The following is an 83,502-nucleotide window of genomic DNA, read 5'->3' on the forward strand; positions in this document are numbered from 1 at the left end:
GTGTGGGGCTTGCCGTCGGACTGATGAAGCTCATGTCCGCCATCGGTATGGAGCTGTCCACGCAGGATCTGACCGTGAAGTGGACGACTCCGGTGATCGGGCTGGTCCTCGGCGTCGTGGTCACCGTGCTGGCGGCCTATGTCCCGGCCCGGCGGGCGGGGAAGATCTCGCCGATGGCCGCGCTGCGTGACGCCGGGACACCGGCGGACGGCAGGGCGGGCTGGATCCGGGCAGTCCTCGGAGTGGTTCTCACGGGCGCCGGCGCCGCCGCTCTCCTCACATCGGCGGGAGCCGACAAGGCGAGCGAGGGCTCACTCTTCCTCGGTGTGGGTGTGGTCCTGACCCTCATCGGCTTTGTGGTCATCGGCCCGCTGCTCGCGGGCGGTCTGGTCCGGGTGCTGAGCGTGGTCGTGCTGCGGATGTTCGGCCCGGTCGGCCGGATGGCGGAGCGCAACGCGCTGCGCAATCCGCGGCGTACGGGAGCCACCGGCGCCGCACTGATGATCGGGCTCGCTCTGGTCGCCTGCCTCTCGGTGGTCGGCTCCTCGATGGTCGCCTCGGCCACCGACGAGCTGGACAAGTCGGTCGGCGCGGACTTCATCATCCAGTCCGGGAACGGCCAGCCGATCATGCCGCAGGCGCAGGCCGCGCTGGAGAAGGCACCGGACCTCGCGCATGTCACCGAGTACAAGTGGGTCGACGTCAGGCTGACGGATCCAGCGGGGAAGACCGACGAGGTGGGGCTGGTGGCCGCCGATCCGAGCTACGCCCAGGATCTGCGCCGGGAGACCGTCGCGGGTGAGCTGTCGGCGGCATACGGGAAGAACGCGATGTCGGTCGGCGACGCCTACGCCGAGAAGCACGGCGTCGAGGTCGGTGACGAGATGTCCGTCACCTTCCCGGGTGGAAAGACCGCCGATCTGAGGATCGCGGCGATCACCTCGGACGACACGAGTGTCGACAAGGGCGTGATGTATACCAACATCACGACCGCCGAGCTGTATGTGCCCGCCGACAAGATGCCCAAGAACATGATCATGTTCGCGGCGGCCGAGGACGGCAAGGAGAAGGAGGCGTACGCGGCCCTCAAGGACTCGCTCGCCGCGTATCCGCAGTACAAGGTGCAGAACCAGACCGACTTCAAGCAGGATCTGAAGGACCAGATAGGCCAGCTCCTCAATATCGTCTACGGTCTGCTGGCTCTCGCGATCGTCGTCGCGGTGCTGGGTGTGGTGAACACCCTGGCCCTGTCAGTGGTGGAGCGGACCCGCGAGATCGGTCTGCTGCGGGCGATCGGGCTCTCCCGCCGTCAGCTTCGCCGGATGATCCGTCTGGAGTCCGTGGTCATAGCCCTCTTCGGTGCCCTGCTCGGCCTCGGTCTGGGCATGGGCTGGGGCACGGCGGCCCAGAAGCTGCTGGCGCTGGAGGGTCTCGGAGTTCTGGAGATTCCCTGGCCGACGATCGTGACGGTCTTCGTGGCCTCGGCCTTCGTCGGACTGTTCGCGGCGCTGGTCCCGGCTTTCCGGGCCGGACGGATGAACGTCCTCAACGCGATCGCCACGGAGTAGGGCGATACCGTAGGGGCCCTCCGGCCCCGGTGGGCGTCCTCCAACGCCCACCGGGGCCGGACCGCTGTCCGCCGGAGGCCCCGCGCTCGGCCGAGGACGGCCCGTGCTCGCGGTGAACGACGGCGACGGGCGGCGACCGCGTGTGTCCCGGCGGCGTCGTACGCTGGACAACCCCCGGCCCGTGAGACGTGTCGGGCCCTTCGCGTTGTCCACCGCTCTCGCCTCTCCTCTCACGACCGCCTCTCCTCTCACGACCCGGACGGAACCCCCTTCATGAGCCTGCACGGTCTGCTGGACGCCGTAGTACGTGACCCGGCGCTCGCCGAAGCGGTGAAGGCCGCCACCGACGGTCACCGCACGCATGTCGATCTGATCGGGCCGCCGGCCGCGCGGCCGTTCGCGGTGGCCGCGCTGGCACGGGAGGCCGGGCGGCCGGTGCTGGCCGTGACGGCCACGGGCCGGGAGGCGGAGGATCTGGCGGCGGCCCTGCGGTCGCTGCTCGACCCGGACACCGTCGTCGAGTACCCGTCGTGGGAGACGCTGCCGCACGAGCGGCTCTCGCCGCGCTCCGACACTGTGGGACGCCGGCTCGCCGTGCTGCGCCGGCTCGCGCATCCCGTGCGGGACGATCCGACGGCCGGGCCGGTCAGCGTTGTGGTCGCGCCCGTGCGTTCCGTGCTCCAGCCGCAGGTCAAGGGGCTCGGCGAGCTGGAGCCCGTCGCTCTGCGCAGCGGGCAGAGCGCCGATCTGAACGAGATCACGGAAGCGCTGGCCGCCGCCGCGTACGCGCGGGTCGAGCTGGTCGAGAAGCGCGGTGAGTTCGCCGTACGCGGCGGCATCCTGGATGTGTTCCCGCCCACCGAGGAGCACCCCTTGCGGGTGGAGTTCTGGGGCGACGACGTCGAGGAGATCCGGTACTTCAAGGTGGCCGACCAGCGGTCCCTGGAGGTCGCCGAGCACGGTCTGTGGGCGCCGCCCTGCCGTGAGCTGCTGCTGACGGCCGAGGTACGGGAGCGGGCCGCCGCGCTCGCCGAGCTCCACCCGGAGCTGGGCGAGCTGCTCGGCAAGATCGCCGAAGGGATCGCGGTCGAGGGCATGGAATCCCTCGCGCCGGTCCTCGTCGACGACATGGAACTCCTGCTGGACGTCCTGCCGAAGGGCGCCATGACCCTGGTCTGCGACCCGGAGCGGGTACGGACCAGGGCGTCGGACCTGGTGGCGACGAGTCAGGAGTTCCTCCATGCCTCCTGGGCGGCCAGCGCGGGCGGCGGAGAGGCCCCGATCGATGTCGGCGCGGCCTCGCTGTGGTCCATCGCGGATGTCCGGGACCGGGCGCGTGAGCTGGGCATGATGTGGTGGTCGGTCTCTCCGTTCGCCGTCGACGAGGAGATCACGGAGGAGTCCATCACGCTGGGGATGCGTGCTCCGGAGACCTACCGCGGCGACACCGCCCGCGCGCTGGCCGACACCAAGGGCTGGCTCGCGGACGGCTGGCGCACGGTGTTCGTCACCGAGGGCCACGGCACGGCGTCCCGTACCGTCGAGGTCCTCGGCGGCGAGGGCATCCCGGCCCGGCTGGACACGCCGGGCGCGCGCAGCGCCGCCGGTCTCGCCGAGATCACGCCGTCCGTCGTGCATGTCGCCTGCGGCTCGATCGACTACGGCTTTGTGGACCCGGCGCTGAAGCTCGCCGTGCTCACCGAGACGGACCTGTCCGGCCAGAAGGCGGCCGGCAAGGACGGCCAGCGGATGCCGGCCAAGCGCCGCAAGACCATTGACCCGCTCACGCTGGAGGCGGGCGACTACATCGTCCACGAGCAGCACGGCGTGGGCCGGTATGTGGAGATGGTGCAGCGCACGGTGCAGGCCGCGACGCGTGAGTATCTGCTCGTCGAGTACGCCCCCGCCAAGCGCGGTCAGCCCGGTGACCGGCTGTACATCCCCACCGACCAGCTTGAACAGGTCACCAAGTACGTCGGCGGCGAGGCCCCGACGCTGCACCGGCTGGGCGGCGCGGACTGGACGAAGACCAAGCAGCGGGCCAAGAAGGCGGTCAAGGAGATCGCCGCCGACCTGATCAAGCTCTACTCGGCGCGGATGGCCGCGCCCGGCCATGCCTTCGGCCAGGACACTCCCTGGCAGCGGGAGCTGGAGGACGCCTTCCCTTACGTGGAGACACCGGACCAGCTCTCCACGATCGCCGAGGTCAAGGAGGACATGGAGAAGACGGTCCCGATGGACCGGCTGGTCTGTGGCGATGTCGGCTACGGCAAGACGGAGATCGCCGTACGGGCGGCCTTCAAGGCGGTCCAGGACGGCAAGCAGGTCGCCGTCCTGGTACCGACGACACTGCTGGTGCAGCAGCACTTCGGCACGTTCTCCGAGCGGTACGCGCAGTTCCCGGTCGTCGTGAGAGCGCTGTCCCGCTTCCAGACGGACGCGGAGGCGAAGGCGACTCTCCAGGGCCTGCGGGAGGGCTCGGTCGACCTGGTCATCGGTACGCACCGACTGTTCTCCTCGGAGACCAAGTTCAAGGACCTGGGCCTGGTCATCGTCGACGAGGAGCAGCGCTTCGGTGTGGAGCACAAGGAGCAGCTCAAAAAGCTCCGCGCCAATGTCGACGTCCTCACGATGTCCGCGACGCCCATTCCCCGTACGCTCGAAATGGCCGTCACCGGTATCCGCGAGATGTCGACGATCACCACACCGCCGGAGGAGCGCCATCCGGTGCTGACCTTCGTGGGCCCGTACGAGGAGAAGCAGATCGGCGCGGCCATCCGGCGTGAGCTGCTGCGCGAGGGCCAGGTCTTCTACATCCACAACCGTGTCGAGTCGATCGACCGGGCCGCCGCCCGGCTGCGCGAGATCGTCCCGGAGGCGCGGATCGCCACGGCGCACGGGCAGATGTCCGAACAGGCCCTGGAACAGGTCGTGGTGGACTTCTGGGAGAAGAAGTTCGATGTGCTGGTCTCCACGACGATCGTCGAGTCGGGTATCGACATCGCCAACGCCAACACCCTGATCGTGGAGCGCGGCGACAACTTCGGTCTTTCGCAGTTGCATCAGTTGCGCGGTCGTGTCGGGCGGGGACGGGAGCGCGGATACTCCTACTTCCTCTATCCGCCGGAGAAGCCGCTGACGGAGACGGCTCATGAGCGTCTGGCGACGATCGCGCAGCACACCGAGATGGGCGCGGGCATGTATGTCGCCATGAAGGACCTGGAGATCCGTGGCGCGGGCAATCTGCTCGGCGGCGAGCAGTCCGGCCATATCGCGGGCGTCGGCTTCGATCTGTATGTCCGGATGGTGGGCGAGGCGGTGGCCGACTACCGCGCCTCACTCGACGGCGGTGTGGTGGAGGAAGCGCCGCTGGAGGTCAAGATCGAGCTTCCCGTCGACGCGCATGTCCCGCATGACTACGCGCCGGGTGAGCGGCTGCGGCTGCAGGCGTACCGGGCGATCGCCTCCGCCAACACGGAGGAGGACATCAAGGCGGTCCGTGAGGAGCTCACCGACCGCTACGGCAAGCTTCCGGAGCCGGTGGAGAACCTGCTGCTGGTGGCGGGTCTGCGGATGCTCGCGCGGGCATGCGGTGTCGGCGAGATCGTGCTCCAGGGTCCGAACATCCGCTTCGCGCCGGTGGAGCTGCGGGAGTCCCAGGAGCTGCGGCTGAAGCGGCTCCATCCCCGGACGGTCATCAAGCCGGCGGCGCATCAGATCCTGGTTCCGCGTCCGACGGCGGGCAAGATCGGCGGCAAGCCGGTGGTGGGGCGTGAACTGCTGGTGTGGACGGGAGAGTTCCTGACGACGATTCTGGGTTCGTGACCGGGGCACACGTCTCATGCCGGGACCGGCCGGCCTGAGACGTAGGGTGCGTACGTGGGCGGACTTGGGGGACAGATGTCACGAACGTGTCGTCGCGGAGGGGCTGTTGTCCTCTCGATGCTGGTGCTCGCGGGCTGCAGGGAGGAACTCGGCGCGGATCCGGGGCCCTCGGCGCCGGCCGGTACGCACGGCGCCGGGCCGCTGGCCAACCCCGACGGTACGAAGCCGGGGCTGGCGCCGATCACTTCGGAGTCCGACCGGGAGGCGGCGCGGCAGCTCATCGCCAAGGTGCGCACCGCCGGCCGGGGGCCGAAGACCGGCTACGACCGGGACAAGTTCGGCTATGCGTGGATGGACTCGGTGGACGGGGTGCCGCTGGCGCACAACGGCTGCGACACGCGGAACGATCTGCTGAACCGCGACGGCGAGAAGCTGCGCTTCCGGTCCGGTTCCGACTGTGTGGTCGTCGCCATGACGCTGCGGGATCCGTACACCGGCAAGACCATCGAGTGGCGCAAGGCGCAGGCGGCGAAGGTGCAGATCGACCATGTGATGCCGCTGTCGTACGACTGGCAGATGGGTGCCTCGCGGTGGTCCAGGGACAAGCGCGAGCGGATCGCCAACGACCCGCTCAATCTGATCCCGGTCGACGGCCCCGCCAATAGCGCCAAGAGTGATTCGGGCCCTGCCTCGTGGCTGCCTCCGGACAGGCGGATCCGGTGCTCGTACGCGGTGCGGTTCGCGCAGGTCTCCCTCAAGTACGAGCTGCCGGTGACGACGGCGGACAAGCAGATGATGCGGCGCCAGTGCGGCGGTTGACCGGCGGCTGACGCGGTGGCGCGGTGCGCCCGCCGCGGGCATGCGGAGGCCGGGGAGGCCGTCCCCCTCCGGCGGCCTCCCCGGTGCGTGGAGCGAAGGCGTCAGCCGCCGAGCTTGTCCAGGTCCAGGATGTCCTTGTCGGTGGGTGCCTTCGCGGGAACGGGCTTGTTGTAGTCGCTGAAGATCATCGTGGCGGGGTCACTGCCGGTGGAGACGACCTTCAGCAGATAGGGCTCGCCTTCCGTGGCGACGTGGATCGTGTAGGTGTCCTTCGCCTCGACCTCCTTGAGCGACATCGCCGGCCGGCCGTTCACGGTGCTCAGAGGTCCCTTGCGGGCCAGCGAGCCGCCGTCGTAGTCGGACAGGAGCTGGTCCAGGTCGCAGAAGCCGGTGAAGTCCTTGGCGTCCGCGGACGAGGCGTCGGTCTTCACCCAGCGGTCGGCGAGCATCTTGACGACCGCGTCGGTGTCGGCCTTCGGCTCTCCCTTGCCCTGGGCCCGCAGGAACTCCTCGTCGTACTTCATGTAGACGGTCTTGCCGACCTTCGTGATGATCACGGTGCCCTCGTCGTTCATCGACAGCGTGCCCGTGCAGTCGCCCTTGGTGGAGAGGGCCATGTCGAAGACGATGTGTCCCTCCTCGGGGTCCCGCAGATCGGCCTTGAGGGTCAGTGAGGAGGCGCCGCGGGTGGCCTTGACCGCCCTGTCGGCGATCTCGGGGCCCGAGAGATCCGCGAACGGCGCGGGCTTCTTGTCGGTGCGCTCGCTTCCGGCGGGCTTGTCGGGGTCCTTGGCGTCCTGGCCGAGCGGGCCGCACGCGGGAAGGGTCAGGACGGCTGCCGCGCAGAGCGCGCCGAGTACGCCACGACGGACACGAGGAGAAGCGGTGAGGGACATGAGGGTTCTCCGGAAGACGCTGAGGATGGAAGGTGAGCGGGACGAGCGGCCGACGCTGAAGCCGGAGAGTCAGAGCTTCAGGTCCCACTGGGACGAGTCGTGCGCGAGGCCCGGGTGGATCTCCACGGTGAGGGTCCTGGCGGTCGCGGGAGTGTCGAAGGCGAGCTGGGCCGTGACCGTCCTGCCGGGCATGACCGTGCCGTTGAAGCCCTGGCCGACCGTGTCGTCGAAGATCTCCTCGGCCTTGACACCCTTGTCGCCGGCGCGGGCCTCGGCGGAGACCAGCGTGGCGTCGAACTTCTTCTTGCCGTCGTTCTTGATGACGAGCGTGACCTGGTAGGCCTTGTGGCCCGCGGTGTGACCGGCGGCGGTCGCACTGGGCGAGTACGGCTCGGGCGCGGACACGGTGACGGTCAGACCGTCGTCGTACACGGCGGAGTCACGGGCCGCGAGCGTCTCCTCCCTGGCCCCGCCCTTGTCGGCGGAACTCGACGAGGTGGCCTGGTCGATGTCGTCCACCACATCGCCCACGATCTTGAAGGTGAGTACGCCGCCGACCACCGAAAGGATCATCGAGACCAGCCCGAGCACCACACCGGTGGTGGCCATTGCCTTGTTGGTGGCCTCACCGCGCTTCGCTCGTCCTCGTCCCGTCAGTCCGAGGATCAGCCCGATCAGGCCGAGGATCGCGGCCAGCCAGAAGAGAAACGGCACCAGGCCCGACAGGGCGCCGATGATCCCGAGCACCAGGGCCGCGACGCCGAGGCCGTTGCGGGCCTGGCGGGGAGCGTCCGGCTGACCGGGAAGCGGTCCCTGCGGGTACGGCTGCTGCGTGAACTGGGACATGGTTGCCCTCCGGCGGGATGTGCTGGTGTAGCGATGAGTCAATAACAGCAGAGCCTGTGAACCGAGTCAACACGATGAGACGGCATTACTTCCGTCCACGGTGTGAATCGATCTGTTTCGTGGACGCCGCTATGCTCGACGCCACAGCAGCCGCGCGGTGAAGGAGGCAGTCAGGTGCCGGAGAACGCAGCAGAAGTGACGGCTGCAGGAATCGCCAGGCTCGCGGGGGTGGGACGCGCGGCGGTCAGCAACTGGCGGCGCCGGCACGCCGATTTCCCGCAGCCCGTCGGCGGCACCGAGACCAGCCCGTCCTTCGCGCTCGGCGAAATCGAGCGGTGGCTGCGCGACCAGGGAAAGATCGCCGAGGTGCCGCTGCGGGAACGGACCTGGCAGCAGCTCACCGCCGACCCCGCCGGCGCCGCCACCGCACTGGTCCGCGCGGGCAGCGTCCTGCTGCTCGTACGGGAGCGGCCGGCGCGCTGGCTGGAGCTGGCCACCGCCTCCGACGCCCGCCTCGCCGAGCTGCTGCCCGCGGCCCTGGAGGACGTCCTCGTACCGCGCTTCGCGGAGGCGGCCGGCCGGGCCGTGCACACCGCGCCGCCCCGGGAGATGCTCTCCTCCGTACCGCTGCTGCGCGGCGCCGCCGAACTCGCCGCCGAGCTGGGTGCCCGCCAGAGCTTCGAGTTCCTGCTCGGCCGGTATCTCGACGCCAACCCGCGCCAGTACACGCTCACACCGCCCGAGGCCGCCGCGCTGATGGCGGCGCTCGCCGGCGCGTCGGCCGAGGGCGTGACCGTCCTCGATCCCGCCTCGGGCACCGGCACACTGCTGCACGCCGTCCCGCGACCGGCCGCCCTGTACGCCCAGGAGGCGTCGCCGGAGCTGGCCGCGCTCACCGCGCTGCGCCTCGCCCTCCACACGGACGCCGACATCCGCGCGCGGGCCGGTGACACCCTGCGCGCCGACGCCTTCCCGGACCTCGCCGCCGACGCCGTGCTCTGCCATCCGCCGTTCAACGAGCGCAACTGGGGCCATGACGAGCTGGCCTACGACCCGCGCTGGGAGTACGGATTCCCGGCCCGTACGGAGTCCGAACTGGCCTGGGTCCAGCACGCGCTGGCCCGGCTGCGTCCCGGTGGCACCGCCGTCCTGCTGATGCCTCCGGCCGCCGCGTCCCGCCGCTCGGGCCGCCGTGTCCGCGCCGATCTGCTGCGCCGCGGCGCGCTGCGCGCCGTGGTCGCGCTGCCCGCCGGAGCCGCGCCGCCGTACGGCGTCCCGCTTCATATCTGGGTGCTGCGCAAGCCCGTCCCCGGCGAGCGGACCTCGCCCGAGCTGCTGTTGGTCGACACCGCGGAGCTGTCCCCGCGCGGCGGCCGCGAGGGCCTCGACTGGGGCGCCGTCCAGAGCAGCGTCCTCGACGCCTGGCGGCCCTTCGACCGCGACGGCACGGCCGAGGAGCGGCCGGGTGTCAGCCGCGCGATGCCCGTCATCGAACTCCTCGACGACGACGTGGACCTGGCGCCGGCCCGGCATCTGCCGCCACCGGCCGCCGGTGGCGGCGCGGCCGAACTGGCCGAGGTGCGCGAGCGGCTCGCGGACACCCTGCGGCTCACCGTCGAACTCACTCCGTCGCCCGTCCGGCCCGGCCCGTCCGAGCCGGCCCGCCGGCCCGGTGTCACCGTCGGCGAACTCGCCAGGGCCGGCGCGCTGGAACTGCGCGCGGGCGGCACCGGGACAGGACCGGGCCGTGTCCTCACCGAGCAGGACGTCCTCGCGGGCACCGGACCCTCCGGCACCCTGCCCGACGGAGCCGGTGAAGAGCCCGTCCTGGTCCGGGCCGGCGATGTGATCGTGCCCGTGCTCGGCGGCGGATCCGTCGCACGCGTCGTCGACGCCACCACGGCCGGCGCGGCGCTCGGCCGCAACCTCCAGTTGCTGCGTCCGGACCCGGCCGAGCTGGACCCGTGGTTCCTGGCCGGATTCCTGCGCGGCACCGCCAACAACCGGCAGGCGAGCAGCTACGCCTCCACCGCGACCCGGCTCGATGTGCGCCGGCTCCAGCTCCCGCGGCTTCCTCTCGCCGACCAGCGCCGATACGGTGAACAGTTCCGGGCCCTGGCCGCCTTCGAGGACGCGCTGCGCCGCGTGGGACGGCTGGGCGAGAAGATGGTGCAGGGGATGTACGACGGCCTGACGGACGGCACCGTCGCGACGTGACCAGGACAACAACGGTTCAGTACAACCCAGGGGCCGTTGTCCGTGTCGGTGTATACGCTCGGACCCTCACCGGACACGTCCGTACGCGCTTCCCAGGAGCAGAATTGCAGGGCCACGGCTATGCCCCACCACCACGGGAGGACCGGCGCCGCCCGTCGGACGGCACGCTGGTCACGCTGCGCGTGATCTTCGCGGTGGCGACGTTCCTGACCTGCGGAGCGCTCGCCTGGGCCGCGCTCCTGCGGCTCGCGATCGTGACCCGCAGCCGGCTCAACTGGATTCTGTTCGGGGTCGCGATCCTGCTGGACGCCGGCCTCTTCGCCTTCATGGTCGCGACGGGCGACTCGGAAGAGCTCACCGACGGGCAGGCCGTCACGCTCATCATCGGGCTGCTGACGCTCGTCTGCGGCGGCATCACGTACTACCTGGTGGCGGACATACGCCACTACGAGCGGTCCGCGCCGGGATACCAGCGCTACAGCGCGCTCCCGGTGCCGCAGCCGCCACGGACACCGCCCGGGTTCGGATACGGCTATCCGCCCGCCGCCGCCCCGGTGGACCCGGTGGTCCCGGCGCAGCCGCCGGCCGCCCACCAGCCGCCGCGGTCTCCCGGCGGCCTCGACCAGGTGCGCGCGGAGCTGGACGAACTGAGCGACATCCTGCGCAAGGGAAAAGGACCTGAGGACCGTTGAAAGGGCGTGTGGTAGCGGGCCGTTACGAACTGTCCACCGTCATCGGCCAGGGCGGCATGGGCCAGGTCTGGACGGCGTACGACCAGCGGCTCGACCGCCGTGTCGCCGTGAAGCTGCTCCGGCCCGACCGGATGGCGGCCGCCACGGGCGCCGACGAGATGCGCCGCCGCTTCGTGCGCGAGTGCCGGGTCACCGCGCAGGTCGACCATCCCGGTCTGGTCACCGTCCATGACGCGGGCAGCGACGACGAGGATCTCTATCTCGTCATGCAGTACGTCGAGGGCGCCGACCTCGCGGACCATCTCGCCGAACACGACCCGTATCCGTGGCCGTGGGCCGTCTCGGTCGCCGCCCAGCTCTGCGCCGTGCTCGCGGCCGTGCACGCGGTGCCCATCGTCCATCGCGATCTCAAGCCGCGCAATGTCATGGTCAAGCCCGACGGCACGGTCATCGTCCTCGACCTCGGTGTGGCCTCCGTCATCGACACCGACACCACCCGCCTCACGCACACTGGCTCTCCCATAGGCAGCCCCGCCTATATGGCTCCCGAACAGGCGATGGGCGGCGCCGTCGGCCCGTACACCGACCTCTACGCCCTCGGTGTCCTGCTGCACGAACTCCTCAGCGGCAGTGTGCCGTTCGCGGGATCCACCGTCCTCGGAGTGCTCCACCGCCATCTGTACGAGCCACCGCTGCCCGTCCGCAGACTCAGACCCGAGATCCCCGAGCCGCTCGAAGGACTCGTCCTGCGGCTGCTCGCCAAGGATCCGGGAGCCCGCCCGGCCGGAGCCCAGGAGGTGTACGAGGACCTCGCGACGCTGCTGCCCTCCCGCGGCGGCGCCGCGGCGGGTCCGCTCGACCCGAGCCGCCCGTTTCTGCGCCCGCACGCGCCCTGGCCCGACCGGGTCACCACGCCGCCGTCCGCCGCCGCACCCCAGCAGCCGCCCGTCCCGGCCGAACGGCCCGATGTGGCGGCCGCTGTCGACGAGGTCAAACGCCTTCTCGGCGAGGGCAGCATCACCAGGGCCGTGGACATCCTCGGCGGCATACTTCCGGCGGCCGCCGCCGAACACGGTGAGCACTCACCGGTCGTCCGCATCCTGCGCAAGCAGTACGCGTCGACGCTGATGAACGACGGCCAGTACCGCCGCGCGCTGCCGGAGCTGCGCCGTCTCGCCGACCACCGGGCCGCGGAGGCCGGACCGGCCGACTCCCAGGCGCTCCAGTTCCGCTACGACGCCGCGCAGTGCCTGGAGCAGCTCGGCGAGGCGGCCGCCGCGCTGGCCGAGTACCGCGCCGTCCTGCCGTACTACGAGCACGGCCTCGGGCCCGGCACCGACCCCGGCCGCGCCTTCGACATCCGGCACCGGATCGGCCATCTGCTGCTCGCGGTGGGCGACCACACGGCGGCCCGGCAGCAGTTGCAGAGCCTGCTGTGGGACGCCGAGCGGGCCTACGGCCCGTACCATCCGCTACCCACCGAGCTCCGCCGCGCGCTCGACCACCAGCAGCAGTTCCGCGGCCTCTGAGACCGGTGCCGAGCTTCTCGGCACCCGCCCGCGGCGCCCGGCCGAGGACCGTGTCCGGGGTGTCCGGCGGATGAAGTCGGCGTGCGCCGCACGGGGCACGCCGGGCGGAAGCGTCCGGTTGTGCCACACTCCTGGTGGCCATTACCGCGCTCCAGGGACAGGGCCCGCTGAGTCAGGGAGGGCTCGTACGCAGATGACGGTCCGGGTCCAGATGGTCAGATTCGCCTTTGTCGGCGTGGTCAACACCGGCACGTATTACGCCTGTTATCTGCTGCTGCTGAACCGGCTGCCGTACGTCGTGTCGCATGTCCTGGCTTTTCTGCTGAGCATGACCGGCTCGTTCTTCCTGCACAGCAGATTCACCTACCGGACCCGGCCGACCTGGCGGAAGTTCCTGTTCTTCCCGCTCACCAACGCCGCGAACTTCGTGATCACCACGAGCGGTGTCTATCTGCTGGTGGACGTCCTGCACTTCGGCAGCCGCTACGCGCCGCTGTTCGCGGCGGCGGCGGCCGTCCCGATCACCTTCGTGGTCTCCCGGACGATCCTGCTCCGGCCCGACAACGACCGGAGCCGGCGCGACCCGGAGGGCGCGCCGGCCCGATGACCGCCGGTGCGGGCGAGTGAGCCCCAGAAAAAGTGCCGAATCTACGCTCGCAGCCGCTCGGACTGGAGCTTCATCGCCCGCTTGAGGCGAGGGCCGAAGGGCTTCTCCACCAGCCGGTGCAGCAGCCACGCGAGCACCAGCATGGAGGCGATCGTGGCGATCAGCGTCAGTCTCGGATCCAGGCCGAAGTGCTTGTGCAGGATGCTGATCGCGAACCAGCCGAGGTGCTCATGGACCAGGTAGAACGGATAGGTGAGCACGCCGGCGAACGTCAGCCAGCGCCAGTTCGCCCAGCGCAGCCAGCCCAGCGCCACGGCGGCCACCGACGCGAAGGCGAAAGTGACTATCAGCAGGATCACGTACGGCGAACGCTCGTAGAAGACGTTGTGCGCGTCGGGGCTCCACAGTGAGACGGTCGCGAAGCGCTGGCCCAGCAGCCAGCTCGTGCCGACGATCCCCCAGAGCAGCAGATCACTGCCGTACCGGTGGATGAGATAGAGCGCGAGGCCGCCGATGAAGAACGGCGCGTACTGCGACATCACGATCTCGTCCAGCAGCGGCGTGTCGGCGACGACCGCCAGCACGGTCGCGACGGTCCACAGACAGCAGAAGATCACGACCCGGCGGTAGGTGACGCCCTTCCACACCACGAAGAGCGCGAAGAGCAGATAGAAGCGCGCCTCGACCCACAGGGTCCAGCACACGCCGAGCACCCGGTGCACGCCCATCGGCTGCTGAAGCATGGTCAGGTTGACCAGTACCTCATTGACGCGCAGCGGTTCGCTGACCGACGGGAGCACGACACACGCGGCGGTGATCAGGACGATGGCCGCCCAGTACGCCGGGTAGAGCCGGGAGACGCGCGAACGGAAGAAGTCTCCGAGTGAACGTCCCCAGCTACTCATGCAGATGACGAAGCCACTGATGACGAAGAAGACCTGCACGCCCAGACAGCCGTAGGCGGCGGCTGCCGACAGATCGGGGAACAGTTCCCTCGGCGACTGGCTCCAGACATCACTGATCTGGCCGCCCCGTCCCGCGTAGTGGTAGACGCAGACGCTGAGCGCCGCCAGGATGCGCAGGCCGTCGAGGGCGCGCATACGGTCGTGCTTCGGCGCTGGTTTCGCCTCGGGCACCGACGGGCTCTCCGGTCCGGGCACCGGTTCCGGTAGCCGAGCCAGGGTCGCTTGAGTCATTCCGTTCGTTCCGTCCGTAGGCGTCAGCGCGCGTGATGCGCGTGAGTACGCCCGGGCCGGGCCGGATGCGGCGGTGCGGTGTGAGGGCCCGGCACCTGTCGCGGGCAGTTCGGCCCGTCGCCCGGGCGGCACTCCTGGGGTCTGTGGGGAGTGGCACGGCGGCAGCCGCCGGCAGGAAGACGCTAGGCGGCATCCGATGAACGGTGCGATATCGACCGGATGAACAAGTACTCCGTACGGGTGACAGATAGATGAACTGTAGGTAGGGCCATGGCCATGGCTCCGTCCGGTGACTCCGTGTGGCGGCCGTGTCGCACCGCGCACCTCAATCTCCCGGTGAATCGTTGGTCGAACCAGTGGCCCAGGCCACGCCGACTGCCTAACATCGATCACTGCAAGGCCTTGTGCATCGCCGCACAATCACCGGGAGGCCCCCTTTGCACCGCCGCCGTCGCACCGCGCTCTCCGTCTCCGTCGCGCTTCTCGCCGCGGCTCCTCTCCTCACCGCCTGCGGAAGTGACGCCCACCCGGGAGCGGCCGCGGTCGTCGGAGGACAGCGGATCGAGGTGTCCACGCTCCAGGCCGAGGTGCGGGACGTCCGGGACGCGCAGGACGCCTCACCGGAAGCCGCGCAGCTCATCAAGAACACCGGACAGCTCAGCCAGGCCAAGCTGAACAGCATGATCTTCGACCGGATTCTGCAGCGGGCCGCCGACGACGCCGGAGTCAGGATCAGCCGCAAGGAGATCCAGAGCACCCGGCAGCAGGCCGCGGCGCAGTCGGGCGGCGAGAAGCAGTTCGCCTCGATGCTGCTCCAGCAGGGTGCGCTCTCCTCGGGCCAGATCGACGCGGCGATCCGCCGCGAGGTCCTGCTGACGAAACTGGCCCAGGCGATCGGCGCCAACACCACCTCACCACAGGGCCAGCAGAAGGTCCTCGCCGCGCTGACGAAGACGTCCGAGGACCTCGGCATCGACGTCAATCCGCGCTACGGAAGCTGGGACTACAAGAAGGTCCAGCTCGGCGAGGCCAAGACGCCCTGGATCACCCAGGTCACCCGCCAGGCGCCGGAGCAGGAGCCCACGGACGCCTGACAGGGACGGTGCCCGACTCGCGGCCCGGGGCCGGAGGTAGGTTCGAGTCGTGACAGACGAAGCTCCCGCCGCTCCCGGCCGTATCGTCCTGCTGACCGCCAGCCACCGGGTCGCGCCCGGTCTGCTGTCCTGGCCGGCCTGGCAGACGCTGCGCGCCGCCGACCGGGTCCTGTGCGCCGATGCCGGCCATCCGCAGCTTCCGTATCTGCGCGAGGCCGGCATCACCGTCGAGTTGGCCGCGCCGACCGCGCGGGAACTGGTCGACGACTGCGCGGGCGCCCGCACGATCGTGGTCGTCCCCTCCGGCGAGGGCGACGGGACCGACGCGGCGCTCACCGACGGCCTGGCCCGGCTGGCCGGCTCCGGCCGGTACCGGATGCCGGACCTGGAGCTGCTGCCGGGCTCGTACGACCTGCCGGGCGCCCGGCTCCTCGATCTTGTCCAGGTCATGGACCGCATCAGGGCCGAGTGCCCGTGGTCCTCGACCCAGACGCACAAGGGCCTCGTCAAGTACGCCATCGAGGAGGCGTACGAGCTCGTCGAGGCGATCGAGGACGGCGACGGCGACGAACTGCGCGAGGAACTGGGCGACGTGCTCCTCCAGGTCGTCTTCCACGCCCGTATCGCGCAGGACGGCCTGGACGAGACGATCGAGCCGTTCTCCATCGACGATGTGGCCGCCACGATCGTGGAGAAGCTGATCCACCGCCATCCTCATGTCTTCGGCGATGAGAAGGCGGAGACGCCGGAAGAGGTCAAGGCGCACTGGCTCCGTACCAAGGCGGTCGAGAAGCAGCGCGACTCGGTCACCGACGGAGTGCCGCTGGGCCAGCCCGGTCTCGCTCTGGCCGCAAAGCTCGGTGGCCGCGTCCGGGCCGCCGGGCTGGACGTACCGCTGCCGCGGGGCCAGGGCGTCGGATACGAACTGCTCGCGCTGGCGGTACGGGCGGAGGAGGCCGGCGTCGACCCGGAGACCGCGCTGCGGGCGGCCGCCCGTACCTACCGGGACGCGATCCTTGCCGCCGAGGAGCGGAAGAGCTAGGCGGTCTTCGCGGGCCCGCGACGGCGTTACTGTCGATGGATGTCTTCATCGCCCGCGCCCGAGCTCTTCACCTGGGAGTTCGCCGCCGATCCGTATCCCGCGTACGCCTGGCTGCGTGAGCACGCGCCGGTGCACCGCACCGCGCTGCCCAGTGGCGTCGAGGCATGGCTCGTGACGCGGTACGGGGACGCCAGGCAGGCGCTCGCCGACACACGGCTCTCCAAGAACCCCACGCATCACGCGGGAACGGCGCACGCCAAGGCGAAGACGGGCATCCCGGGCGAGCGCGGCGCGGAGCTGATGACGCATCTGCTCAATATCGATCCGCCCGACCACACCCGGCTGCGGCGCCTGGTGTCCAAGGCGTTCACACCTCGCCGGGTCGCCGAGTTCGCTCCGCGCGTACAGGAGCTGACGGACCGTCTCATCGCGGACTTCGCCGGGAAGGGCCAGGCGGATCTGATCCATGACTTCGCCTTCCCGCTGCCCATCTACGCGATCTGCGATCTGCTCGGCGTGCCGCGTGAGGACCAGGACGACTTCCGGGACTGGGCGGGCATGATGATCCGCCACGGCGGCGGACCGCGCGGCGGGGTCGCGCGCTCGGTGAAGAAGATGCGCGGCTATCTCGCCGAACTCATCCACCGTAAGAGGGAGAACCCCGGCGACGATCTGATCTCCGGACTGATCCGCTCCAGCGACCACGGCGAGCATCTGACCGAGAACGAGGCCGCGGCGATGGCCTTCATTCTGCTCTTCGCCGGGTTCGAGACCACGGTCAATCTGATCGGCAACGGAATGTACGCGCTGCTGCGCGACCCGGAGCAGCGTGCCCGGCTGCGCGGCTCGCTGGACGCCGGAGAGACGGAGGCGCTGGCGACGGCTGTCGAGGAACTGCTGCGTTACGACGGCCCCGTGGAGCTGGCGACCTGGCGATTCGCCACCGAACCGCTGACGCTGGGCGGGCAGTCCGTCGCGGCGGGCGATCCCGTGCTGGTCGTACTCGCCGCCGCCAATCGCGATCCGGCGCGGTTCACCGATCCGGACACGCTCGATCTCGCACGGCGTGACAATCAGCACCTCGGATACGGGCACGGCATCCATTACTGCCTCGGTGCGCCGCTCGCCCGGCTGGAGGGACAGACCGCGCTCGCCACACTTCTGACCCGCCTTCCGGATGTACGGCTTGCGGAAGATCCTTCCGATTTGCGCTGGCGTGGCGGGCTCATCATGCGTGGATTGCGCACACTTCCGGTGCAGTTCACGCCATTGTCCGACTGACGGATGATCAGAGGTCAACTGACGGATCATCAGGAATGTGACTTTCACGTGATCTCCGCTGCATCGACTTGTGACAAGCGTTCGAGTACCGCTACGTTCACCGACGACTCGGCAGCCACACGCCGTCGTCGTTTTGACAGTCACACGGAAGGCAATCGCATGCGCTCCGGGAACGGCCGACACCGTCGACCTCGCCAGGCACCCGCTCTGATCGTCGCGGCGGGGGTGACCGGATCGGCCATCGCCATTCCGCTGCTCGGTGCCACCGGCGCCGGCGCGGCGGAGGCGTCCACCTGGGACCACGTCGCCGAATGCGAGAGCGGCGGCATGTGGAGCGCGGACCTCGGCAATGGCTACTACGGCGGACTCCAGATGTCCCAGGAGACCTGGGACGCCTTCGGCGGCGGGAAGTACGCGTCCCGCGCCGACCTCGCCAGCCGCTCCCAGCAGATCGCGATAGCCGAGAAGGTGCTCGCCGCACAGGGCCCGGACGCGTGGTCGAGCTGCGCGTCCATCTCGGGGCTGACGAACGACGGTGCCGCGCCCGAGGTCGACCCGGGCGTCGCCGCCGGTGTGACCGGGACGCCGAAGGAGAAGCGGGACGCCGGTCGCACCGACGACGACTCGGCCGCGGCGGACGCCACGACCTCCACGGGCGCCGGGCAGCGGACGGACGAGGCGGACGCGCCGGCCTCCTCCGCCACCACGCCCGGCACGTCGAAGTCCGCGACCGGTTCCGGCGAGAAGGGCTCCGCCGAGGACGGCTCCGGCGCGGACGGTGCGGCTCCGGTCAAGGGCAAGCACCGCGGCGGCGTCGCCTCGAACGATGCCACGCCGGGCAATTCGGATGAAGACCGCGAATCCGGCCGTCATGCCTCACGCGGTGACGGATCGACACGTGATGCGGACGGCATCACGGACGAGACGGGTGTGGTGAACGGCGCGTCCGGTGAATACACCGTCCAGACCGGTGACTGCCTCTGGGAGATCGCCGACGAGCGGAAGGTGCCCGGCGGATGGTCGGCGCTGTACGAGGCGAACAAGGAGACCGTCGGCTCCGATCCCGACCTCATCCTTCCTGGCCAGAGCCTTGATCTCAGCGTGAACTAGGGCCTGTTGCGAAGGTCCCGCCTGGCCCGCGACGCCTGGCACGGGCGCTCGCCGCGTTGTCGGAGTCGTTGGAGTCGTCGGATTCGGCGGAGTCGTCGGGGTGCGTCCAGTCCGTCGACGACGCCGATCCTCCGCCTTTCGGTCGCACGCACCAGACGCCGCGGGCCCCGCCCTCCGGGCGGACGGCGCCACTTTCGGGACACGCCCTGGCGGGAATTGGCCCCTGTATGTCCGCTTCTGCGCAAGTGAGAGATGGGTCTCTTCGCCGCAACTGGGTTCCTTTGGGCTCCTGATGCGCCTGATTCGTCTCTCACCTGCGGAAACGTGTTCGCGTTAAGGAGAGATAAGGGCGATTTCACCCTGGTTGTGCTCCATTGAACAACCGGGAGACCTGTGATTACGGTCTGAACCGCTCGCACCGCGGGCCCCGTCGACCGTCACGCCGAATCCTGCCGTCGGTCGAAGGGAGTAGTCGTCGCGTCAAGCGCCGAAGGCAGGAGCGGGGGACCCAAGGAAGGCGCCGGGCCCGGCCGTCGAGAGACGACCGACGACCGGCTAGGGGTGAAGTCGTGTGCGCGAGCACGCGGCCGGGCAACTCACTTGGCCCGAACCCGACAGCTGACCTCGTAGGCGTCGGTGAGGAGATGTTCCATGCCGCGTTCCAGCAAGGGCAAGCACCGCCGCCCGTCCAAGACCGCCCGCTACGCCACCCTCGCCGGAATCACCGGTGCCGCCGTCGCGGCCCCGCTGATCGGCGCCACGTCCGCCTCCGCCGCGACCGCCACCGAGTGGGACCAGGTCGCCCAGTGCGAGTCCGGCGGCAACTGGTCGATCAACACCGGCAACGGTTTCTACGGTGGCCTCCAGTTCACCACCTCCACCTGGGCCGGATACGGCGGCACCGCCTACGCGCCCCGGGCCGACCAGGCGAGCAAGTCCCAGCAGATAGCCGTCGCCGAGAAGGTCCTCGCGGGCCAGGGCAAGGGCGCGTGGCCGACCTGCGGCGTGAACCTGTCCAACGCCGCCTATGACGGTGGCTCCGCCGACTCCGCCACGCCCGAGCAGACGCCCGAGCAGTCGGCGCCCGAGCAGCCTCAGCAGTCGGCGCCCGAGCAGCCGGCGCCCGAGTCGCGGCCTCAGCAGTCGCGGCCGGAGCGGCCGGCCCGGAGCGAGGCACAGCCCGCCTCGCGCGGTGAGGCCCGTCCCGCCGCGGTCGAGAAGGGCGACGGCGAGTACAAGGTCACCTCCGGCGACACGCTCTCGAAGATCGCCGAAGCCCATGACGTCGAGGGCGGCTGGCAGAAGCTGTTCGACCTGAACAAGGACATCGTCCACGACGCCGATCTGATCTTCCCGGGTCAGCAGCTCCATCTGAGCTGACCCCTTCCCCGGCCGGCGACCCCTCCAGGCCGGCCTCTGGCCGGCTGCCCCCGCCGGCCACGCGGCGGCCGTCCCCGCGGCCGCGCGGGTCACCCCGGTCCGGCGCGCTTCCCCCGTACGCGCCGGGCCGGGGTTTCCGCTGTCACCGGCCCCTCCATACGGAATCCCGGCATCCGTTCCGCCCGGTCCGACCGGGATTCGTGCCGCATTTCGTCCCAGCGGGCGGGCACCGGCCAGTCGACGACCCCGGGCCGGTTAGGCTCATGTCGCAAGGCCAAGAAGACCCTGCACTTCAAGCGTCACATCCCAGAAGGAGATGCTCGTGCCGTCCATCGACGTCGTCGTAGCCCGGGAAATCCTCGACTCCCGAGGCAACCCCACGGTCGAGGTCGAGGTCGGCCTCGACGACGGCAGCACCGGTCGTGCTGCTGTCCCCTCCGGTGCGTCCACCGGTGCGTTCGAGGCCCTTGAGCTCCGCGACGGTGACCAGAACCGCTACCAGGGCAAGGGTGTCGAGAAGGCCGTCCTCGCCGTCATCGAGCAGATCGGCCCGGAGCTGGTCGGGTACGACGCCACCGAGCAGCGCCTGATCGACCAGGCGATGTTCGACCTGGACGCCACCCCGGACAAGTCGTCGCTCGGCGCGAACGCCATCCTCGGCGTCTCCCTCGCCGTCGCGCACGCCGCCTCCGAGGCCTCGGACCTCCCGCTCTTCCGCTACCTCGGCGGCCCGAACGCGCATCTGCTGCCCGTTCCGATGATGAACATCCTGAACGGCGGCTCGCACGCCGACTCCAACGTGGACATCCAGGAATTCATGATCGCCCCGATCGGCGCGGAGTCCTTCTCGGAGGCGCTGCGCTGGGGCGCCGAGGTCTACCACACGCTCAAGAAGGTCCTGAAGGAGAAGGGGCTCTCCACCGGCCTCGGCGACGAGGGCGGCTTCGCGCCGAACCTCGACTCCAACCGCGCCGCGCTGGACCTGATCCTCGAAGCCATCAAGGCCGCCGGTTACGCACCCGGCAAGGACATCGCGCTCGCGCTCGACGTCGCCGCCTCCGAGTTCTACAAGGACGGCTCGTACGAGTTCGAGGGCAAGTCCCGTTCGGCCGCCGAGATGACCGAGTACTACGAGGACCTCGTCGCCTCGTACCCGCTGGTCTCCATCGAGGACCCGCTGTTCGAGGACGACTGGGCCGGCTGGAAGGTCCTCACGGACAAGCTCGGCGCCAAGGTGCAGATCGTCGGTGACGACCTGTTCGTCACCAACCCGGAGCGTCTGGCGCGCGGTATCGAGGAGGGCGCCGCCAACGCGCTGCTCGTCAAGGTCAACCAGATCGGCTCGCTGACCGAGACCCTGGACGCCGTCGAGCTGGCCCAGCGCAGCGGCTTCAAGTGCATGATGTCCCACCGCTCCGGTGAGACCGAGGACGTCACCATCGCCGACCTCGCCGTCGCCACCAACTGCGGTCAGATCAAGACCGGCGCCCCGGCCCGCTCCGAGCGCGTCGCCAAGTACAACCAGCTTCTGCGTATCGAGGAGATTCTCGACGACGCGGCGGTGTACGCCGGCCGCAGTGCCTTCCCGCGCTTCCGTTCCGCGTAAGCACGGACCGTCAGCACGCAGTACGAGGACGAGGGCCGGCCGGCCCGTCGTCCGCGCCGGTGTCCGGGAGACCGGACAGGGCGCACAGGCGGAGCGTAGCGAAGCGTCCCCGGCCGCGGTCCCGTACCGTGTCCGGGGACGTACGCACGTAACTGTGGAGGCGAGCCATGGCCGGGAACCGGGACCGGTTCTCCACCGCGACCAGGCTGCGGCTGCTCGGCGAGCAGACCGCCGCCCGCGTCTACCGCTCGCAGAGCCGCAGGCAGGACCAGCGGTCCCGGCTCACCGGCCGGGCGGCCTTCCTCGCCCTGATCGTGTGCACGCTGGTGCTGGCGCTCGCGTATCCGATGCGGCAGTACGTGTCGCAGCGGAACGAGATCGCCGAGCAGGAGCGGCTGGCCCGCGAGGCACGGCTGCGGGTCGAGGAGCTGCGTGACGAGAAGGCCCGGCTCCAGGACGACGCGTACATCCAGCGGCTGGCCCGCGAGCATCTGCACTATCTGCTGCCGGGCGAGACCGGTTACACCGTGATCGACCCGGGCGCGGCGGAGCAGGAGCGTGAGGAGCAGGGAGCGGCCGACCGTCCCTGGTACTCGAATGTGCTGGAAGGCGTCGACAACGCCGACCGCCCGGCCGGCTAGCACGAGCCGGCACCGACCAGAACCCGAATTCACGCGGCACCGTCGAACCGCACCGTAGAACCAAGGCAGGCATGGACACGCCCCCTCCGCAGACCGAACGCACCGAGCCCACCGACGCGGACGTCGCGGCTTTCAAGGAACAGCTCGGCCGTCCGCCGCGCGGTCTGCGCGCCATCGCGCACCGCTGTCCCTGCGGTCAGCCGGATGTGGTCGAGACGGCTCCGCGTCTTCCCGACGGCACGCCCTTCCCGACGACCTACTACCTGACCTGCCCGCGCGCGGCCTCGGCCATCGGCACGCTGGAGGCGAACGGCGTCATGCGGGAGATGACCGAGCGCCTCGCCACCGACCCGGAGCTGGCCGCCGCGTACCGCGCGGCCCATCAGGACTATCTCGCGCGCCGTGACGCCATCGAGGTGCTGGAAGGCTTTCCGAGCGCGGGCGGTATGCCGGACCGGGTCAAGTGTCTGCATGTCCTGGTCGGCCACTCACTGGCGGCGGGCCCCGGAGTGAACCCGCTGGGCGACGAGGCGCTGGCGATGCTGCCCGAGTGGTGGAGCAAGGGTCCGTGTGTCACGCCGTGCGTGGCGCGGGCCGAGGAAGCGGCGGAAGACAAGCGGGAGGACAGCGTATGACCAGGGTCGCGGCCGTCGACTGCGGTACGAATTCCATCCGGCTGCTCGTCGCCGACGCCGATCCCGGCACGGGCGAACTGACCGACCTCGACCGGCGGATGGAGATCGTCCGGCTGGGACAGGGAGTGGACAGGACGGGCCGCCTCGCGCCCGAGGCGCTGGAGCGCACCTTCGCCGCCTGCCGTGAGTACGCCGCCGCCATCAAGGCGCACGGCGCCGAGCGGATCCGCTTCGTCGCCACCTCCGCCTCGCGCGACGCCGAGAACCGCGACGAGTTCATACGCGGCGTCCTGGACATCCTGGGCGTGGAGCCCGAGGTGATCACCGGTGACCAGGAGGCGGAGTTCTCCTTCATGGGCGCCACCAAGGAACTGCCGGGCGGGGACAGCTATCTGGTCGTCGACATCGGCGGCGGCTCGACCGAGTTCGTGGTGGGTGACGACCGGGTACGGGCCGCCCGCTCGGTGGACATCGGCTGTGTACGGCTGACCGAGCGGCATCTCGTACGGGACGGCGTGGTCAGCGATCCGCCGGACGCGGCGGAGATCGCCGCGATCCGCGCCGACATCGAGGCGGCGCTCGATCTCGCCGAGGAGACCGTTCCGCTGCGCGAACCGCGGACCCTGGTCGGGCTGGCCGGTTCCGTCACCACCGTCGCCGCGATCGCGCTCGGGCTGAAGGAGTACGACTCCGCCGCGATCCACCATTCCCGGATCTCCTACGAGCAGGTGGAGGAGATCACCGGCCGGCTGCTCGCGGCCACGCACGACGAGCGGGCGGCGATCTCCGTACTGCACCCGGGACGGGTGGATGTCATCGGCGCGGGAGCCCTCATCCTGCTTTCGATCATGGAGCGGACCGGGTGCCGGGAGGTTGTCGTCAGCGAGCACGACATCCTGGACGGGATCGCCTGGAGCGTGGCGGAAGACGCCGGGTGACGTCGCGGTGCGGAGGCTGCTCGCGGACTCCGGGCCGTCCTCAGATGTCGCGGCAGACGTCGCGCCGGTCGCCGGCTCTGACGGCGAGGACGACGAGTTCGCCGTCCTCGACCTGGTAGGCGGCCCGGTAGCTGCCGACCCTGAGGCGACAGAGGCCCGACGGGCCGGTCAGTTTCTTGATGTCGGCGTCCTCGCGGTACGGATCGTCGCCGAGCGCGGTCAGCGCTGTCAGGACACGCATGGCCACAGGCCGGTCGAGGGCCCGGAGCTGCCGCTGTGCCGCCGCGGTGAACCGGAACGCGTACTTCACGCCGCGCCCTGGGTGGGCTCGGCGAACAGGTCTGCCAGCAGTTCGGCCATGGTCACGGTCGGCCCGCCCGCGGCGAGGACCGCCTCCGCCTCTCGGGCCAGCAGTACATCGGCTGCTTCTTCCAACGCCTCGAAGTCCGCGATGGGCACCACGGCCGCCACCGGCACGCCGTTGCGGGTGATCACCGTGGGTGTGCCCTGCTCGGCACGGTTGATGTGGTCGGCCAGATGCGCGCGAGCTTCGCGCACGGTCACAGTGCTCTCGTCCATGAAGCGAGTGTACGCACAGACGCGTACACGGCCGCGTGGAAAGTGCTGGAAGAGCCCACGTCCTACCTCCGGCGGCCACGCTCGACGGCGCCGTCCGGCCGGTCGCTCAGGGCCGTCCGGCGGCCCTCCGGCGGCCCTCCGGAGCGGTCCCCGCTAAAAGTTCGTGAAGTTCTTCACAAGGAAATTGGCTCCCCTGGGTGGCGTTCCGCTTCCTGGGGGCCGTTCGGTGGCTTTGGATGGCTGCTGCACCCTTGTACGGGGCGGTTCCAGGCGCGTTACGGCGTCATGAACGGTCCGCGTGGTTCAGTCCGTGTAAAGGATGGAGGGCCAGCTCACGAGGGGTGGACAACGTCCGGCGACGCCGTCTGGTTCCTCCGGTGGAACATGGCCTCGATCACATGAGCCGCGCAGTGTAGCACGAGGGACGCAGGACCTTGTGAAGGGGCTCACGAGCCACCCCTCCAAGGGGGGTGGATACTCGATGGCATGAGCACCACGGAGCGTCCCAGGATCCTCGTTGTAGGCGGTGGGTACGTAGGCCTGTACGCAGCTCGTCGCATTCTGAAGAAGATGCGCTACGGGGAGGCGACCGTCACGGTTGTCGACCCTCGCTCGTACATGACGTACCAGCCCTTCCTCCCCGAAGCCGCCGCCGGCAGCATTTCGCCTCGGCATGTCGTCGTCCCGCTGCGACGCGTGCTGCCCAAGGCCGAGGTGCTCACCGGTCGGGTCACGACCATCGACCAGGACCGCAAGGTCGCCACGGTCGCGCCGCTCGTCGGCGAGGCCTATGAGCTGCCCTTCGACTATCTGGTCGTCGCGCTCGGCGCGGTCTCCCGCACCTTCCCGATCCCCGGCCTCGCCGAGCAGGGCATCGGTATGAAGGGCATCGAGGAGGCCATCGGCCTGCGCAACCACGTCCTTGAGCAGCTCGACAAGGCCGACTCGACGACCGATGAGGAGGTCCGCCGCAAGGCGCTGACCTTCGTCTTCGTGGGCGGCGGCTTCGCCGGCGCGGAGACCATCGGTGAGGTCGAGGACCTGGCGCGGGACGCTGCCAAGTACTACTCGAACGTGAAGCGCGAGGACATGCGCTTCGTCCTCGTCGACGTCGCCGACAAGATCCTTCCCGAGGTCGGCCCGAAGCTGGGCACCTGGGGCAAGGAGCACCTTGAGGGCCGCGGTGTCGAGGTCTATCTCAAGACCGGCATGGACTCCTGCGTGGACGGCCACGTGGTCCTGAACAACGGGCTCGAAGTCGACTCCAACACCATCGTGTGGACGGCCGGCGTCAAGCCGAACCCGGCGCTCGCGCGCTACGGTCTGCCGCTCGGCCCGCGCGGCCACGTGGACACCAGCGAGAAGCTCCAGGTGCAGGGCACCGACTACATCTGGGCCGCGGGCGACAACGCCCAGGTGCCGGACATGGCCGCGCGCAGGGCCGGCGTCGAGAACGCCTGGTGCCCGCCGAACGCCCAGCACGCGCTGCGTCAGGCGCGGGTGCTCGGTGACAACGTGATCTCCGGTATGCGGGGCTTCCCGCAGAAGGAGTACAGCCACGCCAACAAGGGTGCGGTCGCCGGTCTCGGCCTGCACAAGGGCGTCGCGATGATCGTCCTGGGCAAGGTCAAGATCAAGCTCAGGGGCCGGCTGGCCTGGTACATGCACCGTGGCTACCACGGTGTCGCCATGCCGACCTGGAACCGCAAGATCCGGGTCTTCGCCGACTGGACGCTCGCCATGTTCCTCAAGCGCGAGGTCGTCTCGCTGGGCGCCATGGAGACGCCGCGCGAGGAGTTCTACGAGGCCGCCAAGCCGGCCCCGGCGGCAGCGGCCCAGGCCGCGCCGGAGCGGGCCAAGGCCTCCTGACCCCGTCGCGCTGAACTCCGAGAGGGCCGCCCGCCATCCGTGGTGCGGGCGGCCCTCTCGCGTGCCCGGTGCTCTCTCGTACACCGGGACCTCTCGCCGGCTCTCGCGGCATCGGTCCCGCGGCATCGCTCCGCGCGCCAGGACCGCTGCCACAGGCGCCGCCGGGATCGCCCGGACGGCCCAGTGGGCCGGGGTCCGCTGCGCGCCTCCGAGGCCCGCCGGGAGCGGTTCTCCGGCCGGTGGCCGGTCCAACGAGCCCTGGGAGAAAGGGCGCACGGCGCACAAGACTGTGTGGTGTGTGCAGGTATTTTGCCGTCCCATTGCGTGCGGACGGGACTGCATTGGCACGTCCCCGGTGTTTACGTGGTGTTGAGCATGTCCGGTATCCACTACCACGGAGGTGTACGCCATGGCCGACGCCGCGCTGCGGCTGACCACTCTTGCCGAAGAGTTGCTGGGAGCCCCGCTCCCGGTCCGTATCCGCGCCTGGGACGGCAGCGAATCGGGCCCTCCGGACGCCCCTACTCTGATCATCCGCAACCGACGTGCCCTGCGCCGCCTCCTGTGGAAGCCCGGTGAACTGGGGCTGGCTCGTGCCTGGGTGAGCGGCGAGATCGACGTGGAGGGCGATCTGTACGCGGCTCTCGAACAGCTCGCCGGGCTCATCTGGGAGCGCGGCGCTGACGCCAAGGACACGGTCCATCCCGTACGCGACCCGCGGATGCGGGCCGCCGCGCTGGGGCTCGTCCAGATCGCCGGCCCCTGGCCGCCGCCCGCCCCGCCCGCCGAGGAGATCAGAGGGCGCCACGGCACGCTGCACACCAAGCGCCGCGACAAGGCGGCGATCAGCCACCACTACGACGTGGGCAATGACTTCTACGAGCTGGTGCTCGGACCGTCCATGGTCTATTCGTGCGCCTACTGGGACTCCGGCGCCGACTTCACTCTCGAAGACGCACAGCGCGACAAGCTCGACCTGATCTGCCGCAAGCTCGCTCTGAAGGAGGGCGACCGGCTTCTCGACGTGGGCTGCGGATGGGGCTCCATGGCCATCCACGCCGCCCGTGAGTACGGCGTCCGGGTCACCGGCGTCACACTCTCCCGCGAGCAGGCCGCGTACGCCCGTAAGCGCATCGCGGAGGAGGGGCTCACCGACCGGATCGAGATCCGGGTCCAGGACTACCGCGACGTCAGGGACGGCCCGTACGACGCGATTTCCTCCATCGGCATGGCCGAACACGTGGGTTCGGTCCAGTACCGCGAGTACGCCGACGCTCTCTACGCCCTCCTCAAGCCGGGCGGGCGGCTGCTCAATCACCAGATCGCCCGGCGTCCCGAGAAGAACGAGGACGAGTACCGCATCGACGACTTCATCGACGCGTATGTCTTTCCCGACGGCGAACTGGCCCCGCTCGGCCGGACCCTCGCCACTCTGGAGGAGGCGGGCTTCGAGGCACGCGACGTCGAGTCGATCCGGGAGCACTACGCACTGACCCTGCGCCACTGGGTGAGCAACCTGGAGAAGCACTGGGCCCGGGCGGTACGCGGCACCTCGCCCGGCCGTGCCCGCGTCTGGCGCCTCTACATGGCGGCGTCCGCCATCTCGTTCGAACGCAACAAGATCGGTGTCAACCAGATCCTGGCCGTGAAGACCTCGGAGAGCGGTGCGTCCGGGATGCCGGCCCGCGCCCGGGTCTGGGGCGGCTGACGGCTCTGGGAGCGCGCGGGACCGAACGGCAGGGCCGGACTCCTCGGAGTCCGGCCCTGTCCCGTGCGTACCACCGGCCCGTGACGCGCCGGGCGTTCGTGCCGCCGCCGGGCCCGGTCTACTCGGTCTTGATCGCCGTCAGCATGTTCAGCCGCGCGGCGCTGCGGGCCGGCCACAGCGCGGCCAGCACACCCACCAGCCCGGCCAGCACCAGGAAGACCGCGATCCGGTCCCACGGGACGACCAGCGCGAAGCCGGGGATGCCGGACTTGACCGTCTGGCCGATCGCCCAGGCCAGGAAGGTGCCGAGCACCACGCCGACCACCGCTCCGAAGACGGAGATCACCACCGCCTCCAGCCGGATCATCCGCTTGACCCTGCCGCGGTCCAGGCCGATCGCGCGCAGCATGCCGATCTCCTGCTGCCGTTCGAAGACGGACATCGCCAGGGTGTTGACGACGCCGAGGACGGCGATGATCAGAGCCATCGCCAGCAGGCCGTACATGATGTTCAGCGCGGTGCTGATGAAGCCGCTGTAGGCGCTCCTGATGTCCTGCCGGTCCTGGATGCTGATCGCCGGGTTGTCGCCCAGCGCGTCCACCAGGGCCTGTTCATGGGCCGCGCTCGCGCCGCCGTCCGTCTTCACCCAGATCTCGGAGATGTGCGGCCTGGGCTCGTGCGCGGCGACGGCGTCGGTCGAGATCAGTACCTGCGAGAGGAGTTGGTTCTCCGCGAAGACGGCGCCGACCTCCAGCCGGCCGGTCTTCCCGTCGTCATATGTCACCGGCACGGTGTCACCGGTCTTCCAGCCGCCGGACTTCGCGGCCTTCTCGTCGAGCGCCAGCCCGCCGCGGCCGAGCGTGTCCAGCGAGCCGGAGACCACCGTGATGTGGAAGACCTTCGCGATGTCGCCGGGAGTGACCGCGGCGGCGTAGACGGACCTGTCCGCCAGCTTCAGGCCGGCGCCCTGGGTCGGGGACAGCGCGCTCACGCCGGGCGTCTTCTCCAGTGCGGCCAGCGCCGATGTGTCGAGCGTGCCGCCGCCCGCCATCGTCACCATGTAGTCGGCCCGGATGTTGTCCGTCGTCATCTTGTCGACGGCCTGCCCGATCGTGACGCCGAGCACCGACAGCCCGGTGACCAGCGTGAGACCGATGGCCAGCGCGGAGGCGGTGGCTCCGGTACGGCGCGGATTACGGACGGCGTTCTGCGCGGCGAGCTTGCCCGACACTCCGAAGAACCGGACCAGCGGCGGCCGTATCAGCGCGATGACCGGACGCGACAACAGCGGGATCAGCACGATGATGCCGATCATCGCCAGGAACGCGCCGGCTCCGACGATCATCCGGCCGTCGGAGCCGGCCGAGGCGCCCGCGACGATCGCGGCGGCGCCGAGGAGCGTCAGTCCGCCGCCGATGGAGTTGCGTACGACCAGCGACCGGGTGGTGGCCACGGCGTGCACGCTGCTCATCGCCGCGACCGGCGGGATCTTCGCGGCCCGGCGGGCGGGCAGCCAGGCGGCGAGCAGAGTGATCAGCACACCGACGCCGAGGGCCGCGCCGACCGCGGTCGGCGAGATCACCAGCGGACCCGCCGGGACCTTCGCGCCGATGACTCCCATCGCGGAGCGCAGCGCGGTCGCCAGGCCGACACCGAGGACGAAGCCGACCACCGACGCGATCACACCCACCACCGCGGCCTCGATCAGCACGGAACGCTTGACCTGGCGGCGGGAGGCGCCGACGGCGCGCAGCAGCGCCAGCTCCCTGGTGCGCTGGGCGACCAGCATGGTGAAGGTGTTGGAGATCAGGAAGATCCCGACGAACAGGGCGATGGCGGCGAAGGCCAGCAGCATCTGGTTGAGGCTCTCCAGGCCGCGTTCGATCTGGGCCGCCTGGTCGTCGGCGAGCTGCCGGCCGGTCCCCGCCGTGGCGTTCTCCGGCAGCAGGCTCTTGACGGCGCGAAGGATGTCTCCGTCGGAGGCGCCGGGCGCCGCGGTGACCGAGACGTCCTTGAAGAAGCCGGGCTCCAGATAGAGCTTCTGGGCGACGGCCGTGTCGAAGAGGACCAGGCTGCCGCCCGCGTTGACCGCGCCGTCCTCGGTGGTGAAGAGCCCGGTGAGGCTGTACTCCTTCACCGGTCCGTTGGTCGCGACCCGCACGCGGTCGCCGACCCGGTACTTCCCCTTGGCCGCGGTGGTCTTGTCGAGGGCGATCTGGCCGTCCCGTACCGGACCCGAACCGTCGGTGAAGGTGTACGCGGGGTCCTTGCCGTCCTTGCCGGGCGCGAAGTTGGCGCCGCTGTTGGACCAGCCGTTGCCGATGAGCTTGCCGTCCGGATCGGCGACTCCGGCGAAACCGTCGACGCGTCCGACGGCGGAGGCGACGCCGTCGACGGCGCCGATCCCGCCGAGGAGCTGTTCGCTGATGCCGGGAGTCCGCGCGCCGTCGGCGGCGTCGCGGTCGTCGCGGCCGTCGTACGAGGTGACGGCGACGGCGATGTCCCGGTAGCTCTTCGCCGACTGGTTGCGGAAGGCGTTGCCGAGGGTGTCGGTGAAGACCAGGGTGCCGGAGACGAAGGCCACGCCGAGCATGACGGCGAGTACGGTCATCAGCAGCCTGGCCTTGTGCGCGAGCACAGTGCGCAGGGCGGTACGGAGCATGGTGGAAGTCCTGGTGGGATGGGCCGGGCGGGCGGAGGGACGCGGCTGGCGGGAGCCGGCGGAGAGTGCCGGCGGACGGCGCGTCAGCTCGTACGGCCCTTGGCGTCGAAGGCCTTCATCCGGTCGAGTACACCGTCGGCGGTGGGATGGAGCATCTCGTCGACGATCCTGCCGTCGGCGAGGAAGATGACGCGGTCCGCGTAGGAGGCGGCCACCGGGTCGTGCGTCACCATGACGACGGTCTGTCCCAGCTCCCGTACGGAGTTGCGCAGAAAGCCGAGCACCTCGGCGCCGGAACGCGAGTCCAGATTCCCGGTCGGCTCGTCACCGAAGATGATCTCGGGCCGGGAGGCCAGCGCGCGGGCGACGGCGACGCGCTGCTGCTGACCGCCGGAGAGCTCGGTCGGCCGGTGGCTGAGCCGGTCGGACAGCCCGATCATCGTGATGACCTGCTCCAGCCATTGCTTGTCGGGCCGGCGTCCCGCGATGTCCATGGGAAGCGTGATGTTCTCCAGGGCCGACAGGGTCGGCAGCAGATTGAAGGCCTGGAAGATGAAGCCGATCTTGTCCCGGCGCAACTGCGTGAGCTGCTTGTCCTTGAGCGAGCCGAGCTCGGTCTCACCGATCCGTACCGACCCGCCGCTGAAGCTGTCCAGGCCGGCCACGCAGTGCATCAAGGTGGACTTGCCGGAGCCGGACGGCCCCATGATCGCGGTGAACTCGCCCTGGCGGAAGTCCACCGACACATGGTCGAGGGCGACCACCTGGGTCTCGCCCAGTCCGTAGACCTTCGACAGATCGGAGGCGCGGGCGGCCACGGCGGTGGCGCGGTGGGCGATCGGTGTGGTGGTCACGGGAGGACACTCCTGTCGGACGGTGCTGCGGGAATCACTCCATCGTCATGGCCGCGCCGCCGCGGGTCGTCAGCCCTCGTGCCCGTTCCCGGGGCAGCCTTGGGTCTGACCGCCGGGACGGACCGTCCTCCTCGGGGATGACACCGTCGCCGGGCGTCTCCACCGCGAGGGCGACGGTGCCAAATGAGTGACCGGACGGCGACTTTTCGTCATTCCCATACGCCGCGGTACGACATGACCATCCGCGCCCGGCATGTGCCGACGGCTCGTTACGTGCACTGACGCACCCTCAGACGTCAATAAAATAAGACAACATCGGGTTGTCACTCGGCTGTTCGGGCGGGTGCGTCCCGATAGGCTCGTGTGCCAACGCGGAGCCGCGCGCCCTGCCCGGATGGTGGAATGCAGACACGGCGAGCTTAAACCTCGCTGCCCTCGCGGGCGTGCCGGTTCAAGTCCGGCTCCGGGCACCACACACCGCATGGGCGCTGACCTGGAAGAATGGCCATTTCAGGGCCGTATCGAAACTCCCCTTGGGAACACAGCGGGAACACCAGGGGTTGGCGTCACACCATGGCGGGCTGCCCGCGCGGAAAAACCGAGCCGCCGGAGAGATCACCGGCTACCAGGTGAAGTGGCGGGACGGCGGTGGCCGGGCGGACGCCGGGCGGTCGGCGGCGTGGCCCATGACGGCGTTGTACGCAGCGGTGTGTGTGGGCGTCATCGCGACGTGCGCCTGTCGCTGGTCAGCCGGCGCGCTCATCGTCGCGCGCGCCCTTCACACAGCGCGGGTGCGCCCGCGGGGACCAGACGGTGCCGTCTTCCGCTTCACGTCCGCCGAGGTCCACGACATCGCCCGGTCGGAGCGTGACCGCGCAGTACAGGCAGTCGGCGCCGTGGCGCTGGCGTTTCGTCAGGCGCTCCATGGGCGGCTGGGCCGCAACGGTGGCCGGCACGTCCGGCGGCTCGCTCATGGTGTCCCCGGCTCGTCGATGATCTGGTGCGAGTCCAGAGTGACGGCCGCGCAAGGGCTTAATGCTCACAGTTCTGTGAGCGCTGTGAGCGCTACAGGCCGACCCACGAGGCGAGGTTCGAGAGGGTGTCGGGAGCGCGGCGCGAGTGGTGCACGAGACCAGAGATCGTCTCCCGTGCTCCGGGGTGGTACCGGGTCTGCTCCGGTGCTGTCTTCCGTGCGGCGACGATGGTTTTGAGCGCGGCCTCGGTGCGGCCCGTCTCCATCTCTGAGCGGGCCCGGTCGATCAGGAAGTGCGCGCGCCGCGATGTGGCCAGACCGGCAGGCAGCCGAATGCCGTCGGCTTGGCTGAGCGCATCCTCGTAGCGGCGCATCTCGACCGCCGCACTCATCTTGTGCATGGCCACGTTGGCAGGCCCAAAGGAGAGCCAGTGGACATCCGACGCGTCACCGATCCGGTCGGCGATGTCGGCGGCTTGGGCGATATTGGCCGCGACTGCCGACGCGTTCCGGGCACGGGCGGCGATGACCGACGCGCCCAGGTGGAGTTGGCCTGCGACGGCGTGCGCCTCACGGGTGTCACTGGCCTGGGCAAGGACGTGGTGTCCGGCTGCGATGAGGCGCTGCCCGATCGTGTATTCGCCCTCCCGGAAGTAGACGAGGGCGCGCATGTACTGGCGGACAGCGGCGAGGCACGGGTCAGAGGCCCGCTGAGCCGCCCAGTCCATACGGTCCAGAGCGACGGCGGACAGGTCGTAGTAGCCCAGCTTCACCGATACGTCGTGAGCGGTCCGGTACGTGGAACCGAGAGCCTGCCACAGCTCAGTGGACGGGGCATGCCACGCAGCCGAAGTCAGCTCAGCGATCACGGTCGGCAGTCCCCGGGCCGCCTTACGCAGGTGGGTAGCACGGACTTGGGCGCAGAGTTCGTCCGCCGCGGCCAGGAGCCGAGGGACCGGACGGACACTGATCGTGTCATCGCCCCCGAGGTCGTACAGGTCCAGGGCTTCGCGGATCGGGCGGACCAGTTCGGCGAGGCGGTCTTGTCGCAGCTCGGTCACATAGGGCTGTCCTGTCAGCGCAGTGACGTCGACCTTGAGAGCGCGGGCGACGGCCGCGACGAAGTCGGCGGTCGCCGCTCGGGCGCCGCACTCGACTTGGTTGAGAAGGCTGTACGAGAACGGGATCCGGGCGGCGAGTTGCCGCTGGGTGAGGTGGGCCAGTTTCCGTACCCGCTTGATGCGGGTGCCTGTGTGGTCGTCGTCGAGCGAGGGCACGATGACCTCCGTTCCTGACTCGTCATCTGGAACGGTACGCCCGCACGGCCTCCGGCCATCCCGGTTCGGAGGCGTTGGCGTGTGGTCGACTGGACGGTATGACGAGGACCCTGTATCTGTTCGGCAGCGCGGCGCCGCCCGTACTGGATATCGCTCAGGCGATCGGTATCGCGCGGGACCGCGGGTGGAATGTACGCCTCGGGCTGACGCCGACCGCCGCGCACTGGCTGGGCGGTCAGCTCACGGAGTTGGAACGGTTGACCGGCGGGCCTGTGCGGTCGGAATACAAGGTGCCTGGCGAGCCGGACGTTTGGCCGGCGGCGGATGTGATCCTGGTGGCGCCGGCCACGCTGAACACGATCAATCAGTGGGCGCTCGGTATCACGTCGTCGTTCGTGGTCGGGGTGGCGGCTGAGGGGATAGGGAAGCGGATCCCGCTGGTGACGATGCCGTGCGTGAACGCGGCCTATGCGCAGCACCCGCAGTTCGAGCGGTCGGTGGAGACCTTGCGGAGCGCCGGTGTCACGGTGTTGTACGGACCGGGCGGCTTCGTGCCGAACGAGCCGGGTGAGAAGCGGCCGTTTCCGTGGGCGGCTGCGCTCGGGGCTGTCGGCGACGTCGGCAGCCGGGCATGACCGTCCCGTAACCGTCCGCGAAGCAAGAGCACGCGGCTGTCGATCGAGCCCGGCGCGGCCACAGCACGGTGTGCCAGCGCCGCGATGGTCCCCGCAAGGCCCGCCCCGATCCGTATCCGGCAGCCGTCCGGTCTCAGCGCGGCAACGAGTTCCAGCGCCGCCGACCGACCGGCGAGCCACGCACCTTCTTACACGGGTGACGTGCCGGCCGTACCTCCCATGGCCGTACGTGCCGGGCGGAGGTCCGCGCCGTATCCGCTTGACGGGCCCGGAGGCCCGGCGAGGCGCCGTTGTGGCCAGGACGGCGGCGGCGCGCCGGGTGTGAGCCTGTCTCAGGCGGACAGGTGTGACGCGTAGCACGCCATTGTCGTCACGATCCTGGAAAGATCCTCCCCGAGCACTAGGGTGTTCCCTTTGCTCGCCTATTACTCTTGACGCGAGGCCGCGCAAGGTGGCCGCCATGGAGGAGTGAGATGAGGAGCAGTAACCCGGTCTTCTCGCGACGGGGCTTCAGCCGCGACAACGGCCACGCGGGCTTCAACGCGGCGCCGCAGGCCGGGGGCGCCGCCGTTGGAACCAACCCGTACGCGACCAACCCTTACGCGCCGCAGCAGGACACCCAGTACGGGTCGGGGCCGCAGGCGCCCGCGCGCACCGGTGTCATGACGATCGACGATGTCGTGGCCCGTACCGCCATGACGCTCGGCACGGTCGTGGTCACCGCGGTCCTCTCGTGGTTCCTGCTGCCGATCGACGAGAACAACCTCAGCAAGTCGTACGGCATCGCGATCGGCGCCATGCTGGTGGCGCTGGTCCTCTCGCTGATCCAGTCCTTCAAGCGCAAGCCGGTCCCGGCGCTGATCCTGGCGTACGCCGCCTTCGAGGGTGTCTTCCTCGGAGTCATCAGCAACACGGTGAGCACCTACATCGCGCCGGGTGTGGTGGCGCAGGCGGTGCTGGGCACGATGGCGGTCTTCGCCGGTGTGCTCTTCGCGTACAAGATGCGCTGGATCCGCGTCACCCGTCGCTTCTACGGTTTCGTCATGGCCGCGGCCATGGGCTTCCTGCTCCTGATGGTGGTCAACCTGATCTTCGCCGCCTTCGGCGGCGGTGACGGTCTCGGCTTCCGCAGCGGCGGTCTCGGCATCCTCTTCGGCGTCATCGGAATCATCCTCGGCGCCTGCTTCCTGGCCCTCGACTTCAAGCAGGTCGAGGACGGCATCGCCTACGGCGCGCCGCGCGAGGAGTCCTGGCTGGCGGCCTTCGGCCTCACCGTGACCCTGGTGTGGATCTACCTGGAGATGCTGCGGCTGCTCTCCATCCTGCAAGGCAACGACTGACACAGGCCGCCGCGAGAGATCGCGACGAGAAGGGGTCCGCGGGCATCAGCCCGCGGACCCCTTCTCGTTGTCGCCGGTCCGTCCGGCCGTGGTCAGAGCAGACGGCGCGCCGCCCGCCTCAGGTCGTACTCGTGGACGATCGCTTTCGCGTGTCCGTACGCCAGGTCGTATTCGCTCCGCAGCCAGCTCACCTTCTCCTCGAAACGGAAGAGGGCGGGGCCTTCCTCTACGGTGCGAAGCCAGTCGGAGATCTCGCGACCGGTGCATTGAGGGATGCGGGAGAGCAGATTGCGATGGGTCTCTTCGGAGAAGACAAGGGACATCGGCGCCTCCGGACGCTTTGCGCGTACTGGTCCTTTACGCCACCGTGCCTGAGGGTTTGCCTGTTGGCAACAGTGCGGGACGGCCGCGTAGGGTCGCGATGTGCTTGATACAACGCCGCTGACGGCCGCCGTGGACCGATTCGCCGACCGGCTGCGGGCCGCTCCGCAGAGCCGGCTGCAACGGGGAGCCGCCGCGGAGGCGCTCGCTCTGGCCAGGGAACTCTCCGTACGGGCCCAGCGGCTCGACGCTCCCGGCGAGGAGCCGAGAATCATGCCGGACGCCGGTGTCTTCGCGGTCGCCGACCAACTCACCGTCGCGGCCGGAGACTTGGCCGAGGCGCTGCGAACGGCCCCGTCCGTGGTGGAGCTGGACGAGGCCGTGCGGTCGGTCGGGCGGGCGGTGGCTAGAGCGACGCTATGACGCGGTCCGCCAGGATGTAGATGTGCTCCGAGGCGTCGGCGCCGGCGTCGGCTGCACTACCGCACGAGAAGGTCAGGCTGTACGCGCCGGAGACGCCGGAGCCGCCCAGCAGAAACGGGGCGTCGCCCGCGCGCAGCGCGTCGGCGAGGCGTTCGGCGGTCTCGCGGTGGCCCGGAGTCATGCAGAGCGTGGTGCCGTCGGCGAAGACGTAGACGTCGAGCGTGCCCAGCGGTCCAGGGCGTACGTCGGCGAGGGCCATACGGGTCTCGGCGAGCTCTTCGAGCCGCGCGACGGTACGCTCATGGTCGTTGACAACGGGTGTCCGTACGGGCACGAAATCCGGATGCGAGGGGTGCCTGCGGCGGGCGGCGGCCAGCTCGGGCGACTCCTCAACACTCTCGCCGACCTCGCTCACACCACTGACCTCGGTGAGGTCCGGACAGTCGGAGAAATCGTCGAATCCCTCCGCGGCGTCGAGATCCAGGGCCTCCACGCCGACGAAGTCCACCTGACGGGGCACATAGAACCCGGCGTCGTCGGTGCCGAGGCCGGGCAGTCCGGTCAGCAGTGACGGCGCGTCGGTGGCGTCCCTGGCCTCCTGGGCGGCCCAGAAGGCGCGTGCCTCGGCCAGCTCGCGCTCACGCTCCTCGGCGAGGGCCTCGGCCACGGCGGTTCGTATGTCGTCGGTGTGGTTCGCGCTTCTCGCATGCGGTACGGCGGCGGAGAGGCCGCTCGGGTTCGCCGCGGCCAGGTCATCGCGCAGGGCGGTGACCTGCTGGCGCAGCCCATGAGCGGCGTGCAGGGCGGCCACGCCCACAGCCGTGGCGGCGGCCGTGGTCAGCAGCAAGGCAAGAGACATGGCGCTCACTGACTACTCCCGATTCCAATCGATACCCCCGACTTCCTACCTCAGCTTGTCGGTGGCGGACGCCCGCTGTCAGTGCATTACGTCACGAATTGGACAGGTCTTTGGGCCTTATGTTTAGCCTGATTGCCTATCTGACCTGGGCAAATGAATCTCCCCCGGAGATAGGTCACATCCTGGGGGAGATTCAGTCACAACTGGGGATCGGCGGGGTTGGCGGGCACCGTGCAGGGTCGTCCGGCTACGCTCCGCTGTTTTTCGATGTTTCGTTTCTTCTCAAGGCGTTGGGGTGCCGCGCCTCAGCTCAGCCGCTCGATGACCATCGCCATGCCCTGACCGCCGCCGACGCACATGGTCTCCAGGCCGAACTGCTTGTCGTGGAACTGAAGGCTGTTGATCAGTGTGCCGGTGATCCGGGCGCCGGTCATGCCGAAGGGATGACCGACGGCGATGGCGCCGCCGTTGACGTTCAGCTTCTCCAGCGGGATCTCCAGATCCCGGTACGACGGGATGACCTGGGCGGCGAACGCCTCGTTGATCTCGACGAGGTCGATGTCGCCGATGGTCAGTCCGGCGCGGGAGAGCGCCTGCCTGGACGCCTCGACCGGGCCGTATCCCATGATCTCCGGCGACAGGCCGGTGACGCCGGTGGAGACGATCCGGGCCAGCGGTGTCAGGCCCAGCTCGCGTGCCTTGGTGTCGGACATGATCACGAGCGCGGCGGCGCCGTCGTTGAGCGGGCAGCAGTTGCCGGCCGTGACGAGACCGTCCGGGCGGAAGACGGGCTTGAGGCCCTGTACGCCTTCCATCGTGACGCCGGCGCGCGGGCCGTCGTCCTTGCTGACGACCGTGCCGTCCGGCGTGGTCACGGGCGTGATCTCGCGCTCCCAGAAGCCGTTCTTGATGGCTTCCTCGGCGAGGTTCTGTGACCGTACGCCGAACTCGTCCATGTCCTGACGGGTGACGCCCTTGAGCCGGGCCAGGTTCTCGGCGGTCTGGCCCATCGCGATGTAGGCGTCCGGGACCAGGCCGTCCTCGCGCGGGTCGTGCCACTCGGCTCCTTCGCTCGCCGCGACGGCGGCGGTCCGCGCCTCGGCGTCCGCGAAGAGCGGGTTGTGGGTGCCGGGCATGCCGTCCGACGAGCCGTTGACCTGACGCGACACCATCTCGACACCGGCCGAGACAAAGACGTCGCCCTCGCCGGCCCTGATGGCGTGCAGCGCCATCCGGGAGGTCTGGAGGGAGGAGGAGCAGTAGCGGGTGACGGTACAGCCGGGAAGGTGGTCCATCCCCATCCGCACGGCGACGATACGGCCGAGATTGTGGCCCTGTTCTCCGCCGGGCAGACCGCAGCCGAGCATCAGGTCGTCGATGTCGCGTGGGTCGAGCTCGGGGATCTTCGCGAGCGCGGCCTGGACGATCGTGGCGGTCAGGTCGTCGGGCCGCAGTTCCTTGAGCGAGCCCTTGAAGGCCCGGCCGATGGGAGAACGGGCGGCGGAGACGATCACGGCTTCGGGCATCAGGGCTCCAGAGAGGGTCGCGCCCCAGCGCCGTGCCGGATGGCCGGCGTCGGGCGACGGGCTGGAAAGAAGGCGGTACGGAAAGAAGGCGGTACGGAAAGAAGGCGGTACTGACGGGGAAGTTACCCGTACGTAGTGCGCGGGTCACCGGGCCGGACGTGTGATGCGGACCTCTTTTCTAAGCGCTCGCTCAGTGGAGGAGCGGAGCCGGTCGACGGCGGGACGGCGCCATGCGTCAGGCGGCGTTCAAGCCGGGCGCACTTCCGTCGGTGTCGCTTCCGCCGTGGTCGGGAGATGACGGCGTCGGCGGTGCTTCAGCAGGGCCCAGGGAGCACGGGCGCCGGTGACCTCGGTGCCCGCCTGCGAGGCCGCCGCCGAGGCCGCCTTCGCCACCGGGAGCATGTCCTCGTCGCGGGACGCGTCCAGGCGGTCCGTCTCCGGCCACAGGCCCAGCACGGCGCACAGCGTGGGCAGTACCGCCATCGCGGCGGTGGCATAGCCCTCCGCCGACGGATGGTAGTTGTCCGGGCCGAACAGCTCGCGCGGATTGGCGGCGAACTCCGGGCCCAGCAGGTCGCCCAGGGACACCGTGCGGGCGCCCTGCTCGACCGCCACGATCGTCTGGGCCGCCGCGAGCTGGCGGCTCACGCGGCGGGCCAGCCAGCGCAGCGGCTGGTACACCGGCTCGATGGTGCCGAGATCAGGGCAGGTGCCGACGACCACCTCCGCCCCGGCCGTACGCAGCCGCCGTACCGCCGCCGCGAGATAACGCACGGAGCGTGTCGCCGACATCCGGTGGGTCACGTCATTGGCGCCGATCATGATGACGCAGACGTCCGGCACCTGGGCCGTCTCCGACAGCAGCAGCGACACCTGGCGGTCCAGATCGTCCGACCTGGCCCCCGGCAGCGCCACATTGCGCAGGTCCACAGGGCGCTCCGCGACCGCCGCGAGCCCCGAGGCCAGCAGCGCGCCCGGAGTCTGCCCGGCCCGGCGCACTCCCTGGCCCGCCGCCGTGGAATCGCCGAGCATCCCCATCCGCAGCGGTTCGGTGTGCCCGAAGGCCAGCCCGTACCACCCGTCGCCGCTGGGCGGGAGCGGCGCGACCCCGCCGCCCACCGACCGCTTCGCAAGCTGTACCTCCGCCAGCAGTACGCCGACGCCCGCCGCCCCGAGCAGGCCGATGCTCCCGCCGCCGTAGGCCGCTCCGGCGGCGATCCGCCGTGCCACCCTCGCCCTCGACACAGTCCGAGCCTCCTCCCTGCCGTACTTACGAGTACGTACATCAGCTAACTGCCCCGCAAGGACCGTCGCCCAATCTCACGCGCGGACGCATACGCTGGCCGGACCATCACGGAGACCCCGGAGACAACGGTGCAATTCCACGACTCGATGATCAGTCTGGTTGGCAATACCCCGCTGCTGAAGCTGAGCAGCGTGACCAAGGGCATTCAGGCGACAGTCCTGGCCAAGGTCGAATACTTCAACCCCGGCGGTTCGGTGAAGGACCGTATCGCCCTTCGCATGATCGAGGCGGCCGAGCAGAGCGGCGAGCTCGAACCCGGGGGCACGATCGTCGAGCCGACGAGCGGCAACACCGGCGTCGGCCTCGCCATCGTGGCGCAGCAGAAGGGCTACAAGTGCGTCTTCGTCTGCCCTGACAAGGTCTCCACGGACAAGATCAATGTCCTGCGGGCGTACGGCGCCGAGGTGGTCGTCTGCCCGACGGCGGTCGATCCCGAGCACCCTGACTCGTACTACAACGTCTCCGACCGGCTGGTCCGCGAGACGCCGGGCGCCTGGAAGCCCGACCAGTACAGCAATCCGAACAATCCTCGCTCGCACTACGAGACCACCGGTCCCGAACTGTGGGATCAGACGGACGGAAGAATCACCCATTTCGTCGCGGGTGTGGGCACGGGCGGCACCATCTCCGGCACCGGCCGCTATCTCAAGGAGATCAGCGAAGGGCGCGTCCGGGTCGTGGGCGCCGACCCCGAGGGATCGGTCTACTCCGGCGGTTCCGGGCGGCCCTATCTGGTCGAGGGCGTCGGCGAGGACTTCTGGCCGACCGCGTACGACCGTACGGTGACGGACGAGATCGTCGCCGTGTCCGACAAGGACTCCTTCCAGATGACCCGGCGCCTGGCCAAGGAGGAGGGCCTGCTGGTCGGCGGCTCCTGCGGGATGGCGGTCGTGGCCGCGCTGCGGGTCGCGGAAGGGCTCGGCCCGGACGATGTGGTGGTCGTCCTGCTGCCGGACAGCGGCCGTGGCTATCTCAGCAAGATCTTCAACGACGAGTGGATGAACGACTACGGCTTCCTGGAGCAGGACGGCGACGCGCCGCGCGTCGCGGATGTCCTCCAGTACAAGGAAGGTCCCATCCCGACCCTCGTCCATATGCACCCGGAGGAGACGGTCGGCGAGGCCATCGAGGTCCTGCGGGAGTACGGCGTGTCGCAGATGCCGATCGTGAAGCCCGGCGCCGGACATCCGGACGTGATGGCCGCGGAGGTCATCGGTTCCGTCGTGGAACGTGAACTTCTGGATGCGCTGTTCACTCAGCGTGCCTCGCTCGGCGACCCGCTGGAGAAGCACATGTCCGCGCCGTTGCCGCAGGTCGGCTCCGGCGAACCGGTGGCCGACCTGATGGCCGCGCTGAGCGGACCGGACGGCGCGGACGCCGCGATCGTGCTGGTCGAAGGCAAGCCGACAGGCGTCGTGAGCAGGCAGGATCTGCTGGCGTACCTCTCCAAGGGCGCGAAGTAGCGAGGGACGGCACGGGGATTCGCGAAAGTGGTACGAGCGCGACACGTCCGCGCAGCACCCGCTTAACAAGCGTCCGGCACATTGGTGGTTGTCGGCGTCAAGGACCTCCGGAGCGGCTCCCGGACCTCCATGGACGCCTGGACACGGAGTCGGCCCTGACCCGGACCGTGTCCCTCGCGGGGACCGCCGTCGTCCCGCCCCCCGGCAACGGGGGTGCGGCGGTCCCCGCGACTATCTCTTCTCTTCCTGACTCTCCCGGCGGATTTCTCCGGCTCTCCCGGCGAATTCGCGCGCGTGAACGGTCGCCGGTGACCCTTTCTCCGGCGACCTTTCTCCGGCGACCGCCGCGCTCAGTCCTCCCAGTCGGACGCCTCGCGGTGCCCGCGCGGCCTCCAGGGCCACTGCCGGGCCGCGTGCACCGTGTTCACCGCGACGATGCCCAGCCAGCAGACGACCAGGCCCTTGAAGCCCGTCTGGACGGCGGCTATCGCGGAGAGCGGGATGGCGAGGATGAGCGAGATGACGCCGAACCCGAAGCGCTCACCGAACCCCTCCGCCGGGCTCGGCGAACGGGCGCCACGGGCCACCACCATCTGCTGCTCGGCGAGCCGGCGCCGGACGCGGCGGTCCGTCGTACTGTCGAGTCGCCGCTCGACCTTCTCCAGGAACGACTCGATGAGCGCGGACTCGTACTCCGGTCCCAGCTCTCTGCGGGCCTGAAGGGTGGCGTCGAGCTCCTTCTTGAGCTCAGGATCGCGGGCTTCCATGACAGTCACGGTAGGAGCGGAAAGCGTCCCGAACAGTGGGGCTAGCACCCCTCTTTGTCTCCGGTCGACCGCACCGGTTCCTGGCCGGCCCGGTCGGACGGACCGCCGCTCCCGCCGGTACGGACACCGCGCCGTGTTCCACCGGGACGGGTCAAAAACCGTTTCCGGTATGTGTTTCCGGTATGCGTGCGACCGCTGGGAACGGAATTCCGGCGGACGGAAATGCCGTGCGGGCAGGCCGGACATAAACTTGTGATTCGTTCCTGACGAAGGAGGCTGATCATATGGAGCATGCCGCGATTCCTGGAATGGACGTTTCCCGCATGGGCCTCGGATGCATGGGAATGTCGGCTTTCTACACGCAATCCGCCATGGATGACAACGAGTCGATCCGCACCATCCACCGGGCGCTCGACCTCGGTGTCAATCTGCTGGACACCGCGGAAGCCTACGGTCCCTATACGAACGAGGAGTTGGTGGGCCGCGCGATAGCGGACCGCCGTGACCGCGCGGTGGTGGCGACGAAGTTCGGTTTCATCTCGCATCCGAACGGCGACAGGACGGACACTCTCGACAGCAGTCCGGAGAATGTCCGGCTGGCACTGGAGGGGTCGCTCAGGCGGCTCGGCACCGACTACGTCGATGTGTACTACCAGCACCGTGTCGATCCCGATATTCCGATCGAGGAGACGGTGGGAGCGATGGGCGAGCTGGTGATCGAGGGAAAGGTCGGACACCTCGGGCTTTCCGAGGCTCTGCCGGAACAGATCCGCCGGGCCCACGCCGTACATCCGATCAGCGTGCTGGAGACCGAATACTCCCTGTGGACGCGTCATGCCGAGGAGGAGATCCTTCCGCTGCTGCGGCGGCTCGGCATCGGATTTGTCGCGTATTCTCCGCTGGGCCGTGGATTCCTGACCGGCAGGATTCGTTCCAGGGACGACCTCGGTACGGACGACTGGCGCCGGAACAATCCGCGGTTCAGCGCCGAGAATTTCGACCAGAACATGCGCATCGTCGACGAGGTCCAGGCCGTCGCCACGGACGCGGGTGCCACGCCCGCGCAGGTCGCCATAGCGTGGCTGCTGGCGCAGGGAGAGGACATCGTTCCCATCCCGGGGACCAAGCGCGTGTCCCGGCTGGAGGAGAATCTCGGCTCCCTGGACGTGAGACTGACTCCGGAACAGATCGACCGGCTCAGCTCGATCGCGGCTCCGGTGGGCAGCCGCTACGAGGAGAACACCTATGTGACTCCGCGAGACAGGTGATCCGCCGGACGACTCCGGCACTGGCCGGCTTCTTTCAGGAGGCCGGCCCCGCACCGGGCGAATCCGTGCGCGAGACGAAGTCGCGGACGACGGCGTTGAAGAGTTCGGCGTTCTCCCAGAACATCAGATGACTCCCGGCCTCGGCCTCGGAGAAGACACGCACCTCCGCGCCCGGAATCAGTGAAGCCGTCCTTCGCGCGACGCTCGGCGCGAAGATGCTCACCGCACCGCCGATGACCAGGGTCGGCACGGTGATCCGCGGCAGCACGTCGCGCCAGTCGTTTCCGTAGTGGTCGAGATGCAGGGTGGCGGTGTGCTCCAGCGGAAGCCGTGCGTTCTGCTGAACGATCCAGTCGGCGTCCGCGGCGCTGAGCGACGGAGTGTGCATCGTGTCGACGAGCGCGCGCCAGAAGTCGGCGCCGTCGGCTCCGCGAAGTGAGGCGGCGATTCCGAGAGCCATGTCCGCGGTGAAAATCGCGCCGAGTTCGGCCGCCTGGTCTTCCGGTACGCGATCGGCCGCGACCACGGCCGCCTGGTCCACCAGGACGAGACGGCTGACGCGGTCGCCTCCGAACAGGTCCCAATAACACCAGATCACCGTGCAGCCGAGTGAATGGCCCAGCAGCGTGATATTCCGGAGATCCAGCGCCTCGATGAGATCCCGGAGGTCGGCGGCGAGCCGGGAGACCCGGTAACCATGGTCCGGCTTCCCGGATTCGCCGTGCCCGCGCGGGTCCATGGCGATCACACGGTGGTCCTGGCTGAGATCGTCGGTCTGCTTCCGGAATTCGGCGGCGCTCTGCGCGATACCAGGAATCAGCACCAGGGGAGCGCCGTCGCCGGCTTCGGTATAGGCGATGCGTACACCGTCGTTGGTCGTGACGCTGCTTCTCTTCTCTCCGGTCATAAGGCTTTCCGTCCCGGCGGCCCGGCAGAGCGATGAGATCTGTATTCACCTTACGTCCGGTCCGGTGGCGCCGATCGCCCGGCGTGGCGGCAGCGGGCCCGCGGGCGAGGCGGTGAGCCGGGTGCGGCGAATCTTGTGACACGGCTGTAGGGATTCGTACAGCGTCTCGTCGCCCGGACCGGCCAAGTGTCCGGCTACGATGCGCCAACTCGCGGCGGGGGAGCCACTTTTGGTGAGTGGCGGCCGCCAGGGTTCGAACTTCACCACACCTGGGGGGACCGTCCTGTGTTCGTGCTGTCCATCGTGCTCATCATCGCGGCCGTCGTGCTGGCCGTACTCGCCCGCGGCCGCTCCGGCGGCTGGAAACTCGGCGCCGCGCTGGCCGGACTGGCTGGGCTGGCCTTCGGGGTCATGAGCTGCGTGTATGTGGTGAGTGCCTACGAGGTCGGCGTGCCGGTCCTCTTCGGCAAGACCGGCACGCCGCTGCGGTCCGGGATACACCTGAAGACGCCCTTCACCGATGTGACGACCTTCTCCACGCGCCCGGTGGACCTCAACCTCAACGACAAGGACGTGGTCGAGGTGCGCTCCTCGCAGGGCGGCGTGCTGTACGCGGACGTCACCGTCAAGTGGGCGGTCACGCCGTCGAACGCCGTGGAGCTGTACCGGCTGGCAGGCAGCCAGGACGCGATTCAGGAGCGGCTGGTGCTGCCGGACAGCCGGGAGATCGTCCGCGATGTCTTCGCCAAGCACAGCAGTGAGGAGGGCTATGCCTCCGGCCGGCAGGCCATAGCCTCGGAGATCGAGACCTTGATCAAGGAGCGGCTGAAGCCCCGCGGTATCGATGTCACCAATGTCAACCTGCGCAATGTGCGGCCGTCCGACCAGCTTCAGCAGCAGATAGACAAGAAGATCCAGCAGGAGCAGGCCACCGAGCGCGCGGTCGAGGCGTCGCGCACGGCGAAGGCCGAGGCGGAGCGCCGGCGGATCGAGGCCGAGGGCATGGCCAAGGCCAACGGGATCCTGGAACGGTCGCTCACCGACCGGGTGCTGAGGAACCAGTGCATCGAGGCGTTCAAGGAGGCCGCGAAGGCGAACGCCGTGTACGCGGTGCCGTGCGGTACGGGCGCGAACGGCGCGCCGGTGATCGTGGACGGGACCAAGGACTGACGGGACAGAGGACAGGCCCTCAGGGCCGTCGGGAGCGTGTCACTCCGTCGTGCGCGAGGTGACACGCTCCGCCAGCAGTGCCGCGCGCGGACGGTCCGGGACGACACGGACCATCCGCGCGGCTACGACCCGCCGGAGGCGCTTCTCGGCTACGCCTTCTTCGTCAGTCCGCGGCCGGCCGCCCAGGCCGCGGCCACGTCCTCCGGGTCCTTCTTGTCCTTGTCCACCTGGCGGTTCAGCTCGGTGAGGTCCTCCGTCGACAGCGTGTTGCCCAGCCGGGCCAGCGCCCTGCGTACGGTCGAGTCCGCCTTGCGGTCGGCGATCAGCGGGACGACATGCTGGCCCGGGACGAGGTTCTTCGGATCGGAGAGCACCACCCAGCCCTCGGCGGCGATGTCCGTGTCCGTGGTGAAGAGGTTGGCGACATCCACATCGCCCTTCTTCAGCGCGCCCTTCACCAGCGGGCCCGAGGAGTCCAGGGACTTGAATTCCTTGAAGTCCACGCCGTACACGTCCTTCAGTCCGACGACGCCCACGACCCGCGTCTTCACCTCGGGCGCGGCGCCGATGACCAGCCTGCCGTTCTGCTTCGCCAGGTCGGCGAGTGTCCTGAGGCCGTATTTCTCGGCGGTCTCGCGGGTGACGGCGAAGGCGTCGGAGTCCTCTGCCTTGCCGTACGGGAGGACCTGGAGGCCCGTCGGGAGCGCGACGGCGAGTGCGTTCTGCATCTCGCCCTCCTCGGTCGCGGTCGCCTTCGGCGCGAGATAGTGCAGCAGCGCGCCCTGGTACTCCGGGAGCAGATCGATGTCACCGCCCCTGAGCGCGGGGATCAGGATCTCCCTGGTGCCGAGGTTGGGCCGGACGGTCGTCTTCACACCGGCGGCTTCGAGCACGACCGCGTAGAGCCGGCCGAGGATCTGGTTCTCGGTGAAGTTGGCCGTGCCGATGGTGATGCCGCCGGCGCTGGAGCCGCCGCCCGCGCCGCCGCCTCCCTGGCCGTCCAGGGAGGTGATGCCGCTGCCGCACGCGGCGAGTACGGGTACGGAGGCCGCGGCGAACAGGCCGCCGAGCAGAGTCCTGCGGTTCATGTGTGGTTCTCCTCAGGCGGTGCGGTGGCGGAAGAGGACGCGCTGGAGTGCGGACAGCGCCAGATCGAGGACGACGGCGACGACCGCGACCAGCACCGCGCCGCCCAGCACCTGGACGAGGTCGCGCTGGGCCAGACCGTCGAAGACATACCGGCCGAGTCCGCCGAAGCTGACGTACGCGGCGATGGTCGCCGTCGCCACCACCTGGATCAGCGCGAGCCGCAGCCCGGTCATGATCAGCGGCAGCGCGAGCGGGATCTCGACCTGGACCAGCACCTGACGGCCGCGCATGCCCTGGCCGCGTGCCGCGTCCCTCACCTCCGGGTCGACGGCGGTCATGCCCGCGTAGGTGTTGGTCACGATGGACGGGACGGCGAGGGCGACCAGCGCCACATACACCGGGGTCATGGACAGGCCGCCGGCCAGGAAGACCAGCACGACCAGGCCCACGGTGGGCAGGGCCCGTCCGAACGAGGCGAGATTGATGGCGAGGAACGCGCCTCGGCCGGTGTGCCCGATGAGCAGTCCGACGGGCAGTGCGATGGCGGCGGCGATCAGGGTCGCGAGCAGGGAGTACTGGAGATGCTCGGTGAGGCGGTGGCCGATGCCGTCGGAGCCGGTCCACTGCTCGCCCGACACCAGCCAGGAGCCGAGGTCCTTGAAGAGTTCGTACATGTCGGGTCAGGCCCTCCCGCGCTGTGCGTGCCGCTGCCTGGTCCAGGGAGTGAGGACGTACTGCACGGCCACCAGCAGCGCGTCCGCGGCAAGGGCGAGCAGCAGCGTCAGCACGACGCCGGCGATCACCGGCGTCGGGAAGTCGCGCTGGAAACCGTCGGTGAAGAGCTGGCCCAGGCCGCCGTCGCCGATGTACGTGGCGACGCTGACGAGCGAGATCGACATGACCGTGGCGATCCGTACGCCGGCCATGATCACCGGGAGTGCGAGAGGCAGTTCGACGGTGAGAAGTGTCCGCAGCGGGCGTGTGCCCATGGCGACCGCGGCCTCGCGGGCCCTGGCCGGGACGGAGTCGAGCCCTTCGACGGTGTTCCGCAGCAGGACGACGAGCGTGTAGATCGTCAGACCGATGACGGTGGTGGTCCTGGTCAGTCCCGAGACCGGGAGCAGCAGCACGAAGACCGCGATGGACGGGATCGTGAACAGGACATTGGAGAGCCCGAGGAGAAAGCCGCGCAGCGGGCGGACCCGGTGTGCGAGGACGGCCAGCGGCAGTGAGATCAGCAGTCCGAGGAGGACGGCTGTCAACGCGGCCTGGAGATGGGAGAGGGTGAGGGTGGTGAGATCGCCCGCGTGGCCGGATATCCAGGCCCACTCGATGGTCATACGGTCGCGCTCCCGTCACCGGTGGCGGCGGTGGTGCGGGTCGCGGCCCGCGCCGCCTCCTGGTGGCGGCGGCCCGCGTGTTCGTGGACCGTCTCGCGGGAGGTGACGCCGGTCAGGACTCCGTCCGTGTCGATCCGCGCGATCAGGCCGGCCGGAGAGGCGATCGACTCGTTGAGGGCCGCGAGCAGCGAGTCGGTGTCGCGCAGCGGGCGTACCGGTCCCAGCGGCGCGTCGCCGGACCGGTCAGCTCCACGCGCGGTGTCCGGGTCGAGCCAGCCGAGCGGTTCGTCCTTCGCGGAGACGACGAGATGCGGTCCGGAGCCGGGCCGCGGAAGAGGCTCGTCCGCCCGTACCGTGGTGGCCCGCTGCCGTGGCAGGTCACCGAGTGTCGTCAGCGACAGCAGCTTCAGCTCGCGTTCCGCGCCGAGGAAGTCCGCGACGAAGTCGTCCGCCGGCCGGGCCAGCAGTTCGGTGGGCGTGGCGCACTGCACGAGATGGCCGCCGGTACGGAAGACGGCGATGCGGTCGCCGAGCCGTACCGCCTCGTCGATGTCATGGGTGACAAAGGCGATGGTCTTGTTCAACTCCTGCTGGAGGCGGAGGAGTTCGTCCTGGAGCTGGGTCCGTACGACCGGGTCGACCGCGCCGAAGGGCTCGTCCATCAGCAGCACCGGCGGATCGGCGGCGAGCGCGCGGGCCACGCCGACGCGCTGCTGCTGGCCGCCGGAGAGCTGGTGCGGATAGCGCTTGCCGGTCTCCGCGGTCAGCCCGACCGTCTCCAGCAGGTCCGCCGCTCTGGTCCGGGCCTTCTTCCGGCCCCAGCCCAGCAGCAGCGGCACGGTCGCGATGTTGTCGAGGACCGTGCGGTGCGGAAAGAGCCCCGCCTGCTGGATGACATAGCCGATGCCGCGGCGCAGCTCGGCGGCGTCCTGCCGCAGGACGTCCCTGCCGCCCAGCCGGATGGTGCCGGAGGTCGGCTCGACCATCCGGTTGATCATGCGAAGCGTGGTCGTCTTACCGCATCCGGAGGAGCCGACCAGGACGGTGATGCCGCCCTCCGGCATCTCCAGCGTGAGGTCGTGGACCGCCGTGGTGCCGTTCGGGAAGCGTTTGTGCACGGTGTCGAATTCGATCATCACTCGTCCCTTGCCCGGCTTGCATATAGTCATGCAGAGTTCTTGGTGACTGAATAGATTGTCAATGCCCTCGGGTAAATCACTGGTTACGGATGACCACAGGGCAAGACGTAGCGTCCGAATAGGAGGCATTCGCGCATGATGTCGTCCCACATGATGGACTCGCCGGCCGCGAGCACGGCCCTCGTCGTACTGGACGGACAGAGCCTCCCGGTCGCCGATGTCGTCAGGCTGGCCGACGGCGCCGCCCGTCCCGTACCCGGCACCGAGGCGATGAAGCGTGTCGAGCTGACCTGGCACGTCGCGCGTGAACTGGCCGCCTCCGGCCGGGTGTACGGCCGCTCCACCGGCGTCGGCGCCAACCGCACCGAGGCCGTGCCCACCGAGGCCGCCGCCGATCACGGCCTGCGCCTGCTGCGCAGCCACGCGGGCGCGATCGGCGAACCGCTGCCCGCCCGTGAGGTCCGGGCCATGCTCGCCGTACGGGCCAACCAGCTTCTCGCCGGAGGCGCGGGGCTGCGGCCGAGCGTCGTCACCGCGCTCTGCCAGGCACTGGAGTGCGGCGCGTATCCCGTGGTGAACGAATTCGGTTCGGTCGGCACGGGCGACATCGCGGCCCTCGCCCAGATGGGCCTCGCTCTCGCCGGCGAACATCCCTGGCGCGGCGGCCGACCGCCGGAGCCGCAGCTTCTCGACAACAACGACGCCCTCGCGCTGATCAGCAGCAACGCCCTGACACTGGGTCAGTCCGCGCTCGCCCTTGACGAGCTGCGCCGTCTCATCGCCGCCACCGAACTGGTCGCCGCTCTCTCGCTGCTGGCCGTCGACGGCTCCTACGAGGCGTACGCGGAGCCCGTGCACGCGGCCCGCCGGCACCCGGGCTCGTACGCCGTCGCCGCCAGGATGCGCCGGATCCTCGGCGCGCCCGCGCGGCCCGGACCGCCACTCGGCCGGATCCAGGACCCGTACGGCTTCCGCTGCGTACCGCAGATCCACGGTCCGGCGCGCGACGCGGCCGACGCGCTGGAGAGCACGCTCGCCGTCGAGATCAACGCCGCGGCCGAGAATCCGCTGATCATCGCCGGTACAGAGGCGGACCCGATCCCCGCCGCCTATCACCACGGTGGCTTCTATCTGGCCCAACTCGCGCTGGCGCTGGATCACTTCAGGCTCTCGCTCGTCCAGACCGCGCGCCTGTCCACCTCCCGGCTCTCCGCACTGAACGAGCCCGCCTTCACCCGGCTGCGGCCCTTCCTCGCCGACGCCGAAGCCGCCAGCTCCGGCGTGATGATCCTGGAGTACGCGGCCGGAGCGGCCCTCGGTGATCTGCGGGCGTACTCCGCGCCGGCCTCGCTCGGCCACGCGGTACTGTCCCGAGGCGTGGAGGAGCAGGCCAGCTTCGCCTCGCTGGCCGCACGCCAGACACTGCGGGCGGGCAGCGCGTACCGCCTGGTCGTCGGCTGTGAACTCGTCGCCGCCGTAAGAGCGCTGCGCCAGCGCGGGCTGCGGCCGGAGCCCGATCTTCCGGTCGGCCGGGCCTTCGGACTGGCCGAGACCGTGCTCGACGAGGCGGTCTCCGACCGGCCGTTGACCGATGATGTGACGGCGGCAGCCGCGCTGCTCGACCGGTTCGCCGGCCTGGTGGGCGGCCCGCGGTCCGGTCCGACGGATGATCCGGCGGACAACCAGAGCCACGACATCACAAGGGGGATCGCATGAGCGACAGCCCTGCCGCCCGACTCCAGCAGCTCTTCGAGGGCCACCGGCTGACCCCCACGCAGCGGCGCATCGCGCACAGCATGGTGCGGCGGGCCGCGGACGTGCCGTTCCTGTCGAGCGTCGAGCTGGCGGAGCTGGCCGGAGTCAGCCAGCCGTCCGTCACCCGCTTCGCGGTCGCGCTCGGCTTCGACGGCTATCCGGCGCTGCGCAGACATCTGCGGGAGGTGGCGCCCGCCGAGCCGGCGGGCGGCGAGTCCGCGTACAACGAGTACCAGCAGGCCGTCCAGGGCGAGATCGAGAATCTGCGGCATCTCGCCGAGCTTCTCGCGGACCCGGCACCGGTCGAGCGGGCCGGCCGGCTGCTCGCCGCCTCTCGGCCGCTGCCGGTGCTCGGCCTGCGCGCGGCCTCCTCGCAGGCCCGTGGTTTCTCGTACTTCGCGGCCAAGGTCCATCCGGACGTACGGCTGCTGGACGAAGGCGGCACGATGCTGCCGGACCGGATCGACGCGGCGCTGAAAGCGGGTGCCAGCGCGCTGCTCTGCTTCGCGCTGCCGCGCCATCCGAAGGAGGTCGTGGAGACGCTGGCGTACGCGCGGTCGGCCGGACTGACCGTGGTGACGGTCGCCGATTCCGCCTTCGCGCCGGTCGCCAAACACAGCGATCTGCTGATTCCCGCGGCCGTCGGCACGGGCCTCGCGTTCGACACGGCGTGTGCGCCGATGCTGCTGGGACGGGTGTTGCTGGAGGCGATGTGCGACGACCTGCCGGACGCGCAGGCGCGGTTGGAGGACTTCGACGCGCGCGCGGCGGCGCGCGGGCTGTTCGTCGAGTAGGCGGAGGCCTCGCGGCCGGCCGTCGTGAGCCGGAGCGGAGCCGGAGGGAATCGGTGAGCGCGCGAAGCCCGGGTGAGCTTTTTCCGTTCTCACGAAATGTTCAGAGAACGCCATTAATCTGCCGCCACACACAGGCATGAGGAGGCAGGCAGTGGGGCGCGGAGGGCAGTCTCTGGCACGGGTGGCAGTGATCGTACGGGCCGGTGCGGTCCCGCTCTGGTGGCTGGGGGTGCTCGCCGCCGGTATCGGGGTCCTGATCCCCGGACTGACCGGGCGCAGGATCGGTGTCTACGCCGGTGCGGCGCTCTTCGTGGTGTGCGCCGCCGTCGTCGCGCTCGTACGCCGGCGCGGATACACGGCGTGGGCGGAACGGGCCTCGCGCGCCGGGAAGTTCGACTATCTCCAGGACCGCGCCGTGACCCTGCGGAACTGGCGGCGGGCACACCGCTGGTGGCTGTCGGCCGGTTTTCTGCTGGCCGTGGCGAGTTCGTTCGCGCTGCCCGTGGCCGGTGGAGCGGCGCTGGCGGGCGCGGGCGCCGGGCTGTGGCTCAAGGCGGCGTGGCTGGGCCGTCGCGAGCGCCGGGACGACGCGCTGCTGTGGGTACGTACCGACTGGGCCGGGACCGGGCGGCCCACCGGCAAGCTGGTGAAGGGCTACCGGACCACCGGCACCGGCGCCGGTGACGCCGCGCCCGGCGGGGCACGGCGCCGCCGCTGAACCGGCGGTGCGGCGCCGTCCGCCTCAGACCTCCAGGCCGGCCTCGATCTTCCTGAGCTGATGGCGTGCCATCGCCAGATTCGCCCGTGACTTGTCCAGCGCCAGATACAGGAAGAGACCGGCGTTGCCGCGTCCCTTGAGCAGCCGGATCAGGTGGTACTGGCCGCCGAGGGTGATCAGGATGTCCTCGATCTCGTCCTTGATGCCGAGCAGTTCCATGGTGCGGACCTTGGCGCGGACGACATCGGTGTTGCCGGCCGCGGCGACCGCCAGGTCGAGGTCCTTGCCGCCGCCGACGGTGCCCAGGGCCATGCCGCTGGAGTAGTCGACGAGAGCGGCCCCGAGGGCGCCCTCTATCAGGGTCGTGGCTTCCTTGAGGGCGGCTTCGGTGGTGGCCATGAATGTCGCACTTCCTTTCCGTCTGGCGGGAGCCCGGTGAGTTCCGGACGCCCGTGGTGATCGCGGTGGTGTGGTCGGAGAGGTCATGGGTCAGGCGTTCTCCAGTCGGTCGAGGGCGCCGTCGACCAGTTCGCCGATACGGGCGCTGGACCGGCGGGCCTCCAGATGGAGCCGGCCCACATTGATCCGGGGCTCCGCGAGGAGCGTCAGCACGGCCGAGGAGCCCGCGGCGTAGGTCGCGACGTAGCCCAGCTCGCCGCGGATCAGCAGCTCACGGAAGCCGCCCTGGCCGGTGGTGTCCGTCAGCCGCAGGGCGACGCCCAGCGCGGCGGCGGTGAGCGCCGCCACTCCCTCCGCCTCGACACCGGCGGTGTCCTGGGCCAGCACCAGACCGTCGGTGCTGGCCGCGAGTGCCCCGGTGAGCTGGGGCAGCCGGGCCCGCAGGCGTCTGAGTTCGCCGAGCACATCGGCTTCCGCGGTCATCAGCAGTCTCCTCTCGGCGCGCTGCCGTAGAGCGCGCCTCATGACGGCGTGGCGAGGGCCCGGTGGATGGAGCGTGGAGTCACAGGCTTGCCTCCAGAGCGTCGCGGAGCCGGCGTAACAGGGCGGTGTCCGGGTCGGCCGAGAGCGTGGCGACCCAGGAGGGAACCGAGGCGGGCGAGGCCGCCGCCGGTTCGTCCGGTGTCTCGACCAGTCCGGCCGCGGCCAGCCGCCGGATGTCGAGAAGCGTGTGGAAGGCCGGCCGGCCGAGGGCCCAGGCGACGGCCACCGGCGTCCGTACGCCGTCCGCCAGCTCCAGCAGGGCGCGCTGGCGGCGGGTGACCGCCTGGCCGGGCGCGGGGCCGCGCGCCACCACGGGCGCGGTGTCGACGGCCGCGTACGGCCAGACCCGGTCGAGGAGTTCGCGCCGGCGCAGCGTCTCGCGCTCGACGGCCGCCGCGGCGACGGGCCGTACCGGACCGATCCAGTGCGCGGCGCCGTACCGGAACCGGGTGGGTCCGCTGCCCGGGGCGAGCGCGAAGAAGGCCGCGTCGAACAGCGCGCCGAGATGGCAGATCTCCAGTTCGCCGTCGCCGAGCCGGCCGCTTTCGACCAGATGACGGCCGACCTCGCGGCGCGGTCCTGCCCGGTCGACGGCCTCCTCCCAGCCCTCGCGCGGCAGCCTGCCGCTCGCTGTCAGCAGGACGTCGATACCGGGCGCGGCGGGGCTCTCGGCGTGTACGACGCGGCCCTCGGCGAGATAGAGCGTGCCGTGGTCCCGGAGCAGCGCGCCCGTGGCGCGTTCGTCGGCCAGCCGGACGAGCATCGGTGAGACGGCGGACGGTACGGGAGTGGACGGTATGGGAGCCGCGGCAGTCATCCGAGCACCAGCCGTTCGGCGAGCCGCTGGAGCCGTAAGCGGGCCAGCGCGAGATTGCCGGTGTCGCGGTCGAGCCACAGATGCAGGAACACGCTGCTGTCGAAGGTGGTCTCGACAAAACAGAGGATGTGATAGCTGGTGCGAGTGGTGACGATGAGGTCCTCGACGGGCGGCCCTTTGTCTGCTTGTGTGCCGTCGGCCTGTGTCCCGTTGGCCTGTGTGCCGTCGGCCTGTGCCTCGGTCTGCGCCTCGCCGGTCTGTGTGCTGCCGGTCTGCGCCTCGCCGGTCTGTGTGCTGCCGGTCTGTGCCGCGTCTGTCGGTGTCCCGCCTGCCGGGCCCGCCCGGTTCCGGTCCGTCCGCCGTGTCGCTTCCCGCAGTGAGACGACCGGAGCGAAGGCCGAATACTCCGCCGCCGCCCTCGCCAGTTCGGCCGTCTCGGCGGCGGTGGCCTCATGGTCGCCGCCGGGCGATTCTCCCGCCGTGCCGAGCGCGAGCCCGCTCGTCCAGTCGACGATCGCCGCTCCGCGCGCTCCTGGCAGGCCCATGGCCTCGCGTAAGCATGCGTCGATTCCGGGCACGCGGACTCCCCTCCAGCCGGGCGTGCGAGCGCACTGTCGTGCGGCAGTGACCGCGAGATTACGCAACGCTCGTACGTTCGGAGGGAGTTCTGGCATTTTCCATCGGAACATGCCCGTGGCCGATACGGTCCGCGTACCGACACGCACCGACACGCACCGACACGCACCGGCGTGACCGCTCACGACCGTGCGGCCGGGCGCCACTCAGCCACCGAGCAGCGCGTCCGCGTACGCACCGCCGGACTCGTTGACGATCTCCTCGACCGTCTGCGCGGCCCGTACCGTCGCGAAGCGCACTGTGCCGTCCTCGCCCTCGGAGGCCGCCGTGAAGCCGTGGACGGCGGGCCTGGCCAGGCTGTTGTAGGCGTAGTGATTGCTGAAGTAGTAGGCGCCGGTGTCCAGGGCCGCGACAAGATCGTCCTGTTCGAGCAGCGGCAGCGGCCGGTTCTCGGCGAGCAGGTCGCCCGCGAAACAGGCCGGGCCCGCGATGTCCTGGGCCACGGCGCGGCCCGGCTTCGGCCGTCCCTCGGCGTCATACGCGGCGATCCGCAGCGGCCAGGAGGCGGGGACATAGACGGTACGGGCGGCGACCTGGGCGCCCGCGTGGGTCACCGCGATGGGCCGGCCGCCGGCGGACTTGGCGTATTCGACCCGGGCGAGGACCAGGCCGTGCTTGGCGAGCAGGGAGCGGCCGAACTCCGTCACCAGCCCGTAGCGGCCGTCCAGCAGCCCCGGCACTGTCTCCTTGAGCAGCCGGGCGTAGCCGGCGTAGGTCGGGATCTCCTCGTCGGAGCCGAAGTTGACCGGCAGGCCGCCGCCGATGTCGACGGTGTCGATCTGCCGGCGGCCGGCCGCCGCGTTGATCTCCTCGGCCAGCTCGTACACCGTCCGTACGCCCTGGGCCATGAGCTCCAGCGGGACACCCTGCGAGCCGGAGTGCGTGTGCAGCCGGGTCAGCCAGGGACGGTCCAGAAACGCCCGTACGACCCAGTCGCGCGCGCCTTCGTCGCGCAGCGCCACGCCGAATTTGGAGGTGGCGGTCGCGGTGGACAGGGCGCCGATGGAGCCGGCGCCGAGCTGTGGATTGACCCGCATTCCGAGCGGAGAGCGGCTCGGGCCCGTGCTGATCAGCGCGTCGATCCGCGCCAGCTCCTGCGGATTGTCGGCGTTCACGGCGATGCCCAGAGCGAGCGCCTCACGCAGCTCGGCGGTGGTCTTGGCCGGAGAGTCGAGGACGGTGCGGCCGGCCGGCACGCCTGCGGCGCGGGCGAGGGCCAGCTCTCCCGGGCTCGCGACCTCGGCGCCGATGCCCTGCTCGGACAGCAGGCGCAGGACGGCCACCAGCGGTGCGGCCTTCACGGCGAAGGCGTGCAGGACGGTGCTGCCGGGCGCGGTGACCTCGTCGAAGGCGATACGGAGCGCGGCGGCGGAGGAGCGGATTCCAGCCACATCGAGCAGCGCCACGACGGGCTCCGCGTCGGAGATCAGTCCCTGTTCCACCGCCGCGCGCACGGCCCGGTCGCGGCGGGCCGCTGCCACGGCGCCGCTGTCCGGTGGGCTGTCCGGGGTGCGCGGCGTGCCGTGATCCGTGTTCTGACCGTTGTGCTGATCCGAAACCATGGGCGTCAGCCAATCATCAGGCGGGCGGCCACGCAGCTGTTGACTACAACTATTCATCCAGTCAGGATGTGAATAGATAAGCCAACAGGCCCACCATGGAGGAGGCACCGCCATGTCAGGACCCCGCCCCGTACGGGCACCGCGCGGTACGGAACTGAGCGCCCTGGGATGGCAGCAGGAGGCCGCCCTCCGCATGCTCCAGAACAACCTCGATCCCGAGGTCGCCGAGCATCCCGACAAGCTCGTCGTCTACGGCGGCACCGGCAAGGCCGCCCGCGACTGGCGCTCCTTCGACGCCATGGTGCGTACGCTGCGGACGCTCAAGCAGGACGAGACGATGCTCGTCCAGTCCGGCCGTCCGGTGGGCGTGCTGCAGACGCACGAGTGGGCGCCGCGCGTGCTGATCGCCAACTCCAACCTGGTCGGCGACTGGGCGAACTGGGAGGAGTTCCGGCGCCTTGAGGCCCTGGGACTCACCATGTACGGCCAGATGACGGCCGGTTCCTGGATCTATATCGGCACACAGGGCATCCTCCAGGGCACCTATGAGACGTTCGCCGCCGTCGCCGCGAAGAAGTTCGGCGGCACGCTCGCCGGGACGATCACTCTCACCGCCGGTCTCGGCGGTATGGGCGGCGCGCAGCCGCTCGCCGTGACCATGAACGACGGCGTCGCGATCTGTATCGACTGCGATCCGCGTGCCATCGACCGCCGGATCGAGCACCGCTATCTCGATGTGCGGGCCGAGAGCCTGGAGCACGCCCTCCAGCTCGCCACCGAGGCCCGGGACGCGCGGCGTCCGCTCTCCATCGGACTGCTCGGCAACGCGGCGGAGCTGCTGCCGAGGATGCTCGCCGAGGGCGCTCCGGTCGACATCGTCACGGACCAGACCTCCGCGCACGATCCGCTGGCGTATCTGCCGCTCGGCGTCGACTTCGCCGACATGGCCTCGTACGCCGCCGAGAAGCCCGCCGACTTCACACAGCGCGCCCGTGAGTCGATGGCGCGGCATGTGGAGGCGATGGTCGGCTTCCTGGACGCGGGAGCCGAGGTCTTCGACTACGGCAACTCCATCCGAGGTGAGGCCCAGCTCGCGGGCTATGACCGGGCCTTCGCCTTTCCCGGCTTCGTGCCCGCCTATATCCGGCCGCTCTTCAGCGAGGGCAAGGGACCGTTCCGGTGGGCCGCGCTCTCGGGCGAGGCGTCCGACATCCACAAGACCGACCGGGCGATCCTCGACCTCTTTCCCGAGGACGAGTCCGCGCAGAACGCGTCGCTGCACCGCTGGATCAAGCTGGCCGGTGAGCGGGTCCACTTCCAGGGCCTGCCGGCCCGGATCTGCTGGCTCGGCTACGGCGAGCGCGACAAGGCCGGCGAGCGCTTCAACGACATGGTCGCGAGCGGCGAGCTGGCCGCGCCGGTGGTCATCGGCCGTGACCATCTCGACGCCGGCTCGGTCGCCTCTCCGTACCGCGAGACCGAGGCCATGCTCGACGGCTCCGACGCCATCGCCGACTGGCCCCTGCTCAACGCCATGGTCAATGTCGCCTCCGGCGCCTCCTGGGTCTCCATCCATCACGGCGGCGGTGTCGGCATGGGCCGCTCCATCCACGCCGGGCAGGTCACGGTGGCCGACGGTACGCGGCTCGCGGGCGAGAAGATCCGCCGTGTCCTCACCAACGATCCGGGCATGGGCGTCATCCGGCATGTCGACGCCGGCTACGAGATCGCGGAATCGGTCGCCGACGAGCGCGGTGTCCGGGTCCCGATGCGGGAGGGCGAGTGACACGGGACCAGGGACCGGCGGGCGCGTCCGCCACGGCGGCGGAACGCGTGAGCACCGGCGCGTTCGAGCCGCCTTCCTTCCAGGAGATGTGGCGCGAACTCGCCCCGGTCGGACGCGACTCCGGCAGCGGCGGCTACCGGCGGTACGCCTGGAACGAGGCCGACGCCGACTGCCGGGCGTGGTTCCGGGCCCAGGCAGAGACCCGTGGACTGGCCTATGAACTGGACCGCAACGGCAACCAGTGGGCCTGGCTCGGCGACCCGTCCGCCGGAGACGCCGTTGTCACCGGGTCCCATCTGGACTCCGTGCCCGACGGCGGCGCCTTCGACGGACCGCTCGGCGTGGTGTCCTCCTTCGCCGCTCTCGATGAACTCCGCCGCAGAGGAGCGCGGTTCGCCAAGCCGCTGGCCATCACCAACTTCGGCGACGAGGAAGGCGCGCGCTTCGGGCTCGCCTGCGTGGGCTCCCGGCTCACCGCCGGACAGCTCACCGTCGAGAAGGCCCATGAGCTGCGCGACGGCGACGGTGTCCCGCTGACCCGCGCGATGGAGGCGGCCGGCTACGACCCGTCCGCCATCGGGCCCGACCCCGAACGCCTCGCCGGAATCGGCGCGTTCATCGAGCTGCATGTCGAACAGGGCCGCGCGCTCGACCTGTCCGGCGACCGTGTCGGTATCGCCTCCGCGATCTGGCCGCACGGCCGCTGGCGGTTCGACTTCCACGGCGAGGCCAACCACGCGGGCACCACCCGCCTCGCCGACCGCCGTGACCCGATGCTGACCTACGCCGAGACCGTCCTCGCCGCCCGCCGCGAGGCCGAACTCGCCGGAGCCCTCGCCACCTTCGGCAAGATCTCCGTCGAACCCAACGGCGTCAACGCCATCCCCTCCCTCGTCCGTGGCTGGCTGGACTCCCGCGCCGCCGACCAGAGCGCACTGGACACCGTCGTCGCCGCTGTCGAGGCCGCCGCCCGCGAACACGCGGACCGGGCCGGTATCGAGCTGCGGGTCGTCCGGGAGTCCTTCACGCCGGTCGTCGAGTTCGAGCACGCCCTGCGGAACGAAATCGGCAGGATCCTCGGCGAGCGGCCACCCGTCCTCGGCACCGGCGCCGGACACGACGCCGGTATCCTCTCCGGCTCCATTCCCACCGCCATGCTGTTCGTGCGGAACCCCACCGGGGTCTCGCACTCGCCGGCCGAATTCGCGGCCGAGGACGACTGCGCGGCCGGAGTGCTGGCACTCGCCGACGTACTGGAAGGACTCGCGTGCGCATGACGGGGCCCACAGCGGCGCCACGCCGGACGCGGTCCGCACCCAGCACACAGCGGGCATCCGGCGCGCGCGAGACACCGGGCGCGCCCGGCGGCGCCGCGTACTGGCTGGAACACGCCTGGCTCGACAACCATGTCGAGCCTGGCGTGGCCGTGTTCGTCGCGGACGGCCGGATCACCGATGTCCGCTCCGGGACCGCGACCCCGCCCGCCGGCGCCACGGTCCTGCGCGGACTGACCCTTCCCGGCCTGGCCAATGCCCACTCCCATGCCTTTCACCGGGCCCTCCGGGGCACCGTCCAGGTCGGCTCCGGCACCTTCTGGACCTGGCGCGAGGTGATGTACGGCGTCGCCACCCGGCTCACGCCGGACTCCTACCACGCGCTCGCCCGCGCCGTGTACGCCGAGATGGCACTGGCCGGTATCACCTCCGTCGGAGAGTTCCACTACCTCCATCACGCGCCGGACGGCATGCCTTACGACAATCCGAACGCGATGGGCGAGGCTCTGATCGCGGCGGCGGCCGAGGCCGGGATCAGGATCACGCTCCTCGATACCGCCTATGTCTCCTCCGGCATCACCGGGCGGCGCGGCGGCGCGCCTCCCGACCGCAGGCAGCTCCGCTTCTCCGACGGCACCGCGGACGCCTGGGCCGAGCGCGCCTCGGCCCTCCGGGAAAGCGACCACGCCCGGATCGGCGCGGCGATCCACTCCGTGCGCGCCGTACCCGCCGAACAACTCGCCACCGTCGCCGCGTGGGCGCGCGAGCGCGACGCACCGCTCCATGTCCATCTCTCCGAGCAGACCGCGGAGAACGACGCCTGCCTCGCCGTCCACGGCCGCACCCCCACCCGTCTCCTCGCCGACCACGGTGTGCTGGACGCCCGCACCACCGGTGTCCACAACACCCATCTCACCGACGAGGACATCGGCCTGCTCGGCTCCACCCGCACCGGCACCTGTATGTGCCCGACGACGGAACGCGATCTGGCCGACGGCATCGGACCCGCCGCCCGGCTTCAGCGCGCCGGCTCGCCACTCTCGCTCGGCAGCGACAGCCACGCCGTGATCGACCTCCTCGAAGAGGCGCGTGCCATGGAACTCGACGAGCGCCTGCGCTCCCGGACCCGCGGCCACTGGACCGCGGCCGCGCTGCTGCACGCCGCCACGGCCGACGGCCACACGGCGCTCGGCTGGCCCGAGGCCGGCCGCATCGAGCGTGGCGCGCTCGCCGACCTTGTCACGATCGCGCTGGACTCGGTCAGAACAGCCGGCCCGCCGCCAAGGCTCGGCGCGGAGACCGCGGTATTCGCCGCCTCCGCGGCGGATGTACGCCACACCGTCGTGGCCGGCCGCCATGTCGTACGAGACGGGGCCCACGCGCTTGTCCCGGACGTCCCCGCCGCCCTCGCCGAATCCATCGGCGCCCTGCGCGGCTGACAACGCGGCCCACGCCCGGGCCGACACCACCGACGACACCACCGCCGACGGGCCCGAAGCCGCCGAAGGAGAACATCACCGCGATGACGACCAGCAGCACGAACACCATGGCGGCGCCTGCCGCGTCGACCACCATCACCAATATCGCCAGTCTGGTCACCAACGATCCCTCCCTCGGTGACGGAACCCCCATCGGTCTGATCCAGGACGCGGCCGTCGTCATCGACGGCGACCGCGTCGTCTGGGTCGGTGAATCAAGCAAAGCACCCGCCACTGACAACGCCGTCGACGCGGGCGGCCGGGCCGTGATCCCCGGCTTCGTGGACTCCCACTCCCATCTCGTCTTCGCGGGCGACCGCACTCAGGAGTTCAACGCCCGGATGTCCGGCCGCGCCTACTCCGCCGGCGGAATCCGCACCACCGTCGCGGCGACCCGCGCCGCGACCGACGCCGAACTGAGCGCGAATGTCGCGCGTTATCTGGCCGAGGCGCTCCGCCAGGGCACCACCACCGCGGAGACCAAGTCGGGTTACGGCCTGACCGTCGAGGACGAGGCCCGTTCGCTCCGTATCGCGCGGGAACACACCGACGAGGTCACCTACCTCGGCGCCCATGTCGTCCCGGCCGAGTACGCCGACGACCCGGCCGGCTATGTCGGCCTCGTCACCGGCCAGATGCTCGACGCCTGCGCGCCGCACGCGCGCTGGATCGACGTGTTCTGCGAGAAGGGAGCGTTCGACGGCGACCAGGCCCGTGCGATCCTCACCGCGGGCAGGGCCAGGGGCCTGCGTCCGCGCGTGCACGCCAACCAGTTGACCCATGGCCCCGGTGTGCGGCTGGCCGTCGAACTCGACGCCGCGTCGGCGGACCACTGCACCCATCTCACCGACGCGGACGTCGACGCCCTCGCCCACAGCGACACGGTGGCGACGCTGCTGCCCGGCGCGGAGTTCTCCACCCGCGCCGCATGGCCGGACGCCCGCCGGCTGCTCGACGCGGGCGCGACGGTCGCGCTCTCGACGGACTGCAATCCCGGCTCGTCCTTCACCTCCTCGATGCCGTTCTGTATCGCTCTCGCCGTACGCGACATGGGCATGACCCCGGACGAGGCGGTCTGGTCGGCGACGGCCGGCGGCGCGGCGGCCCTGCGCCGCCAGGACATCGGCCGCCTCACTCCCGGGGCCCGCGCCGACCTCGCCCTCCTCGACGCCCCGAGCCATGTCCATCTCGCCTACCGTCCCGGAGTCCCCCTGGTCTCCGCGGTCTGGCGGCGCGGCGAGCGCGTCCACTGAGTCAATGCGCTGAGCGCCGCGCGCGTGTGCCGGGCCCGGCCCGGCACACGCCATGCGGGACGCCGGCCGGTCAGCCCTTCAGTGCGGCGACCTCGTCCATCCTCGGCCGCAGCCTCCGTACGGCACGCGTCTTCGCGTACGGCTTCAGCAGCCGCCGCAGCGTTTCGAAGTGCTCGTCACCACGCGCCGACGAGACGTGTTCGTAGTCGTCGAGGAACTGCGACCAGCTTCCGCAAGCCGCCTCAAGATGGCCGAATTCCAACTGGCGCTGGGCCAGTACGGCGAGGAAATGGACACGGCCCTGACGCTCGTTCTTCCGCTGCGCCCGCAGAGACTGCTGGAGCGCGGCGATCGAGCCCGGCAGGTCCTTGCACTCGTACAGCACATGCGACACATGGAACAGATACGACGTCTGGTCATAGCCGCCGATGGACTCCCGCCTGTTCTCCGCTTTCGTGAGAGCGGCCTCGGTCTGGCGGAGCCGGGAGAACGCCTGGCGCTTGTCGCCGACCATCGCCGCGGCGTGGGCCTGCTGCCCGGACAGAAACGCCTGCAGTCCCGGTTCCGCTTTCGGTGACGCCTCGGCGGCCGAGTCGGCGAGCTCCAGCGCCCGTTTGCCGTAGCCGAGGTTGGACGCCTGGAGGGACATGCCGCGCAGAGTGCGGCAGTACGTGACATGGTCCTCGGCGGCGCCCGCCAGTTCCAGCGCCCGGAGGTAGTACCGCTGGCCGAGCCCGTGCGCCCGCTCGTACATCGCCATCCATCCGGTCAGATAGACCAGATCGGACGCCGCGGCCAGCATGTCGTTGCGCACTCCCGCGGCCGCTTCCGCTTGCAGCCACGGCATGACCGTATTGACCAGGAACGCGGCGGCCATCGGACGCGCGTGACCACCGCCGAGTTCGTCCAGGATGTCCGCGATCCGGACCGTCATCGTGCGCACCGCCTGGACCTGCGCGGCGCCGATCCGGACCGTCCGCTTCCCGGGAGCCGGGACCGGCGCGGTGGCCGCGTGCGCCAGATCCGGGAACAGCGGCACCACGACGGCGGCGGAGAACAGCCCGGCGGCGATCAGACCGCGCCGCGACGGGTCCATATCGGCTTTTCCCATGTCGACGAGTTCTTCGAACGTGTCGACACGGGAGGAGGTGAGAGCGGACGGCGCGACCGGGAGGCCGGCTTCCGCATGAGTGACCGGACGCTTCAGTTTGCGCGCGAACGCCTCGACGATCAGCGCCCTGACCTGCTCCTTCGGTGTTGTACCCGCGACCCAGTGGGACACCGCCGACTGGTCGTAACGAAGCTCAAGTCCGGCTTCGGCGCCCATCCGGTTGATGATCTGCGCGAACTGCGAACGGGACCACCGCGCCTGCTCAAGCAGGAGGGCCAGCCCGGTGTTGGGTATGCGTGAGTTACTCGCCATGCCTTCAACTCCCCCACAGCGTTCATGGCTTTCATCATCAGACCTGCTCTCCACGGTACTCGTGGAGTGCGATTACACGGTTCTCTCTTCGAGGACGCTGATCACACGAAGACGGGGGCCAAGGTGACCACAGTGACAGACCACAGAGCAGGTGGCACAGGCGAAAACGCGCACACCAAGTCGCTGGACCACGACGCTGTCGCCTTCGACGCGGACCGCGCACTGGCTCCGCACCGGCTGATGCCCCCGCCCGCCGAGATCGCCGATCTCACGACCCGGCTGATCACCCACGGCGCGTTGCTCGTCGACATGGTCAACGGCTTCCCCGAGACCGAGCACACAGTCCGGGCGAAGGGTGCGCTGAAGGACTGGTACGACCTGATCGACTGCGGACCCGGCGAGGGAGCGATGGCGAACTGGGTCTATATGCGCGCCATGGCCCGTATGTGCCGTACCTTCATGGACTACTTGCGCGAACGAGAAGGACGACGCCGACCATGACCGACGAAGCACCTCCGCCGTCTCCCGAACAGCTCCAGCGCCCCGCCCCGGCGGACCCGCCCTCCCGGGTGTTCATCGCCCGCCATGGCCTGCCGCCCATGATCACCACGCCGGTCCGGCCGAAGAACGGCCGGTGAGCCAGGCGCGCGGCCTCCGCGAAGTCCCGTCGTCGCGCTCCGCGCTCCGGGACCGGCCTCGTCGTCCGGTCATCCCTCCGTCCGACCGCCGCCGACCGGGCCCGTCGACGGCCCCAGCCGCACCGGCAGTTCCCGGACGCTGTTGCCCACGAAGCTCGGATGGCGCGGCAGTTCCCGGTCCGGGACCGCGAGATCCAGCTCCGGGAAGCGGACGAACAACTGCCGCAGCGCTGTCGCGGTCTCCATTCTCGCCAGCGGTGCGCCCAGGCAGAAGTGGGCGCCGTGGCCGAGCGAGAGATGACGGCGCCGCTGCCGCGTCACACGGAACCGGTCCGCGTCGGGGCCGTGCGCCGACGGATCGCGGCCCGCCGCCGAGTAACCGGCCAGGACCGGAGGGCCGCGCGGGATCACCGTGCCGTCCACGGTCAGATCACGGACCGGATAGCGGAACGGGAAGAAGCTGACCGGACTGTCCCAGCGCAGCGTCTCCTCCACCGCGTCCGCCCAGTCGGCCCGGCCCTCCATGAGCAGGCCGAGCTGGTCGCGGTGGGCGCACAGGGCGCGGACGGCGTTGGTGATCAGACTCAGCGTGGTCTCGTGCCCGGCCACGATCATCAGCAGCAGCGTGCCGATCAGTTCGGACTCGCTGAGCCGGTCGCCGTCCTCCTCGCGCGCCGCGATCAGCGCGCTGGTGAGATCCTCGCCCGGATCCGCCGTACGGGCCAGCGCGACCGCGCCGAGAAGAGCCGGCAGCTCGCGGTTGGCGGCGATGGCCTCCTCGGGCCCGGTGTCGGTGCTCACCACCAGCGTCGACAGCTCATGCAGCCGCTCGCGGTACTCCTCGTCCACACCGAGCAGTTCGCCGATGACAGCCATCGGCAGCGGCAGCGCGAAGAGCCGGCGCAGATCCACGACGCCGTCGCCGGCGGCGGCGGCCCGCTCAAGGCCGTCCAGCAGTCCGGCCGTCAGCCGCTCGACGCCCGGCCGCAGCGCCTCCACCCGGCGGAGCGTGAACGCCTTGCTCACCAGCGACCGCAGCCGCCGGTGGTCGGCGCCGTCCGCCGTGGTCATGCCCCGTACCGTGGCGAAGGTCTTCAGCGGCCAGCCGTCCGGAATCCGTCCGTCGCGCAGCGCGGTGAAGTGCTCGGCTCCTTTGGCGACATCCGGATGTCCGATGAACTCCCGCAGCGCTTCGTGCCCGAGCACCGCCATGGCCGGTACGCCACCGGGAAGCACCACCTCGGCCACCGCGCCGCCGGCGAGCAGCTCGGCGTTGGCGGCGTGCGGGCAGCCGCCCGACGGATCCATCCGGTGTGACGCGGTCAACGGAGCTCTCCTTCCCGGCGCGGGCTGACCAGCCGACCCGGCCGCGGCGGCCGGAGCCCGCGCGCACCGCGAGCGATCCGATCCTATGAGCAACCACGCGACCTCGGGCAGTAGTTGTTCGGCCCCAGGTGGACTCTCTTCGGACATCCTCGATCGTCCCTTTCACCACCCGGACATCATTCGGCACACCTTCCACTGATCCGTCACGCGATGGGCGACTGGCACTGTTCCGGAGTGATGTGGGCCGGTACCGTCCTTTCGAGCGTGAGCCCGTCGGGACGCGGGCTCGCGAGGGGGATGCGACCGGGGGGTCGAGTTGAGCGAGGAACGCACTGCCGCACGCGTGCGTGTGGTCCTGCCGGAGGAGTTGGACGAGACGGAGGCCGAGGCCTGGCGCGAGCTGCGCGTCAAGTCCGGTGCGCCGGCCAATCCGTTCATGGAGCCGGAGTTCACCCGCGCCGTCGGCCGCGTGCGGCCGGATGCGCGGGTCGCCGTCGTACGGGAGGGCGAGGAGCTGGCGGGCTTCTTCCCCTACGAGAAAGGGCGATGGGGCCGCGGCCGGGCGATCGGCCTCGGAGTGTCCGACGCGCAGGGCGCGGTGTTCCGCGCCGGTCTGCGGCTGCCGGCCCGCGAACTGCTGAGGGCCTGCTCGCTGTCGGCCTGGGAGTTCGACAATCTGGAGGCGGGACAGGAGCTGTTCGTCCCGGCCGCCGCCGAGGAGTTCGAGTCTCCGGTCATCGATGTCGGCCAGGGCCCCGAGGCGTATGAGAGGGATCTGCGCGCGCGGTCGCCGAAGTTCTTCAGGACGACGGCCGCGAAGGAACGCAGACTCGGCCGCCGGGCAGGCGAGGTCCGTTTCGTGTTCGACGAACGCGACCCGGCCGCGCTGCGCACGCTCATGGAGTGGAAGTCCGCGCAGTACCGCAGGACGGGACGCCGCGACCGGTTCGCCCAGGAGTGGATCAGCGCACTGGTACGGGATCTCGCCGGGACCCGTACGCCCGGCTGCTCCGGTGTGCTCTCCGTGCTCTACGCGGCCGGAAGGCCCGTCGCCGCGCACTTCGGGCTGCGCTCGCGCACGGTGCTGTCCTGCTGGTTCCCGGCGTACGACCCGGAGTTCGCCACGTACTCGCCGGGGCTGATCCTGCATCTGCGGATGGCGGAAGCCGCCGCGGCGGACGGCATCGGCATGCTCGACCTGGGACGCGGGGCGGCGGAGTACAAGGACGCGCTCAAGACCGGCGGGCTGCGGGTGTACGAGGGCTCATCGGTGCGGCCCGGACCGGCGGCGGCGCTCCACTGGCTGAGCCGTGAGCCGTCCCGCCGAGCCCACGGCTTTGTACGCGACCGGCCGAAACTGGCCGGTTACGCGCAGCGGACGCTGAAGCAGGCGGGCAGGCTGCGGCGCGGCTGAGGACCGGCCGACGCGTGCGGCGCGCTCATCGCCGCCGACGCGGGACGACCAGGGCACAACGAGCGGGAGAGCCGATGCCGCACACATCACGCACGCCGAATCAGCCGCACCTGTCGAGCCGGCCGGACTCACCAAGCCGGCGGCGGCTGCCGGAGCTGTCGCCGATCGCCGTCGCCGAGCTCGATCTCGACGGACCCGACGGCGAGGTGCTGTCCCTGACAGCCGTGCCCGGCGGCCCGCCTCTTGGCGCGGGCGGGATCTACGCTCTCGTACGGCTCCGCGGCCGGCCGGTCGCCACCGTGCTCGGCCAGATACCGGCCGGTGAAGACCCAGCCGAGGTCCTCACCGCGGCCTTCCGCGCGCGCGAGGGCCGGTACGAGCCGCCGCCGGACGACGGACCCGCCGTCCCTCCCGCCACCACCGTCGTCGTCGCCACCCGGGAGCGCGCCGCACAGCTCGCCCGCGCCCTCGACTCGCTCCTCGCGCAGGACCATCCGGACTTCCGTGTCCTCGTCGTCGACAACGCGCCCGTCACGACCGCCACCCGCGATCTGGTCGAAGGCGCCTACGCCGGCCGCGTCGGCTATGTCCATGAGCCGGTCCCCGGACTGGCCGTCGCGCACAACCGCGCCGTCGCCACCGTCCGCGACCGCGAGGTGCTCGCCTTCACCGACGACGATGTGATCGCCGACCCGCACTGGCTCACCGCGCTCACCGCGCCTTTCGCGGCGGATCCCGGCCTCGGGTGTGTCACCGGCCTGATCCTCCCGGCCCGGCTGACCACTCCCGCGCAGATCCTGCTGGAGAGCCACGGCGGCTTCGCGAAGGGCTTCGAGCCACGGCTGTACGACCTGGCCAGACCGCCCGCCGACGAGCCGCTCTTCCCGTTCACCGCCGGCAGCTTCGGCTCCGGCGCCAATATGGCGTTCCGTACCGAAGCCCTGCGGGCCGTCGGCGGCTTCGACCCGGCCACCGGCACCGGCACTCCCGCCAGAGGCGGCGACGACCTCTACGCCTTCGTCAGGATCCTGGCCGCCGGACACCGGCTGCGCTACACGCCCGGCGCGCTCGTCTGGCACCACCACCGCGAGACCTGGCAGGACCTGAGGAACCAGGCGTACGGCTACGGCGCGGGACTGACCGCGTATCTCACCGCCGTCCTGGTCCGCCGGCCCGCGCTGCTGCCCGCGCTGCTCGCGAAGGTGCCGCGCGGCCTCGCCCACGCCCGCGCGATCACCGCTCACCGCGCGGACGGCGGCGAGGCGGCGCCCGGTGCGCACGGCGCCGGCACCTATCCCTGGCCGCGCGGCCTCTCCCGGCTGGAGCGCAGAGGGATGCTGTACGGACCGATCGGCTACGCGAAGGCGCGCGGAAGACTGCGCGGCGGAGGAAAGCCATGACGGATGCCGGACACGCCACGACGCACGGAGGACAGCCATGACCAGCCCGACCGCGCCGCCCGGTGCGCGCGTCGTCCCGGTGCTGCTCTATCACGCCGTGACGGACGACCCACCGGCGTGGCTCGCCGAGTTCACCGTCACACCGGCGGACTTCGCCGCCCAGCTCGATGCCGTCGTCGCCAGCGGCCGCACTCCGGTCCCGGTCAGCGCGCTGGCGGAGCGGCTGGCCGGCCGCGCGCCGCTGCCGTCCCGTCCCGTCGTCCTCACCTTCGACGACGGTTTCGCCGATCTCCCGGGCGCCACGGCCGAGGCGCTCGCCGCCCGTGGCCTTCCCGCCACCGCGTATCTGACCACCGGTGCCATCACACCGGGCCGGACCAGTCTGCTGCCACCGGCGCCGATGATGACGCTCGCGCAGGCGCCACGGCTGGAGCGGTCCTACGGCATCGAGGTGGGCGCCCACACCGTCACGCATGCCCAGCTCGACACGCTCTCGGCAGCGGAACTCCGCCGTGAACTGCGTGAGTCCAAGGAAACGCTGGAGGACGTCCTCGGCCACGAGGTCGCGCACCTCGCCTATCCGCACGGCTACAACAGCCGCGCCGTGCGCCGCGCCGCCGCGCGCGCCGGATACGCCTCCGCCGTCGCCGTACGCCACGCGCTCAGCTCGGAGCGGGACGAGACGTACCGCATCGCACGGCTCATCGTGCGCCGGCACCACACGGCGGCGGACATCGCCTCCTGGATGGCCGGCGAGGCGGCCCGGGGCGAGCGCGCCAGAATCGCTCCGTTTCCGGATTCGCCGGCCACGCTGGGCTGGCGTCTGTACCGCGCCGCGCGGGCCCGGCTGCGCGGCCCGGAGTTCGCCGGATAGCCCGGATCCCGACGGCAGGCGGGCCGATACCGGGCCCAACTCCACTGTGCAACAGAGACGTTCACGAGCCACGCAAACACGAAGACAGTTCCTATACTTCGCTTCAGGGACAGCGGCGTGACGGCCGCGACCACATCTGTGGGGGGAGTCGCACCGTGCAGCAACGTGTGCCCACGCCGGTCACGGGGAGCGGCGAGCCGCCACCTGCGCCCGAGTCCGGCCCGGAACCCGAGCCGCTCGCCGGGCCGGACGCGCCACGCCGCCGGAGACCCGCGCTTTCCGCACTGATCCGCCCGCACGTCCTGTTCCGCTGGCTGCCACTGGCGGTCGCGGCGGCCCTCTGGGCATGGTCGTTACCACGGATCGGGTTCCGCGACGTCGGGGACTTCGGGCTCCTCGACCGCTTCCCGATCGCCTTCTACGCCTCACTGGCCGTGCTCACGGCCGGGTTTCTGGTCAGCCTGCGCCGAGCGGCCGCCGCGCCTTGGTGGCCGCCGGTCTACAGCGTCGCCATGCTGGTGGCGCTGAAGGCGCCGCCGGCCCTGCTGTACGACTCCGTGCGCTACGCCTGGGCGTCCAAGCACGACGCCGTGATCGCCCGGCTGCTGGCCGAGGGCACGGTACATCCCTCTGTCGAACTGTCCGGCGGGATGTCCGCGTACGACCAGTGGCCCGGGTTCTTCTCGCTCAACGCGGCGCTGGTCCGGAGCTTCGGAGTGACGGGCGCCGCCGCGTACACCAACTGGGCGCCTGTCGCGTTCGGCCTGCTGATGATGCCGGTACTGGTGCTGATCTACCGCACGTTCAGCGACGACCGGCGGCTGGTGTGGACCGCGGTCTGGATCTTCCAGCTCGCCAACTGGGTCGGGCAGGACTACCTCTCTCCACAGGGCTTCGCCTATCTGCTCTTCCTGACCGTCTTCGCCGTGGTCGTACGGCACTTCGTACGGCCCGGATCAGCCGGACGGCTGCGTGACAGCTCCCGGCTCGACCCGGCCGCGGCCTCCGTGCCACCGCCCACCGGCCGTCGGCAACGGGCCGTCTGTGTGGCGCTGCTCGTCCCGCTCGTCGTGGCGGTCAACGCCTCGCACCAGCTCACTCCGGTGATGCTCTGCATGACTCTGCTGGCCCTCTGCCTCACCCGCCGCTACCGCAATATCGGGCTGCTGGCGGTCACCGGCGTCATCATGATCGCCTGGGATCTGACCATGGGCCGGGTGCTGTTCCTGGAGACCCTGAGCACGCTGCGCGAATCGGCGGGCGATCTGCTGAACAACTCCCGGGCCGGCTTCGCCGGTGAACCGACGGGACCGGGACCCGAGCTGGTCGGCGACGCCAACATCCTGATGGTGGTGGTGCTGGGCGGACTGGCCGGTACGGCGGTGCTGCTGCGCCGCCGGCTCGTACGGAGCGCGCTGCCGCTGCTGCTGGCCGCCGCGGCGCCCGTACCGCTGTTCGCCGTCAACGACTACGGCGGCGAAATGCTCTTCCGGGTGTATCTGTTCGGCCTGCCCGGTACGGCGTTCTTCGCCGCCGCCGCGCTTGTCCCGGCCGCCGCCGGAGCCGGGAAGGCCCGGCGCCTCGCGGGCCGGACAGCCGTGGTGGCACTGCCCGCGGCGCTATTCGCGCTGCTGGCCGGCTTCCTGCCGTCGTACTACGGCAAGGAGGGCATGCAGTACGCGCCTCCGGCGGAGACCGCGCTGGTGAAACGGGCCTACGACCGTGCGCCGGACGGCGCGCTGATCCTCGCCACCACCGGTTCGTTCCCCGGCGCCTATTACCGTTACGACCACTTCGAGCGCTGGTTCTTCACGGAACAGGAAGTGCCCGAGAACCTGAAGATGCTCAGGGATCCCGCCGCGTATCTCGACGCCGGTATCCCCGGAGGACGCCCGGCGTATGTGATCCTCACGCCGACCCAGGAGAAGGCCACCACCGGCGACGGATATCTGCCGGCCGGCGGTTTCACCCGGATGAGCGAGGCGCTGAAGCGCTCGCCGCTCTTCCGGGTGGTGGAGGAGAACGCGCACGGGCTTGTACTGGAACACGTACCGGCCCCGGCCACACCCACTCGATGACAGCCGCGGAGGTCGCAGCCATGCCACACAACGCCGCGCCGCCGGGCGGCCAGGGCCGGACCCGGGCCGCCGTCGCGCTCTCCGGATGGGCCGCGCTCGCGGTGACGGCGCTGCCCGGCGGATCGCCACTGCGCTGGATCCCGGTCCTGCTCTTCGTCGCCTTCGGCCCGGGACTCGCGCTGCTTCTCCCGGGGCCGGCCGCGCCACGGCCCGCCGCCAGGCTGGAGACGGTGGCGCTGGCGGCGCCGCTGAGCCTCTCCCTCGCGACGCTCACCGCCACCGCGCTCTTCCTGGCCGAGTCCTTCTCCGCCACGGTGTTCCTGGTGTCGCTCGCCGTGTTCTGCACGGTCGCCGCGCCGCTGCCCGCCGTACCGCTGCCCGCCGCGACCCGGGGAGCGGCGGAGCGCGTCAAACCGGGCCCCTGGACGGACCGGTGACCGGACAGTACGGCCAGGAGGCCCGCCGGAGCACCTGTCTGGCTCTCGCTCTGGCCGCCGTGGGCGCGCTGCTCGCGGTCGCCGGAGTGTGGTGGACAGCCAGGGAGGAGAAGGCGGGCCGGTGCGCGCCCAGCGCGTCACTGGAACCGCCGTGCGGAGCCTGGTGGGGCGCGTATGTCCCGTACGCGCGGAACGGTTCGCTCAAGGACGCGGTGTACGGCTTCGAGAAGAAGATCGGACGCAAACTCGATCTCGTCTACAACTACCACGACATGTCCAACACCGAGCGGGACGGAACACTGCTCACGCCCGACGAGCGGGAACTGGGCCGGGACCGGATGCTGATGCTGGCCTGGGAGTCCACCGTATGGACCGAGCCGCACCACCGGAACTGGACCGAAACCCAGCTCGGCTGGCGCAATGTCGCCGCCGGGAAGTTCGACGAGGAGATCATCGATCCCGGTGCCCGGCGCATCAAGGAATACGGCAGGACCGTCTTCTTCTCCTTCGACCAGGAGACCGATTTCCGCACTCCGGCCGCCGGCACTCCGGAGGAGTTCATCGCCGCCTACCGCCATATCCACGACCGGTTCGAGAAACTCGGCGTGGACAACGTGGTGTGGGTGTGGACGGTCTCGGGCTATCTGGGAAACGCCGAGCTGATGAAGTCGCTGTATCCCGGTGACGCGTACGTCGACTGGATCGGCATGGATCAGTACAACTACTTCCTCTGCCACGACTCGACCAATTGGCTGGACTTCGAGCGCAGCCAGCGTCCCTCCTACGCGTGGCTGCGCGCCAACGTCTCCGACCAGAAGCCCTACATGCTCTCCGAGTTCAGTACGGCGCCGGACCCGAAGCGGCCGGACCGGCAGCGCGACTGGTACCGGCGGATCCCGCAGGTGGCGCCCACTCTGCCGGAGGTGAAGGCGCTGGTGCACTGGAACCGGCCGGTGCCCGGGGACAACTGCGATCTCACCGTCAACAAGGGCCCGGCGCTGGAGGGTTACCGCGACGCGGGCCGCGCCGACTACTTCAACCAGCCGCTGCCGCCGCGGTAGCGGCGCAGGCACAGGGCGCCGGCGGCCACCACCGCGAGCCCCAGTCCCAGTCCGAGGGACAGCGGCAGCGCGGCCGCCGCGAACGGATCGCGCGCCGCCCAGCCGCTCACCGCGAGCGCCCACACCACGGCGGCGATGATCCGGCCGTCCGTCCGCAGCGCCCACAGGATGACCGCGGCCAGCCCGAGGCACAGCAGTTGGAGTACGACGGGCAGGGCACGGAGCAGCGCGTCAGAACCGGCCGGTCCGGCGAGCGCGGCCAGGAGGTCCGCGACCGGTTCGTGCCAGCGGCCCGACACGCGATCGGGCCGTACGCCCAGCAGCGGTGGCGCGGTGTGCAGCGCGGCGAAGGTGAGCAGCACTCCCGTCGTCAGCAGCACCGGGCGCGGCCGGGCGAGCGAGACCGCCGCGCACTGGACGAGGACCAGCAGAATGCCGGCGACCAGAGTGAGCGGATGGAGCGCGTCGAGGAGCCGCACACCGCCGAGCCGGTCGCGGCCGGTGTCTCCGGCGCGGACCAGCGGAGTCCAGAACAGCCCGGCGGCGAGCCCGGTCAGCAGCCACAGCAGGGTGACCAGCCGGCCGCCGCCGACGGACTCCGCGCCGCCCGGCCGCCCGCCGGGCGCGGGCGGGCCGGTGGCCAGGGGCGGGGTGTCGTGCGGGCCGTGCGGATACCCGGCCAGGACCGCGCCGTACGCCGCCGCCTTCCCGGCCGCCTCGGGACCGTGCCCTGCGGCCTCGCGGGCCCAGCGAGTGCCGTACTCCTCCGGAGCGTCGCCGCTCACGGCGTCGCCGGGCCGGTGACCGTCCCGCAGGGCCGTGCGCAGTCCCGGCGCCGCGACCAGCGCGACCAGCGTCATCGACAGGAGCATCGCCAGACCCGCGCCGGAGATGCCCGCCGGGCCCAGCAGAAACAGCGCGCTGCCCAGGACGAGCAGGCACATGGCGCCCTGGAGCACGGCGAGCACGCCCGTACGGCCCTGGACCCGCAGCACTCCGATGTACAGCTCGACCACGACCCTGGGCAGGGCCGCGGCGGCCAGCAGCCGCAGCACCGTGGTGCCGTTGCGCGTGTAGTCGTCGCCGAACGGCGCGAGGACCCGCGGCGCGAACACCACCAGCACCAGCACGACGGGCACCAGCAGAACGGCCATCCGGCGCAGCGCCCCGCGTACGCCCTCGGCCAGCCGGTCCGGGCTGTGCGAGGCGTGCGCGGTGAGCGAGGAGGCCATATTGATGGCCATGAACTCCATGGTGCCGCCGACGGTGTACGCCGTGTAGAAGAAGGCGTTGTGCGCGGCGTCGAAGCGGACCGCGACCATCACCGGCAGCAGATTGATCATCGCCAGACTGAACAGCGCGCCGACCGAGTCACCGGCGAGAAACCGCCCGATGTCCCGCACCTTCGGCGGCTCCCGGTCGTGATCGGCCGCGGCCTGGCGCGGAATGAGCCTGCGGAAGATCAGCCAGCCGAGCGGCAGTACGGACAGGGAGATGGCGGCGGCCCAGGAGACAAAGACGCCGAGGACCGGCAGCGCGGTGGCGAACGCGGCGAGCATCAGCAGCTTGCCGAGGGAGAACACGGCATTGCCGACCGGCACCCAGAACGCCTTCCTGAGGCCGGTCAGCACGCCGTCCTGGAGAGTGAGCAGCGCCCAGGCGACACAGGACGCGGTGAAGACGAGACCCGCCGTCAGCCCGTCGAGCGGCGCGTAGGACGGGCCCCACAGATCCAGCGTCAGCAGGAACACCACGCAGGCGACGCAGACCACCAGCGAACTGATGGCGTACACACGCCACACCAGCGCTCCGGTGGCCCGGCCGGCCCTGGGCACATAGCGCACCACCGCGCCGATCATCGTGGTGGCGGTGATCGAGGCCAGCAGCCGCATCGCGGCGATGGCGGCCGATCCCTGTCCGACCGCCTCCTCCGTGTAGTAGCGCGCCGCGACCAGCCAGAAGCCCAGTCCGAGTGCGGCGGAGACACCGGTGGAGAGCATCAGCGCGTAGGCGTTGCGGAACATCGAGTCGCCGCCGGGCGGCCGTGCCGGCTCTCCGGCCCGGGCGGGACCGGCCGGGGCCGGTTTCCTCATCCGGGCCGTGTCAGCCACCGACCTCGGCCCTTCCGCGCCGCGCGGGCCGGGCGCCCAGTTCGGTGAGGACGGCGATCACCTGGTCCGCGTGGCGTGGATCGGCCGGCAGCGCGTGGCGGGCGAACCACGCGGCCGGTCCTGGCGCCGGCGACGGATCGGTGAAGGCGTCGCCCGCGTACGCGTCGAGCGGCGGATCGTAGAGATAACCGGTGGTGACGCGGTGTCTGGCGAGCGCGGCGATGGCCGTGTCGCGGTCCTCGACCAGCAGCGGGACCCGGAACAGCGGCTGTACGGGGCCCTCGGCAGCGGGCGCCGCCCACGCGGTGGCCAACAGCCGTTCGGTGCCTCTCCGGTGGGCGTCGAGCCGTTCGTCGATCCCGGCGAGCAGCCGTTCCGTCCGTCTGAGCCGGGTCCGGCCCGGCCGGAGCCGGTAGTCGTGCATGTCCACCCGGACCCAGGAGTGGAAGTCAGTGAGCCCGGGGGCTCCGGCCAGCGCCCGCCGCAGCTCGCCGGGGCGCAGCGGCATCCGGATGTCCTCACGCTCTTCCTGGCCGAGCAGCCGCAGCGCCGCGTGCGCGGCCCGTACCATCCGCAGCCCGCGCACTCCGGCCTCGGCGTACGGCCGTAACGCGTAGCGGATCTCGGCGCCGAGCCTGGACGGTGAGAGCAGCTCGTCACGGGCGCTCGCCAGCGCCGTACGCAGCGCCGGGTCCGCGACGGTCAGGAAGCCACCGGTCTTGGCTCCCACATGCTTGGAGAGGCTGAAGACGGACGCGTCACCGAAAGCGCCGACCGGCCGGCCTCCGACCTCGCTGCCTATGGCGTGGGCGGCGTCCTCGATGAGCGGGATCCCCAACGTGTCGCAGCGGGCGCGCAGTCCGGGCGCCGGATCGGGATTCCCGTACAGATTGGTGGTGAGGACGGCCGAGAGACCGCGCCAGTCCGACTCCGGAACGGCCGCCATGTCGATCGATCCGTCCCGCGCGTCCAACGGAGCCTGCACGGGACGCAGTCCCGCGGCGAGCACCACAAAGAAGATCACGTCGTCGTTGACCGGCGACATGAGAACCCGTCCGCCGGGCGGGCACCAGTGGCGCAGCGCCACATACAACCCGAGCCGGCACGACGGCACATACAGACATTCCCTGCCGAGGCGATGGCGCATCAGCGTCTCCAACGCCGAGTACGCCGAGTGCTCCGCCGGGCAGCTCTCCCCAAGAGCCATTCCGTTCCCCCCTGCCCGGCTCAATGTGGCCCATACCGGACGGCCCCGTCAATACGGCCCACACGGCGGACCGGCCGGTGGACAAGGACAGGCGGCCGGCGTGCCGCGACGGAAATAGCGCCGTAGGAGCGGCCATGACGGCGGGTGGGAGGCCGGGGCTCGTTTCCGGCCGACCGGTAGGGCGTGCGACGCCTGGCGGTCTTCATTCCGCAGTGCGAATTTCGCAATTCCCTTTTAGTTAAACTTGTATACATCCAATATTGGGCCTCTGGTTGGGTGAGGAATTTCCTTCGGCTCTTTCTCTGCCGCCTCTTTCCGTATTTTGCGCCATAAGTGTTCCCGCGTGATTTGAGTCACTCTTGACAGAGGGAATTGCTGATCATCTAAGGTCGCCTGAGGCTGTGTAGATCCTGTGAGTCTGGGGTGGGGATATTGGGCGGGGCAGTGGGGCATCGGTGTAGCCGGAAGGTCCTGAGACCTGTGCGTCGTGTGATGTCGGCCGTGGTCGCGTCCGCAATCCTGGGCGGACTTCCCGTTTTGGTGCTGCCGGCATCAGCCGGCGCTGTTACGACCGGCGCACCTGCCATGACGGCTTCGGCGCGGGCGGCTGCTTCCGGTGAGCCGGTGGAGGACGCCGGGCAACGCACGGAGTATTCGCAGACGTTCGCCAACCCGGACGGGACTTTCACGCTTACGCAGTCCACAACTCCGCAGCGGGTGAAGCGGGCTGATGGGTCGTGGGGCGGAGTGGATCCGACTCTGGAGCGGCGGGCGGACGGCGGCGTCGGACCAAAGGCCGCTGTGGTGGATTTGTCGTTCTCCGGGGGTGGATCGAATCAGGACATGATTCGACTGGGTGAGAAGAATCGTTTCTTCTCTCTGGACTGGCCCGGTTCGTTGCCCGAACCGACTCTGGACGGAGCGACCGCCACCTACCCCGACGTCCTGCCGGGCGTAGACCTCAAACTGACGGCGACCGCCGAGGGTTACCGCCAGACGCTGGCGGTCAAGACCGCTCAGGCCGCGGCCAGTCCGGAACTGGAACAGATCACCTTCACCGCCATGGCCAAGGGTCTGGAAGTGGTCCCCGGGGCGGGCGGTGGTCTGCGAGCGGTCGACGAGGACGGCAACGCGGTCTTCAACGGCCCGGCAGGCCAGATGTGGGACTCCGCCGGGGACGAGACCTCCCGGCAGCGTTCGGCCCGAGCCACGGCGACGGAAGACCAGCCTATTGCGGGCGGTCAGGGCGGTCAGGGCGATCCGGCCCTGCCCGGCGACGGGGACACCACCGCGGTGCTCCCGGTCAGGGTCACCGACGGCGCCGTGACCGTGCGGCCCGACCTGGGGCTGTTGCGCGGTGACAAGACGGTCTACCCGGTCTTCATCGACCCGCCGGTCGGTCTGGGGGCTTCGGAGCGTACGAAGATCTCTTCTGACGGGGACCGGTTCTGGCAGTTCGACGGGGATCTGGGAGTCGGGCTCTGCGGGAGCGCGGACGGTTATTACTGCGGCCCCGGCTATACCGACCGGATGCTGTTCGAGTTCGCGCCGACCAAGCTGAGCGGCAAATACGTCATCGACGCCACCTTCCGTGCGTACGAGACGTGGTCGTTCAACTGTGACGCGAAGTGGCTCAATTTGGTCCGCACCAACAACATTTCGGAAGCCACGAAGTGGCCGGGTCCCGCGACCATCGACCACATGGGCGACCGGCTCGTCTCTGCGGGCAGGGGGAAGAACTGCAGTCCCGAGCAGCCGGCTTCCTGGGTCGAGTTCCATGATGATCCGGCGCAGCCGGAGGAAAATCTGACTCCTACTGTGCGGTCGTTCGCGGATGGCAAGATTTCGCGTCTGACGTTCATGTTGTGGGCGAAGGACGAGGACGACCCGCGGGCCTGGAAGCGATTCGACGACAACGCCGAGCTGCAGGTCACCTACGTACCTTTGCCGGGTGTGCCCACCGACGTCGGGCTGATCCCGGGCGACGGCACCACGGCCTACTGCAGGGCCAGTGAGTCGGATCCGCTGATTGTCACGCGTCTCGATCCGATGGTGCAGGCGAGGGTGCAGACAAAGGTCCAGCCGGCTGGCGGGGAGGAGAAGGGATCGCTACAGGCTGGGTTCCTTGTGGAGAACAAGCATCCGGACGGTGTCTGGGCGACAGCCTGGTCGGATGCCCGGCCACAGGGGACGGGCTGGGATCCGGACGGCACACTGGAGAAGGTCCGCACCAATGACCGCGGTGACGGCGGGGTCTACCGGTACAAGTCCCGTACGCGGTCGCACTGGGCGTACAACGGCAAGAGCGGCGATCTGTATTCCTCGTACTCGCCGTGGTGCTATTTCAAGGTCGACTCCACCGCTCCGAAGGTCCCGACGATCACGGCTGGCATGCCGTACAAGCAGTGTGTCGCCGACCTGTGCGACGGAGAGGGCGGTCCGGGGATTCCAGGGTCGTTCACGTTCACGCCCAATGCGGCAGACAAGGACATCTCCGGCTACCGCTGGCGTCTTCTGACCACGACGGCGGCCAACACCAAGGTCGTGACGGGCTCCACTTACACCGAGTTGAACGTTGTACCGCCGCTGGCTGGGACACAGGTCCTTTCGGTGGAGGCCAAGGACGTACGTAACCGCTGGGGTCCGCCCGCTGAGTTCACATTCAAGGTGGCTCCCGCCGAGGGCGCGGTGGGGCGCTGGCACTTCGACGACGGCGTTGCGAACTCCGGCGTTACGACGGCTGCCGACAGTGCCACCGCGGGCACCCGGCACAACGCCACCCTCTTTGCTGCGGGCGCAGGCTGGTCGACGATGGCCCGTCGTGGTGAGGCCGACCAGTCGCTGTGGCTCAACGACACCGCCAACGCGTCTCAGCAGACCGGTTACGCGGCCACCTCAGGGCCAGCGGTCAATACGAGAGATTCCTTCACTGTCTCCACGTGGGCATATCTCACTGACGCGTCCGACTCGCGGGTCGTTCTGGCCGAGTACTCGGCTACGAACGGCCAGGCGCTGAGCCTGTCCTACTCGCCGGGTGACAAGAAGTGGGGATTCAGCCGGGCGGCCACCGACACGTCGAGCCCGGTATGGATCCGATCCGCGGCTGAGCAGGCCAGTCCACCGCTGAACGCGTGGACGCATCTGGCGGGCGTATTTGACACACACGGAGACACGGACAAGACCAACGACACGATCCAACTCTTCATCAACGGCCGACCCCAGGGCCAGCCGGTCAGGGCCGCCGGTGTCACACCTGCCTACGAGCCGTGGACAGCCACGGGGGGACTGATCTTCGGACGGTCCCCTGGAGGGCAGTTCTTCCATGGCCGGATCGACGAGACTGCCGTATGGCAGCGCGCGCTGACGCCTGAGGAGATCCGGCAGGAGACCCGTTCGGAAGAGGACAGTCTTCCCGGCAATGAGCTGGTGGCGCAGTGGGATGCGACCACGGCGACAGGCACAGAAATCGCTGAAGCCACCTCGTATCCCAGGCCGGCGATGACGCTGTCCGCCACCGGCGCTGTCCTGAACGAGGATGACAGCGCACTGGTTCTGGACGGCGCCACGGGATATGCGGCGGCGGCCGGTCCGGTGATCGACGAGACCGGTTCGTTCACGGTTTCGGCCCTGGTGCAGTTGAGTTCACAGAAGCTGGCCGCGAAACCGGCGGGTTACCTGGCCCAAGTGGCCGGACAGCGGGCGGGCGGTGCGTCGTCCTGGGCGCTGTGGGTTACCAAGCCCGCCGACGACATCTATCAGTGGAAGCTCACCCGCACAGCAACGGGATCCGACGGCGAAGTCACCCAGAGCGCCGTGGTCCTCGGAGGCGAGCTTGCCGAGATGGACACCTGGGTCCAGGTGACCGGCGTGTTCGACGCTCAGGAGGGCTGGGAGTGGACCGACCCGGCTGATCCCACGAACACAGAGACTCGCAACGGCAAGCTCCATCTCTACGTAGGGCAGGCGGAACAGCCTGCCGGAGCGCAGGCCGACTTCAGCGCGGTGCAACAGGGCGATGGTGAACTCGCCGTCGGCCGTGGAGCTGCGGAAGGCAGTGTCGGTCATTACCTGCCAGGAAGCCTGGACAACCTGCGCATCTGGACCGGCGCGATGAGCGCCGAACAGGTCCGCTCGCAGGTTCTGGCCGACCCGAACACCGGCTGACTGCAATCTGGGGTGCGGGTGATGTTGCCCGCACCCCAGACCGGTCGGCACCCCTTGCAGCTCTCCGAATTCACCGAATCTGCTCGCGCCTCGCAGGCACGAGCCGCAGCGCGCTGGGCGGAAGCCGGGCGTAGGGAGACACCGATGAATCCGTTCGGGATCAAACGTCGTTCACCACACGTAAGCAGAGCCCGGTTGGGGCGCTGGAGCGGGCGAATAGCTGCTGCCACTGGTTTCGCCCTGTTGCCTGGGCTGCTGGCGCCGGTGACTTTCGCCGCTGACGTTCATCCGCTGGGCAGGCCAAAACTGGCCGCACCACAGGCGGCGAAGGTGTCTCCGTTCACCGCGAAGGTCAACGAAACGGCCGCTGCGGCGGTGGCGAAGGCTGAGACGGCGGACCGGGCGGCAGCCGACCGGGCACGCACCGACCAGGCCAAGACGGTGATCTGGCCTGAGCGCGGCACGGCCACCATGAGCCTGCCCGCCTCCGGCGCAGCTGCGGCTAAGGCAAGGCCGGGCTCCCTGCCGGTGACCCTCACCGCACCCAGACCGGCCAAGAACGACAGACGACCTGCTGTGACGGGGCCGGTACGGGTCAACGTACTGGGACAGGACACCGCCGCGGCGCTGGGAGTCAAGGGAGTCGTCCTTGCCGTTACAGGGCCGAAGTACGGTGGTGAGGCCCAGCTCGGCATCGACTACTCGGCTTTCGCCTCTGCCTACGGCGGTGACTGGGCGGGCCGGCTGCAGGTCCTGCGCCTGCCAGACTGTGCCCTGAAAGACCCGGATACGGCCAAGTGCCGTACGCCGAAGCCTCTCGAATTCACCAATAGGCGACGCGACAATCTGCTGCGAACACAACTCTCTTTCGCAGCCAACCCTTCTTCGAAGACCTCGGCCAAGTCCGAGGCCTCCGGCGGACAGACGATGGTGCTGGCACTTGCAGCCGGAACCAAGTCAGGTTCGGGCGACTTCAAGGCCACTCCACTCGCGGCCTCCTCCACCTGGGAAGCCGGCGGTTCGTCCGGCAGTTTCACCTGGTCCTACCCGCTGCGGGTCCCGCCCGCAGCGGCGGGGCCCACTCCGGACTTGTCGATCTCCTACGACTCGGGCAGCGTTGACGGCCGCACCGCTTCTACGAACAACCAGGGGACGTCGATCGGCGAGGGCTTCGACATCACCTCGTCCTACATCGAGCGTAAGTACGGTTCCTGCGAGGACGACGGCCAGGACGACAAGTTCGACTTGTGCTGGAAGTACGACAACGCCTCACTGGTCCTGAACGGCAGGGCCAGTGAACTGGTCAAGGACGACACGACCGGTCAGTGGCGGCTGAAGAACGATGACGCCTCCACCGTCACCCACTCCACCGGCGCCGACAACGGCGACGACGACGGTGAGTACTGGACGGTCATCACCGGCAACGGCACCAAGTACGTCTTCGGCCTCAACAAGCTGGAGGGCGCCGGCGCGGACGACCGCACCCAGTCAACCTGGACGGTGCCGGTCTTCGGCGACGACGAGGGCGAACCGGGCTACGGGGACGGCACGAGTTTCTCCGGACGGGACAAGAAGCAGGCGTGGCGGTGGAACCTCGACTACGTCGTCGACACCCACGACAACGCCATGTCCTACTGGTACGACGCGGAGACCAATAACTACGACAAACTCGGCGACGACAACACCGGCACCCTCTACACGCGCGGCGGTCAACTCAAGGAGATCCGCTACGGCCAGCGCGCCGGTGCCTTGTTCGCGGGCAGCCCGGCCGCGTCGGACAAGGTCGTCTTCTCCTACGCCGAGCGGTGCCTGGCCTCTGGCAGCGGCTGTGACTCGCTGACCGAGGACACCCGGGACAACTGGCCGGACGTACCGTTCGACGCTCTCTGTAAGAACGGTGACAAGTGCACCGGCAACAGTGGGCCCACTTTCTTCAGCCGTAAGCGCATGACCGGTGTCACCACATACGCCTGGGATGCTGCTGCGGCCAAGCCCGACTACGCTCCCGTCGACGCGTGGACGCTCAAGCAGCAGTACCTCGACCCGGGCGACACCGGAGACTCCACCGATCAGTCTCTGTGGCTGGATGAGATCCGGCACACCGGCAAGCGCGGCACAGAGCTGTCCCTGGACCCGATTACCTTCGGCCACGAGTTCCGTCCCAACCGCGTCGACACCAGTAGCGACGACATCCTGCCCCTGGAAAAACCGCGTCTGAAGACCATCACCTCGGAGACAGGTGCACAGACGATCGTCACCTATGCCGACGCGGAGTGCGTCGCGGGCCAGACGGTGCCGAAAGTCGATGAGAACACTCGCAGGTGCTACCCCGTCTACTGGTCGCCCAACGGGGCCAAGGATCCGCAGTTGGACTGGTTCCAGAAGTACCCGGTCACCTCTGTCTCCACCACCGACCCGCAGGGCGGTTCCGAAGCCGTTCAGAACACCTACCAGTACGCGGGCGGGGGCGCGTGGCACTACAACGACGACCCGCTGACACCGGAGAAGGAACGCACCTGGTCGATCTGGCGCGGCTTCCAGAAGGTCACCCACCTCACTGGTAACACCGGCCACACCCAGTCCAAGACTGTCAGCGTCTACCTGCGGGGCATGGACGGCGACCGCCTGCTGGGCACAGACGGTAAAACACCGGATCCGGACAAGCGCCGCAGCGCGAAGGTGACCGGCGTCAAGGCCGGAGAGATCACCGATTCCGACCCGTACGCGGGCTTCACCAGGGAGACGGTCACCTACAACGGTGCCCAAGAGGTCGGCGGTCAGATCAACGACCCCTGGTCCAAAAAAACCGCTACGCAGCACAAGTCGTACGCCGACACCGAGGCGTACTACGTCCGCACCGTGAAGTTTCCCCGTGATCATGGACACGTTTCCGTTATGCCGCGAGGGCCTGTCCCTGCTGGTAGCGCAGGCGTGTTTCGTGGGGCGTGAGGTAGCCC

68 protein-coding genes, 1 tRNA gene, 1 pseudogene and 1 riboswitch (1 of these 71 only partly in view) are annotated in these 83,502 nt (G+C 70.0%); of the genes and pseudogenes, 42 read left to right on the forward strand and 28 right to left on the reverse strand.

Translation table 11 applies throughout. The annotated features are described in order from the left end of the window. The 3 genes from PV679_RS12185 to PV679_RS12195 form a co-directional block, all read left to right on the forward strand. On the forward strand, positions 1-1,568 hold the 3' portion of the coding sequence (locus tag PV679_RS12185; RefSeq protein WP_319680162.1) for an ABC transporter permease. Its footprint begins 1,009 nt before the window's first position; 1,568 of the gene's 2,577 nt are visible here — the last part of the coding sequence; its start codon lies off the left edge, out of view; its stop codon occupies positions 1,566-1,568. A gap of 273 nt (positions 1,569-1,841) precedes the next feature. Next, complete coding sequence (gene mfd / locus PV679_RS12190; RefSeq protein ID WP_319680163.1) at positions 1,842-5,393, forward strand: transcription-repair coupling factor; 3,552 nt, start codon at positions 1,842-1,844, stop codon at positions 5,391-5,393. 75 nt (positions 5,394-5,468) lie between these two features. Next, positions 5,469-6,212 carry an HNH endonuclease family protein gene (locus PV679_RS12195; RefSeq protein WP_319680164.1) on the forward strand — a complete coding sequence of 248 codons (744 nt, stop codon included), beginning with the start codon at positions 5,469-5,471 and terminating at the stop codon, positions 6,210-6,212. Between the two features lie 101 nt (positions 6,213-6,313). Here the strand turns inward: PV679_RS12195 and PV679_RS12200 are convergent, their stop codons facing one another. After that, entirely contained in the window at positions 6,314-7,108 is a 795-nt protein-coding gene (locus PV679_RS12200) for a hypothetical protein (RefSeq protein WP_319680165.1), read from the reverse strand. A 69-nt stretch (positions 7,109-7,177) separates the two neighbouring features. Beyond that, positions 7,178-7,954 (reverse strand): DUF4190 domain-containing protein, encoded by a 777-nt coding sequence (locus PV679_RS12205; RefSeq protein ID WP_319680166.1) that lies wholly within the window; start codon positions 7,952-7,954, stop codon positions 7,178-7,180. Positions 7,955-8,128: 174 nt separating this feature from the next. Here PV679_RS12205 and PV679_RS12210 point away from each other — a divergent pair, with 174 nt between their 5' ends. The 4 genes from PV679_RS12210 to PV679_RS12225 all read left to right on the forward strand — a co-directional run bounded on the left by PV679_RS12210 (position 8,129) and on the right by PV679_RS12225 (position 12,999). Beyond that, complete coding sequence (locus PV679_RS12210) at positions 8,129-10,171, forward strand: N-6 DNA methylase (RefSeq protein WP_319680167.1); 2,043 nt, start codon at positions 8,129-8,131, stop codon at positions 10,169-10,171. A 104-nt stretch (positions 10,172-10,275) separates the two neighbouring features. After that, a complete protein-coding gene (locus PV679_RS12215) occupies positions 10,276-10,863 on the forward strand; it encodes a hypothetical protein (protein ID WP_319680168.1) in 588 nt (195 codons plus the stop codon). Further along, entirely contained in the window at positions 10,860-12,392 is a 1,533-nt protein-coding gene (locus PV679_RS12220; protein WP_319680169.1) for a serine/threonine-protein kinase, read from the forward strand. Before PV679_RS12215 ends, PV679_RS12220 begins: the two co-directional genes overlap by 4 nt. A 193-nt stretch (positions 12,393-12,585) precedes the next feature. Next, the gene (locus PV679_RS12225) at positions 12,586-12,999 is read left to right on the forward strand and encodes a GtrA family protein (RefSeq protein WP_319680170.1); all 414 of its coding nucleotides are present in this window, start codon (positions 12,586-12,588) and stop codon (positions 12,997-12,999) included. A gap of 41 nt (positions 13,000-13,040) precedes the next feature. Here the strand turns inward: PV679_RS12225 and PV679_RS12230 are convergent, their stop codons facing one another. After that, positions 13,041-14,195 (reverse strand): acyltransferase, encoded by a 1,155-nt coding sequence (locus PV679_RS12230; RefSeq protein WP_319680171.1) that lies wholly within the window; start codon positions 14,193-14,195, stop codon positions 13,041-13,043. A 437-nt stretch (positions 14,196-14,632) separates the two neighbouring features. On the opposite strand from PV679_RS12230, the gene PV679_RS12235 reads away from it, so the two are divergent. The 9 genes from PV679_RS12235 to PV679_RS12275 all read left to right on the forward strand — a co-directional run bounded on the left by PV679_RS12235 (position 14,633) and on the right by PV679_RS12275 (position 23,922). Further along, positions 14,633-15,289 (forward strand): SurA N-terminal domain-containing protein, encoded by a 657-nt coding sequence (locus PV679_RS12235; protein WP_319680172.1) that lies wholly within the window; start codon positions 14,633-14,635, stop codon positions 15,287-15,289. A gap of 49 nt (positions 15,290-15,338) precedes the next feature. Continuing rightward, positions 15,339-16,331 (forward strand): nucleoside triphosphate pyrophosphohydrolase, encoded by a 993-nt coding sequence (locus PV679_RS12240; RefSeq protein WP_319680173.1) that lies wholly within the window; start codon positions 15,339-15,341, stop codon positions 16,329-16,331. A gap of 39 nt (positions 16,332-16,370) precedes the next feature. Continuing rightward, positions 16,371-17,612, forward strand: coding sequence for a cytochrome P450 (locus PV679_RS12245; protein WP_319680174.1), 1,242 nt, complete (start codon positions 16,371-16,373; stop codon positions 17,610-17,612). Positions 17,613-17,771: 159 nt separating this feature from the next. After that, a complete protein-coding gene (locus PV679_RS12250) occupies positions 17,772-18,722 on the forward strand; it encodes a transglycosylase family protein (protein ID WP_319680175.1) in 951 nt (316 codons plus the stop codon). Positions 18,723-19,197: 475 nt separating this feature from the next. Then, positions 19,198-19,370, forward strand: a riboswitch (cyclic di-AMP (ydaO/yuaA leader). Between the two features lie 3 nt (positions 19,371-19,373). Further along, positions 19,374-20,102 (forward strand): transglycosylase family protein, encoded by a 729-nt coding sequence (locus PV679_RS12255; RefSeq protein ID WP_319680176.1) that lies wholly within the window; start codon positions 19,374-19,376, stop codon positions 20,100-20,102. A gap of 322 nt (positions 20,103-20,424) precedes the next feature. Next, the gene (gene eno / locus PV679_RS12260; RefSeq protein WP_319680177.1) at positions 20,425-21,708 is read left to right on the forward strand and encodes a phosphopyruvate hydratase; all 1,284 of its coding nucleotides are present in this window, start codon (positions 20,425-20,427) and stop codon (positions 21,706-21,708) included. Positions 21,709-21,875: 167 nt separating this feature from the next. Next, positions 21,876-22,349 carry a septum formation initiator family protein gene (locus PV679_RS12265; protein WP_319680178.1) on the forward strand — a complete coding sequence of 158 codons (474 nt, stop codon included), beginning with the start codon at positions 21,876-21,878 and terminating at the stop codon, positions 22,347-22,349. Positions 22,350-22,420: 71 nt separating this feature from the next. Beyond that, complete coding sequence (locus PV679_RS12270) at positions 22,421-22,984, forward strand: DUF501 domain-containing protein (protein ID WP_319680179.1); 564 nt, start codon at positions 22,421-22,423, stop codon at positions 22,982-22,984. Beyond that, positions 22,981-23,922 carry a Ppx/GppA phosphatase family protein gene (locus PV679_RS12275; RefSeq protein WP_319680180.1) on the forward strand — a complete coding sequence of 314 codons (942 nt, stop codon included), beginning with the start codon at positions 22,981-22,983 and terminating at the stop codon, positions 23,920-23,922. Before PV679_RS12270 ends, PV679_RS12275 begins: the two co-directional genes overlap by 4 nt. A gap of 40 nt (positions 23,923-23,962) precedes the next feature. On the opposite strand, the gene PV679_RS12280 is transcribed toward PV679_RS12275, so the two are convergent. Together PV679_RS12280 and PV679_RS12285 are read right to left on the reverse strand one after the other, a co-directional pair. Then, positions 23,963-24,232, reverse strand: coding sequence for a type II toxin-antitoxin system RelE/ParE family toxin (locus PV679_RS12280; RefSeq protein WP_319680181.1), 270 nt, complete (start codon positions 24,230-24,232; stop codon positions 23,963-23,965). Then, positions 24,229-24,501 carry a type II toxin-antitoxin system Phd/YefM family antitoxin gene (locus PV679_RS12285; protein ID WP_319680182.1) on the reverse strand — a complete coding sequence of 91 codons (273 nt, stop codon included), beginning with the start codon at positions 24,499-24,501 and terminating at the stop codon, positions 24,229-24,231. Before PV679_RS12285 ends, PV679_RS12280 begins: the two co-directional genes overlap by 4 nt. A 486-nt stretch (positions 24,502-24,987) precedes the next feature. Between PV679_RS12285 and PV679_RS12290 the strand changes: the two genes are divergently transcribed. Both PV679_RS12290 and PV679_RS12295 read left to right on the forward strand, forming a co-directional pair. After that, positions 24,988-26,370 carry an NAD(P)/FAD-dependent oxidoreductase gene (locus PV679_RS12290; protein WP_319680183.1) on the forward strand — a complete coding sequence of 461 codons (1,383 nt, stop codon included), beginning with the start codon at positions 24,988-24,990 and terminating at the stop codon, positions 26,368-26,370. 409 nt (positions 26,371-26,779) lie between these two features. Beyond that, positions 26,780-28,078 (forward strand): cyclopropane-fatty-acyl-phospholipid synthase family protein, encoded by a 1,299-nt coding sequence (locus PV679_RS12295; RefSeq protein ID WP_319680184.1) that lies wholly within the window; start codon positions 26,780-26,782, stop codon positions 28,076-28,078. Between the two features lie 118 nt (positions 28,079-28,196). Here PV679_RS12295 and PV679_RS12300 read toward each other — a convergent pair whose 3' ends face one another. Both PV679_RS12300 and PV679_RS12305 read right to left on the reverse strand, forming a co-directional pair. Then, positions 28,197-30,740, reverse strand: a complete 2,544-nt coding sequence (locus tag PV679_RS12300) for an ABC transporter permease (protein ID WP_319680185.1) — start codon at positions 30,738-30,740, stop codon at positions 28,197-28,199. An 83-nt stretch (positions 30,741-30,823) separates the two neighbouring features. Next, positions 30,824-31,594 (reverse strand): ABC transporter ATP-binding protein, encoded by a 771-nt coding sequence (locus tag PV679_RS12305; protein ID WP_319680186.1) that lies wholly within the window; start codon positions 31,592-31,594, stop codon positions 30,824-30,826. A 388-nt stretch (positions 31,595-31,982) separates the two neighbouring features. Between PV679_RS12305 and PV679_RS12310 the strand changes: the two genes are divergently transcribed. Further along, positions 31,983-32,067: transfer RNA gene (locus PV679_RS12310), tRNA-Leu, on the forward strand. Positions 32,068-32,340: 273 nt separating this feature from the next. Here PV679_RS12310 and PV679_RS12315 read toward each other — a convergent pair. Together PV679_RS12315 and PV679_RS12320 are read right to left on the reverse strand one after the other, a co-directional pair. Further along, positions 32,341-32,568 (reverse strand): hypothetical protein, encoded by a 228-nt coding sequence (locus tag PV679_RS12315; RefSeq protein ID WP_319680187.1) that lies wholly within the window; start codon positions 32,566-32,568, stop codon positions 32,341-32,343. Between the two features lie 91 nt (positions 32,569-32,659). Next, entirely contained in the window at positions 32,660-33,844 is a 1,185-nt protein-coding gene (locus tag PV679_RS12320) for a helix-turn-helix transcriptional regulator (RefSeq protein WP_319680188.1), read from the reverse strand. Positions 33,845-33,942: 98 nt separating this feature from the next. Between PV679_RS12320 and PV679_RS12325 the strand changes: the two genes are divergently transcribed. Further along, on the forward strand, positions 33,943-34,479 hold the full coding sequence (locus PV679_RS12325) for a flavoprotein (RefSeq protein WP_319680189.1): 537 nt from the start codon (positions 33,943-33,945) through the stop codon (positions 34,477-34,479). A 473-nt stretch (positions 34,480-34,952) separates the two neighbouring features. Next, positions 34,953-35,819, forward strand: a complete 867-nt coding sequence (locus tag PV679_RS12330) for a Bax inhibitor-1/YccA family protein (protein WP_319680190.1) — start codon at positions 34,953-34,955, stop codon at positions 35,817-35,819. 92 nt (positions 35,820-35,911) lie between these two features. Here PV679_RS12330 and PV679_RS12335 read toward each other — a convergent pair whose 3' ends face one another. Next, on the reverse strand, positions 35,912-36,142 hold the full coding sequence (locus PV679_RS12335) for a DUF4287 domain-containing protein (protein ID WP_319680191.1): 231 nt from the start codon (positions 36,140-36,142) through the stop codon (positions 35,912-35,914). A gap of 100 nt (positions 36,143-36,242) precedes the next feature. Between PV679_RS12335 and PV679_RS12340 the strand changes: the two genes are divergently transcribed. Continuing rightward, on the forward strand, positions 36,243-36,563 hold the full coding sequence (locus PV679_RS12340) for a hypothetical protein (RefSeq protein WP_319680192.1): 321 nt from the start codon (positions 36,243-36,245) through the stop codon (positions 36,561-36,563). Here PV679_RS12340 and PV679_RS12345 read toward each other — a convergent pair. The 3 genes from PV679_RS12345 to PV679_RS12355 form a co-directional block, all read right to left on the reverse strand. Beyond that, a complete protein-coding gene (locus PV679_RS12345; protein WP_416069702.1) occupies positions 36,547-37,431 on the reverse strand; it encodes a hypothetical protein in 885 nt (294 codons plus the stop codon). The genes PV679_RS12340 and PV679_RS12345 overlap by 17 nt on opposite strands. A gap of 296 nt (positions 37,432-37,727) precedes the next feature. Further along, entirely contained in the window at positions 37,728-38,948 is a 1,221-nt protein-coding gene (locus PV679_RS12350) for an acetyl-CoA C-acetyltransferase (protein ID WP_319680194.1), read from the reverse strand. Positions 38,949-39,194: 246 nt separating this feature from the next. Further along, on the reverse strand, positions 39,195-40,178 hold the full coding sequence (locus PV679_RS12355; RefSeq protein ID WP_319680225.1) for an SGNH/GDSL hydrolase family protein: 984 nt from the start codon (positions 40,176-40,178) through the stop codon (positions 39,195-39,197). A 144-nt stretch (positions 40,179-40,322) separates the two neighbouring features. Between PV679_RS12355 and PV679_RS12360 the strand changes: the two genes are divergently transcribed. Next, positions 40,323-41,717: a cystathionine beta-synthase gene (locus PV679_RS12360; RefSeq protein WP_319680195.1), complete on the forward strand. Its 1,395-nt coding sequence runs from the start codon at positions 40,323-40,325 to the stop codon at positions 41,715-41,717. A gap of 350 nt (positions 41,718-42,067) precedes the next feature. Here PV679_RS12360 and PV679_RS12365 read toward each other — a convergent pair whose 3' ends face one another. Next, entirely contained in the window at positions 42,068-42,484 is a 417-nt protein-coding gene (locus PV679_RS12365; protein WP_319680196.1) for a hypothetical protein, read from the reverse strand. 284 nt (positions 42,485-42,768) lie between these two features. Here PV679_RS12365 and PV679_RS12370 point away from each other — a divergent pair, with 284 nt between their 5' ends. After that, positions 42,769-43,752, forward strand: a complete 984-nt coding sequence (locus PV679_RS12370) for an aldo/keto reductase (protein WP_319680197.1) — start codon at positions 42,769-42,771, stop codon at positions 43,750-43,752. A 34-nt stretch (positions 43,753-43,786) separates the two neighbouring features. On the opposite strand, the gene PV679_RS12375 is transcribed toward PV679_RS12370, so the two are convergent. Then, positions 43,787-44,659, reverse strand: a complete 873-nt coding sequence (locus PV679_RS12375) for an alpha/beta hydrolase (protein ID WP_319680198.1) — start codon at positions 44,657-44,659, stop codon at positions 43,787-43,789. 285 nt (positions 44,660-44,944) lie between these two features. Here PV679_RS12375 and PV679_RS12380 point away from each other — a divergent pair, with 285 nt between their 5' ends. Further along, a complete protein-coding gene (locus PV679_RS12380; RefSeq protein ID WP_319680199.1) occupies positions 44,945-45,829 on the forward strand; it encodes a prohibitin family protein in 885 nt (294 codons plus the stop codon). A gap of 149 nt (positions 45,830-45,978) precedes the next feature. Here PV679_RS12380 and PV679_RS12385 read toward each other — a convergent pair whose 3' ends face one another. From PV679_RS12385 to PV679_RS12400, 4 genes are read right to left on the reverse strand one after another with little or no spacing between them, the layout of a single operon-like run. After that, on the reverse strand, positions 45,979-46,917 hold the full coding sequence (locus PV679_RS12385; RefSeq protein WP_319680200.1) for an ABC transporter substrate-binding protein: 939 nt from the start codon (positions 46,915-46,917) through the stop codon (positions 45,979-45,981). Between the two features lie 12 nt (positions 46,918-46,929). After that, positions 46,930-47,592: an ABC transporter permease gene (locus PV679_RS12390; protein WP_319680201.1), complete on the reverse strand. Its 663-nt coding sequence runs from the start codon at positions 47,590-47,592 to the stop codon at positions 46,930-46,932. Between the two features lie 6 nt (positions 47,593-47,598). Next, a complete protein-coding gene (locus PV679_RS12395) occupies positions 47,599-48,258 on the reverse strand; it encodes an ABC transporter permease (protein WP_319680202.1) in 660 nt (219 codons plus the stop codon). After that, on the reverse strand, positions 48,255-49,394 hold the full coding sequence (locus tag PV679_RS12400; protein ID WP_319680226.1) for an ABC transporter ATP-binding protein: 1,140 nt from the start codon (positions 49,392-49,394) through the stop codon (positions 48,255-48,257). Before PV679_RS12400 ends, PV679_RS12395 begins: the two co-directional genes overlap by 4 nt. Positions 49,395-49,535: 141 nt before the next feature. Between PV679_RS12400 and PV679_RS12405 the strand changes: the two genes are divergently transcribed. The 3 genes from PV679_RS12405 (at position 49,536) to PV679_RS12415 (ending at position 52,664) form a co-directional block, all read left to right on the forward strand. Next, the gene (locus tag PV679_RS12405; protein ID WP_319680227.1) at positions 49,536-51,113 is read left to right on the forward strand and encodes an aromatic amino acid ammonia-lyase; all 1,578 of its coding nucleotides are present in this window, start codon (positions 49,536-49,538) and stop codon (positions 51,111-51,113) included. Continuing rightward, the gene (locus PV679_RS12410) at positions 51,110-51,946 is read left to right on the forward strand and encodes a MurR/RpiR family transcriptional regulator (RefSeq protein WP_319680203.1); all 837 of its coding nucleotides are present in this window, start codon (positions 51,110-51,112) and stop codon (positions 51,944-51,946) included. Before PV679_RS12405 ends, PV679_RS12410 begins: the two co-directional genes overlap by 4 nt. A 151-nt stretch (positions 51,947-52,097) precedes the next feature. Continuing rightward, the gene (locus tag PV679_RS12415) at positions 52,098-52,664 is read left to right on the forward strand and encodes a hypothetical protein (protein WP_319680204.1); all 567 of its coding nucleotides are present in this window, start codon (positions 52,098-52,100) and stop codon (positions 52,662-52,664) included. Between the two features lie 24 nt (positions 52,665-52,688). Here the strand turns inward: PV679_RS12415 and PV679_RS12420 are convergent, their stop codons facing one another. The 5 genes from PV679_RS12420 to PV679_RS12440 form a co-directional block, all read right to left on the reverse strand. Beyond that, positions 52,689-53,063, reverse strand: a complete 375-nt coding sequence (locus PV679_RS12420) for a hypothetical protein (RefSeq protein ID WP_319680205.1) — start codon at positions 53,061-53,063, stop codon at positions 52,689-52,691. Positions 53,064-53,153: 90 nt separating this feature from the next. Beyond that, the gene (locus tag PV679_RS12425) at positions 53,154-53,588 is read right to left on the reverse strand and encodes a roadblock/LC7 domain-containing protein (protein WP_319680206.1); all 435 of its coding nucleotides are present in this window, start codon (positions 53,586-53,588) and stop codon (positions 53,154-53,156) included. 37 nt (positions 53,589-53,625) lie between these two features. Beyond that, complete coding sequence (locus PV679_RS12430; RefSeq protein WP_319680207.1) at positions 53,626-54,423, reverse strand: transcriptional regulator; 798 nt, start codon at positions 54,421-54,423, stop codon at positions 53,626-53,628. After that, on the reverse strand, positions 54,420-55,001 hold the full coding sequence (locus tag PV679_RS36185) for a hypothetical protein (protein WP_416069703.1): 582 nt from the start codon (positions 54,999-55,001) through the stop codon (positions 54,420-54,422). Before PV679_RS36185 ends, PV679_RS12430 begins: the two co-directional genes overlap by 4 nt. A 204-nt stretch (positions 55,002-55,205) precedes the next feature. Further along, positions 55,206-56,621: a diaminopimelate decarboxylase gene (locus tag PV679_RS12440; protein WP_319680208.1), complete on the reverse strand. Its 1,416-nt coding sequence runs from the start codon at positions 56,619-56,621 to the stop codon at positions 55,206-55,208. Positions 56,622-56,733: 112 nt separating this feature from the next. Between PV679_RS12440 and hutU the strand changes: the two genes are divergently transcribed. The 4 genes from hutU to hutI all read left to right on the forward strand — a co-directional run bounded on the left by hutU (position 56,734) and on the right by hutI (position 62,412). Further along, complete coding sequence (gene hutU / locus PV679_RS12445; protein ID WP_319680209.1) at positions 56,734-58,407, forward strand: urocanate hydratase; 1,674 nt, start codon at positions 56,734-56,736, stop codon at positions 58,405-58,407. 86 nt (positions 58,408-58,493) lie between these two features. Further along, positions 58,494-59,684 carry an allantoate amidohydrolase gene (locus PV679_RS12450; protein ID WP_319680228.1) on the forward strand — a complete coding sequence of 397 codons (1,191 nt, stop codon included), beginning with the start codon at positions 58,494-58,496 and terminating at the stop codon, positions 59,682-59,684. Continuing rightward, a complete protein-coding gene (locus PV679_RS12455; RefSeq protein ID WP_319680210.1) occupies positions 59,681-61,120 on the forward strand; it encodes a formimidoylglutamate deiminase in 1,440 nt (479 codons plus the stop codon). Before PV679_RS12450 ends, PV679_RS12455 begins: the two co-directional genes overlap by 4 nt. A gap of 83 nt (positions 61,121-61,203) precedes the next feature. Beyond that, entirely contained in the window at positions 61,204-62,412 is a 1,209-nt protein-coding gene (gene hutI / locus PV679_RS12460) for an imidazolonepropionase (RefSeq protein WP_319680211.1), read from the forward strand. A 70-nt stretch (positions 62,413-62,482) separates the two neighbouring features. Here hutI and PV679_RS12465 read toward each other — a convergent pair whose 3' ends face one another. Next, complete coding sequence (locus PV679_RS12465; protein ID WP_319680212.1) at positions 62,483-63,835, reverse strand: hypothetical protein; 1,353 nt, start codon at positions 63,833-63,835, stop codon at positions 62,483-62,485. A 132-nt stretch (positions 63,836-63,967) separates the two neighbouring features. On the opposite strand from PV679_RS12465, the gene PV679_RS12470 reads away from it, so the two are divergent. Both PV679_RS12470 and PV679_RS12475 read left to right on the forward strand, forming a co-directional pair. Further along, on the forward strand, positions 63,968-64,336 hold the full coding sequence (locus PV679_RS12470; RefSeq protein WP_319680213.1) for a DUF6415 family natural product biosynthesis protein: 369 nt from the start codon (positions 63,968-63,970) through the stop codon (positions 64,334-64,336). After that, positions 64,333-64,473: a hypothetical protein gene (locus PV679_RS12475; RefSeq protein WP_319680214.1), complete on the forward strand. Its 141-nt coding sequence runs from the start codon at positions 64,333-64,335 to the stop codon at positions 64,471-64,473. The genes PV679_RS12470 and PV679_RS12475 overlap by 4 nt, the downstream gene beginning before the upstream one ends. A gap of 69 nt (positions 64,474-64,542) precedes the next feature. Here the strand turns inward: PV679_RS12475 and PV679_RS12480 are convergent, their stop codons facing one another. After that, positions 64,543-65,781 (reverse strand): cytochrome P450, encoded by a 1,239-nt coding sequence (locus PV679_RS12480; RefSeq protein WP_319680229.1) that lies wholly within the window; start codon positions 65,779-65,781, stop codon positions 64,543-64,545. A 334-nt stretch (positions 65,782-66,115) separates the two neighbouring features. Between PV679_RS12480 and PV679_RS12485 the strand changes: the two genes are divergently transcribed. The 6 genes from PV679_RS12485 (at position 66,116) to PV679_RS12510 (ending at position 73,063) form a co-directional block, all read left to right on the forward strand. Continuing rightward, positions 66,116-67,213: a GNAT family N-acetyltransferase gene (locus PV679_RS12485; protein ID WP_319680215.1), complete on the forward strand. Its 1,098-nt coding sequence runs from the start codon at positions 66,116-66,118 to the stop codon at positions 67,211-67,213. Between the two features lie 74 nt (positions 67,214-67,287). Next, entirely contained in the window at positions 67,288-68,613 is a 1,326-nt protein-coding gene (locus PV679_RS12490) for a glycosyltransferase (RefSeq protein ID WP_319680216.1), read from the forward strand. A 37-nt stretch (positions 68,614-68,650) separates the two neighbouring features. Then, positions 68,651-69,487 carry a polysaccharide deacetylase family protein gene (locus PV679_RS12495; protein ID WP_319680217.1) on the forward strand — a complete coding sequence of 279 codons (837 nt, stop codon included), beginning with the start codon at positions 68,651-68,653 and terminating at the stop codon, positions 69,485-69,487. Positions 69,488-69,642: 155 nt separating this feature from the next. Next, positions 69,643-71,565, forward strand: coding sequence for a hypothetical protein (locus PV679_RS12500; RefSeq protein WP_319680218.1), 1,923 nt, complete (start codon positions 69,643-69,645; stop codon positions 71,563-71,565). A gap of 20 nt (positions 71,566-71,585) precedes the next feature. Then, entirely contained in the window at positions 71,586-72,002 is a 417-nt protein-coding gene (locus tag PV679_RS12505; RefSeq protein ID WP_319680219.1) for a hypothetical protein, read from the forward strand. After that, positions 71,999-73,063: a glycoside hydrolase family 26 protein gene (locus PV679_RS12510; RefSeq protein ID WP_319680220.1), complete on the forward strand. Its 1,065-nt coding sequence runs from the start codon at positions 71,999-72,001 to the stop codon at positions 73,061-73,063. Before PV679_RS12505 ends, PV679_RS12510 begins: the two co-directional genes overlap by 4 nt. On the opposite strand, the gene PV679_RS12515 is transcribed toward PV679_RS12510, so the two are convergent. Both PV679_RS12515 and PV679_RS12520 read right to left on the reverse strand, forming a co-directional pair. Next, complete coding sequence (locus tag PV679_RS12515; RefSeq protein WP_416069706.1) at positions 73,033-75,156, reverse strand: lipopolysaccharide biosynthesis protein; 2,124 nt, start codon at positions 75,154-75,156, stop codon at positions 73,033-73,035. The two genes, PV679_RS12510 and PV679_RS12515, sit on opposite strands and share 31 nt — an antisense overlap. Positions 75,157-75,166: 10 nt before the next feature. Beyond that, positions 75,167-76,321 (reverse strand): DegT/DnrJ/EryC1/StrS family aminotransferase, encoded by a 1,155-nt coding sequence (locus PV679_RS12520; protein WP_319680230.1) that lies wholly within the window; start codon positions 76,319-76,321, stop codon positions 75,167-75,169. A 903-nt stretch (positions 76,322-77,224) separates the two neighbouring features. Between PV679_RS12520 and PV679_RS12525 the strand changes: the two genes are divergently transcribed. Further along, positions 77,225-80,545 carry a LamG domain-containing protein gene (locus tag PV679_RS12525; protein ID WP_416069704.1) on the forward strand — a complete coding sequence of 1,107 codons (3,321 nt, stop codon included), beginning with the start codon at positions 77,225-77,227 and terminating at the stop codon, positions 80,543-80,545. 144 nt (positions 80,546-80,689) lie between these two features. Then, positions 80,690-83,404 (forward strand): annotated as a pseudogene (locus PV679_RS12530) (RHS repeat-associated core domain-containing protein); the annotation flags it as partial. Positions 83,405-83,502 lie beyond the last annotated feature (98 nt).

Source organism: Streptomyces sp. AK02-01A, assembly GCF_033795305.1.
GTDB lineage: Bacteria > Actinomycetota > Actinomycetes > Streptomycetales > Streptomycetaceae > Streptomyces.

Excerpts from the sequence above, each read along its gene's own strand:
- PV679_RS12275 (WP_319680180.1), top strand. The coding sequence starts at position 22,981 with ATGACCAGGGTCGCGGCCGTCGACTGCGGTACGAATTCCATCCGGCTG.
- PV679_RS12505 (WP_319680219.1), top strand. The coding sequence starts at position 71,586 with ATGCCACACAACGCCGCGCCGCCGGGCGGCCAGGGCCGGACCCGGGCC.
- PV679_RS12315 (WP_319680187.1), bottom strand. The coding sequence starts at position 32,568 with ATGAGCGAGCCGCCGGACGTGCCGGCCACCGTTGCGGCCCAGCCGCCC.
- PV679_RS12385 (WP_319680200.1), bottom strand. The coding sequence starts at position 46,917 with ATGAACCGCAGGACTCTGCTCGGCGGCCTGTTCGCCGCGGCCTCCGTA.
- PV679_RS12195 (WP_319680164.1), top strand. The coding sequence starts at position 5,469 with ATGTCACGAACGTGTCGTCGCGGAGGGGCTGTTGTCCTCTCGATGCTG.
- PV679_RS12200 (WP_319680165.1), bottom strand. The coding sequence starts at position 7,108 with ATGTCCCTCACCGCTTCTCCTCGTGTCCGTCGTGGCGTACTCGGCGCG.
- PV679_RS12515 (WP_416069706.1), bottom strand. The coding sequence starts at position 75,156 with ATGAGGAAACCGGCCCCGGCCGGTCCCGCCCGGGCCGGAGAGCCGGCA.
- PV679_RS12480 (WP_319680229.1), bottom strand. The coding sequence starts at position 65,781 with ATGGATCCGTCGGGCGGCTGCCCGCACGCCGCCAACGCCGAGCTGCTC.
- PV679_RS12520 (WP_319680230.1), bottom strand. The coding sequence starts at position 76,321 with ATGCGCCATCGCCTCGGCAGGGAATGTCTGTATGTGCCGTCGTGCCGG.
- PV679_RS12475 (WP_319680214.1), top strand. The coding sequence starts at position 64,333 with ATGACCGACGAAGCACCTCCGCCGTCTCCCGAACAGCTCCAGCGCCCC.
- PV679_RS12365 (WP_319680196.1), bottom strand. The coding sequence starts at position 42,484 with ATGGAAGCCCGCGATCCTGAGCTCAAGAAGGAGCTCGACGCCACCCTT.
- PV679_RS12395 (WP_319680202.1), bottom strand. The coding sequence starts at position 48,258 with ATGACCATCGAGTGGGCCTGGATATCCGGCCACGCGGGCGATCTCACC.
- PV679_RS12400 (WP_319680226.1), bottom strand. The coding sequence starts at position 49,394 with ATGATCGAATTCGACACCGTGCACAAACGCTTCCCGAACGGCACCACG.
- PV679_RS12430 (WP_319680207.1), bottom strand. The coding sequence starts at position 54,423 with ATGACTGCCGCGGCTCCCATACCGTCCACTCCCGTACCGTCCGCCGTC.
- PV679_RS12375 (WP_319680198.1), bottom strand. The coding sequence starts at position 44,659 with ATGACCGGAGAGAAGAGAAGCAGCGTCACGACCAACGACGGTGTACGC.
- PV679_RS12370 (WP_319680197.1), top strand. The coding sequence starts at position 42,769 with ATGGAGCATGCCGCGATTCCTGGAATGGACGTTTCCCGCATGGGCCTC.
- PV679_RS12230 (WP_319680171.1), bottom strand. The coding sequence starts at position 14,195 with ATGACTCAAGCGACCCTGGCTCGGCTACCGGAACCGGTGCCCGGACCG.
- PV679_RS12425 (WP_319680206.1), bottom strand. The coding sequence starts at position 53,588 with ATGAGGCGCGCTCTACGGCAGCGCGCCGAGAGGAGACTGCTGATGACC.
- PV679_RS12300 (WP_319680185.1), bottom strand. The coding sequence starts at position 30,740 with ATGCTCCGTACCGCCCTGCGCACTGTGCTCGCGCACAAGGCCAGGCTG.
- hutU (WP_319680209.1), top strand. The coding sequence starts at position 56,734 with ATGTCAGGACCCCGCCCCGTACGGGCACCGCGCGGTACGGAACTGAGC.
- PV679_RS12250 (WP_319680175.1), top strand. The coding sequence starts at position 17,772 with ATGCGCTCCGGGAACGGCCGACACCGTCGACCTCGCCAGGCACCCGCT.
- PV679_RS12245 (WP_319680174.1), top strand. The coding sequence starts at position 16,371 with ATGTCTTCATCGCCCGCGCCCGAGCTCTTCACCTGGGAGTTCGCCGCC.
- hutI (WP_319680211.1), top strand. The coding sequence starts at position 61,204 with ATGACGACCAGCAGCACGAACACCATGGCGGCGCCTGCCGCGTCGACC.
- PV679_RS12440 (WP_319680208.1), bottom strand. The coding sequence starts at position 56,621 with ATGGTTTCGGATCAGCACAACGGTCAGAACACGGATCACGGCACGCCG.
- PV679_RS12295 (WP_319680184.1), top strand. The coding sequence starts at position 26,780 with ATGGCCGACGCCGCGCTGCGGCTGACCACTCTTGCCGAAGAGTTGCTG.
- PV679_RS12255 (WP_319680176.1), top strand. The coding sequence starts at position 19,374 with ATGCCGCGTTCCAGCAAGGGCAAGCACCGCCGCCCGTCCAAGACCGCC.
- PV679_RS12205 (WP_319680166.1), bottom strand. The coding sequence starts at position 7,954 with ATGTCCCAGTTCACGCAGCAGCCGTACCCGCAGGGACCGCTTCCCGGT.
- PV679_RS12410 (WP_319680203.1), top strand. The coding sequence starts at position 51,110 with ATGAGCGACAGCCCTGCCGCCCGACTCCAGCAGCTCTTCGAGGGCCAC.
- PV679_RS12495 (WP_319680217.1), top strand. The coding sequence starts at position 68,651 with ATGACCAGCCCGACCGCGCCGCCCGGTGCGCGCGTCGTCCCGGTGCTG.
- PV679_RS12265 (WP_319680178.1), top strand. The coding sequence starts at position 21,876 with ATGGCCGGGAACCGGGACCGGTTCTCCACCGCGACCAGGCTGCGGCTG.
- PV679_RS12525 (WP_416069704.1), top strand. The coding sequence starts at position 77,225 with ATGATTCGACTGGGTGAGAAGAATCGTTTCTTCTCTCTGGACTGGCCC.
- PV679_RS12490 (WP_319680216.1), top strand. The coding sequence starts at position 67,288 with ATGCCGCACACATCACGCACGCCGAATCAGCCGCACCTGTCGAGCCGG.
- PV679_RS12270 (WP_319680179.1), top strand. The coding sequence starts at position 22,421 with ATGGACACGCCCCCTCCGCAGACCGAACGCACCGAGCCCACCGACGCG.
- PV679_RS12285 (WP_319680182.1), bottom strand. The coding sequence starts at position 24,501 with ATGGACGAGAGCACTGTGACCGTGCGCGAAGCTCGCGCGCATCTGGCC.
- PV679_RS12405 (WP_319680227.1), top strand. The coding sequence starts at position 49,536 with ATGTCGTCCCACATGATGGACTCGCCGGCCGCGAGCACGGCCCTCGTC.
- PV679_RS12420 (WP_319680205.1), bottom strand. The coding sequence starts at position 53,063 with ATGGCCACCACCGAAGCCGCCCTCAAGGAAGCCACGACCCTGATAGAG.
- PV679_RS12390 (WP_319680201.1), bottom strand. The coding sequence starts at position 47,592 with ATGTACGAACTCTTCAAGGACCTCGGCTCCTGGCTGGTGTCGGGCGAG.
- PV679_RS12335 (WP_319680191.1), bottom strand. The coding sequence starts at position 36,142 with ATGTCCCTTGTCTTCTCCGAAGAGACCCATCGCAATCTGCTCTCCCGC.
- mfd (WP_319680163.1), top strand. The coding sequence starts at position 1,842 with ATGAGCCTGCACGGTCTGCTGGACGCCGTAGTACGTGACCCGGCGCTC.
- PV679_RS12290 (WP_319680183.1), top strand. The coding sequence starts at position 24,988 with ATGAGCACCACGGAGCGTCCCAGGATCCTCGTTGTAGGCGGTGGGTAC.
- PV679_RS12455 (WP_319680210.1), top strand. The coding sequence starts at position 59,681 with ATGACGGGGCCCACAGCGGCGCCACGCCGGACGCGGTCCGCACCCAGC.
- PV679_RS12225 (WP_319680170.1), top strand. The coding sequence starts at position 12,586 with ATGACGGTCCGGGTCCAGATGGTCAGATTCGCCTTTGTCGGCGTGGTC.
- PV679_RS12465 (WP_319680212.1), bottom strand. The coding sequence starts at position 63,835 with ATGGCGAGTAACTCACGCATACCCAACACCGGGCTGGCCCTCCTGCTT.
- PV679_RS12325 (WP_319680189.1), top strand. The coding sequence starts at position 33,943 with ATGACGAGGACCCTGTATCTGTTCGGCAGCGCGGCGCCGCCCGTACTG.
- PV679_RS12450 (WP_319680228.1), top strand. The coding sequence starts at position 58,494 with ATGTGGCGCGAACTCGCCCCGGTCGGACGCGACTCCGGCAGCGGCGGC.
- PV679_RS12330 (WP_319680190.1), top strand. The coding sequence starts at position 34,953 with ATGAGGAGCAGTAACCCGGTCTTCTCGCGACGGGGCTTCAGCCGCGAC.
- PV679_RS12350 (WP_319680194.1), bottom strand. The coding sequence starts at position 38,948 with ATGCCCGAAGCCGTGATCGTCTCCGCCGCCCGTTCTCCCATCGGCCGG.